This is a genomic window from Flexivirga endophytica, assembly GCF_014640635.1.
In the GTDB taxonomy this organism is placed as follows: Bacteria; Actinomycetota; Actinomycetes; order Actinomycetales; family Dermatophilaceae; genus Flexivirga; species Flexivirga endophytica.
Genome location: NZ_BMHI01000003.1, coordinates 342,817 through 457,280, shown reverse-complemented (window position 1 = coordinate 457,280; position 114,464 = coordinate 342,817). Strand labels below are relative to the sequence as shown.

The following is a 114,464-nucleotide window of genomic DNA, read 5'->3' as shown; positions in this document are numbered from 1 at the left end:
CGGTTCATCTGTTCGGGTGCTGCGTAGTCGGGCCGGGCGCGCGAACCGGTGAAGTGCTGGTTCTCGCTCCACTTCGCCCACACCTTGGCGATGCCCTTCTTCGAGGTTGGCACCGTGGTCCGCGCGGCAGCGGCGGCGTTCACCTTCTTCGCCTCGGCGCCCTTCGTGCCGAGTGTGTCCAGACCGCACTCGGGCGGCGTCTCGACACCCTCGGTGAGCGGCACCTGGTTGCGCACGGCGTTGTATGGCGTGGTGTCCGGCTTGGACTGGAACGCGTCGAACATCGGCGTCGCGGCGGCGAGCTTCTGGTTCAACGGCTGCGCACCGAGGATCTGCTCGATGGTGCGGACCATGTTCAGCTGCGAGTAGTAGGTGTGCACCACCTGACCGTGCTTCGCCCAGGGGCTGATGACCTGCACCGGAGCGCGGTGACCGTCGACGTGGTCAGCGCCGTTCTGGCTGTCGTCCTCGACGACGAAGATCGCCGAGTCCTTCCAGTACTTGCTGTGCGAGATGGTGTCGACGATCCGGCCGACCGCCAGGTCGTTGTCGGCGACCTGCGCCCGCGGGTCGGCCGGGCCGCCGGTGTGGTCGCTGGACAGCCACATCATGTTGAAGTTGGCCGGGCCCTTGCTCTGGAACTCCTGCTTCCAGATCTGGTAGCGGTAGATGTCCGGGATGCTGGTGTCGAAGGGCGGGGACAAGGGGTTGGTGATCGCGTTGAGCGACGGGATCACCGAGCCGTAGTTGCCCTTGAGCTCCGGCGTGGTCAGCTGACCCGGGTCGCCACCCTGCTGCACCGACGTCGCGGCGCAGTAGTACTGCTGCCACGTCGAATTCGCGGGTTTGCCCTCGCCATACTCGAACTCGCCGAAGTTGCGGGCCTTCTTGCCGGCGTCCTGGACCGCGGTCCACAGGAACCCGGAACGCTGGTGGCCGAGGACGTCCTCCTCGGTGTCGTAACTGCGCTCGTACTCTCCGGCGCTGGACTCGGTGTACTCCGGGTTGTCGCCCTGCATCATCCAGTTGTGACCCTCGGCCGAGTTGGTGCCGATGTCGTAGACGTTGTCGTAGAGGCCGAACTGCGTGGCGAGGGCGTGCTGGTTGGGGGTGACGTTCTTGCCGAACTGCGTCAGGGTCGGGTCGCCGTTGCCCTGGCTCATGTCGCCATACAGCTGGTCGTAGGTGCGGTTCTCCTTGACCAGCAGGAAGACGTGCTTGATGGTCGACCTGTCACCGACCCGTTTGGGGACCGGCACCGCCTTGGCGTGGCCCTTGCCGCCGCTCTTGGCGTTGTTCTTGTTCCAGTCGTTCTGGGTGAAGACCGTCTTCGTGTACTTCTTGATCTGCTTGTCGCTCGGCAGCGTGAAGCGGGTGAACGACCCGGTCGTGCTGTGCGTGCCGTGCCCGGTGGCCGGAGTCGTGCCGGCGCCCTTGTTGAAGGTGAGCTCGGGTCCGCGGGCGTCGACACCGCGGGTGTTGGTCACCACGATCTTGCCGTCGACGTTCGCGATCGCAGCCGGGTAGTAGTCGGTCGGCAGCAGGCCGATGTAGCGCGCCGGCTCCTTGGGGTCCTTGGCCAGGCCGTAGACCGCGACGGCGTTCGCACGGCCGAGAGTGACGAGCAGCTTGTCGCCGACCTTCGTCATACCCGTCGGGGCGTAGCCCACCGATGAGGTCGCCCAGGGTTGGGTGTTGATCGTCTGCACAATCTTGTTCTTGGTCGTGTCGACGACCGACACGGTGTCGCTGCCCGTGTTGGCGACATACAGCGTGGAACCCGAGAGGTAGAGGTCGGTGGGGTGCAGTCCGACATCGATCGTGCCGGGCGTTGCCGCGGGCGCGGTGGTGTCGATGACGCTCACGGTGCCGGTGGTGGAGGTGCCCTTGTAACCGTCGGCCGGAACGTCCGTGCCGTATGACGTCATCGTCTCGTCGCCTGCGGTCGCGTGCCGGCCGCCCTCATTGCTGACGTAGAGGCGCGAGCCGACCAGCGTGATCTGGCGCGGCGCGATGCCGACGTTCCAGGTCGTGGCGACAGCGCCGGTCTCGGGGTCCATGGCGACCACGGTGTTCTGGCCGTTGAGCGGGACGTAGAGCGTCTTGCCGTCGGCCGAGTAGGCGGGCTTGCCGGGCAGTGCCGAATGGTCCTTGACCTTCGGCAACGCGAAGGACTTCGCCGTGCCGAGGCTGCCGTTCGCGTTGACCGGGAAGCGGGTGACGGCGTCCTTCTGCGACAGCCAGAGGAACTTGCCGTCCGGGGACCAGACCGGCCCTTCCTGGCCGACGCTGACGTCGGACAGTTTCTGGTCGACGGTCTTGGCCTTACCGACGGTCCAGACGACCTTGTATGTCGACAGGTCGACGATCTGCAGCGAGACCGACTTGTCCGTGCTGCTCGCGGCGACGAAGCGGCCGTCCGGGCTGACCGTGGAGCCCATGTACTTGCCGTCCTCGGTCAGGAGGCGGTCACCGATCGGCTTGAGGTACTGGTTGTCGGAGACCAGCTGGCCGTTCTCGTATGTCGAACCGACCTGGTGGTCGCCGAACAGACTCGACGGCGCGGCGGACGCGAGCCCACCGGTCGCGACCGTCAGGACTGCGGCCCCGGCGATGGCGATGCGGAATTTTCGGCGGCTGAGGAGTCGCGCCTTGGGCGCGCGACGCTGACGGGTTACCTGCATGGAGGTGCCTTTCAGGAGGAGGTGGACAGCAGGTCGACGTTGGCGTCGAACTGCCAGAGGGGGTTCGGGGTGTCACCGTCGTCGGTGCGCACGAGGAAGTAGCCGTTGACCTGCTTCGGGCCGTCGCCGTCGGCCATGTAGCGGCCGTCCGGGTGCAGGTCGAGCTGGTAGATGGCCTGGCCGACGGCGGTCGAGCCGGGCAGGCGCCAGCTGACGACGCAACGCCAGTCGTTGCCGGCGCCCTCGGGGGTCAGCTTGCCGCCGCCGCGGTTGCACGCGGAGGTGACGCGCAGTTGTTGCTCGGTCACTGCCGGGCGGTGCAGCTGGGTCGTCTGCAGGCGGTAGAGGTGCGCGAAAGCCGTTGAGACAGAACGATTCACCTTGGCCTGGGTGATCCCGCCGTCGCTGATCGAGCTGTATGGCGCCACCGCCGCGACCCCCACCACGAGGAGCGCCGCGATCGGTGCCAGACCGACCGTGAGGGCCCGTCGCCCGGCCGTGTCGTGTCCGGTGCCGCTGAAGTCCCGGCGCGCGAAGGCGGCATACGCCAGGGCCGTCGCGACGACCGCCCAGACCAGGCTCACGCCGACGCCGGTGAGGATGGGCCCGAGCTGGGCGGGGTCGGTGAACAGGCCGTTCCAGGACAGGAACGCCGAGCCCGGGAGCGCCAGTCGCACGGCGACCGGCAACGGCAGCAGCAGGGCGAGCTGCATCGCGAACGCGACGACTGCGGGCAGCAGCAGCCCCATCGGCGAGCGACCGAAGAGCACCGAGCCGAGCAGGCCGAGCCCGGCGAGAGCCAGCGTCGGAGCAAGCACGCACGCCCAGGCGAGCAGGACACGAACGGCTGCGTCGCCGGCGGACAGGGTGTGGCCGTCCAGCCCGATCAGTGGGTTGTTGCCGACCACCAGGATGCCGGCGAGCGAGCTCGAGATCGCCAGGCCGGCGACCATCGTGAACAGGACGGTCAGGCTGCACAGCGCCTTGGCCGCGAAGATGCGGCGAGGTGACCGCACGACGACCAGCAGGTGCCGCCAGGTGCCGAGCCGGTCCTCCGAGGTGAAGATGTCACCGGCGACGATCGAGGTCAGCAACGGCAGCGCCCAGGTGCCGGAGAAGCCGAGCGTCACCAGTGCGCCCGCCCACCCGGTGTCGTGCATCCAGCGGCCGAAGAGAGTGTCGACCGGCAGGCTGCTCTGCTGGCTGACGCCCGCGACGAAGAGCGCCGGAGCGATCCAACAGGCGAGCAGGACCACGCGAATCCGCCACTGCGACAACAACTTCGTCAGCTCGAAGCGGTATACGCGGCTGATCGAGGAGCGCGTTGCGGACGGTGGTCGAGTAGCGACGGAGGAGCGTATCGAGACCCCGGTCATCGGGTGACACCAGCTGCGGGTCGAGTAGCGACGAAGGAGCGTATCGAGACCCCGGTCATCGGGTGACACCAGCTGCGGGTCGAGTAGCGACGAAGGAGCGTATCGAGATCCCGGTCATTGGCTGTGCTCCTGGTCGTCGGTGAGCTTGAGGAATGCGGCTTCGAGCGGTGACATCACCGGCGTGAGCTCGCGCACCGCGATGCCGTCACGCACGAGGCGGGCCACCAGCTCGTCCAGCGCGGCGGTGGTGGTCGCACCCAGCAGCAGTGACTCGGCGGCGCCGGGCGCGTCGTCGCCGGCTGGGTCGTCGCCCGGCGTGCGGTCGACGTCTCGCAGGTGTATGCCGTGCATCGCGCTCGCGATCCGGCGCGCACCCATCGGGTCGGGGGTGACGAGTCGGTAGTCGAGAGAGTCGTTCTCGGCTGCCAGCTTGGCCAACGGCCCGGTGAACCCGACCCGACCAGCGGTCAGGATCGTCACTTCGCTGCACAGTGCCTCGACGTCGTCCATCCGGTGGCTGGACAGGATGACGGTGGTGCCTTCCTCGGCAAGCCCGTTCAGCAGGTCGTGCACGCGGCGCTTGCCGGCCGGGTCGAGTCCGTTCGCCGGCTCGTCGAGGACGACCAGGCGCGGCTGGGCCAGCGCCGCCGCGGCGAGGCCAAGGCGCTGCCGCATGCCGAGGGAGAAGCCTCGGACCCGCTCGTGTGCCACTTCGGACAGGCCGACGGCGTCGAGGATCTCATCCACCCTGTCGTCGTTGTTCGCGGCGCCGCTCAACGTGAGTGACGAGGTGAGGTTCGCTCGGGCGGTCAGCGTCGGATAGAGGCCCGGGCCGTCGAGGAAGCCGGCGACTCCTGCCGGGACGGCATGGGTGCGACCCAGTTGGTGGTCCAGGACCTGACCTTCACCGCTGGTGGGTGCGGTCAGGCCGAGGAGCAGGCCGAGCAGCGTCGTCTTGCCGGCGCCGTTGGGGCCGACCAGGCCGTGCACTTGGCCGGCGGGTACGTCGAGGTCGACGTCGTCGAGGGCGATGACATCGTCGAAAAGCTTGCTGACAGCGCGAATTCGGATCGCGGATGGTATCCCGGGAGGTGTGGACATGACCCCGTCTCTTCGGTCGGTTGCATACCGAACCTAGGGATCACAAACACACCGGGAGCAGACGCGGATTGAACACTCCGCGAACCGCGGGCTACCGGATCTGCACGAGCGGATCAGGTGTCGCGACCGGGTCCGGTGCCGCCACCGGGTCCGGACGTGGGGCCGGGGAACGTGACGTAGCCCTTGGGGACGTCGACGTGTTTCTGGGTGTCCCAGCCGTCGAACTTCGCGGTGCCGTCGGAGCCGTCGTCGGACTTGCCGGACACCTCGGCGACGTTGTTGCTGCCGTCCGCCAGCACCTTGAAGGTGTTGACGTCGCCACTGTTGCCCTCGTCGGTCGCGACGAAGAGCGCGGTGCCGTTGTCCGATGCCCGGCTGGTCTTCATCTCCGCCAGCTCGCTGTCGGACAGCGCGCCGTCACCGAGCATCTCGTCCAGCACCGCGCGAATGGTCAGTTTGCTGACGCTGCTGCGCGTCGTCGACTTCTCGGGGGCCAGCACCCACTTGTCGGCCAGCAGGGCCGCGGTCGTGCTGTTGGACTTGACGGCGTTCTCCCAGAAGTCCTGGTTGCCCTTGATGTAGTACTTGTCGTCCACCGTGCGCAGCGTGGCATCGCCACCGACCGGATCCTTGACCGACAGCTCCTGATTGGTGCCGTCCATCGTGCCGTGTATGTCGATGGTCTGCATGCCGGTGCCGTCGTCGATGGTCGCGTGGACGTGCGCCGACTTCGCCGAGCGGTATGCCGAACGGGCGTCGTCGGCGAGCTTCTTCGCGTCCGGGACGGGTGCGTTGGTGTCCACGCTCGCTGCGGAGGGACCGGACACGTTCGAGGACGGGTTGGTCACGGTGACGGCATCGCCGGATCCGCACGCGACCACCGCGGGACTGAGCGCGATGGTGAGTGCACAGATGCTGATGCGTGTGACGGGCCGCATCGTCCCAGGGTAATAGGGGTGCCGTACCGTCCCGCACGGCGCTGATAGCGATTCGTCCGGTCCCGGCTGCACGGCTTAATCTTGGCGGCATGACCGATCCGACCCTTGCTCTGACAACACGCGTCCAGCAGGCCCTCGCCGAGGCCTTCGGACCGCAGTGGCGAGAGGTGGATCCGGTGATCCGTCCGGCCAACAAGCGTCAGACCGACGCGGACTTCCAGGCCAACGCCGCGATGGCGCTGGCCAAGCGGGTCGGCAAGCCGCCACGGGAGATCGCCCAGGCGATCGCCGATCAGATCGGTGCCGACGACGGCCTGATCGCCTCCGTCGAGATCGCTGGTCCCGGATTCCTCAACCTGACCCTGCGCACCGACTGGTTGGCGGCAGCTGCCACCCACCAGTTGGCGGACGACCGGCTCGGCATACCGACACCGGAGCACGAGACCGTCGTCGTCGACTACTCATCGGTCAACGCCGCCAAGGAGATGCACGTCGCGCACCTGCGCAGCGCGGTGGTCGGTGACTCGCTGGTGCGGACCCTGGAGGCGCTCGGTCACGACGTCATCCGGCAGAACCACCTCGGTGACTGGGGCACCGCCTTCGGCATGCTGATCGAGCACCTGCTGGAGGTCGGCGAGGGCAGCGACGAGGCGAAGCTACTGGAGTCCGACCCGAACGCCTTCTACCGGGCGGCCCGTGCCAAGTTCGACTCCAGTGACAAGGCCGAGCCGGCAGGCTCGGCGGGGGATTTCGCGGTGCGGGCGCGTCAGCGGGTGGCGACGTTGCAGAGCGGTGACCCGGACAGCCTGCGGCTGTGGTCGGAGATCATGGACCTGTCGAAGGTCTACCTCAACAAGGTCTACACCGAGCTCGGCGTGCTGCTCACCGACGACGACATCCGCGGGGAGTCGTCATACAACGACGAGCTGGCCGAGGTCTGCGACACGTTGGAGGCCCAGGGGATCGCCGTGGTCAGCGCCGGTGCGCTGTGCATCTTCCAGGACGAGTTCATCGGCCGCGACGACAAGCCGGTGCCGCTGATCATCCGCAAGTCCGACGGCGGATACGGCTATGCCACAACGGATCTGGCGACCATTCGGCATCGCTCGCTTGACCTGCACGCCGACCGCGCGCTGTATGTCGTGGGCGCCCCGCAGAACCTGCACTTCCGGATGGTCTGGTCCGCCGCAGACAAGGCCGGGTGGGTCAAGGGCACCGAGCCGATCCACGTGCAGATCGGCAATGTCGTCGGCACCGACGGCAAGATCCTGCGCACCCGGTCGGGCGACTTGATCGCGTTGCAGTTCCTGGTGGATTCGGCGCTGGAGCGCGCTGCCCAGGTCGTCGCCGAGTCTCGTCCGGACCTGTCCGACGAGGAGCGGGCCACGATCGCGCACCAGGTCGGCATCGGCTCGATCAAGTACGCCGACCTGTCGGTGTCGCACGACTCCGGCTACACCTTCGATCTGGACCGGATGCTGGCGTTGCAGGGCAACACCGGCCCTTACCTGCAATACGCAACCGCCCGGATCCGGTCGATCCTGTCGCGCGCGGATGCCGTCGCATTCGACGGGCCGATCGTGCTGAGTGAGCCGGACGAGCGTGCTCTGGCGTTGCGGTTGTCGGACTTCGGACCGGTCGTCGCGGACGTGGGCGAGTCGCTCGAGCCGCACCGACTGGCGGCATACCTCTATGAGCTGGCCTCGACGTTCACGGCGTTCTACGAGCACTGCCCGGTGCTCAAGGCCGAGGACCCCGCGATCCGCGACAGCCGGCTCGCGCTGTGTGCGCTCACTCGCAAGGTCCTGGTCAAGGGCCTCGACCTGCTCGGCATTCAGGCCCCCGACCAGATGTAGCCAACCCCTTCGCCGACAGGACAGGCAACTACCGAGAGGACAGCGGATTCGGGGTCCACATCACCCGAATCCGCTGTCCTTTCGGTCGTCCGCTGTCCTGTCGGCGAGAGGGTGTCGATCGAGCGCGCGGAGCAGTCCTAAGCGTGCGGACCGCCGAAGATGTCGCCGATCAGCTTCTCCAGGATCTTCAGCAGGGTGTCGCCGACGCTGTCCGACTCGTGCTTCTCGGCCGGCTTCTTCGAGTCGTCCAGGCTCGGCTTCGGCCCGGAGACCTGCTTGCCGGTCGGGTAGACCTTGTCATCGCCGGGCAGCGGCACACCCTGACAGACCGAATCCTTCGTGATCAGTGCGCCATTCATCAGGAAGCCGTATGCCGCGTCGGTGACGCACTTGTTCTTGCTGCCCAGCACGGCGCCGTGGTTGCCCTGGTTGTTGACCGTGAGCAGCACGGTGTTGGCTGAGTCCTTGTGCGCGGCGACCGCACCCTCGTAGGGCGTCGCCGGGTCGAGCGTGGTGTCGACCATGAGGATCTTCGGTGCCTTTTCCGGCAATTTCGACAGGTCGACCTCGCTGTTGGTCGCCTTGTAGGGCCAGTACGCACACTGGTTGACGACCTGCCCGTAACCGAGAAGCGGGTACTTCGGGCCGAGACTGCGCGCCCGGCCGACGTAGTAGTCGGGGTCCTTCTTCCACGACGTGTCGTTGCACGTGGTGGCCATGAAGGTGGTGCTCTCGCGGTTGTCGGTGTAGCTGTCGGACCCAGTGCTCAGCAGTGAGAACGCCTGGTAGAGAGCGATCTTGTCGCCCTCACGGGCTTCGTCCAGGAAGCCGAGGAACTTCGCCGCCGTCACCAGGCCCTTGTCCGAATACATCTGCTGGGCCAGCACGTTGTCGACGACGTTCGCCGAGAAGAAGCCGAGCTTGCCCTCGGCGGCGGCCTTGCGGACCCGCGTGTGGGTCGCCTCGACCTCGGCGGTGGTGGAGCCGATGCCATAGGTGTCGTCGTGGCGGGCGGCCCACGGCTCGAACTGCTCGGAGAAGCGGCGTTGGAAGCCCATCGGCTGGTAGCCGAAGCTGGCCTGGAAGTTCTTGGTGAAGGCGGTGTTGCTGTCCAGGACGAAGCGCCCGACGTGCTCCGGGAAGAGCGTCGCATAATGCGCGCCCAGCCAGGTGCCGGCTGAAACACCGTAGTAGTCAACCTTTTTCACGCCAAGCAGCTGGCGCACGAGGTCGTGATCGCGGGCCGTGTTGTCGGTGTTGATGTAGGGCAGGTAGTCGCCGTGTTGTGCGACACACTTGTCGACGGAGGCCTTCACCGCGGTCTGCAGCGCCTTGACGTTCGCGTCGGTCAGGTGGTGATTGTCGCGGACCTTGGACTTCGGCGGGTCACAGCTGACCGGGGTGCTCTCACCGGTGCCGCGCGGGTCGACGCCGACCACGGTCTCGGTGCGGCCGAGCGGAGACATGGCGGCGACGATGGCCGAGAAGCGGGCGGCCGGACCACCGGGTCCACCGGGGTTGGTGAAGACGACCCGGTCGGACTTGCCCGACTGCTCGGGCTTGGTGCGGGTGACCATCAGCTTGAGGTCGCCCTTGTCGGGGTGGGAGTAGTCCTTCGGCGCCGTGACCTGCGCACACTCGGACCGCTCCGCAGCCTTGCCGAGGTCGCGGACCTCCTTCGGGCACAGCGCGGCGCTCCAGGTGAGGTGTTGGGACGTGTACTTGTCGAGGTTCGCGTGCGTGGGCGACAGGCTGCCGGACTCGGCGGCCGCATGGGCCGGTGCGGTGGCCAGCGCCTCCCCGCTCGCGGCGACCAGGACGGCCAGGGCACTCACGGTGACGAGGCGCGGCAGGCGACGGCGCATGGCTGAACTCCTTGGTGGTTCTGGCGTTGATCGATGTTGTCCTGGTGGACGTGGCGAAGGTGCGGGTCGGTTCCGACCGTCCCCGCGTCGTGAAATATGGAGCGCTTCACCGGTCGCGTGCGTCACACTGGAACCACGAGCATGACGCTCGGGGGTTGGAGTGACTGGGAGGGACCATGTCCGAAGACCCGGATACAAGGCTGTATTTCGTCGTGGAAGGTCGCGTTGGCCGACTCATCATCTGGTCGTGCACCAACCGGATGCCGCAGGACTGGCGCGTGGCCTTCGGGCCCGGCACGCACACCCAGTGTGAGCAGTATCTGCAGACGCACCAGCACTTCGCCCACCACTGACGCCCTAGCCACTCGGGGGCGCCGGTACGACGGTGCTCGTCCCGCGTCAGCCCTCGGGGAAGCCGTTCGGGTTCTCCGACTGCCAACGCCAGGTGTCGGCGCACATGTCGTCGATCGTGTGGGTCGCCTGCCAGCCGAGTTCCTGCTGCGCGCGGGTCGGGTCGGCCCAGTAGGCTGGCAGGTCCCCGGCGCGCCGCTCGACCACTTCGTAGGGCAACTCATGTCCGACCGCCCGCTCGAACGCGTGCAGCAGCTCCAGCACCGAAGTGCCTTCTCCTGTGCCGAGATTGAACGCCCGCACCGGCTCGTCCATCGTCGGTAGGTGCTCGAGGGCTGCGACGTGCCCGGCGGCCAGGTCCATCACGTGGATGTAGTCCCGCTCGCCAGTGCCGTCCTTGGTCGGGTAGTCGTCGCCGAAGACGCGCAGCTTGTCGCGGCGACCCACCGCCACCTGTGCGATGAACGGCATCAGGTTGTTGGGGATCCCCTGCGGGTCCTCGCCGATCATGCCTGACGGGTGAGCGCCGACCGGGTTGAAATAGCGCAGCAGGGCCACCCGGAAGCCGTCGGTGATCGTGGCGACGTCGGTCAGCACCCGCTCGATCATCACCTTCGTCCGGCCGTATGGCGAAGAGGCCGAAAGCGGCTCGTAATCCTCGTGATAGGGCACGGGGGCCGTGTCGCCATACACCGTCGCCGAGGAGGAGAAGACCAGCTTGTCGACGCCGTGCCGGGTCATCGCGCGCAGGAGTGAGAACGTGCTGTCGAGGTTGTTGCGGTAGTAGTCCAGCGGCTTCTCGACGCTCTCACCGACCGCCTTGAATCCGGCGAAATGGATGACGGCGTCGAACTTCTCGGAGGCGAAGAGGTGCTCGGTCTTGTCGGCGTCGGTCAGGTCGAAGGCGTGCAGCGGGATGGTCTTGCCGGACAACGTCTCGAGTCGGCCGAGCACGGTCGGCTTGCTGTTGGCGAAGTCGTCGACTATGACGACGTCGTGCCCGTGCTCGAGCAGGGCAAGGACTGTGTGGGAGCCGATGTAACCGGCACCGCCGGAGACGAGTACGCGCATGGGAACTCAGGTTACGGTGCAAGGATGCAGCCCGTGGTGAGGACCCTGTGGACAGCCGATCATATTTCGCGAGTGGAGAAACCGACGCTGACCACTCAGCCTCGGGGCGGATACGTCATGGCCGACGTCCAACGCCAGCTGGACCGCGTCGTGTCGCTGATGCGAGCGCAACAGCCGGTCCCCGCGATCGGCACCGTCGGGCTGCGCCGGGCCCGCTTCAAGGAGGGCTACACGCCCGAGTCGGTGACAGCGCTCTTCGACAACATCGCTGAGTGGCAACGGCAACTCAACATCCAGCACGAGGTGTATGACGTCGACACTGCCGACCAGCAGTCGGACGATCGCAGCAGGCTGAAGTGGAGCCGGGAGCAGCAGGTTTGGGTGCGTGAAATCGCTTTCACCACGACGAGATTCGGGTCCGCCTATGAAGTCGACCAAGTGGACGACTTCCTCGACAACGTGTTGCGCGCCATGGGCAACGGTGAGCCACTGCCCAACATCCAGTCGGCGCAGTTCCACATGGCCCGCACCGGCCGTGGCGGGTATGACGCCGCCGCCGTCGACCACTTCCTCGACCAGCTCGAACGCATCCGCCCGCTGAACTGAATTGCTTCGACTCCTCGCACCTCGGGCGGAGCGACGGCTCGCGAGCTCGCTCGGCGCTCCGACCGAGCTGGTCGTCGTCTCGCGGGCGCCCACTTGTCGCTCGGCTCAGTCCATCTCGCCTGTCGCCCGCGTGGTTCGAGTAGCGGCGAGGGCCCGAACCGCCGACGGCCTACTTGGGGCGGTTGTCGACGATCCGGCGCGCCTTGCCGACGGAGCGCTCGATGCCACCGACCGGCAGGACAGTCACCTTGGCGGTGGTGCCGATGCGGTCCTTGATGTCACGCGCCAGGTCGGTCTCGACCTGCGCCCACAGGTCACTGGAGAAGCCTTCTGCTGCTTCGACATTCACGGTCATCTCATCGAGGCGCCCCGGCCGGCTCAGCACACACTGGAAGTATGGCGACAGCCCGTCATACGCCAGGGCCAGCTCCTCGATCTGGGTCGGGAAGACGTTGACTCCACGGATGATCATCAGGTCGTCGCTGCGACCGGTGATCTTGGCCATCCGCCGGAACGACGGGCGCGCCGTGCCGGGCAGCAGCCGTGTCAGGTCGCGAGTGCGGTAGCGCAGCACCGGCATCGCCTGCTTGGTAAGCGAGGTGAAGACCAGCTCGCCCTCCTCGCCGTCCGCCACCGGGTCACCGGTGACCGGGTCGATGATCTCGGGCAGGAAGTGGTCCTCCCAGATCGTCGGCCCGTCCTTGGTCTCGACGCACTCCATCGCGACGCCGGGGCCCATCACCTCGGAGAGCCCATAGATGTCGACGGCGTCGATGCCGGCCCGCTCCTCGATCTCCGCGCGCATCGCGTCGGTCCATGGCTCGGCACCGAAAACACCTACCTGCAAGGGCAATTCGCGCGGGTCGATGCCCTGCGTGGTCATCTCGTCGAGGATCGACAAGAAGTATGACGGCGTGACCATGATCGCTCGTGCGCCGAAATCGCGTAGCAGTTGCACCTGCTTGGCGGTCTGCCCGCCGGACATCGGGACGACCGTGCAGCCCAGGCGCTCGGCGCCGTAGTGCGCGCCGAGGCCGCCGGTGAAGAGTCCGTAACCGTAGGAGACCTGGCAGATGTCGCCCGGTCGCACGCCCGCCGCGCGCAGGGAACGTGCGACCAGGTCGGCCCAGGTGTCGATGTCGGCCTGTGTGTAGCCGACGACGGTCGGCATGCCGGTGGTGCCGCTCGAGGCGTGGATGCGCACGACCTGCGAGCGCGGGACCGCGAACATCCCGAAGGGATAGTTGTCCCGCAGGTCGGCCTTGCCGGTGAAGGGCAGCAGCCGCACATCGGCGAGGTCCTTGATGTCATTCGGATGAACACCGCTGGTGTCCAAGGCGTTCCGGTAGTGCGGCACGTTCTTGTATGCCGCCGCGACCGTCTCCTGCAGGCGCGCCAGCTGGTGCGCCCGCAACTCGTCCACCGACCACTTCTCAGCGGCGTCCAACTCTGCTCCGGCCATCAGCCAATCCTCCTCGACCTGCCCCGAAACTCTGCAACTACTTCACCGTCGGACTCGCGGCGGACGGTCACGTCGGTGATGCCGGACCGCCCATAGGTGACCCGCTCGCTCGCCTCGGCGATCAGTACGTCCCCGAGTCGCCCGGCCGTCACGAACGAGATGTCTCCGCCCGAGGCCACCGTGGTGTGGCCGCTCGCGTTGCACGCGAGGGCGAACGTCGAGTCGGCCAGCAGGAAGATGTGGCCGCCGTGCGCGATGTCGTGCCCGTTGACCTGGTGCTCGCGCAACTGCATGCGGGTGCGTGCGTGGCCGCGCCCGTCGTCATACAGGCCGACGTCCAACAACTCGATCTCCTGGGCGGCCGACGCGCGGTCATCCCGCCACATCGTCCGCACGTGACTCATCGCCTCCATGCGGACAGCCTGCCACCGCGTGGGCGGCCGGGGGAGCCTTCCGGCCGAATTACTGACCAATCGATCAGTATTTGGACAATGCGTCGGATCGGGCCGGGTCGACCGGGCACTTCGGTCGACTTCGGCCGATGATTCGGCAAATCGGCGGGAGCCTGTGCAGAATGCGGAACGGCGTCGCCCTCGGCGGCGTCCCACCGCTCCGCTGCTGAACAGAAAGCATTCGTTGTGACCGAACCAGGTAGGCACCGCGTCGGCGGGGGCAACCCCATGCGTCAGGTGGGGACGTCGGTGGCAGGAGTCGTGGCCGGCTTCGTGGTCGTGGCCCTCGTGGTGTTCGTCGGCGTGAAGATCTTCGGCGGTGGCGACGACAAGCCTCCGACCGCTGCGACGACATCGGCGTCGCAAGCTCCGACGTCGAGCGTCCCCGACATCCCGGTGCCGGACGTGCCGCAGTCCGTCCTGGACAAGCTGCCGGTGGCCGACACCGACGGCAAGGTCGCCAAGGCTCCGATCGATCTGAAGAGCGCGAGCGGCGGGAACGCCATACGCGTCGACAAGGCCATGCCGGGTTTCGCCGAGCCTGGGAAGGACCCGATCACCGTCATACCCAAGTCGCAGATCGGCAGCACGACGTGGCTGCCGGTGCTGCGCACGAAGCGCGGCTGGGCGCAGGTGCGGTTGCCGGCGCGACCCAACGGCGCGACGGCCTGGATCCCCGAGGCCGGCCGCGACCGGGCCCAGACCAAGTGGGCCGTCCGGGTCAAGCTGTCGAAGGGCACCATCACCGTCACGTATGACGGCAGGTCTCGCGGCACCTGGGACATCGGCCAGGGCAAGGACACGACGCCGACGCCGGCGGGCGAGACCTTCCTGCTCAGTGGGTTCGTCGACCCCAACCAGACCTTCTCGCCGGTCATCTACGCGCTCGGTTCGCACTCGGACACCCTCGACTCGTATGGCGGAGGTCCCGGCACGGTGGCGGTCCACGGCTGGCCGACGAAACAGGGCAGAGAGGGAAAGGTGTCGCACGGATGCATCCGCGTCCCGGACGCCGCGCTGAAGCTCTTCGCGAAACTTCCCACCGGCACGCCGGTCGACGTAGTGGCGTGAGGCGCGCCGTGCCGCGCCGAATGAACATCGGGCGGCCGTTTCGGAGAGACGGCTAGACCTGTTCGTGATATTGGGTACTGTGTTACCCGCGCCACACCCCGATCTCCGGTCCGTAAGCGATTCACAAGCCACGGATCCAGGCAAAATCCAAAATGGGAGGAATTTTGATGAAGCGTCGTCATGTCGCGACAGGAGCTGTCGCGTTGACAACGGCCATCGCGATGGCGGGAGCTGGTGCCACCATGGCACACGCTGCCGGCAACGGGAGTGACAAGGTGCGGTTGACCAACTCCGGTCCCACCGCCCTGCCCAACCACTCCGGTCTGCGCACCCTCGGTGTCGCATCCAGCAGCCAGAGTCTCCAGCTGTCGATCGCTGTGCCGCTGCGCAACGAGGCACTGCTGGACAGCATGCTCGCCAAGGGCACCGTCATCTCGCCGGCACAGTACGAGCGCCTCTTCGGTGCCTCGCCGGCCTCGTTGAAGAAGGTCGCCGACTGGGCCAAGGACAACGGACTGAAGGTCACCTCGCGTGACGCGTCCAACGGTCTCGTCAACGTCAGTGCCCCGGTGCGCACGGTCAACAAGGCGTTCTCGCTGAAGATGGAGCGGGTGGCGCTCGGCGCCCACACCGGCCTCGCGCCGAACTCCGCGCCGCAGCTGCCGAAGGCGCTCGGTGTCACCAGCGTCTCCGGTCTGTCCACCGTGACCACGCGGCACACCGGTCCGGTCGCCAAGAACCTGAAGAAGACCAAGGTCGCGTTCGACGCACCCAAGCGCAACACCATGAACAGCAGTTCCAGGTCGCCCTTCGCCAAGAGCGGCCAGGGTTCGCTGGGCGGCAAGACGACGGCTGCGACGGCGACGAACGGCTACTGCTCGACCTACTGGGGCGAGAACCTCGCGGTGACCGCGAAGAAGTTCCCCAGCATGTCCAACCCGATGTGTGGTTACTCCCCGCAGCAGGCCGTCAAGCTCTACAACGCCAGCAAGGGACAGACCGCCAAGAGCAACGTCGGCGTCCTGCTGTGGTGTGACGACAAGAGCGCTCTGACCAAGGCCAACCAGATCTCGGATCACTTCAAGTACCCGAGGCTCGCGAGCTACCACAACGAGTCGGTCGCCGAGAACCCCCAGTACTGCGACGGTGACCCGCTGGGCGTCTACGCCGAGCAGAACATGGACATCCAGACGTCGCACTACATGGCACCGCAGGCCTCGGTCTACTACTACGGCGCCTCGGCACCGACCGACAGCGCACTGCTGACCATGTTCAGCAAGGCGGTCAACGACCACAAGGTCAGCACCCTGTCCATGTCCTGGGGTGGCGACGAGGCTCCGGCCAGCAGCAGCTTCCAGACGCAGTTCAACCGCATCGCCGCAAAGGCATCCGTGACCGGCATCAGCCTCTTCGCCAGCAGTGGTGACATGGGTGACGGCAGCATCGAGGAGAACGGCACCGGCCCGAGCCGTGCCAAGACCCCGAGTTTCCCGGCCACCTCGCCGTTCGTCACTGCGGTCGGTGGCACCGTGGCGCCGCTCGCCCAGGACGGCTCTCGAGCCTTCACCGGTGGCTGGTCCAACACCCTGTGGGACCAGCCGAACCCGGCCAGCACCTCCGGCATCACCCAGTTCCCGTTCTTCGGTAACTCGGTCGGCGCCGGCGGTGGAGTCAGCAAGGCTTACAACCAGCCCGCATGGCAGAAGGGTGTCGTGACCGGTTCGACGACCAAGCGCACGTTCCCGGACGTCAGCGCCATCGCCGACCCGGCCTCCGGCCTCGGTCTGAACTTCGACGGCAGCGGCATCTACGCCGGTGGCGGCACCAGCCAGTCCTCGCCGCTCGTCGCGGCGCTGGTCGCTGACTCCAAGGCACTGACCGGGCGCAAGGTCGGCAACGCCGCGCCCTACTTCTACAAGCTGAGGGGCACGTCCAACATCACCGACGTGAAGCCGCTGACGGCGGGCAAGTACGGCACCGTTGCCGGGCAGCTGCGCAGCAACGGCCACTACGTGCTCGAGGGCCTCGAGCAGCCGGCCGACTCGCTGCGCACCAAGGCCGGCTGGGACAACGTGACCGGTCTGGGCGAGCCCAGCGGCAGCTTCCTGACGTCCTTCGGCAAGTGACGTTCGCGGAAAAAACTGAGCTAGATCCGGTGGTGCGGGCGGCGCCGAGCGCCCGTCCGCACCACCGGCCACAACGTACTTTTCGAAAGATGAATTGAAGGGGAGCAAGACCTATGAAACGCAACACTGCGTTGTTCGGGGCCTCGCTGGTGGCGGGTGTCGCCGCTGCTTCGGGGCTGATCATGACCAGCACGTCCAGTTCGGCAGCGCCGAGCGACACGTTCTACGGCGTCGCCTGGGGCGATGCGACGAGCGGTGAGACATCGGGCGGCTGGACCACCGGCACCTACGCCGACCCGTACGGCGTCGAGTTCTCCGGAAGCGCGACCGCCGGGACGGGGACCTTTCACCTGACCTCGAACGGTGGAGCCACCGTGACGGTCACGACGACGTGTGTCGCCGGTAAGCCGAGTGTCGCCGTGGTCGGCGGCGGCGCTGCCGGTGTCCACACCGGGGGTTCGGTGTCGCTGGCGAAGTTCACCGGCGCCGCCAACGCACAGGGCACGGTGACCTTCGCGACGCAGAAGGTCGGCGGTCACACAGCGGGCGCCTACATCAACTTCGCACCGGGCCTCGCGGGCACATGGGTCGCGCTCACCGGCGCGGACTGCACGACGTCCTCGTCGAGCACGACCAACCCGCCGACCTCGAGCTCGACGACCAACCCGCCGACCTCGAGTTCGACGACGGCACCGCCCAGCTCCAGCACCACCGCGCCGCCGAGCTCCAGCACGACGGCACCGCCGACCTCGACGACTACGCCGCCGAGCTCCAGCACCACCGCGCCGCCGACGACGCCGCCGGCCACCACGGAGCCGCCGACGCCGACACCGACGACCACGACTCTCCCGGTCACCGGCTGATCTCGGTCATCTCTGCACGACACGACTGTGCCCCCGAGCGCCATACGGTGCTCGGGGGCATCGGCTGTGTAGATGAGCCCACACCGTTTGACGACGATAATCTCCGGCGACACGAGGTCCGCCCCAAAGGGATGTCTGCAGGCGAAGTTCGGCACCGTAGTAGCTGCCTCGGGCAGATACCTGAGGCGATGACCGATTTGCCCACTGTACCGGATCTGATACCCGGCGCTCAGAACAGGCGTCAGCGGCTGGCTCCGGCTCCTCAAGGAGGGTCGTCAGATGGTCCCACCGAATTAGGTCTGGCCGTCCCGCGCGAGCAGCCACGCTTCTGTTGTGATCCGGGCCGCGCAGCATCCGCAACCACGGGGTCATTCGGCGGCTGCATGGGCCGTCCGATTTAGACAGGCAGCGGTACTCAACCTTTTGGGTCCGACTAACGTCTATATGGGTATGACATTCAAATCTGCTGCTGCCGATGCCGAGTTCACTCGGTTCGTTCAGCAGGCAGCCCCATCGCTGCTGCGTACCGCGTGGCTCTTGTGCGGGGATGAGGGTCGCGCAGAAGACCTAGTGCAAGACGCGCTTGGGAAGGTGTATCTGAAGTGGGGCTCGGTCCGGGCAGGTCGGCCAGCAGCGTACGCCCGGAGGGCCATTGTCAACGCGAACACTGATAGGCAGCGCCGACGCCTGCCGGAAATTCTGAGTTCGACGGCTCCTGACCATAGTGCGGAAACACCGTCGGGCCTGGAGACGATACATAGTCGTGAGGTGCTGCTCGCAGCGCTGAAAAAGTTGCCGAATCGAGAACGGCAGGTTGTGGTCTTGAGGTACTACGTGGACCTGCCGGAGCGTGAGGTCGCCGAGATGCTGAACGTCAGTTTGGGAAGCGTTAAGAGTTCGGCATCTAGGGGTCTTGCCACCCTCCGGGCCAGCATGTCAGAAAAGGAGCTCCGACCATGACCGTGGACATCGAGAAAGCCCTCGCCGAGACGCCAACTCAGCCGATGCGTGTCGACCCGGCGCAGGTCATCCACAATGCGCGACGTCGCCGCTTTCGTCAGCGGATGGCCGTCGGTGCCGCGGCCGTGGCTTCCACTGCGCTAGTTGCAGGTGTAGCGTTCGGCAATCCGTTCACGGGCCAGCCGCGGACATTGCCGGCATCGCAACTGCCACCGGCCTCTACCAACGTCACCGAGGTTACCAAGTGGTACCTGCAGAAGGTGGAAGCGCAAGACTGCGCTGCCGTCAGAAGTCTGACGCTCGCTGGTGCGGGGGTCTGGTGCTCGACACCACGGCTAAAGGGGTATAAGGATCTCCAGGGACCGGATCATTACAATGCATCCTGGTTGGGTAAGCCTGTTGAATGTCTCACCTTCGAAAGATTGACGAGCGGAAGCGGAGATCATACCGTCCCATCGGGATGGTCGCCCTGGGAATTATGCTTCAACAAGACTGCATCCGGCTGGCGGCTGTTTAGTCAAGGGAACATGTAGAACTGGGTTACCGGAAAGGGTACTTCCGGTAACCCAGTTCTCATTCCCAATGAGTTAGGTGCGTGCGGCGGCGAACCATGAGTTCCGGTTCCGGGACGACGAGCTCAGAATCTCACTGAGAGGCTTGTTGTAGTAGGCGTTCTTGCGCGTGTTTCCGCTGTGCTGACTCATCAACGGCTTTCCGTTCCGGTGGCCAGTGCACATTTGCCAGTGATCCACGGCATGGTTTCGGTCGTAATCATATGCAAGGCAGTCGCCGAGCCCCAACGACCAAATAGACCCAAGCCATCGTACGCGACCTGAGTAGATCATGAAGTTCTTGAGGTTATTGGAGCCGCCCCAAGTATAAGAGGTCGCTCCGAATCCACCTGCACCGTCGCACCACCAATTCGAGGTGTACTTGCGGTTCAATGGCCAAACTCCTGAGTGTCTCTCTGGCCATCCTCCATAGTACAACGCTTGCGATATGAAGTTCGTGCAATCCTCGCTGAAACGCGGGTAACTCGGATTAAATCGGTACCACCATGAATGGCAGTAGGATGCCATCGCGCTGTAACTCAAGTTCAATGAGTCCGTCGCAATGCCTGCTGGCACAAGCGCCCCCGCCGTGCCTTTTGCGATGAGCTCCTGTGTAGATGGGTAGCCCTGCGTCGCGTAGACGGGCATGAGGCTTGCATCGCTCGGGTCGTCAGGGTCTTCGCCGGTGAGGCCAGCGGCGACGAGTTGCGGCATGTTGGACGCGTACGCCGACTCGAACTGCGTGATCGGGAACGAGTATGCGTCCGCGGGAAGGTACGTCGATGACGTCACATTCCAGCTACCCATGGCGAAGATGAAGGCCATTTCGTGGGTTGCGATGTACTCCGTGTACGTGCCGTCACTTGCCTGTGCAACTCCATCGAAGTACAGACGCGTGGTCTCCTCGACGATCACGTCTGCGCTGAAGTTGTTTCCACTCCCGCTCACAATCATGCATGTCGTGCTGGCCGACGAGTAGCCTCCGTGAGTTGTGGTAGCGCTAGCTCCCGCTGCAAGCAGAGCAGTCTTGTCGCTATCCGTTATGGCCGCGGCTCCTCCGGTCAGCACCTTGCGCGTCGGCGGAGGATTGTTGGTGACGAACGCAGCCCGAGTGCCTAGGTAACCTCGGGCAGCATTCGTCAAGGATGTCTGTTGGCTCGTCGTCAAGCTAAGGCTGTTCGGATCGTCGATCGGTATCTGTTGATTGTCGAGCCATGTTGGAGTATCCGTGGCGGTGGTGTCTGCGCGCGCGCTGGGCTTCCATCGATGCCCAGCAGCATAGACCCGGCGGCTACGCCCGACCCGAGAATGATGTTTCGGCGACTTGGTTTCATGGCAGTGTTCTGCCTTTCCCTCCCACAGGTGGTTCACATACGACTGTTGTCGTTTACCCCTGGCTAGGGAAAGAGTCCTCCGCTGGCTCGGCCGTGTCAACGGGTTCCTCAGATTTTGACCAGAGACAAGGATTTTTCTATTTCGCGCACGTGCGCGCGCTCTAGGCGGTAAGCGTTGGACTTCTCCGCCGCCGGTAGACATGCCATCCTCGACCGTCTTCGTCCTGGTCCTGTACATGTCAACCAGCCAGCTAGCCTCGAAAGGGACTATCGCAATTTCGGTGCTTCTGGTCCGTGACGCGCCCTCGCTGGGGCGGGGTCGGAGTAGTGCCGCATGACTGCAGGGCTTGAGCAGACTGGGCAGAAAAAGAAACAGGAACCGGACCGGGCGCAGCGGTCGTGATTCACCCCGGGTTTCTTGGAGGCTTTCAGGGTGTTGCTCCGACGAGGTCGGCGGAGCTGTGTTCAGCGTAGTGGGCCGCTTCGTATTCGGCGGGTGGGATGTCGCCGATGCTGCCGTGGAGGCGGCTGGTGTTGTACCAGTAGACCCACTCGGCGACGGCGATTTCGACGTCGTCGAGTCACTTCCACGGCCCGTTGGCGGCGAGGATGTGCCGGTTGCGGATCAGCTCGGCCTTGAACGTCGAGTTGAGCGCTTCTGCGGCGGCGTCGTACGAATCTCCTTTCGTGCCAACGGAAGCGACGGCTTCGACTTCGTCGAGCCGGTCGGTGTAGCGGATGGCCCGGTATTGCACGCCGCGGTCGCTGTGATGGGTCAGGCCGGTCACGTCCCGGCCGGCGCGGGCTTGCTGCCACAACCCCATCTCCAGTGCGTCGTAGGCCAGGTTGGTGTGCAGGCTGGTACTGACCTGCCAGCCGGTGATTCGCCGGGAGAACATGTCCATCACGAATGCCGCGTACACCCACCCCGAACACGTTCTGATGTACGTGATGTCGGCAACCCACAGCCGGTTGGGGGCCGTCGCGGTGAAGTCGCGGTGCACCCGGTCGCCGGGACGGTCGGTCTCCGGCGCTGGTTTGGTGGTGCGCGGGCTCTTGGCCTTGCACGCACCACGCAAGCCGTCGGCGCGCATCAACCGCTCCACCGTGCATCGCGCCACCGCAGGCGGCACGATCACCGGATCCGGTAACGCAACGACGGAATGCGCAGCTACTGACGGGACGGCGACCGTGGCTGCGCGGATCCGTGAATCTCGTTCTCGAGCAAGGTCTTTCCACACCTTCCGCGCTCCGTACACGTGATAGTTCTTCGCGTGTGCGGGCGGATCCGCGCCGTCGTGGCCACGTCGCGGACGGCCCTGGCCGAGGCTGGCCGGGAGCGTGCCGCGTAATAGGTGCTCGGGGCAATCTGCGCGCACGTGCCCTCCAGTGCGGCGATGATCGGCTCGACCCCGTGCTCGTCCTTGTGCTCGTCCTTGTGCTCGGTGACGAACCGGACCTTCAGTGCTGTTGGCGGTCGAGCTCCGCGCCGAAAAAAGTCGCGGCCTGCCGCAGGATCGTGTTCGCCCGCTTCAACTCACGCACTTCTCTTTCCAGCGCGATCACGCGCTCCCGATCACTGACCTCGTCCGCCGGCGCGTTGCTACCAGCAGGCAGCGACGTTCGTGACCGCGGGCGGCCACCTTCAGCGACGCGAACCCAGTTGCGCAACGCCTCCGGATGCACATCCAACTGCTCCGGGATCCGAGCGATCGCGCCACGCCGCGTCGAGGCATCCGCGCGAGCGTCCATCGCCAGCCGCGTCGCCCGCTCCTTCAACTCTTCCGGGTACTTCCGTGGTGCTGCCATGACTCATCATCCTTCCGGTCAATGAGCCTCCAGAAAACCCGGGGTGAATCACAACCCCGTCACACCGACCGGGTCACGCCATACCGTCTAGCGGAGTCCGAGAAGTTCACCGCCCTTGGAGGGCGGTACTTGGCGCTGATCCGGGTTGTGGACCAACGCCCGGCAAGAGTTCACCCTGTTCCTGTCCTGCGACGCGGAGCCCCCAATGAATCCTGTTCTCTCCCAGAGCAATCGAATCGCTGAATGCTCGCTAACGGTGTCGGTCCGGGCCGAGGCCGCCTCCCCAACGAGCAAGCAGCGCTCAAATGCCCGTACCTAGTCATCCGGTCACTGGACCGGGGCGGCACGATGAACGTCGCCCGGGCTTTCCGCGACCGGCGTCTAGCTAACAGGTGGACCATCGCCGCCGCTTCCGACCGCTTAAACGTGCGATCGCCAGGCAGATCTTCAAAGCCCGACGGGACCATGCGTCGTGCCCGACTAAAGCGACCTGCGACCCGCTCGCCGAGCCAAGAAATCTGACCTTGACCGCCGCCGAGCATCTGGCCTGCGGCCAGCGCGATCGGCGAACTCGAACTTGGCCGCCGACCCAACGGCGAGCTCGCCTACCACCTCCGCCTATGGCTCCAAACAGCTTGACACGCAACGGGAGCACCAATCCCTGCTGTCCGTCACGAGACAAGGAGCCGGGCCGGTCTGGCAGGCTGCGAGTATGACGCAGGCGCCGCATCACGCACCGATCCTCGGCGACGGCCGCGAGTTGCGCCGGATGGCGCCCGGCTCGGTGCCGCAGCCGGAGGGCGACGTCCCTGGCTGGGTGTCGGACGAGCACGTCCACGCGTTCGCCATCGACGACGGGGACGAGCAGGCCGGTGTCGTCGCGCTGCGGCTACCCGAACACCGTGACGGCGCAGGGCAACTCGCGTGGCAACTGCGCCCCGAGTCCCGCGGGCGCGGCCTCGCTGCGAGTGCACTCCGCGCAGTCGTCGAGCACGGCTTCACCGATCTCGGACTGCGCCGCATCGAGGCGTATGTCGCCCGCACCAACCGGCCGGCGTTGCGGACCGCCGCCCAGGCCGGGCTGCGCACCGAAGGGGTGCTGCGCGGCTTTCGGGACGGCGTCGACGGCGTCGTCCTCGGCCGCCTCTCGACCGATCCCGAGCCCGGCACCCGTGACGCGTTCACCGCCTGGCTGAACAGCTCGTTGCCCACCAAGCGCGCCATCGCGCAGGCGCTGATCCGTGACGACGCCGGCTGCCTGCTGGTGTGTGAGCTGGTCTACAAGAAGCCCTGGGATCTGCCCGGCGGGGTCGTCGATCCACAGGAGTCGCCCGCGACAGCGGTCGTGCGCGAGCTTCATGAGGAGCTGGGGGTCACCGCAGAGGTCCGGTCCCTCGCGGCCGTGAGCTGGTTGCCCGCCTGGCGCGGCTGGGACGACGCGACGTTGTTCCTCTTCGAGGTGACCGTGCCGGCGGCGGACCTGGGCGCCATACAACTGGAGGCGCGGGAGATCCGGGCCGTGCACTGGTGCGACGACTCGGAGTTGGCCGAGCACGCGGCCGACTACACGGTGCGGGTCGCGCGGCAGGCGTGTGCCGCGCTCGACGCCGGCACGGGGACCGTCTACCTGGAGGACGGCCGCCCACCGCGGTGGTGATCGCTGTAGGGGACGACCTCAATGCGGTAACCGAAGGCGACAGGCAAGGTTCCGGCGACCGAACGAGAAGCGGACGCCCGTGAGCCGAACAAATTCAGTGCTGCTCGAGGGAGTCCGGGAGGAGCATGTTGACCAGCATGCTGATGAACGACACGACCAGGGCACCGAGCACGGCCGCCCAGAAGAAGTCGTCGACGTGGAAGGCCAGACCGAGCGAGTCGGACAGCCACGACAGGATCTGCAGCATGAATGCGTTGACGATGAAGGTGAACAACCCCAGCGTCAGCACGATCAGCGGGAACGAGAAGAAGTGCGCGATCGGCTTCACGATCACGTTGATGACGGCGAAGACGAGTGCGACGACGATGATCGACAACACCTTTGAGCTGGTCGACTTGTCGGCCTCGGCCAGGGTGATGCCCGGCACGACGATCGCCGTGATCCACAGCGCGACGGCGTTGATTCCGGTTTTGACCAGGAAGTTCTTCATACCTCCAGCTTGTCACGTATGACGTCAGCAGCCACTTCGAACGCGCTCGCCGCAGGGTTCTAAGCTGCGGAAGTATGACTGACGCCACACCGGGGACCGTCCGACTGCGAGCGACCCTCGAGTCCATCCCCCGTTACGTCGCGGGCAAGCCGGCAGCCGAGCAGCCCGGGCGGACGACATACAAGATCAGCAGCAACGAGAACCCGTACCCGCCGTTGCCGTCCGTGCTCCAGGTCGTGCAGGACGCGATGCTGAGCATGAACCGCTACCCCGACATGGGCACGGTCGCGTTGCGGGAGGCGATCGCACAGCGCTTCGACGTCGACGCCGACCAGGTCGCCACCGGCACCGGCAGCGTCGGCCTGCTCGGCACGTTGCTGCAGATCACCAGTGGCCCGGGTGACGAGGTCGTCTACGCGTGGCGCTCGTTCGAGGCCTACCCGATCGTCGTCGGGCTGTCCGGCGCCACCGGGCTGCAGGTGCCACTCGACGGCGAGGCACGGCACGACCTGAAGGCGATGGCCGACGCCATCACCGAGCGCACCCGGCTGGTCATCGTCTGCAGCCCCAACAACCCGACCGGCCCGGCAGTTCGTGCCGACGAGCTCGAGGAGTTCCTCGAGCGGGTGCCGTCGGACGTGTTGGTCGTGCTCGACGAGGCCTACCTGGAGTTCAATCACGACGCTGATGCCGCCGACGCCCTCGCTGTATGGCGCTCCCACCCGAATGTCGCTGTGTTGCGGACGTTTTCGAAGGCCTACGGTCTCGCCGGACTGCGGGTGGGCTACTGCATCGCGCACGAGCAGGTGGCTTCGGCGCTGCGCACGGCCGCGGTGCCCTTCGGTGTCTCGCACGTCGCGCAGCAGGCCGCGATCGCGAGCCTGGCGGCATACGACGAGCTCGACGAGCGGGTGCAGGCACTGGTCGCCGAGCGCGACCGACTACTGATCGGGCTGCGTGACCTGGGCTATCCGGTGCCCGACACCCAGGCCAACTTCGTCTGGCTGCCGCTCGGCGACAAGACACTCGACTTCGCCGCTGCCGCGGAGGCCGCGGGCGTCGTGGTGCGTCCATTCGCCGGGGACGGGGTCCGGTGCAGCGTCGGCGAGGTCGAGGCCACCGACCGCCTGCTCCAGGTGGCGGCCGATTTCGCGAACCGCGCAGGCTGATCCACCCCTACTCGCTGGTAGCGCTCCGGATTCGGCGGTTGGGACGCCCGCGGGTAATCTTCCGGCGTAAGGCAATGTGAGCCGCGTCATACGTCCTGGACCTTGCTCCGGGCGGTATGACGCCATGGCTCGGCACCCAGCCGGTGACCCCGGCACAGGTGCACGACACGTCGCGGCACACCCGGCCCGCGGCCGCCCGAGAAGGAGAACCCATGCCTGACGATGCAATGGATTCGGCGCCGGTGACGCCGACCCCCGTGAGACATCACGAGACGGTGGTGACAGGTCCGATGGAGCACGACATCACCGATGGCGGCCCCGACATGGTGCAGTTCGTCGACGGTGACGGCAATCGCCTGCCGACGAGCGACGCGAATGCCGAATACGCGCAGATCGTCGAGGAGATGACTCCCGAGGACGGCCGCTCGATGTACCGCGACCTGGTGCTGGTGCGCCGGATCGACGCCGAGGGTCACGCACTGCAGCGGCAGGGTGAGCTCGGCCTGTGGCCCTCGCTGCTCGGCCAGGAAGCCGCGCAGGTCGGTGCCGGTCGCGCGATGCGGCCGCAGGACTACGCCTTCCCGGGTTACCGCGAGCACGGCGTCGCCTGGTGCAAGGGAGTCCCGCCGGAGAACCTGCTGGGTCTCTTCCGCGGCGTCAACCACGGCGGCTGGGACAGCAACGCCAACAACTTCCACCTCTACACGATCGTCATCGGCAACCAGATGCTGCACGCGACCGGTTATGCGATGGGCATCCAGCGCGACGGCGATGTCGGCACCGGCGACGACGACCGCGATGCCGCGGTCATGGCGTTCACCGGTGACGGCGGCACGGCGCAGGGTGACTTCAACGAGGCACTCGTCTTCGCCGGTGTCGCGAACGCCCCGATGGTCTTCTTCGTCCAGAACAACCAGTGGGCCATCAGCGAGCCCAACTACAAGCAGTTCCGCATTCCGCCATACCAGCGCGCACGCGGCTTCGGCTTCCCCGGCGTCCGGGTCGACGGCAACGACGTGCTCGCCGTGTATGCCGTGACGAAGGCCGCCATGGACGCCGCCCGCGCCGGTCAGGGTCCGACGCTCATCGAGGCGTTCACCTATCGGATGGGCGCGCACACCACGTCGGACGATCCGACCAAATACCGCATCGCGGCCGAGGTCGACATCTGGCGCGAGAAGGACCCGATCACCCGCATGCGCGGCTTCCTCGCCAGCAAGGCCTACGCCGACGACGCGTTCTTCGACGGGGTCGACAAGGAGGCCGACGAGCTCGCGGCCCGGATCCGCAAGGCGTGCCAGGAGATGCCCGACCCGCCGAAGCCGGCGATGTTCGACGACATCTACGTCGACCCGCACCCGGTGGTGGAGCGCGAGAAGGCGGAGTTCATCGCCTACCAAGAGTCGTTTGCCGGATCGGAGGGTGGTCACTGATGACTGCTCAAAAACTGTCTCTCGCAAAGGGACTGAACGCCGGCATGCGCAAGGCCATGGAGGACGACCCGAAGGTCGTGCTCATGGGCGAGGACGTCGGCAAGCTCGGCGGCGTCTTCCGCATCACCGAGGGTCTGCAGAAGGACTTCGGCGAGGACCGCGTCATCGACACCCCGCTGGCTGAGTCCGGCATCGTCGGCACCGCGATCGGGCTGGCGCTGCGCGGCTACCGCCCGGTGGTAGAGATCCAGTTCGACGGGTTCATCTACCCGGCGTTCGACCAGATCATCAGCCAGGTCTCCAAGATGCACGCCCGGTCGCTCGGTCACCTCCGGCTGCCGATGGTCATCCGGGTGCCCTTCGGGGGCGGCATCGGCGCGGTCGAGCACCACTCGGAGTCCAACGAGGCCTACTTCGCGCACACCGCCGGCCTCCGGACCGTCACCTGCGCCGACCCGGCCGACGCCTACTGGATGATCCAGCAGGCCATCGCGTCCGACGACCCGGTGATGTTCTACGAGCCGAAACGCCGCTACCACGAGCGGGCTGAGGTCGAGCTGGACGAGTCCGCGGGTGCGCCGCTGCCGTTGCACAGTGCGCGCGTCGCCCGCGCGGGCAGCGACGTGACGGTGTTGGCCTACGGGCCGACGGTCAAGACCTGCCTCGACGCCGCCGGTGCGGCGCAGGGGGAGGGAAAGTCGCTCGAGGTCATCGACCTGCGGTCGCTGTCGCCGCTGGACACCGACACGATCTTCGCGTCGGTCAAGAAGACCGGCCGATGCGTCGTGGTGCACGAGGCGTCGACCTTCCTCGGCATGGGAGCCGAGCTGGCCGCACAGGTGCAGCGCGAGTGCTTCTACTCCCTCGAGGCGCCGGTGCTGCGCGTCGGCGGCTACAACATCCCCTACCCGCCGTCCCGCTACGAAGAGGATTTCCTGCCCGACCTGGACCGGATCCTCGACAGCGTCGACCAAGCGCTCAGCTTCTAAGGAGTCACAAACATGGGCGTGAAGCAGTTCAAGCTGCCCGATCCCGGTGAGGGTCTGGTCGAGGCCGACATCGTCACCTGGAAGATCAAGCCGGGCGACCAGGTCAAGGTCAATGACATTGTCGTGGAGATCGAGACCGCCAAGTCACTCGTCGAGTTGCCCATCCCCTGGGAGGGCAAGGTCGTCGAGCTCCTCGTCGCCGAAGGCGCCACCGTCGAGGTCGGTGCGGCGATCGTGTCGGTCGACGTCGTCGGCGCGGAGGACGACGCACCCACCACTGCTCCTGCAGCGGCGGAACCCGCTGACAGCAGTGATGATTCGGGCGAACGAGTCGCCAACCTCGTCGGGTATGGCGCCGTCGAGGGCGCGACGAAGCGTCGCGCCCGCCGTGCGTTCGAGGGCGACCGCGGTCCCGGCAGCCAGGGTGACCCGCTGCCCGCGCCTGACCTGCACCTGCACGTGGCGACCGACGCCGTGCCCAACGCACCGGTGCCGCGTGAGGACGCGCCCGCCCCGACTCGGTCGCGCAGCAACAACGCCGCCCCGGTCGAAGGTGGGCGTGGTGGCAAGGCGCTGGCGAAGCCGCCGGTACGAAAGTTCGCCAAGGACAACGGGATCGACCTGTCCCTGGTGCAGCCGACCCGTGAAGACGGCGTGATCAGCCGGGCCGACGTCGAGTCGTACCTGGCCGGAGGCGGGGCAGCGCCTGCCCCGGTGGCGGGCGCCGCGTCATACGACGGCGCCCGCGAGACGCGCATCCCGGTCAAGGGGGTGCGCAAGATGACCGCGCAGGCGATGGTCGGCTCGGCGTTCACCGCGCCGCACGTGACCGAGTTCGTCACCATCGACATGACCCGCACGATGGAGCTCGTCGAGCGGCTGAAGTCCGACCGGGACTTCCGCGACCTCAAGGTCACGCCGCTGCTGGTGCTGGCGAAGGCTCTTTGCGTTGCGATCAAACGCAATCCGGAGGTCAACGCGACCTGGGACGAGGCCGCTCAGGAGATCGTGGTCAAGCACTACGTCAACCTGGGCATCGCCGCCGCGACGCCACGTGGGCTGGTCGTGCCGAACATCAAGGACGCCGATCGGATGTCGATGCGTGAGCTGGGCGAGGCGCTCGGTGCGCTGGTCGGCACTGCCCGCGAGGGTCGCACCCAGCCGGCCGACATGTCCGGTGGCACCCTCACCATCACCAATGTGGGCGTCTTCGGCGTCGACACCGGCACTCCGATCATCAACCCGGGTGAGTCGGCGATCCTGGCCTTCGGCGCGGTGCGCAAGATGCCATGGGTCGTGACGGACGAGCACGGTGTCGACCAGATCGTGCCGCGGCAGGTGACGCAGCTGGGACTGTCCTTCGATCACCGGTTGATCGACGGCGACCTGGGCTCGCGGTTCCTGGCCGACATCGCGGCGCTGCTGGAGGACCCGGCGAGGGCGCTGGTCTGGGGCTGACGCCGGCCCGCCATACGAGGAGTTCGCCCATGCCGAACGGGAGCCCTGGCTCCCGGTCGGCATGGGCGACGTTCTTGGTGCGACCGATCAGCCGACCCGTGCCGGTTCGAGATCGCCGGAGCTGCCCACGACTGTGGGCTGCCTGCGTCGCGGGGCGCGCTTCGCGGCACGGCGCAGCTCCCGGTCGATGAATACGAAGGCGCCCAGTCCACAGGCACCCCAACCGACGGCGACGCCTGCCATCTCTGCTGTTTCGGCCTTCAACCCGGTGGCGAGCATCAGCACACCGCCGAAGGCCAGCCCGACCGCCGGTGCGAGGATGTGCGCGGCGAAGGTGACGCGCCATTCCTGCTCGGCATACGGGTGGGTGCCCTTGGCGCGATGGCGTATGCCGAACCCGGCGCTGATGCCCAGCACGGTGAACCACGTCGCCGAGTAGAAGACGCGCGTCGGGCCCCACTCCGGAGCCCAGGTGAAGCTGAGCATGCCGAGCATCGTGAACCCGACGAGGCCGATCGCCGTGCAGGTGAAGATCGCGTTGTCGGAGGCCCACACCCGGCGCATCCCCGGCACCACGCGGCGGTGGTCGATCGCGCGTGCACCGATCGTGGCGCCGAGGGTGCAGATGCCGAAGAGCATCGAGCCGAAGTAGATGTTCGCCTTGGGCATCGGCACCGAGTGGTCGATCCCCATGATCAGCGTCCAGCCGAGCCGGAGCAGCGGCGCGGACATCAGACAGGCGTAGCCGAAGACCATCCACCGCAGGTGGCGCTCCACCGCGCCGCGTCGGATCGCGGTGATGCCGAGAACGAGGCTCACCACCACGCCGAGCCAGAACCCCCAGAGACCGACCGCGAAGACCGGACCGCTGAAGACGTCGGTCCACGGCGTGCGCACGAGGTAGATGGCGGCCGCGATCATGCTGACGGCGACGATGATCGCGTAGGTGCGGCCGAGCAGTTTGTGCCCGCGCATCATCCGGCGCGTCGAGCCGGTGAAGAGCTGCCACGGCCCGAGCAGCATGATGCCGCCGCCGAGCACCGTGTGGATCAGCATCGGCCACTCACTGTGCAGGTATGGCGCCTTGCGCCCGGCGAAGGCGGCCGTGATGCTCAGCGCGGCCGGACTGCTGGACGGCAGCAGGTCACGGACCCAGGTCTCGGGAGTCCACGCACCGTCGTGCACGTAGGGGAGCATCGCGAGCACCGTGCCCGGGATGTAGATCAGGCAGCCGATCGCCAGGACCACCAACCCGATCTGTGCCGGCCGCGACATGGCACCCCCGGAAGCTCGCTGGGGCTGGGACATCATCGAACTCCTCGCCATAGTCCACTTTGAATAGTTCCGAATGAACTATGACGATAGCGGGAGGAACTCCTCACGGCCAGCTTGCGGGCCGATCAACTTTCGCGGATGCGGTATACGGACGGCCCGTGGTCGAGGAATCCCTGCCAGTAGTCGACCATCAACTCCTCGTAGCGCAGCCCGAGCTCGAGGGCGGCCGATTGGCCGTCATCGAAATTCGGGCCGTGCTCGCCGCGCCACTCGCGGTAGGCCTCGAGCTTGGCGCGGTGCTGAGCCACCTGCTCGGTGGCGATCTGCTCGCTCGGACCGCCGAAGAAGTTCTTCAGCACCGACAGGTCGCGAGCGGTCACCGGTCCCGTAGTCGGCTCCGAGCGCCATTGATCCAGCTCGGCCCGGCCGGCGTCGGTGATCGCCAGTTCCTTGCGGCCGCGCGGGTCGTCGTCGTCCTGCTGCTCGAGCAGTCCGAGCTCGACCAGCCGTTTGCACTGCAGGTAGACCTGCGTGTGTGGGAGCGACCAGAACGGCGCGACGAAGGTCGTCGAGAACTGCTTGACGTCGTATGCCGAGGCCGGGCCGGCCATGTCGAGGATGCCCAGGACGAGGTACGACGCCGTCGTCAGCTCAGCTGCCATAAGTCCTCCCCTTCAATACGCTCGCTCGTGCCTCACGGGCTACTCAGGCCGGCGCGTTGTCCTGGCCGGTGCCGGCATTGTGCAAGAAGTATGGCGCTGACCCGGATCCCGGGGCGAGTTGAGCATCGTTGCGGGAGACTGCATCAGTGGTCGCCGAGGACGAACTGTTCGAGCGGGAGCGCGAGCTCGCGGTACTCGACGGCCTCGTGGAGCAGCAGCGGCGCGGGGGTATGGCGCTCGCGCTCATCGAGGGTCCAGCCGGGATCGGCAAGTCCCGGCTGCTCCACGAGGTCAGGGAGTCAGCACGCGGCGCGGGGTACCGAGTGCTGTGGGCTCGTGGCAGCGACTTCGAGCGCAGCCTCCCGTTCGGTGTGGTCCGCCAGCTGTTCGAGCCTGCGCTTGTCGCCGGCCGAGATCGATGGTTGTCGGGATCCGCGGCCGCCGCGGCCAGGGTGTTCGACCCCTCCGAGGTTGGCCTTCCCGCGACCGATGTCGGCTTCGCGGTCCTCTACGGGCTTTCCTGGCTGACGGCCAACATCGCAGCCGAGGGTCCGCTGCTGCTTGCGGTCGACGACCTGCACTGGTGCGACCGCGCGTCTTTGCAGTTCCTCGCCTACCTGTTGCGGCCCATCGAGGACCGCGGGCTGCTCGTGGTCGCCACCGTGCGCGAGGGCGAGACGAGCGAGGACGCGAAGCTGCTTTCGGAGATTTCGCATGATCCGGCCGCGGTCAGCATCCATCCGACCCCACTCAGCGAGAGCGCGGTCGGCGAGCTCGTCCGGCATCGCCTCGGTGGTGCGGGCCAGGAAGGATTCGTTGAGGCGTGCCGCCGTGCGACAGGTGGCAATCCGCTGCTGCTGCACGAAGTCATCAAGGCGCTGAAGACCGATGGAGTGCACCCGGATGCGTTGCGTCCCAGCATGATTCGTGATGTCGGACCCCGGGCAGTGCTGCGCTCGGTGCTGTTGCGGCTGGCCCGACTTCCGGCCGACGCGGCCGCACTCGCACAGGCGGTGGCGGTGTTGGGAGACAGTGCGGGAGTCCCTGCGATCGCTGCTCTCTCCGGGCTCGACGATGCCCGTGTGGCGAGCGCGGCGCACGCCCTGGTCGCGGCCGAGATCCTCGGGCCCCAATCGCCACTCGGTTTCGTTCACCCGCTCGTACGCGACGCCGTCTACCTCGACCTGGCGCCCGCCGAGCGCGAGCTGCTGCATGAGCGAGCCGCGAAGGTGCTGATGGAGCTGGAGGCGTCCCCGGAGCTGATCGCGAACCACCTGCTCATGACGCCACGCCGAGCGGATCGGTCGGTCGCAGCGCGGTTGACCGAGGCGGGCCGCGCGGCGATGGGCCGATCGGATCCCGACAACGCGATGGCCTACCTGGGACGCGCCTTGATTGAGCCTCCGCCGCCCGAGCAGCGGCCGCCGTTGCTGGTCGACCTCGGGCTGGCGGAGGCGTTCGCCAACCAGAAGGCTGCGTCGGCGGAGCACTTGGCGGCCGGCTATGCGGCGATCGAAGATCCACAAGAACGTGCCGCGGTCGCCGAAACACTCGCGCAGACACTGCTGTTCACCGCGCCTGCGTCGCAAGCGGCTGCGGTCGTCCGTCAGGCTGCTGACGAGCTCGGCCCCGGGCAGGAGGACACGCGATGGCGGCTCGAAGCGCTGGAGTTGTTCTCGGTCAACCTGGGCGCCGACGTTCCGGATGCGGGTGCGCGCATGGAAGCGGCCCGAGGCGGCTTGCGCGGGGATGGCCAGGGAGCGCGGATGCTCGCAGCCATCGTGTCGTCGGATTGGGCTCTGGCCGGCGGTTCGGTCGCGGAGTGTTGCGAGCTGGCGCTGGCGGCGCTCGCCGACGGTGCGCTCATCGCCGACGACCCGTCGCTGATGATGTCGGGGATAGCTGCCGGTGTCCTGGCACTCGCCGATCGTGACGAGGCGCCAGTCGTGTGGGAGGCGGCTGCCGCCCAGGGACATCGCAGCGGATCGAAGCTCGCGCTGAGCGGCCTCTACGTGGGTCAGGTGAACGGCTGGCACGCGCGCGGCCAACTCGAGGAGGCCGAGGCGGCCTGGCGGCGCGCGAAGCTGGTGGCTGAGCCGTGGCGAGCCGTTCCCGCCGAGATCGCCTACGGCTCCGCCTTCATGGCCGAGGTCCTGATCGAGCGCGGCGAGCTGGCCGGCGCGCGCGACCTGCTGGACGGCCAACCGCCGATGCCGCCCGGCAGCGACCTCGACGCTCATTCACGCCGTGCCGAGGCGGAATTGCTTCTCGCCGAACGCCGCCCGGATGACGCGCTCGCGGCCGTCGATCGCTACCGGGCCACCTTGCGTGACCGGATCGTCAACCCGGCGTGGGCACCGTGGCGGTCGCTGCGGGCAGCAGCATTGATCGGTTTGCAGCGCAACGAGGAGGCGGCCGAGCTGCTGGAAGAAGAGCTCGGCTGGGCGCGACGCTGGGGCGCGCCGGGCGCGGTGTCTCGAGTCCTGCGCTTGTTGGGTATGACGGGCGCGAACCACCGCCTGGACCTGCTCGAAGAGGCCGTCGCGACCACGGAGGGCTCCTCGGCGCAGCTCGTGCACGCGAAGGCGCTGATCGCACTCGGGTCGGCAATCCGGCGGGACCGCCGGCCGTCGGCGGCGCGCGAGCCGTTGCGCCGCGGCCTCGAGCTCGCCGTGCGCTGTGGCGCGAAGCCTCTCGCCATACAGGCACGGACCGAGCTGTATGCCGCAGGCGGGCGCCCTCGGCGCGACGCGCTCACCGGTCCGGACTCGCTGACACCCAGCGAACGACGAGTCGCCGAGCTCGCTGCGGAAGGCCGGGCGAACCGTGACATTGCGCAGTTGCTCTTCGTGACGCCCAAGACCGTCGAATTCCATCTCACGGCTGTCTTCCGGAAGCTCGGCATCTCCACCCGTGCGGCGCTGGCCGACGTCCTCCTCAGTAGTCACCCCTGACACCCCTGCCGCCAATTTCTGGGGGTGTCGTCTGGGGATCTCCCGGATGTGGCGATCGCCGCCTCCGAGCAGGCTCGTCCCATGGCAGTGGAGACGCGTCGGGTGATCATCGACGCTCAGGTCGGGGACGGCCAAATCACTGGCAGCGCGCGTCATGAATCCGGCGAGCCGAGACAGTTCAGCGGCTGGTTGGAGTTGCTCGCGGCCCTGGACGGGTTGCTGGACGGACCGACGCTGAGCGAAATCCGGATCACGCGAGATGGGGAGTCATGATGTCCACTTCACGGCGCGCACAGGGCGGTATCCGCCGCGCCGTTCGCCACGCTCGGGCCGGCGTTCCGGCCATCGTCCTGGTTGCCTCCGTCTGTGGTGCGGGTGTCGCCTACGCGGCGAGCGGCGGGCCACGGGGGGCGGCAGGCGCCGTACAGAACATGTATGTATGGGCAGGCCCGACGCCCGGCCAGGCCGATCAGTCCGACCGGGTGATCACGCTGAACTTCAACCCGGCCAGCCCGGACTACGGCAAGGTCATTGCGGAGACGATCGTGCCCGGGTCGGCGGGAACGAACAACGAGCCGCACCACTGTGGACTGTCCGCGAGCGGACAAGTGTTGGCGTGTGGCGGCATCCTCGCGTCCATGCAGGACCACAACTGGCTGTTCTTCTTCAGCCTGAAGGATCCCAATCACCCGGTCTTCGTCAAGTCTGCGAAGACCCCGTTGGCGGCATTTCCGGACGCCTTCGCAGCCGAGCCCAACAACGGTTTCCTCGTCACCGAGATGGGGTCGCTCGCCGGTGGCTCTCCGGGCCGGATCGCCAAACTCAACGCGGCGGGCAACGTCGTCGGCATGTATCCCAAGAAGCCGCCGGCCGACTTCAACCCGCACGGCATCGCCATCCGCGCGGACCTCAACCTGATGGTGACCTGCGACTTCGTGGCACCGGCGAGCACCCTCAACTCGGTGCCCGGGCCGATGCAGATCCGGTCCTCGGTCCGGGTCTGGGACTACCGAAAGCTGACAATTACCAAGACAATTGAACTGCCCGCGGGTGCCGCTTCGATGGATTGCCAGCTGCTCCCGAAGAGTCGTGACGGGGAGGGGTATGTCGGAGGCAGTGGCAATGGCCAGCTCTATCTCTTCAACGCCCGGACCGGCGGCTATCAGGACGTTTTCGACTTCAACACGCTCGTCCCGGGCGCGTTGACCCAGATCATGAGTGTCTCGTCCGACGGCACGCGCCTCTTCGTTCCCTACGTGAGTCCCGGCCGGGCCAGCGGCGTGGCGATGTTCGACATCACCGACCCCAGCCACCCGCGGCTGCTGGACGACTACCGGCTGCCTGCTGGCGCAGGTCCGCACATGGCGATGCTGGCCGACTACGACACCCAGCTCGTCGTCACCGACTACTTTCTGAACGAGGGCAGTGCTGGCAAGGTGCACCTCGACGGCGATCACTACGTCCGGGTCTTCAACGTCAAGGGGGATAAACTGACCGAGGACCCCCGCTTCCAGGTCGACTTCAACACGGCCATCCCGGGTGTGCAGCTCCGCCCGCACGGCTTTGCCGTCGGTGGTGGAGGTATGCGGATGTGACCGGCTATGACGGGCTATGACGGGCTATGACGGGCCCGCCACCGTCTTTGCCGAGAGGACAGGCAATATACCCAGAGGACAGGCGAATTGAGACGAAATGAGCCGAATCCCCTGTCCTCTCGACATTTGGCTGTCCTCTCGGCGAAGGGTGCGCGGGCCCAGTTGCGGCGCACGTTCAGCGGGCAAGCAACTGCGCCAGGTGTATGGCGTCAGCGCCAGCCAGGTCCTGCAGTTGCGTGCGGCACGAGAACCCGTCGGCGAGGATGACGTCATCCGGGCGGGCATCGCGCACCGCAGGCAGCAGGTTGGTCTCCGCGACGGCGACCGACACCTCGTAGTGGCCCTGCTCGACGCCGAAATTGCCTGCCAGACCACAACATCCGCCGACTCGCACGACTTCGGCACCCGCCGACTTCAGCAGTGCTTCGTCGGCGGTCCACGACATTACGGCGTGATGATGGCAGTGCGGCTGGGCGACGACGCGGGTGCCGGCCAGGTCTGGCGCCTGCCAGCCGTCCGTGCGCGTCAACAGCTCGGCCAGGGTGACGGTGGCGCGTGCGACCTGCGTGGCTTCCTCGTTGCCCGGCAGCAACTCCAGCAGATCGTGGCGCAGCACCGCGGTGCAGGACGGCTCGACGCCGACGATCGGAACTCCGTCCGCGGCTGCTGGTGCGAGCGTCGAAACCAGTGTGGTGAGAGCGCTTTTCGCGGCATCGAGTTGGCCGGTCGAGATCAAGGTCAGGCCGCAGCACACCGAGCGGGGCGGGAGCACCGGCTGATAACCGGCACCGCGCAGCACGCTGACCATCGCCGCGCCGATCTCCGGGGTGAACTGGTCGGTGAACGTATCGACCCACAGCAGTGCAGGTTGCTCACCAACCCCCGAGGCATAGGGGTGCAGGTCGTGCTTGCTCGCCCATTGCGCGAACGAGGTCTTCGCGATGACAGGGATCGACCGCCTCGGATCCACGCCCGCCAGTCGCTTGCCGAAGCCCACCCGGTCGCCGAACCGCATTGCCACGCGAGCGACTCGGGGCGTGCGGCGGGCGAGTCGCAACCACTGCGGGAGCCGCCCCAGCGTGTAGTGCGAGATCGGGCGACGCCGGCCGGCATACGCCTGGTGCAGCACCTCCGACTTCATCGAGGCCATGTCGACGCCGGTCGGGCAGTCGGACAAGCACCCTTTGCAGGACAGGCACAGGTCGAGGGCCTCGTGCACTTCGGGTGCACGCCAATCCGGTTGCACCACAGAGCCGTTGATCATCTCCTGCAGTACTCGCGCGCGACCGCGGGTGGAGTCCTTCTCCTCCTTCGTCGCCAGGTATGACGGGCACATGACCCCACCGGAGCCGGTGTTGTCGGCTCGGCACTTGCCGACGCCGGTGCAGCGGTGCACCGACTGACTGAAGTCGCCGTCGTCGGCTGCCCAGGAGAGCGCGAGGGGACTCGACCTGCGAGTACGAGGTGCTCGCGGTGCGGGAAAGCGCAGATCTGAGTCGATCGGCGCGGGATCGACGAGAATGCCTGGGCTGAGCAGGTTTTCGGGATCGCAGATCCGCTTCACCTCGCCGAAGAGCGCGATCGACCGGGCGTCATACATGTGTGGGAGCAGTTCGCTGCGGGCGCGTCCGTCGCCGTGCTCGCCGGACAGCGACCCGCCATACCGGCCGACCAGTTGCGCCGCGTCGGTCATGAAGGACCGCAACACCTTTCGCGCATCGGGGCGCTGCAACGGCAGGTCCAACCGAACGTGCATGCAGCCGTCGCCGAAGTGCCCGAACGGTGCACTGGTGAGGCCGTGCGAGGTGACCAGCTCGTCGAAATCGCGCAGGTAGTCGCCCAACTGATCCGGAGGGACTGCCGCGTCCTCCCAGCCCGGCCAGGCCGGCTCACCGGCCGGCGAGCGGCCGGCCAACCCAGCGCCGTCGGCGCGGATCCGCCAGAGCGCGGCTGTCTCGGAGGCAGAGGTCACTACCCGTGAATCCACCGCTCCCAGAGCAGAATCCGCAGCAACTGCGGCAGCTCGGGCATCAACCTCGGCCAGGTCATCACCACTGACTTCGACGAAGAGCCACGCGCCACCGCGCGGCAGGTCCGGCACTGCCGCGTCGCCGCGACGGGTGCGCAGGACGTCGATGAGCCGGGCATCCAACCCCTCACACGCGGTCGGGTTGTGCGCAAGCACGGCGGGGGATGCGACCCCTGCAGCGACGATGTCGGTGAAGCCGAGCGCGATCATCCGGCGGTGCTTCGGGTCGGGCACCAGCCGGACGGTGGCCTCGGTGACCACCCCGAGGGTGCCCTCGGTGCCGACCAGGAAGCGCGTGACGTCCGCGCCGCGCTCGGGCAGCAGATGTTCCAGGGAGTAGCCGGAGACCTGCCGGCCGAAGCGGCCGAACTGCGTGCGGATGTGTGCCAGGTCGTCCTTCGCGATTCCCCGCAGCGCAGTTGCCTCCGCTGTGGGTGTCGGGTCGTCATACCCACTGCGGACAGTGAATTCGCTTGTCGTGCCGAAGAATCCGTGCAAGGCGAGTACATTGTCGACCGTCCGGCCGTAGCCCAGACTGCGCGAGCCGCAGGCGTTGTTGCCGATCATCCCGCCGATCGTGCACCGGGTCGACGTCGACGGGTCCGGCCCGAAGCGCAGTCCGTGCGGGGCGGCGGCGCGCTGCAGCTGCTCCTGTATGACGCCGGGCTGCACCCGCGCGGTGCGTGCGTCGGGATCGATCTCGAGGATCTGGTTCAGGTGGCGGGAGGTGTCGACGACGAGTCCCGGCCCAACTGCGTTCCCCGCCACGGACGTGCCAGCACCACGCGTGGTCAACGGGACGCCGTCCTCACGCGCCACGGCATATGCGGCGACAAGCTCCTCCGCGGAGCGGGGGAAGGCGACCGCGAGCGGCGGCACACGATAGAGCGACGCGTCCGAGCTGTAGATCGCACGGGTGGTGTCGTCGTCGCGGGCCTCCAGCCCGGCGGAACGAAGTGCGGAAATCAACGGCATGAGTAACATGTTACTCATGACTCTGGCGGAGCGCGCGGCGACGCAGATACGTACGTGGCTGTATGACGGGACGATCGGCCGGGACGGCTTCCACTCGGTCCCCGAGATGGCCGAGCGGCTGGGCATGTCCCGCAGCCCGGTTCGTGAGGGGCTGCTGCGCCTGGCTGAGGCGGGACTCGTCGAATTCGTCCCGCAGCGCGGTTTCCGCCGTGTCCGGCCCACCGGCCAGGACATCGCCGAGATCTTCGCGTTGCGCCTCGCCCTGGAGCCCCAGGCAGCGGCACGTGCGGCCCGCCAAGGACGTGACCGCGACGCCGTCGTGCAGCAGTTGCATCGTCAGCTGACCCGGATGCGGGAGGCTGCCACATCCGGTGACGAGGTGGCCTTCGGCACGGCCGACGAGCTACTTCACGCGGTGATCCTGGAGTGCTCGGGCAGCTCCCGGCTGGTCGCCCTCATCGCGGAGCTGCGAGACACGACCAGGCTCATCGGGGCGAACACCGCAGGTCGGTCCCGCTCCCACCTGGAAGTGCTCGAGGAGCACGAACCGTTCGTCGACGCAATAGCCGACGCGGACCCCGCGCGTGCCGCGATCTCGATGCGAAGGCACCTGATCGACACCGGTCGACTGCTGGTGGCGCAGGCGTATGACGACGGGGACACCGAGGCATGGCGCGCTTGGTCCGACCTTGTCGACGAGGACGAGTAGGGGCAGGAGGCCGCGTCATCCCTGTGAGCGCAGCACGCTCGCATCCGGTATGACGCGGGAGACCTCTCGAGCCGTTGTCGCGACAGCGGGCCCGAGTTCGTCGATGCGGTCCTTGTGCATGCGGACGCTGGGCGCTTGCACCACCACGGCGGCACGCGCGATCCCGTCGCCGTCGACCACCGGTGCGCCGACACAGCGGACGCCTTCGACGTTCTCCTCGATGTCGATCGAGTAACCACGCTCGCGGATCTGCTCCAGCTGACGTTCCAGCTGGGCGCGGGTGGCGAGCGTCCCGGGGCCGACCGGAGGAAGCCGGGTCGGCAACTCTGCGAGATAGGACTCCGTCGCGTCCCCGAAGGCCAGCATGGCCTTGCCGGAAGCTGTGCTGTAGAGCGGGAATCGGGCTCCGACGTGCTGCACGAACCGCAGTGGCAGAGTGGACTGCACGCGGGCCAGCACGACCGACTCGGCCCCGTCGCGCGCCGCCAGGTTGACCGACTCGTGCGAACTCTCGGCCAATCCCTGCAGCGGTTGCATCGCCTTGTCGATGCCGAGCACACGCTCGGCGGAGCGCCCGAGCACGACCGCGCGAGGCCCGAGGTGGTAGCACTCGGTCTCCGGGTCGCGCAGCAGCATGCCCTCGGCGACGAGCGCCTTCGCGATGCGGCTGGCGGTCCCGGCCGTGAGGCCGGTGCGTTGGGCCAGCTCGCCGGCCGACAACTCCCCGTCGTCCGCAAGGACGCCGAGCACACTGAGCGCGCGCTCGATGGCCTGTGTACCGGTCGGAGCATTCACGGATTTCGCCACGCCGCTGACTCTACGGGTCCGTTCTCGGCGGAGGGCGAGGCGGCGCGGGGCCTGCGGCCGGCACGAGAAATCTGCCCGGAACCCTTGTGCGCTGGATCACATCTCCGTAATGTGGCGCAGCAAGCCACATTATGAATTAAGGAGAATCGATGACCACCGAGAACGAATCCGTCTTCACCTGGGCCGCACCACCGCTGAAATTCGGCGTGGGCGCGCTCGCCGAGATCGGCGCGGAAGTCGGTGCACGAGGCGCCCGCTCGGTGCTGGTGCTCACCGATCCGGGAGTCGCCGAGTCCGGGGTGCCGGCACGGGTTGCCGAGTCGCTGCGCGCGGCCGGTCTGGCCACGACCGTCTACGACCAGGTGGGAGTGGAGCCGACCGACGAGTCGATCGGCGAGGCCATCGACTTCGCGCGGCAGGGTAACTACGACGCGTATGTCGCGGTCGGCGGCGGTTCGGCGATCGACACCGCCAAGGCGGTCAACCTGCTGACCACCCACGACGGTGAGCTGCTCGACTTCGTCACTCCGCCGATCGGCGGCGGTCGCCGGCCGACGAACGCCCTCAAACCGCTCATCGCGGTCCCGACCACGGCCGGCACGGGTTCGGAGTCGACCACGATCTGTGTCATAGACATGCTGCGCCTGCACCTCAAGGCCGGGATCAGCCATCCGGCGCTGCGGCCCCAACTGGCCATCGTCGACCCGACCACGACTCTGACGCTGCCAGCGGAAGTGACTGCCGCCAGCGGCATGGACGTGCTGTCCCACGCGCTGGAGAGTTACACCAGCGTGCCCTTCGACTCCAAACCCGCGCCGGACGACCCAATGACGCGACCCGCCTTCTGCGGCGCGAACCCGATCAGCGACGTCTGGTGCGAGATGGCGCTCAAACTGGTCGGCGCGAACCTGCGCCGTGCGGTCATGAACGGCCGCGACCTGCAGGCTCGGACCCAGATGGCACTGGCATCGACATACGCGGGAACGGGTTTCGGCAACGCCGGCACTCATCTGCCGCACGCGAACGCCTACCCGATCGCCGGTGCGGTCGAAGGCTACAAGGCGCCGGGCTACCCCGAGATGCCGATGGTCCCGCACGGTCAAGCGGTTTCGGTGACGGCACCGCACGTGTTCCGATGGACCTACCCCGGCGATCCGGAGCGGCACCTGCGGGCGGCGGAGTTGCTCAGCGGCCGCACCTTCACAAGTGCCGACGGTGCCGACGCGCTCGCCGGTGTGCTGCACGAGTTGATGAGTGACATCGGCATCCCGAGCACCCTCGGTGCCTTCGGGTATGACGAGAGCGACGTCGACACTCTGGTGGCCGGAGCGCTCAAGCAGACCCGACAGCTGTCGGTTGTTCCGCGGCCCGTGACCGCCGAAGCCCTCGGCGACATCTTCCGAGCAGCCCTCTGACACGACCGCACCAGGGACCTAGGAGGTCACCGATGTCGAACAGCCAAGAGGCGATCGACGCACCGACGTCGCGCCCGGACAAGAAGCAGATCCGGGCGGTACTCGCGTCGTGCGTGATGGGCACCACCGTGGAGTGGTACGACTTCTTCCTCTACGGCGTCGCCGCGGGGCTCATCTTCAACAAGCAGTTCTTCCCCGCGCACGATCCAGCGGTCAGCACGATGCTCGCCTTCGCGACCTTCGCGCTGGGGTTTGTGGCCAGACCGATCGGTGGGCTGGTCTTCGGGCACATCGGCGACAAGATGGGCCGCAAACGGACCCTGGTCATGACCATGCTGATCATGGGCGTCGCGACCTTCCTGATCGGGTGTCTGCCGACATACGACCAGGTTGGCATCCTCGCCCCCGCCATGCTGATCGTCCTGCGCCTGCTGCAGGGGGTCGCGGTCGGCGGCGAGTGGGGCGGCGCCGTCCTGATGTCGGTCGAATACGCGCCGTCCGGCAAGAAGGCGCTCTACGGCTCGACGCCACAAGCCGGCCTCGCCGTCGGCCTCGTGCTCGGCACGGGCGTCTTCGCCCTCGCCGGTGCCGTCATGAGCGACGGTGCATTCACCTCGTGGGGCTGGCGGATCACCTTCTGGCTGAGCCTGCTGCTCGTCCTAGTGGGGATGATCGTGCGGCTCAAGGTCATGGAGACACCTGCCTTCCGCGACCTCGAGCAGAGCGAGGGCAAGGCGAAGGTGCCCGCCAAAGAGTTGCTGTCTGATCCGATCAGCAGGCGAAACCTGTGGCTGGGTATGGGTGCTCGCTGGGTCGAGGGTGTCGCCTTCAACGCATGGGCGGTCTTCTCGATCACTTACGCGACCGACACCCTGGGCATGGAACGCCAGTCGGCACTCCTCGGCGTGATGGCGGGCGCTGTCGTGCTGCTGTTCCTCATCCCGGTCAGCGGGATGCTCGCCGACCGGGTCGGTATGCGCGAAACCTATGCAGTGGGAGCGGTGCTCGCGGCCATCGCGCCGATCGTGGTCTTTCCGATGCTGCACACCGGCAACGCCCTCGTCTTCGGGTTCGGCATCGTGCTGGCGCTCGGGGTCCTGTACCCGCTCATGTACGGCCCCGAGGGCGCGTTCTTCGCAACGCTCTTCCCGGTGCACGTCCGTTACACCGGCATCTCCGCGGTCTACCAGGTGTCGGGCATCTTCGCCTCAGGTCTCACACCGATGATCCTGACGTGGCTGCTCGACCGCGCCGATGGCGGGACAAGCCTGTTGATCGGCTATTTCGTGGTCACCGGAGTGGTTTCCGCCGTGTGCGCCCTGTGCATCCGATCGACGCCGGTACCCCGGCGGGCAAGCGGCAGAACGGCGACCAAGACCGCTTCCGTCGTATGACGCGGCTCAGTGGCTCAAGTCTTGACAGACAGCCGCGAGGGCGTGCACTCCGGGTGTGATGGCCCGGGTTGGTATGGCGCCGTAGCCGAGTCGGAAGTGCCTGCGCGCCAACGCATCCGAGGTCTGGAAGTAGACGTCGCCGCGTTCGACGAGCACTCCCGCTTCGCGGGCCCGGACCGTCAGCTCCGCAGCGTCGAACCCCTCCGGGCCGGACAGCCACAGGCTGACCCCGCCCGGAGGGAACGGCCCGGTCTCGAAGGGCAGCTCGCGGCCCACTGCTTCGGTGATGGTGCTCCAGCGTTGCTGCAGGCGTTCGCGGTGGCGTCGCAGCGCCCGGTGGTAGTCGCCGCTGGTGATGAACAACGCCATCGCGCGCTGCAACTGCCCTGGGGGATGGCGCAGTTCATAGCGTCTCACCTCGGCGAGTTCACGCACGAGATCCCGGTGGGCGACCAGGTAGCCGAGTCGCAGCCCAGGGGACAGGAACTTCGAGAAGGTGCCGAGATAGACGACGTCCCCGGTCGGGTCGAGCGCCTTCAGTGCCGGGCTGGGCTGGCCCCGATAACGGAACTCGGAGTCGTAGTCGTCCTCGACGAGCACGCTGCGCGCATGCCCGGCGCGCTGCACGAAACGCAGCCGGCGCTCCATCGAAAGCGTCACGTTGGTCGGAGCCTGATGGCTGGGTGTGACGTAGAGCAGGTCGATGCCGCGGAAGTCCTCCGGTGGGATCGCCCCGTCCGCGTCGACGGCCATTGGCCGCAGCGTCGCGCCGGTGCGGGTGAAGATGTGCCGGGCATCCAGATATCCCGGATCTTCCATTGCCACAACGCTTTTGCCGCCGAGCAGCACTCGCCCGAGCAGGTCGAGGCCGTGCTGCGACCCGACAGTGATGAGGATCTCGTCGGTGTCCGCCTCGATACCTCGGGTGGGCAGCAGCTGACGGCGGATCGCGTCGACCAGCATCGGGTCGTCGACGCCGAGACTGTCCTGCAGGGACGGGAAGACGTGCGGGTGGTAGAGCGATTCCCGCAACGCCCGCTGCCAGGCACGGACCGGGAAGCTGCGCACATCGGTCTGGCCGGCGAGGAAGGGGTAGGGGTACGACGCCCAGTCGGCGACCTTCTCGATGTGCGGCAGATCGGCGTCGGCGAATGTCCTCGTTCGCCGTGGCCAGTCGATCCCCGAGGCACGGTGCGCACCTGCCGCCAGTGCCGACTGCACCTCGGGATTGACGAACAGACCCTTGCGGACCCGACTGACGACGATCCCTGCGGCGATCAGCTCCTCATAGGCAAGCTTGATCGTGTTGCGCGACACTCCGAGCTCCGTCGCGAGGGCGCGCGAACTCGGCAGCGCTTCATCTGCGTCGAAAAGCCCTGTGGTGACCGCATTTTCGAGAGCGCGACGAACCTGTCGATAAAGGGGCTCGGCGCTGTCGCGGTCGAGCTGGAGCAGGGTCAGCGCCAACGTCTCATCTCCTTGCGTCGTCGCGCGGCATCAATCAATCAAACCAACAAGGCAGCTGCCCGTGGGTCGAATCGATCCAAATCATTGTCACGATCTGGGCCCATCAATCACCACTCCACTGGACCTTCTAAGGCCCAGTCGGCTGTCCCATCGTGGTTGGTGCAATCACCTACCGCGTCCTTGGGAGGCCCTCATGTCTGACACCCGCGCACTCGCCCAGCGCCACTTGTTCCCGCACTTCACCCGTGGGCAGGCATGGAAGGACCAGGGCCTGCCGATCATCGAGCGCGGCGAGGGCTGTTATCTGTATGACGACACCGGGCGCCGCTTCCTGGACGGACTCGCCGGCCTGTTCTGCGTCAACATCGGTCACGGGCGTAGCGACATACCGGCCGCCGCCGCCAAGCAGATGGAGAAGCTCGCCTACTGGACCAACTGGTCGGCGGCGCACCCGATGGCTGCCGACGCGGCCGCGACGATCGCCCGCCGGGCGCCCGGCGACCTGGACACGGTGTTCTTCGTCAACTCCGGCTCCGAGGCCGTCGAGTCTGCAGTGAAGTTCGCGCGGCAGTACTGGCGCAGTCAGGGCCAGCCGGAGCGCACCAAGATCCTCTCTCGCGACATGGCCTACCACGGCACCACGCTGGGTGCACTCGCCGTGACCGCCATTCCGAAGTACAAGGAGCCGTTCGGGCCGCTGATGCCGGGGGTCCGGCACTTCCCGAACACCCTCGGTGAGCACGTACCCGAGGGCGGCACCGCGGCCGACCTGCCGTCGCTGCAGGCACTGGTCGACATCATCGAGGAGGAGGGCCCGCAGACCATCGCGGCGATCTTCGCTGAGCCCGTGCAGAACTCGCGTGGCGCGCTCGTGCCGCCGGAGGGCTACTGGCCGGAGCTGCGCGCGATCGCCGACCGCTACGGCATCCTGCTGGTCGCCGACGAGGTCATCTGCGCCTACGGCCGGCTCGGTGAGTGGTTCGGGTCCGCCAAGTATGACGTCGTCCCCGACCTGATCACCTTCGCCAAGGGTTCGACCTCCGGCTACGCCCCGCTCGGCGGGGTGCTCATCCGGCAGCCGCTCGCCGCAGCGCTGCTGGAGTCCCCGAGCGCCGGGATGTTCACCCACGGCGCGACCTGGGGCGGCCACCCGGTGTCTACCGCGGTCGCGCTGACCAACCTCGGGGCGCTGGCCGAGGAGCAGGTGCTGGAGAACGTCCGCGCCAACGAGCCCTACTTCCAGCAGGAGCTGGACCGTCTCGTCGATGCCCACCCGACACTCGGCGAATGGCGTGGCACCGGCTACTTCTACGCACTCGAGCTGACCGGCGACAGCGGGAGCGGCCGGGAGCTCACCGCCGAGGAGGGCGGCGCGCTGGTGCGCGAGGTCATGCCGAAGGCGATGCGTGACGTCGGGCTCATCACCCGTCCCGACGACCGCGGCGCGACGATGCTGATGCTCTCGCCGCCGCTGATCGCCGACCGCGAGGTCCTCGACGACCTCTTCCGCTGTGTCGACGCGGTGCTCACTGCGACCGACGACTACATCCGTCCCTGACCCGCCATACGAAAGCGAGACAACCCATGCGCATCAGCGTTCCTGCAGAGGTCAAGAACCACGAATACCGCGTTGCTGCAACACCTTCCGGTGTCCACGAACTCGTCCAGCACGGACACGAAGTCTTCGTCGAGCAGGGTGCCGGACTCGGCTCGTCCATCACCGACGCTGAGTACGTCGCCGCCGGCGCGCGGATCGCGCCGACCGCCGAGGAGACCTGGGCGGTCGCGGAGATGGTGCTGAAGGTCAAGGAGCCCATCGAGTCCGAATACGGCTTCCTCCGCAAGGACCTCACTCTCTTCACCTACCTGCACCTGGCGGCGTCCGGCCCGTGCACCGACGCGCTGCTGTCCTCCGGCGCCACCGGGATCGCCTACGAGACAGTCCAATTGTCGAACGGCGCACTCCCGCTGCTCTACCCGATGAGCGAGGTGGCAGGCTGCCTCGCCCCGCAGGAGGGCGCACACCACCTGATGAAGGCGCAGGGCGGCCGCGGTGTTCTGCTCGGCGGCGTCTCGGGCGTGCGGCCGGCCAAGGTCGTCGTCCTCGGTGCCGGTGTCTCCGGGATGAACGCAATCGCGATGGTCGTGGGCATGTGGGCGGACGTGACGGTCTTCGACACCAACGTCGACAAGCTGCGTGCGCTCGACCGCCGGTATGACGGCCGGGTCAAAACCGTTGTCGCCAACGCCTACGAGATCGAGAAGGCGGTCACCGACGCCGACCTCGTCATCGGTGCGGTCCTCGTCGCCGGGGCGAAGGCGCCCAAGCTGGTCACCAACGACATGGTCAGCCGGATGCAGCCGGGGAGTGTCCTGGTCGACATCGCGATCGACCAGGGCGGCTGCTTCGAGGACTCGCGTCCGACGACCCACGCGGAGCCGACCTTCACGGTGCACAACTCGATCTTCTACTGCGTCGCGAACATGCCTGGGGCCGTTGCGAACACGTCCACCTACGCCCTGACCAACGTGACGTTGCCGTATGCCGTCGCACTGGCCGACAAGGGCTGGCAGCAGGCACTGCGCGACGACGCCGCTCTGGCCGGCGGCCTAAACACCTTCGAGGGGCACATCACCAGTGAGCCGGTCGCCACCGCGCACGGCCTCGACTGCACTCCGATCGACGAGGTTCTCGGCCGATGACCGAGCCGCTCTCGAGCGGATGGGTGCAGCGCCTGATTGATCAGCGCGCTGCACCCACCGCTGTCGTGCTCACCGAGGGCGAGGACCAACGAGTGCGGCAAGCTGCCTCGCAACTCACCGACCTCGGAGTGCGGCCGATCCTGGTCGGGCGCTGGCGAGCTGACCTGTCCCGCGAGGTCGAGTGTCGCTCGGTCCACGAGCTGCACACGGCCACGGTCGCCACGCGGCTGGACACACTCGCAGCGCGCAAGGAGTGGTCGGCCGAAAAGCGTCAGGAGGCCGGCGCGGATCCGCTGCTGGTGGCGGCCTGTTCGGTGGGTTCGGGCGAGGCCGACGCAGCGGTCGCGGGCGCGGTGAGTCCGTCCGGAGACGTCATCCGGGCGGCGCTGCGCGGTATCGGTCTGGCGCCCGGCACCGCGCTGCTGTCCAGTTGCTTCCTGCTCGAGCTCGGCACCGGAGTGCCGGTCGCCTTCGCGGACTGCGCAGTGGTGCCGGAGCCGGACTCGGAGGGGCTCGCCGACATCGCCCTCAGCACAGCTCGCACTTTCGGCGCCCTCGCCGACCGCGAACCGGTGGTCGCGATGCTCTCCTTCAGCACCGGGGGTAGTGCTGATCACCCGACAGTGCGGCTGGTGCGGGAGGCGACAGCTCTTGCGCTGCAACGAGATCCGTCATTGCGCATCGACGGTGAGCTGCAGTTCGACGCGGCCTTCATCCCGTCGGTCGCCGCCAGCAAGGCGCCGGACTCCACAGTCGCCGGCGAAGGGAATGTCTTCGTCTTCCCGAACCTGGCAGCCGGGAACATCGGCTACAAGATCGCCGAACGCATCGGCAACGCATCGGCATACGGGCCGATCCTGCAAGGTCTGCGCGCCCCCATGAATGACCTGTCGCGAGGTTGCTCGACACAGGACGTCGTCAACGTGTCGCTGATCAGCGCGCTCCAAGCGGCCGGCGCGGATCGGACGGCCGTCGTCGGCTGACCGGGACAGCTCGGGTGATCGGTCAGTCGCTGAACGTCATACCCACGGGTCGAGGCAAGGCACACCGAGGGGTTCGAAGTGTTTGGTGTTCCGGGTCACGACGGTCATCTGCGCGGACTCGGCGACGGCGGCGATCAGGGCGTCGTCAAGCGGTGCGTGCTCTGGAACCCGATAGGCGGCGAGGACCCGGGCCGCCGGAAGGTCGAATGGCAGCACTCGGTCGGCGAACGTGGGCAGCACGTTCTCGTCGAACCAGCGACGCAGGACAGCACCTTGCCCGGTGGCGGATCGCTCTTTGGCAATCACGCCCCGCTCGATCTCCGCGATGGTGAATGCCGAGACGAACTGGTCACCGACGGGAACCGACGACGCCCACACCTCGACCGACAGGTTGCGCCCTCGGACCCGGAGCGCGGACACGACATTGGTGTCCAAGAGGTACTTCACAGTTGCGCTGAGCGAGTCGTCAGGCCCAGCCGTTCGGGTTCGAACTCGATATCGGCACCTTCGTCGGTGCCCAGGAGGTCAACGATGGTGATGGGCTCGCCCTCCAGCGCCCTGGTGAGTACGTCACGCGCCTCCGCCTCGAGCGACCGGTGACGCTGCTTGGCACGTGCGCGAAGCGCCGCCTTCGTCCCTGCGGGAAGATTGCGGATCAGGATTTGTTCCATTACGACCACCTCCGATATCACACTAACGATATCATTGTTCTGGCGACGGCTTTGGCCGGTGGGCGGCAGGTGCTCGCCCTCGGCAACCGGCTGTCGCCTCTGCCGTTCTCACCACCGATTCGGTGAGCGGCTACCCGACTGGGACGCCCGAGTCCCCACCGAACCAGCCATCGCCGGAGCCCTGCACGATCTGGTTGCGACCCAACATTCGTCGGCCTGCCATTGGCTTCGGCCATCTACTCGCTGATCGTTGCCCGGTCGTGGCAGCCAGGTTGGGCCAGCATTGTTTCGACCGCTGTCTCGATGCTCGCCGCGCTCGACAGCCGAGCACTCCACCAGTCGTGAAGACAGCGCATCGCGCAAGCCTTCCGCCAAGCGCGGCACAGGCGAGGCCTGTCCGGTTGGCGTTACCACTGTGGGAAGGTCGCAGATCAGGTGCCTGACGCTTGTGGCGCTCACAGATGGGCCATCCTCGTGGCGTCGCAGCGTCGGTGCGGTGACCTCAGAGCCCGGTGACCAGATCCAGCGCCGCGTGCACCGTGTCGCGGCTGAGCCGGTCTCCGTAGATCACCGATCGGCTGCGCCGATAGAAGGCACTCAGATCGGCGTCGATCCCCAACGCCGACAACTCGATCCGGCCGCCGCGCTCGATGGAGTCGGCGACCGCGGCCAGGTGCCGGTCGAGGTATGCCGGTCCCTCGGCATCGCGGGTGGCGGTCGACATCGGGCCACCGTCGGAGATGACCAACAGGATGCGTCGCCGGGCGTCCTGTTGCAGCGCGAGCCCGGCCGCCCATTCCAGCGCTTCGCCGTCGATGCCCTCGGCATACAGATCCGGGCGCAGCAACGCGGGCAGGCCACGCCGGGCCGCGCGCCACGCACTGCCCGGCCGGGCGAACGTCAGGTGGTGCGTGCCGCCCAATCTGCCTGGATTTGCTGGTGATCCGGCATTGCGCCACTCCGTCACGGCACGCCCGCCGTGCCAGTCCACCGTGCTGAACCCGAGAACGCCGACGGATATGCCGGCCAGGTCCAAACCCTGCCCGAGCAGGTCGCAGAGAGCCGCAGTGGCCGCGCTGTGCCGGCGCATCGAACCGGAGCAGTCCAGCAGGATCGTCACCGCGGCGTCACAGTGCGGTCGCGTCGCAGGCAGACGGAAGAGGCCCGTGGGGTCCTGCCGTGCAACGAACTCGCCAAGGCGTGCCGGGTCCACCAGTCCCTCATCGGCACCGGCCGACCAGCCGTCGTCGATGCGAGTGCTGAGGCGCGCGGCTGCGATCCGGGCGACCCGGCCGGCCGGGAACGGTCGTGACGTCTGCTCGAGCGCGAGCCGCCAGCGGTCCAACTGCTCGGGCCGGCCGAGCGCAGCACCCTCAGACTTCTTGTCGTATGCCGTTGTGAACACGCCATATTCATCATGTATGGCGTCAGGACCGACCACTCCGACGGTGTCGCCATCGGCCGGATCGTCGCCGTCGGAGCCCGGCGGCACGGTCGGCACGAACCCGGCCTCCCGCAGGGTGGCACGTTCGGCGGCGCTGCGTTCTTCCGGAAAACGGTCGGCGACGACCAGCGCGATCTGGAGCGCCGCCTCCGCGAAGGCTGCCTGGTCGGCGGCGCACCGGGACAGTGTCCGCAGCGGTCGGCCGATGGCTTCTGCGAGCCCGAATCGGGTGGCCTCGATGATGTCCTCGAGGTCCTCCGCGATCGGTGTCGCTGTCAGCCGTGAACGCAGCACGACGCCGATGGTCAGTAGGTGCAGCCCGAGCTCGGTCTCCGTCGCGCCGGTCTGCCCTGCGGAGTCCACCCAACGGTCGAACAATCTGGTCAGATTGCGGCGTGTCCCGGGAAGTGTTGTGGGCACGAGGGATTCGCAGCGGAGCTGCTCGGCGGCCTCGAACACGACGCGTGCGATCTCGGGTTCGGGCATCAGCCTCGCGTGCAGTGTCGGGTCGCTCTGCCGCAGCCGGGCACCGACCGCGTCCGCGACGCCGGAGGAAGTCGCGGCGTCGGTCAGATCGGCGGTCACGACGTGCGCGGCACTGACCGGCCGTGCGCCGCGCTCGGTCAGTAGCACCTCGCCCCGTCGGACGAGCCCGACGCCGCCCAGCGCGCGCGCTGCGGCTGCCGAACGCTCGGCGAGCGCGACCGCCGGTGCAACGTCCTGATCCGAAGCCATGGGCTATGCGGTCGCCGGCAACGCGATGTCGAGATCCGCGTCGAAGCAACGCTGGAAGAACTCCGCCACCAGCGGCTTCTCGTCGTCGGCGCACTTGTTGGTGAAGGCCAGTCGCAGCGAACGCGCGACATCGTCGAAGATGGCGATGTTCTCCGCCCAGCTGATCACCGTCCGTGGCGACATCAGCGTCGACAGGTCGCCCGCGGCGAAGGCTCGGCGGGTGAGGGCGGCGAACTCGACCATCGCGGCGACCAGCTCGGGACGCGTCCGCAGATCGGCCACTCGTCCGAGGACGATGTCCGATTCGCGTTGTGCGGGAAGGTAATTGAGCGTCGCAACCACCGACCACCGGTCCAGCTGGGCGTGGTTGAGCCGTTGCACGCCGTGGTAGAGGCCGCTGGTGTTGCCCAGGCCGACGGTGTTGGCCGTGCCGAAGAGGCGGAAGTCGTCGTGCGGGTGCAGCACGCGGTTCTGGTCCAGCAGGGTCAGGCTGCCCTCCTGCTCGAGGACTCGTTGTAGGACGAACATGACGTCGGGTCGGCCGGCGTCATACTCGTCCAACAGCAGTGCGACGGGTCGCTGCAAGGCCCAGGGCAGGATGCCTTCGGCGAACTCGGTGACCTGCACACCGTCGCGGACCACCACCGTGTCGCGCCCGACGAAATCGAGCCGCGACAGATGCCCGTCCAGGTTGACCCGCACGCACGGCCAGCCGAGCCGGGCCGCCACCTGCTCGACGTGGGTGGACTTGCCCGTGCCGTGCAGTCCCTGCAGCAGCACCCGCCGGTTGTGCGCGAACCCGGACAGGATCGCGAGGGTCACGTCCGGGTCGAAGACGTATGCCGGATCGACCGTGGGCACGTGCTCGGCGAGGTCGTCCGGTGGGGTGCCCACCGGGACGCGCATGGTCGTCTCGATGCCGAAAAGCTCTCGTACCGCGGCGGAGCGGAGCGGGGGAGAAATTCGTGGGGTGATCATCGGTTGCCCTCCTGCTCGATGTCGGCGAGTGCCGCGGCCGCGCGGTGCAGCGCGGGGAGCAGCTTCGTCGCGGATGATTTGTCGATCCGCAGGACCGGCGCCTGGGTGGCCACGCACAGGTTCGAGCGCTCGCCGTCGCCGGGAACGAGTACTGCGATGCAGACCAGACCCGGCAGGTATTCCTCATCGTCGATGGCATAGCCCTGCTCGGCGATCGTGTCGAGCTCGACGTCCAACTTCTCCAGCGAGGTGATCGTGTGCGAGGTGAATCGCTGTAGCGGCGCATGCTCGAGCAGTCGGTGACGCTGCTTGGTGCTCAACTGGGCGAGCACCCGTTTGCCACTCGCCGACGCGTGCATCGGCACGCGTGACCCCGGTCCGAGCTGCACGCGTAGCGGTTCGTCGGTCTCGACCCGATCCAGGTAGACGACCTGGTCGCCGGACAGCGCGGTGATGTTGCACGTCTCGCCGGTCTCCGCGGCGAGGTTGCGCAGCACGGCATGCCGAGCTCCGAACTGCACGGTGTTGAGCATCAGGGTCTCCGCGAAGCTGCGCAGCCGGGCGCCCGTGCCGTAGTGCCGTCCGTCGGCCTGGCGTACCAGTAGGTCCGCGCCCTCCAGCTGCTGCAGCATCCGGTGCAGTGTCGGCTTGGGCAGGCCGGTCTCCTCGACCAGACCCTGCAACGTGACGAAGTGGTCCTTGCCGCCGATCAGTTCGATGAGCGCGAAGAGACGGAGTGCCGGCGTCTCGCCGTTCAATGGGTCGCTCAACAGATTTCCGGGCGAGTTCTGGGGCAGCTCGCGACGTCCGGACTGCGCTGGGGAACTCATGGGGGCGCCTTTCAGAGCGGTCAACGTTTCATAAAACGGTACTGAATGACCAAGAAAACGAGATTTCCTTGACAGTACCCGAGGCGCCGCTTACCGTCCAACGTGTTCAATTATTTCGACCTCGGCGTTCCGTTTTCTGAGACAACGACTGTTCGAGGCCCCCTGAGTCGAAGGAGCGGAGCAGATGACCGATCTCGCTGAGAGCGTCGAATCGAAGGCGCTGGAATCGCAAGTAGCCGGACGATCGGACGAATCGGCCGGCGTGCAACGGATGACACCGTCCGAGGCGTTCGTGGAGACGATGGCCGCCAACGGCGTGGACACGATCTTCGGCATCATGGGCTCGGCCTTCATGGATGCCATGGACATCTTCGCGCCGGCCGGCATACGACTCGTCCCTGTCGTCCACGAGCAGGGCGCGGCGCACATGGCCGACGGGTTCTCCCGGGCCAGCGGCCGGCACGGTGTCTGCATCGGCCAGAACGGCCCTGGCATCAGCAACTGCGTGACCGCGATCGCGGCCGCCTTCTGGGCACACAGCCCGGTCGTCATCGTGACGCCGGAGACCGGCTCGATGGGTCTGGGCCTGGGTGGCTTCCAGGAGGCCAACCAGCTGCCGATGTTCCAGGAGTTCACGAAGTACCAGGGGCACGTCAACAACCCGAAGCGGATGGCGGAGTTCACCGCCCGCTGCTTCGACCGCGCCCACTCCGAGCTCGGCCCGACCCAGCTGAACATCCCGCGCGACTTCTTCTACGGCGAGCTGGAGTGCGAGATCCCGCAGCCGCAGGTGCTGGACCGCGGGCCCGGCGGGACCAAGTCGCTCGACGAGGCCGCCGAACTCCTGGCCACCGCGAAGTTCCCGGTCATCGTCTCCGGCGGTGGCGTTGTCATGGCCGACGGTGTCGAGGAGTGCAAGGCGCTCGCCGAGCGGCTCGGCGCACCCGTGGTCAACTCCTACCAGCACAACGACTCGTTCCCGGCGAGTCACCCGCAGTGGTGCGGTCCGCTGGGCTACCAGGGTTCGAAGGCCGCGATGAAGCTGATCAGCGAGGCGGACGTCGTGCTCGCGCTCGGCACCCGCCTGGGGCCGTTCGGCACGCTGCCGCAGCACGGCATGGACTACTGGCCCAAGGACGCCAAGATCATTCAGGTCGACGCCGACCACAAGATGCTCGGACTGGTCAAGAAGATCTCGGTGGGCATCTGCGGCGACGCCAAGGAGTCGGCCGCAGCGCTGACCGACCGGCTGCGCGACCGCACGCTGGCCTGCGACGTTAGCCGCGACGAGCGTGCCGAGCGGATAGCCGGCGAGAAGGCGGCCTGGGAGGCCGAACTCGACGAGTGGACTCACGAGCGGGACGACTACAGCCTCGACATGATCGCGGAGGCCGACGGCGAGGACGGCAACTGGCTGCACCCGCGCCAGGTGCTGCGCGAGCTGGAGAAGGCGATGCCCGAGCACGTCATGGTGTCCACCGACATCGGCAACATCAACTCGGTTGCCCACTCCTACCTGCGTTTCGAGGAGCCGCGCTCGTTCTTCGCGCCGATGAGCTTCGGCAACTGCGGCTACGCGCTGCCGACCATCATCGGTGCCAAGGCCGCTGCGATGGACCGGCCCGCGATCTCGTATGCCGGTGACGGGGCGTGGTCGATGAGCATGACCGAGATCATGACGGCCGTCCGCCACCACATCCCCGTCACCTCGGTGGTGTTCCACAACCGCCAGTGGGGTGCGGAGAAGAAGAACCAGGTCGACTTCTACAACCGGCGGTTCGTCGCTGGTGAGCTGGACAACCCCAGCTTCGCCGAGGTCGCACGGTCGATGGGAGCCGAGGGCGTCACCGTCGACAAGCTGGAGGACGTCGGACCGGCCCTGCAGGCGGCGGTCAAGGCACAGATGGAGGACGGCGTCACCACCGTCATCGAGATCATGTGCACCCGCGAGCTGGGCGACCCGTTCCGGCGGGATGCACTCGCCAAGCCGGTCCGCCTGCTCAAGAAGTACCAGGACTACGTATGAGACCACGCGTGAGCTGAGCTCGCCATACCGACAAGGGCCGAGGGCCGACCGGAGACCCGGTCGGTTCTTGGCCCTTGCCATTTGTGCCTGGTTGTGCATGGCTGGTACCACGAGTGTGCACGGGTGTGGTACTGCTCACACACCCAAGTTGCCCGGTTCAATGGCGGAATCGAAATTCACACTGTGACAACGATATTCGGCCGCAAGCGAGCGACTCAGCTCACTTCGGCGGCGCGGATGGAGGCAGCAGCACATGAGTGAGACCTTGGAGACAACCGCCGAGAGCGGGCTCGGCAAAGGCTTGAAGCAACGCCATATGAACCTCATCGCCCTCGGTGGCGTGATCGGAGCCGGACTCTTCGTCGGCAGCGGTGTCGTCATTGACGACGCAGGACCGGCGGCGGTGATCTCCTTCCTCATCGCGGGGTTCATCACCGTCCTGATCATGCGCATGCTCGCCGAGATGGCGGTCAACCGGCCGGCGCTCGGCTCGTTCTACGTCTACGCGCGTGAATCGCTGGGCCGCAGAGGAGGATTCGCGGTCGGCTGGATGTACTGGTACTTCTTCGTCATCGTCGTGGCGGTCGAGGCGGTGGCGGGCGGGCGGATCCTGCAACTGTGGGTGCCCAGCGTGCCCCTGTGGGTCCTCAGCCTCGGACTGATGCTGCTGCTGACCGGCACCAACATGGTCAGCGCCCGGTCGTACGGCGAGTTCGAGTACTGGTTCTCGTCGATCAAGGTGGTCGCGATCCTGCTCTTCCTCGCTGCGGGCATCCTGTGGCTCACCGGACTCTGGCCGGACTCGACGCCGGGTCTCGGCAACCTCGTGGACCACGGTGGGTTCGCCCCGATGGGCTGGGGCGCGGTCATCGCCGCGGTCGTGCCCTGCGTCGCCTTCTACACCGGTGCCGAGATCGTCACCATCGCGGCCGCCGAGTCCGAACGCCCGGCCGAGGCCATCGCCAAGGCGATGCGCTCGATCATCGTCCGGGTGGTCACGTTCTACGTCGGTTCGATCTTCGTGGTCGTCAGCGTCCAGGTGTGGAACGGCAAGAACGTCAGCGTCAGCCCGTATGCGTCGGTCCTGTCGGTGCTGAACGTGCCCGGCGTCGAGACGATCATGAACCTCATCGTCCTCACCGCGGTCCTGAGCTGCCTGAACTCCGCGCTCTACACCTCGTCGCGGATGCTGTTCGCCCTCACCCGGCACAACGACGCACCGATGGCGTTCACCAAGCTCTCCAAGAGCGGTGTGCCCCGGCGGGCGATCGTCGCCGGCACACTGGTCGGGTATGTCTCGGTCATCGCGGCATACCTCTCGCCGGACGCCGTCTTCAGCTTCCTGGTCAACTCGTACGGCGCGGTCGCGCTGTTCGTCTACCTGGCGATAGCGATCTCCCAGGTGGTCCTGCGGCGCCGGCTCGAGGCCGAGCTGCCCGATGGCCCGCTCCTGAAGATGTGGCTCTTCCCGTGGCTCAGCTACCTGACGATCGCCCTGATGGCGGGAGTCATCCTTGCCATGGCGTTCATGGGCAAGACCCAGAACGAGTTCTGGATGAGCATGTTGACCCTTGGCATCATCCTGGCGGTCTACGAGTGGTGGCAGCGTCGCCACCCCATGGTCGGCGAGAAGCGTCCGGTGCCCGGCCCCGGTCCGACCGAGCGTCCCGCCCCGGCCTTCGCGATCGTCGATGTCCCGGACAAGCCCGTCGGTGCCCGTGATCGGGCGCGCAAGGTGCGGGCCTACGCCGAGACCCGTCGCCGCGAGGACTGACCGGCGGTCTCCCACAGAGGGGCTCGGTGCGTATGCCGCACCGGGCCCCTCTGTCTTGTCCGACCGGTCAGGCGCGGCGCCGGAGCTTCAGGCCGAGCCCTGCGGCACCCGCGACCAGCACACCCGCGGCCGCGAAACCGACTCCGCCACTGGACATCCCGCGGTGCGTGTCCGCCCCCGGCGCGGTGGCTGAAGCGCTGAAGCCACCCGCCGTTCCACGCTTCGCGTAGGCGCTGCCCGCCTGCTTGTCGGCATACCTGGCGTGCACGACCTGCTGGTACGCGCCGACCGAGACCGGCGCCGAGCCGACGACCTGCTTCGCCGCGGCGTTCAGCGGCTTGACCCGGTCGGCCGTCACGGCATACCAGGCGTTGACCTGCGGCTCGACGAGCAGTGAACCGCCGTGTGCGGCGGCGGCCATCCGGGCCTCGGTGTTGCCCGAGGCGACGTTCACCGCCTGCCACTTCCCGGTCTTGTCGGGCACGGTGAAGAGTGTCATCGCGCCGGTACCTGTCGAGGCGGATGTTGCGACATACCAAAGCTGTCCGACGGTTTCGGACTGTCCGCGCACGAAGCTCGCGGACAGTGCGTAGACCGGCGTGCCGCTGGTTCCGATCTTCGCCGGAGTGCGGGGCACCGCGGTGTGCCGGCGCGTGGCGGCGTCACGGGTCGCCGTCCTCAACAGCGCGCGGGCACCGGGGGTGTCCGCCGCCGACACCGCTGCCCGCTCCTGCAGTGCCGAGAGGTTTCGCAGGTCGTGCTGGTCGGCGGCGAACGCAGTCGGTGCGGCCACTGCGGCTCCGGCCACGACGGCACCGGTTATGAGAGTTCCCAGTGCGATTCGCCGGGCGAAGTGCTTGCGGGTCATGTCAGGCTCCGATCCCGTAGAGCGTGTGGGTCCAGGTGAACTGCGGGTTGGAGCGATACCAGTTGTACGTCGACACGTTGAACCGCGAGTCCGATGGCCACGGGTCGTAGTACTGGACCTGGCTGTTGCTCATGTCATAGCCGGTCAACACCATCATGTGGCCGCCACCGGAGGTCCATCCGATGCGCGTCATGATCGGTTCGTTGTTGCTGATCTGGTCGACCACCGTGCTGTAGCTGACCGTTCCGCTGATGTAGCTCCCCGGGTTGATCCCGATCGTCGAGAAGGCCCGCTGGTCGTTGCCGAGAGTGGCCTGGTCATTGGGGCAGGTCGTGTTGGTCGGTCGCCCGAAAGCCATGTCGCAGAACTGATTCTGCGAGTAGCTGTAGCCGAAGTAGTCCGCCACGCTGTTGCCGGTCGCGGCCCAGCACCAGTTGGACTGCTCCTGCGCCTGGCCGTAGATGTAGAGGTAGTAGTTCGACGGCGCGGTCGCCATCCGCGTCACGTTGTGGGTGGTCGCGATGTGGCCGGCGACCGGGACATCGGCGGCCTGTGCCGGGCCGGCCACGGCAATACCGGCTGTCGCCACGGCGATCGCGGTGGCTGCCAGCCGCCGTGCTCTGGGTGTTCGTCGCATCGAGGTGCACCTCCAGTGCCTTGAATCAGAAATAGCGCAGTGCGAATGTGCGGGATCGTTCGCCCATCGGCGCGATCGCGCAATACCGTTGTGCCAGTGACGGATTGCTCGGCGTGAACGGAGCGGGACCACGGTGTGTGACGACATCTCGATCTTGACGAAACCTTGACCCGGCCGATGTGAACGTTTACATAGAGTGCTCAGGTGAGCAGCAACGGCGGTGACGACGGCCGCCTGAAGTTCAGCGACGCGCTCCGGACCGCGATCCGAGAGCGTGGCCTGTCGCTCTCCCGGTTGCGAGTGCACTTGGCGGACAAGGGTTTCGACGTCGGCACCGCGACCCTGAGCACTTGGCAGAGCGGAGCGCGCGTGCCGCGGGACGGCTCGGTCGGTGTCCTGGAAGCACTGGAGGAGGTCCTCGACGTGCCGTCCGGCTGGCTGGTCGAGCGGCTGGAGCCGGCGCGGCTGTCCGCCGTCCGTCCGCGTCGCCCGTTCGCCGTCGTCGACGAATCCGACGCACTGGCCCGGCTGCTCGGGACTCTCGACGGGGCAGCGCACGGACAATTGCGCACGACCGGTGTCGCGGAGGAGGTCGTCCTGTCCGCGACGGGCGGGCTGGCCGTCAAGCACGTGGTGCAAGCCGTGCAGGCGGTGCGGTCGGCGGATCGACTGGTGATCGTGCACCAGACCGAACCGGACGGCGACATCGCCGCGGTGTCGCCGGAGGCGATCGGTGGCTGCCGGGTCGGCCGGGTCGCCCGGGACCGAGAGCGCGGTCTGCTCGTCGCCGAACTGTTGGTCGACCGGCGGCTTGCCGTCGACGAGACCGCCGTGCTGCGGTATGACGTGCACGATCGCGCCACCCACCCGATGACCGAATACTTCCGGTTCCACGAGTGGCCGGTCACCCATCACTCGCTCGAGGTCCGCTTCGACCCGGCGGCGCTGCCGGTCCGGGTGATGGAGTTCGCGCGCAAGACCTCGGGTTCGCCGGACATCGTGCGCCGCGAGATCACCCTGTCCCAGGACCGGCGCGCACAGGTCGTCGTGCCCGCGGCCGAGCCCGGCATCGTCGGGATCGACTGGCAGTGGGGCTGATCCGGTCGGTATGACGAGAGGCGTCCCGGAAGGGAAACGCCCCGAAAGGTCGAATACCCGCCGGTATCGCGAAATACCAGCGGGTACTTGACCTTTCGGGGCGAGTTGCCAGGCGACGCCTGGCGTCATACGCCTGCGGCTCAGTCTGCGTTGTGCCGCGGCGGCAACGACTCGTCCACACCTTCGGCGGGCTCGTCGCCCGTGGCTTCGTGTCGCGCCGGCCCACCTGCGGTCACCCCGACCGGCTGCGGCGCTGCAGCGCCCGCGCTGGCCTCCGACGCCGCTGCGGCGCTGGCGGACTGGGCGCGCAACTCCACCGGCGGCATGAGCAGCAGCACCAGGAAGCCGATGAACATCACGATGGCCGCGCACAGGAAGATCAGGTCCATCGAGTCGGCGAAGCCGACCTTGAACGGGTGGGCGATCTTCGGATCCACGTGCGCCAGGATGTTGGAGTCGTCCTGCACCTGCCCGGCGACCTTGCCCAGCAGCTTCTGGTTGGCCGGTGACGCCAGCGCCGGGTCGGCCTTGACCGCCTCGCCCAGGGCGTCCTTGATCTTGTCGCCGACCGTGCTGAACAGGATCGACAGGAAGATCGCGACGCCCAGCGTGCCACCGGTCTGCCGGAAGAAGGTCGCGGCAGCAGTGGCCACGCCGATCTCGCGCGGCGGCACGGCGTTCTGCACGATGAGCGTGAGTGGCTGCATGCAGTTGCCGAGGCCGAAACCGGTGACGAACATGAAGACCATCACGATCGCGAGGTTGGTGTCGGCCGTCACGGTCAGCCACAGCAGCAGCAGGCCGATGGTGGCCAGTGCGGTGCCGAGGATCGGGAACCCGCGGATCCGACCGGTCTTGGCGGTGATCAGACCGGAGATGATCGCGGCCAGCATCAACCCGCCGACCATCGGCAGCATCATCAGCCCCGATGTCATCGGCGAGGCCCCGTGCACGATCTGCATGTAGAGCGGCAGGACGGTGATGCCACCGAACATGCCGATGCCGACGATCACGCTGGCGACGATCGTCACCGACGCCGCACGCAGCCGGAAGATGCGCAGCGGGATGAGGGCGTCGTCGCCCATCTTGTGCTCGATCCAGACGAACGCCGCGATGCCGATGACGGTGATCGCGAAGCAGGTGAGCGACGTGGCCGAGCTCCAGCCCCACCCGCGACCCTGCTCGGCTACGGTCAGCAACGGCACCAGGGCGACGACGAGCGCGGCGGCGCCCCACCAGTCGATGCGCGCCTCGCGCCGTACGTGCGGCAGGTGCAACGTCGCCGACACCACGAAGAACGCGACGATGCCGATCGGCACGTTGACCAGGAAGACCCATCGCCAGCCGGTGACTCCGAGGAAGGAGTTCGTCTCGGCGAGGAAACCGCCCACGACCGGGCCCAGCACCGACGAGGTGCCGAAGGTCGCCATGAAGTAGCCGGTGTACTTGGCTCGCTCGCGCGGCGGCACCAGGTCACCGATGATCGCCAACACCAGCGTCATCAGACCGCCGGCGCCGATGCCCTGGAACGCGCGGAACGCAGCGAGTTCGTACATCGAGGTGGCGAAGGAACACATCGCCGAGCCGAGGATGAAGACGCCGATGGCGAAGATGAACAGCTTCTTGCGGCCGTAGAGGTCGCCGAGCTTGCCGTAGATCGGCGTCGTGATCGTCGAGGTGATCAGGTATGCGGTCGTGACCCATGCCTGCACCGACAGACCGTGCAGGTCGTCGGCGATCGTGCGGATCGCGGTGCTGACGATCGTCTGGTCGAGCGCGGCGAGGAACATGCCGAGCAGCAGACCGGTGAGGATCGTCAGGATCTGCCGGTGGGTGTATACACCGTCCGTGGGTGCCGAAGCGGTCGCCTTGGGCGTACTCACGCAGTGTCCTTTCGAGGAGTGGGTGGAAATTCGGGGAAGTCGGCGCCCTGGGCGCGGGCGCGGTCGATCTCGGCGGTGAGATCTCCGATGAACGCATGCAGGTGGCGGGTGAAGTCACGTGCCTGCTCGTCATCCCAGTCAGCGAGGATCTGCTGGAACCAGCGCCCGCGACCGTCCTGCAGGCGCTGCACGAGGGAGGTGCCCTCATCGGTCAGTGCGACCCGCTGTGCTCGCCCGTCGTCGGGGTCGGAGACCTTGGCGACCAGCTCGTGGCAGACGAGATTGCTCACCTGACGACTGACCGTCGAGACGTCGGAGTGCACCAGGTCGGCCAGTGCCGAGACGCGTGCCGGGCCGTGCCGCAGCGCGAAGAGGACCGGGTATGACGACGGCTCGAGCCCTGGGTGCACCCGCGGTGAGTGATGGCGGATCGCTTCGATCTTCTTCACCAGTTGGATGAGCTCGGTGGACAGCTCCATCGCAACGGCGTGCTCGATGGGCATGGAGGTTTCCTGGACGGTGGAGGGAGCTATGGGTGCCGGATGCGGCCAGTGGCCCGCCCGGGCTGTGCCGATGTGGCGCAGACAACTTGCTTGCGGCATACAACTATATGCATCGAAGGCCGATGTATCAAATTGCCAGCAACGGTCGTCCCTTCGGGACCCGAGGACGCGGTCCGGCAGCATCCGGGGTGGTCAGGGAGTAATGGCCAGCACGTCCAGCACCCGTGCTGCGATGTCCTCGTCGCCCTCGACCGCGTAGCGCAGGTCCGCGGTCGGGACGCGGCCCGCGCCCCGGCGGGTGAGCGCCTCGGTGGTGAGCCGGATGGTCGTCATCGAGCCGGGCGGCACGACGATGATTTCGCCTGTGCTGTCGTCGGTCTCGTCGACGTGGGCCTGGCCGGAGAAGAGCGCTTCGGCCTGCAGCGAGCCGTCCGAAGTCCGGGTGATGCGCACGCCCTCCCGGGCCAGCACGGGACCCGTGCACTCGATGATCACCGACGTGCCGGGCTCGAGTCCGGCACGGGCGGCGCGCCGCGGGAAGGCGTTCAGCACCGCCGTCACGAAGGCCGCAGCCGCGGCGGAGTCCAGGTTGCCGGGCCGGTCCAGTGCCTCGCGCAGGTCCTGCTCATGGCACCAGATGTCGATGATCCGCCGCGGCAACTGAGCGCCGATGGTGCCTGTGCCACCCACCAGTGCGGGCATCGGGCTGTCAAGGGTGAGCTCCGGATCGCGCAGCGCGCGAACCCGTCGGGGCAGCACGTGAGCCAACTCCTGGACGACCTCGTGGCCGGTGCGCGGGCGACGGGTCTGCACCGCCCGCTCCATGAAACGCCCGGTGTCGTGCCGGATCCACGGATGATCGGGAACGTCCGCGTCGTCCTCCGGCCCGCCGGCCAACGGCGCCTCGACGCCGGCCACGTGCGAGATCTGATCCTTCACAGTCCAACCCGGGCACTGGGTCGGCAGGTCGAAATCGTCCGGGCGGCAGGTCATTCCGAGCTCGAGCACCGCCTGGGTCGTTCCGGCGTAGGCCGTGACCATCTCGTCGAGACCTTCAGGCGGGAGCGGTTGCGTCGGCATACCCCGAGGGTAATGGCTATGTCCGTGCCGACCGAGGGCATGACTCACAAGGTGCCGACATAGGCTTTTCGGCGTGACACGTCAGCCCACCACCCGCCCGGTTTCGCACTCCGGGGCGCTCGCCGGCGCCATATTGGCCGGCCTCATCGCGTGTGCGATCGCGCTGCGCTTCACCGGTGCGTCGGCGAAACTCGAGCTGCTCGACCCCGGTGCCGTGGTCCGGTGGGGACTGCCGTTGGCGACCACTGGTTTCCAGCTGGCGATGTCGCTCACGATCGGTCTGTTGCTGCTCGGCGGGCTGCTGATGCCCGAGGGCGCCAATACCGCCCGCCGCATCAGGGTCAGCCGGTATGCCGCCTGGGCGGCCCTCACCTGGGCGGCCTGCGGTGTGGTCAGCGGGATCTTCAACTACGCGGACGTCTCGGGTACGCACGTCGGGTCGAGCGGGTTCTGGTCCAACGCCTGGCAGTCGACCTGGGACCTGGAACTGCTGCGCAATCCCGCGATGACGTCGCTGGTCGGGCTCTTCATCGCCGTGGTCTGCTTCATCGGCGCCGGCCGGGGCGTTCAGGCGGCGCTCTTCTTCGTCGGCATCGCCGGGCTGTGGCCGCTCGCGCTCGTCGGTCACGCGGCGGGCAGCCTCGACCACGACGCGGCCGTCAACTCGCTGGCCTTCCACCTGCTCGGCGTCGCCGTGTGGGTGGGCGGCCTGCTCGCCGTGCTCCTGATGTGGTCGCGGCTCGGCAAGGGCGCGCCCGACGTGGTCGCGCGCTTCTCGACCGTCGCCACCTGGTGCATCGCCATGGTGGGCCTGTCCGGTGTCCTCAACGCGTGGATCCGGCTGGGCGGCTTCGGCGGGCTCGGCTCGAAATACGGCATCGTCGTGATGGCCAAGGTCGCCGCGCTGGTGGGACTCGGCGTGCTCGGCTGGTTCCAGCGGCAGAAGGTCATCGCCCGGCTGCGTGCCGACCGGGCCTCCAAACCGGGACGTGCCGCGTTCGCCAGATTGGCCGCGATCGAGGTCCTGGTGATGGGCGTCGCCATCGGTCTTGGCGCCGCCTTGTCGCGCTCGGAGCCGCCGGTGTCCGGCGAGTCGCCGCTCAACACCACGGACCGGGCGTTCTCGCTCACCGACTACCCGACGCCGTCTCCGCTGGAGACGGGCAGCTGGTTCACCGCGTGGCGGATCGAGTGGCTCTTCACCGCTGTCGCGGTCATCGCGCTCGGCGTCTACCTGCATTGGGTATGGCGCCTGCACCGCCGCGGTGACAAGTGGCCGATCACCCGCACGATCTGGTGGATCTGCGGCTGGGCGAGCTTCACCTACTTCACCGACGCCGCGCCCGCGATCTATGGGCACGTGCAGTTCTCGATGCACATGCTGATGCACATGGGCGTGTCGATGTTCGTGCCCATCTGTCTGGTGCGGGGTGGGGTCGTCACGCTGGCGATGCGTGCCCTGCCGAAGCGCCACGACGGCACCCTCGGCCCGCGGGAGCTGGTGCTCGAGATCGTGCACTCCCGCGTCTTCGCCTTCTTCGCCAACCCGATCATCGCGGCCGTGCTGTCGTTCGGCACACTGATCGCGTTCTACTACTCGCCACTGTTCTACGTTGCGCTGACCACGCACACCGGGCACGTCCTGATGGTCGCCCACTTCACGCTCATCGGTTACGTCTACGCCTACGCGATGGTCGGCATCGACCCGGGGCCGAAGCGCTGGGCGCCGCCGATCCGGATGCTGATCCTGTTGGTGGCCATCGCTTTCCACGCCTTCTTCGGTGTGGCGATGATGACCGGCACCACACTGCTGGCTCCCGATCTCTTCACCGTGCTCGACCTGTCGTGGGTGACCGATCCGCTCGTCGACCAGCAGCGGGCCGGCACCGTCGCGTGGGGTGCTGGCGAGTTCCCGACCCTCATGCTCGCGATGCTGATCGCGATGGAGTGGTACCGCAGCGATCGTGCCGAGGGCGAACGTGCCGAACGGCAGGCGGAGCGGGACGGCGATGCCGAGCTGAACGCCTACAACGACTACCTCGCCACCCGGGCACGGGTGAGCTCGACCCACGAGAAGGACTGAGCACAATGCGGATCGCCGCAATCCAACTGGCGTATGACGACGACGAGTCGCTCACCGAGCGCACCGAGCGGGTCGTGGGGCTGGTGCGCGGCGAGACGGGGGCGGACCTCGTCGTCCTGCCGGAGCTGTGGTCGGCCGGTGGCTTCTCCTACCGGGACTGGCCGGCGCGGTCGCAGGACGTCGGCGGCGCGGTGGTGTCCGCGCTGACCGAGGCTGCTCGGGACGCCGGCGTGTGGTTGCACGGCGGGTCGATCGCCGAGCATCCCTCGTCGGGGGAGACCGGCCCGGAAGGTAAGTCGCTGTGGAACACGTCGGTGCTGATCGCGCCGGACGGATCGGTGGCGGCGACCTATCGCAAGATCCATCGCTTCGGTTTCGCCGGTGGCGAGCCCAAGCTGATGGAGGCGGGCACGGACATCGTGGTGCTGGACATCGGCGGCCTGCGGGCGGGCCTGTCGACCTGCTATGACCTGCGTTTCCCCGAGCTCTATCGTGCTCAACTGGACCAGGGGGCAAGAGGTTTCGTCATACCGGCTGCGTGGCCGGCTGCGCGCGTCGACGCGTGGAGTCTGTTGCTGCGTGCGCGGGCCATCGAGGACCAGTGCGTTGTGATCGGGTGCAACACCGCGGGCACACATGCCGGCACGGCAATGGGTGGGCGCAGTGCGGTCATCGCCGCGGGTGGCGAGGTGCTCGCCGAGGCGGGCACCGACGAGGAGATCCTGCGGGTGGACGTCGACCCGGCGGCCGTGGGTGAGTTCCGCGAGGCGTTCCCGGTGTTGCGCGACCGCCGTTTGTAGCTCAGCTCTCGGCGACGAGCGCGCCCGCGAAGCCGAGCATGACGACACCGGTCGCACCCTCGATGCTGCGCCGCACGGTGATGCGCTGCAACACCCGCGTGGCGAGTCCGGCCACGGCGACCAGGACGCCGAGCTGAACCGCGCCGACCACGGAGAGGGTCATGGCATAGCCCAACAGCGTTGCGACGCTTGCGTGTTCGCCGACGAACTGCGGCAGCACCGCGATGTTGAACGCCAGCACCTTCGGGTTGGTGATGTTGCACAGGAATCCCTGGCGCGCGGCCAACCACGGGGACCGGCGCATCGGAGCGGCCTCCGTCGGTGTGTCCGCCTTCCGCATCCGCCACGCAGCCCGGATCGCCAGGAAACCGAGATAGGCGAGGTATGCCGCACCGGCCCACTTGATGACCCGGAAGACCGTCTCGGCGTGCATCAGGATCGCGCCGAGCCCGGACGCGGCCAGCACACCCTGGACGACATTGGCGACCAGGATGCCGACGACCGTCCACGCACCTCGTCGCCGGCCGCCGATCAGCGTGCTGCGCAGGGTCAGCAACGAGTCGGGGCCGGGAGCGATCGCCAACAGCATGGCGAGTGCAACGAAGGACAGGTACTGCGTCATGCGGAAAATGGTAGAACCGCGCCCGGCATACGGACGAGCGTCGTCCGGGATATGGCGCACCCACTCGGAACGAAGCCACACTGCCCGTCGTCAGTATCCTGCCGAGCACCACACGACCCGAGGGGAAGCCGATGAAGGCAGTCACGCCGACCGGTGAGAAATATCGAGTACGCCGCAAGTGGCTGCCCTGGCGTCGCAAGACCACGGCCCGCGACATGGACTGGCTCAACATCCCCGATCTCGGTGACGACCCGATCAGCATGATCATCATGGCCATCGTGCTGCTGCCCCTGATCGTCATCCTGGTGATCTTCCTGGGCGAGTTCCTGCTGTTGTTGCTGATCTTCCCGCTGGTGATGATCGCCCGGTCGATCTTCGGCAAGCCGTGGACGATCGAGGTGACCGAGAAGGGCAACCTGCGCGCGGCCGAGCAGGTCAAGGGCTGGTCGGCGTCCCACGACCGCATCCAGGAGATCGCGAAGCTGCTGCGGACCGGTGGCCTGCCTGCGCTGTACCAGTCGCAGCCGCACGGTCCGACCCCCCAGAATTCGTGACGCCGGGCCACCCACGGGCCATGAGCCGGCCACCACTTCTTCGCCGGCTGTCAGATGCGGCGCCTACGCTGATCCGGGTCAGCCCGGCCCGGCGCGCTCGCACTCGGCGGCCGCCGTCGACGACCGGCCGGGTCGGAGGTGTCCGACGTGACCACTCTTTCCACTGCTACCGACAGCCGGACCGTCGATGCGCTCCTGTCGCGGTATGACGAGGTGCGGTCCTACACCGAGCAGCTCGCCGCGCCACTGTCGCCCGAGGACCAGACGGTGCAGTCGATGCCCGACGTCTCGCCGACCAAGTGGCATCGCGCGCACGTCACCTGGTTCTTCGAGACGTTCGTGCTGGCCGAGCAGGAGCGCAACTTCGCGCCATACCAGGACAAATACTGGTTCCTGTTCAACAGCTACTACGAAGCGATCGGGCCGCGCTACGCACGCGCCGAGCGCGGCCACATCAGCCGACCGGGAGCGCACGACGTCGGCACCTATCGCGGCAACGTGGATGCGCGGATGCGCGACCTGCTCGACACTCTCGACCCGGGCGCTCTGGAGCAGTTGGCGTCGACGATCGAGCTGGGCTTCAACCATGAGCAGCAGCACCAGGAGTTGCTGCTCATGGACATCAAGCACGTCCTGTCCGCCAACCCGCTGCAGCCGACGTATGCCGGAACGCCCGCGCCGACCGGCGAACCCGATCGGCTCGGGTGGGTCGATGTGGAGGGCGGGCTCGTCGAGGTCGGCCATGAGGGTGGCGGCTTCTGCTTCGACAACGAGTTGCCGCCGCACCGTGTCTATCTGGAGCCCTACCGGCTCGGTGATCGGTTGATCACCAACGGTGAGTGGCTCGAATTCATGGCCGACGGCGGCTACGAACGGGCCGGCCTGTGGCTGTCCGACGGTTGGGGCCGCGTGCAGCGGGAAGCGTGGCAGGCGCCGTTCTACTGGCAGCAGCTCGACGGCGTCTGGTTCGAGCACACCCTGCACGGCACGTTCCCGGTCAATCCCGCCCTGCCGGTGACCCATCTGAGTCATTACGAAGCCGACGCGTTCGCCTCCTGGGCGGGCAAGCGGCTGCCGACGGAGCAGGAGTGGGAGCACGCGGCACGCACGCTCCTCGGCGAGCCCGACGACAGCGCCAATCTCGCCGATTCACAGACCTTCCACGCCCGTCCGGCACCGCCGGCGACCGGTGGTCTGCGGCAGATGTATGGCGACTGCTGGGAGTGGACCTCCTCGGCATACCTCGCTTATCCGGGTTTCCATCCCGCGGAGGGCGCCATCGGCGAATACAACGGGAAGTTCATGTCCGGCCAGATGGTGTTGCGCGGCGGCTGTGCGCTGACGCCACCGGGGCACGCCCGGGCGTCATACCGCAACTTCTTCCCGGCGGGCGCGCGCTGGCCGATGACCGGTTTGCGCCTGGCAGAGGGAGCCGCAAAATGAGCGCGACACCGGACCCGGTCGTCTCCGTGCTGCTCGACCCGGACCGAGCCGGTGACAGCCTGATCGAGGACGTGCGCCGGGGCCTCGGCAGTCATCCGCGCACGCTCTCGCCCAAGTGGCTGTATGACGACCGCGGCTCGGAGCTGTTCGACCAGATCACCAAGCTGCCGGACTACTACCCGTTCGCGGCCGAGCACGAGATCCTGTCGGATCACGCCGACGAGATCGCCGCGGCGAGCGGGGCGAGCACGTTGATCGAGTTGGGCAGCGGCACCAGCGAGAAGAGCCGGGTCCTGCTGGACGCCTTCACTGCGACCGGGCGGCTGCAGCGGTTCACGCCCGTGGACGTGTCCGAGGCGACGCTGCGGCAGGCGACCGAGACACTCGTGGAGCGTTACCCCGGCCTTCGGGTGGAGGCGGTCGTCGGCGACTTCACGCTGCATCTCGCGCAGCTTCCGCAGGGCGACCGGCGCACCATCGCCTTCCTCGGCAGCACCATCGGCAACTTCTACCGCGAGGAGCGCGGTGCTTTCCTCGGAGCGTTGAGCGACGTCCTGGTTGCCGGCGATTCATTGTTGCTCGGTGTCGACCTGGTCAAGAGCGCGGACCGCTTGGTCGCGGCATACGACGACTCCGATGGTGTCACTGAGGACTTCGTCCGCAATGTGCTGAGGGTGCTCAACCGGGAGTTGCACGGTGAGATCGATGCCGACGGGTTCTCCTACGTGCCGTTCTGGGATCCGCAGATGGAGCGGATGGACCTGCGGTTGCGCGCCGACATGCCACAGCGGATCCGGCTGCCCGTCGCAGGTCTCGATTTCACGCTCGCCAGCGGCGAGGAGGTGCGGGTCGAGATCTCGACCAAGTTCCGCATCAGCGGGATCTGCGGTGAGCTCGAGGAGGTCGGCCTCTCGGTGCGGCAGGTGTGGACCGATCGAGCGGGTGACTTCGCTGTCCTGCTGGCGATGAAGCCGACCGGCTGAACGCTCCTTCTGCGGCCGCGGGACCATGGAGGCATGACAGGTCTGCGCGTACGTGCCCCGGAACTCATTGGCCGGGGCTGGCTCAACACCGGCGGGGAGCAGGTCCGTCTTGCGGACCTGCGCGGCAAAGTTGTCGTCCTCGACTTTTGGACCTTCTGCTGCGTCAACTGCCTGCACGTGCTGGACGAATTGCGGCCACTGGAAAGCGAATTCGCCGACCAGCTGGTGCTGATCGGCGTGCACTCGCCGAAGTTCGAGCACGAGGCCGACCCGGTCGCGCTCGAGCAGGCGGTGGAACGGTATGCGGTGCACCACCCCGTCTTGGACGACCCGGAGTTGACGACCTGGGGTGCCTACACCGCGCGCGCCTGGCCGACCCTTGTCGTGATCGACCCGGAGGGCTACATCGTCGGGCAGTTCTCCGGAGAGGGCCACGCGCACGGGCTGACGATCCTGGTGCGCGAGCTGCTCGAGGAGCACCGCGCCAAGGGCACGTTGCGCACCGGCGACGGCCCGTATGTCGCACCGGCGCCGCCCGCCACCGCGCTGCGCTTCCCGGGCAAGCTCGCTGCCGTCGGCGACGGCAGCTACCTCGTGTCCGACACCGCGCACCACGAGGTCGTGCACCTCGAGGCCGACCTGGAGACCGAACGCGTCAGGTACGGCGACGGCGTCCTGGACTCGCCGCAGGGCGTGTTGGTGCTCCCGGCAGAGGCCGCCGAGCGCGTCGGGTATGACGTGCTCGTCGCGGACGCGGTCCGGCACCAGGTCTTCTCGATCCGCCTGTCGGACGGGCAGATTCGCGTGCAGGCCGGCACCGGCGAGCAACTGCGCGAGCGGTCCGGCAGCGGTGCCGCGCTCAAGCAACCGTTGTCGACACCGTGGGATCTCGCCTGGTGGATCGACCGGGTGGTGATCGCGATGGCCGGCACTCATCAGCTCTGGGCGCTGCATCTCGCCGCCGATCCGAAGGACAATTCCGTGGCGGTGCTCGCCGGGACCAGCCAGGAGGGCCTGCGCGACGGAGATGCCTACGAGGCATGGATGGCGCAGCCGTCGGGGCTCGCGACGTCGGCGGACGGCAGCAAGGTCTGGGTCGCGGACTCCGAGACGTCCGCACTGCGCTCGATCTCGTTGGCGCCGGGCGGCTTCCGCCTCGACTCGTATGTCGGCAAGGGACTCTTCGACTTCGGCCATGTCGACGGCCGGGCGGCCGACGCGCTGTTGCAGCACCCGCTCGGCCTGACCGAGTTGCTGGACGGCAGTGTGGCGGTCGCCGACACCTACAACGGGGCGATCCGCCGTTTCGACCCGGCGACCGGTGAGGTCTCGACCCTGGCGACGGATCTCGCGGAGCCGAGCGACGTCCTGCTCGAGACGGATGCCGACGGGTCACGCCTGCTGGTCGTCGAGTCCAACGCACACCGGGTCACACGCGTCGCCATACCCGCGGCAGCCGCGCGAGTTGCGGGAGACGCCCTGCAGACCCAGCGGTCGGTCACCGAGGTGGCGCCGGGCGCACTGCGGCTGGCGGTCGACTTCACGCCGCCGACCGGCCAGAAGCTCGACAAGCGGTATGGCGACCCGACGCAACTGACGGTCTCGTCCAGCCCCGAGGGACTGTTGCGAGCAGGCGTGGGAGCGGCGCAGGGGCTGACGCGCACCCTCGAATTCGCCGACGACATCACCGAGGGCGTGCTGCACATCTCGGTGCGCGCAGCCGCCTGTGACGGTGATCCGGTCACCGGGGAGCTGCCGGAGCACGCGGCCTGCCATGTCTATCAACAGGATTGGGGCATCCCGGTCCTGTTGGTCGAGGGCGGTGACGGCGAGCTGACGCTGGGACTGCGGGCTACCTCTTGACGTTGTAATCATGTAAGCGTGTAATCAATGGATGAACACGATTGAAGGATGGTTCGCCGGGCGGCTTCCCGACGACTGGTTCGAGGGCGCACCGGAGGTGACGACCGACCGCGACGAGATCGTCGTCGTCGGGACATTGGCCGCGCCGGATGTGGACAGCTCGGAGGAGGGCGCGGACGCTGACGGCGCTCGGGCCGCGGAGAGCGGCCGCATCAAACGCTGGCGCGAGGACACCCGTGGCAAGCGGATGCGCATCGCCGACGAAGCGCAGCGGCGTTTCGGCGCGAAGGTCGCCTGGGGCGCGACCTGCGGCGAGACCCGGGAAGTCTTCACCAACCTGTCGGTGCCGGTGATGACGCGACTACGTCAGCCGGAGCGCCGGGTGCTCGACACGCTCGTCGATGCCGGTGTCGCGCGCTCGCGTTCCGAGGCGCTCGCCTGGTGCGTCCGGCTCGTCGGCCAGCACGAGGACGACTGGATCGGGCGCCTCAGGGAGGCCGTCGCCTCCGTACACGAGGTGCGAGACGAAGGCCCGGCCTCGGGCTCCTGAGTCGGTCGGCCCGCCATACTGTCGGTATGACGCGCTCGACCTTCGCCGTGCTCAACGGACCCAACCTCAACCTGCTCGGCACCCGCGAGCCCGATCTGTATGGCGCAGAGGGCCTTTCCGACATACAGCAGCGGTGTGAGCAGTTGGCGACCGAGCTGGACGTCACCGTCGAGTTCTTCCAGAGCAACCACGAGGGTGCGCTGGTCGACGAGATCCAGCGCCGCAGCGACAACGCCGGCATCGTTCTCAACGCCGGCGCCTACACCCACACGTCGGTCGCGATCCGTGACGCGCTCGCCGCGGTGCAGGTGCCGTTCGTCGAGGTGCACATCTCGAATGTCTTCGCACGTGAGGACTTCCGGCACCGGTCCTACCTGTCCGACATCGCCTCGGGGGTCATCGTCGGCTGCGGCATCGACGGCTACGAGTTCGCGCTCCGCCGCCTCGCCGCGCTCGTCAGCTGACGACGAATTCCGTTGAGGTGCCGGTGAAGTCGGAGATCTTGCCCGTCAGTGGCGCTTTCGACGACCCGTGGTGCACGATCCGGTAGGTGCCGGTCGGCGCGTCAGCGGGAATGTCCCACGTGATCGTCGCCGTCGAGGATCCGAGCAGAACGTCCTTGCGCTTCCAGGTGAATTTCGTCGCGAAGTCCCCGTCGTCCTGCACCCGCCGCCACGACGCCCCGACCCTGCGTTGCACCTCCAGGAACGTTCCGCCCCGCCGCAGATTGTTCTTCGGGTGCCCGGTGACGAACTCCACCTTCACCTGGCTGGCACGGCTGTATGACGCCGCGGGTGCCGTCACCACCTGGCCGAACTTCTTGCCCAGCGGCGGATTGTCATAGACCACGCCGGGCACCAGGTTGATGAAGCCCAGCGGGGACGGCGCCCCGGCGCTGCCGACCGGCACTGACGTGCCCGCCTGCAGCTTCTTGGCCAGTGACGACAGCTCCTGCTGGTAGGCGCACAACTCATACCGCCCGTAGAGCGTGGATCCGCCCTCGTACTGCTGGGACGCGTATTCCTCTGGCGTCGTGACGTATTCGGCATACCCGTTGGAGTAGGACTGGATCATCACCTGGTCGATCGGCACGCCGAGCTCCGACGCGACCGACCGCCGGATCCGCAGCCCCGCCACGATCGTCACTTCGCACGGCGTGCAGACGATGTGGAACTGCCCGATCTTCAGCACTTGGATCAGCACCCGGCTCGGCGCCGCGCCGATCAGCCCGACCGGAAGCGTGCACAGCTTCGGTTGCTGCTCGGCGAGCATCCAACCGGGCGACGGCGGCATCGACGGCAGCGTCGCCCACAGCTTCGCGAGCGGCCCGGTCCAGCCCTCCGGATAACCGAGGCCGGGTCCGTCCTCGACACTGCCGGCCAGCATCGACGCGCCGATCACCGCGGGTGTGGTGTGGTGCTCCTTGCCGTCCGGCGTCCACTTGGAGTCGATCGAGATGTTGCCGATGTCGATGTACGTGGCGATGCTCCTGATCGACCCGGTGATCGGCGTGGTCGCCGACTTCCAGGCTTGTTGCATCGCCGTCTTCTGTCGGTCGCCGATGATCGCGATGTTCTGCCACGGATCGTCGGTCGGGCCGGTGCCCGGCTTCAGCTCGAGGTTGGGGGACATGTCACCCGCGGCTGACTGCGCGAATGCGGCCACGAAGTCCGGCTGCCCGGCCAGGTAGTCCTGGCCGAGTTGCTTGCGCTCCCACGACCAGGCGGCATACCCCTTGTTGTCACCGCTGACAAGGAGATTCGTGTTCGGCAGCGACGTGCCATGGGTTGGGAACCACGAGATCGCACCGACGTCCGTGCTGCCCTGCTTGAAGCGCCAGACGATCATGTGCGGGTCGATCGCATCCGGGAAGACGGCCTTGTCGGAGTCGGGGTTCAGCTCGAACGCCTTCTCTGACCGGTTGCGACTGGCGTTGTCCAGGGTCGTGTGACCAACGGCGATGCTGCCCGGTTTGAGGTCGTCGTGCGCGGCACTGATCGCGTCGACGAACCCGTCCACCATCGCGTCGTACGTGTCCTGCTGGAAGCCCAAGATTGCCAGGTTGTAGATGAAGTCGTGTGAGCAGCCACCGGGCGTCGAGTGCGAATGCGTAGCAGTGACACAGACATTCGGGTAGTCGTAGGTGCCGGGATACTTGGCCATCAGCTTCGCGACGATCGCGGCATGCGCGGCGACCGGGATCAACGCCTGGTCGGCGACGCACCACGCGATGCGCTTGCCGGTCGCCTGGTCGACGACCACGAACGCGCGGGCGCGCAGCCGCATCGAGATGCCGTTGTCGATCTGCTGCGGCATCGAGTAGCCCATCATGCCGTTCTCGGCGCACGCCCCGGTCGTGTCGCCGATCCCGCGACCGACGAGGTATGCCGACTCGGTGCTCGCCTCGGCGTCCGGAGCGCCGGCGACCGCCGTGGCCGCGATCGCTGCGCCGACGCCGGCGGCAGCGGTGCCGCGCAGCACAGTGCGGCGGCTGGGGGTGGTCTTCTCGTCCTGAACCGTCATCGCGGTCTCCTTCGCCAGGGCAACGTGCGCGGGCACCCCGCGCCGACGAGATCGACTATGGCAGAGGTCACACCGCTGATGTGGACATGTGACCAAGAAAATATGGACAGCCGACCAAGTCCAGCGCCGAAAGGACACCCAAATGTCGAGAGGACACCCTTTATGGGGCGAATTCGCCCCATAAAGGGTGTCCTCTCGGTGAAAGGGTGTCCTCTCGGCAAACAGGCGGGCCGTCTGTCAGAAGGACTCTTCCGGCAGCTCCATCAGCGCCAGGTCGGTCGACTCGGCGATGCTGCGCTCGGCGGCGATCTTCGGCAGCACGGTGGCGGCGTAGAACTTCGCCGCCGCGACCTTGCCGCGGTAGAACGCCTCGTCCGAGCCGGCGTCACCGGCGTCCAGGCGAACCTGCGCGACCTCGGCGCCGCGCAGCAGCAGCCAGCCGATGACCAGGTCGCCGGCGGCCAGCAGGAAGCGCGAGGTGTTGAGGCCGACCTTGTAGATCTCTTTGGACTTGCCCTCCTCGAGCGCCGACATCGCGGTCGTGGCGAGCCACTCGGCGATGCCCTGCACATCGGCGAGCGCGCTGCCCAGCAGTTCGCGCTCGTTCTGCAGGCCGTCATGGCCGTCGCCGCCCTTGACGGTCTCGGTGATGAGGCCGGCCAGGTGCATCAGCGATGCGAACTGGTCCTTGACGATCTTGCGGAAGAAGAAGTCCTGACCCTGGATCGCGGTCGTGCCCTCGTAGAGGGTGTCGATCTTGGCGTCGCGGACGTACTGCTCGACCGGGTAGTCCTGCAGGAAGCCGGAGCCGCCGAAGGTCTGCAGCGACTCGGTGCCGAGCAGCACCCAGGCGCGCTCGGAGCCGACACCCTTGACGATCGGCAGCAGCAGGTCGTTGAGCTTGCCGGCCATCTCGGCCGGCGAGCCTGCCTCGGGCTGCTCGGAGCCGGTGCGCAAGAACTCCGCATCGACGATGTCCTGCTGGCTGGCGGTGTAGAGCACCAGCGAGCGCAGGCCCTCGGCATACGCCTTCTGCAGCATCAGGCTGCGGCGCACGTCCGGGTGGTGGGTGATCGTGACGCGCGGCGCGTCCTTGGCCGGCGTGGTCATGTCGGCGCCCTGAACGCGCTGCTTCGCGTAGTCGAGCGCGTTGAGGTAACCGGTCGACAGGGTGGCAATTGCCTTGGTGCCCACCAACATTCGTGCGTGCTCGATGACCTGGAACATCTGCGCGATGCCGTTGTGCTCGTCGCCGAGCAGCGTGCCGACGGCCGGCTCCCCGTCACCGAAGGTCAGCTCGCAGGTGGTCGAGACCTTCAGGCCCATCTTGTGCTCGACGTTGGTGGTGTAGACGCCGTTGCGGTCGCCGAGCTTACCGGTCTCGAGGTCCACGTGGTACTTCGGAACGATGAAGAGCGACAGGCCCTTGGTGCCTGGGCCGGCACCTTCGGGGCGAGCGAGCACGAAGTGGACGATGTTGTCGCTCATGTCCTGCTCGGCCGAGGTGATGAAGCGCTTCACACCGGTGATGTGCCACGTGCCATCGGGCTGCTGCACGGCCTTGGTGCGTCCCGCGCCGACGTCCGAGCCGGCGTCCGGCTCGGTCAGCACCATCGTGGCGCCCCAGGAGCCCTGCGCGATCCACTTCGCGAGCTTCTTCTGGTCGTCGTTGCCCAGGATGTACATCAGGCGGCTGAAGGAGAAGGTTGCGGCATACATGCCGATCGCGGGGTTCGAGCCGAGCACCAGCTCGTTCATCGCCCACTTCAGCGAGGGCGGCACGACGGTGCCGTCGAACTCCTTCGGCAGGTCCACAGCCTGGAACCCCGAGTCGAGGTAGGCCTGGTAGGACTTCTTGAAGCTCTCCGGGAGCTTCGCAGTCTTGGTCTTCGGGTCGTAGACCGGCGGGTTGCGGTCGGAGTCGAGCAGGCTGTCGCCCAGCTCGTTCTCGGCCAGCCGCGCCAGCTCCTTGATCATCTCGCGTGCGGTGTCGGCGTCGACCTCGTCATACGGGCTCGAACCGAGAACATCCTGGCGACCGAGGAGCTCAAACAGGTTGAACTCCAGATCGCGGGTGTTGCTCTTGTAGTGGGACATGGCTCTGGCTCCTCCAGATGGGCCTACTCGTCAGTAACTTCATTGTGCTACTCGTCAGTACAGCAAGCAAACGCGGGGTCGGTATGCCGAACGCCCGGATCCGTGACGACCGCGGTGCGACGGGGGTATGACGTGGCCTGGCTGCTGCCCGTAGTTGTATGGCGGCACGAGACGACGGGAGTGTGTGGGTATGCCGCAGGCGGATCAGCATCTTGAAGTGGAGCGCAAGTTCGCGCTCGGCCCCGACGACGAGCCGCCCGACCCGGTGGGCTGGCCGGGCGTCGACGCCGCGGCGGAGCCACAGCGGTTCGAACTCGACGCGCTCTATTACGACACCGGAGACATACGGCTGGCGAACGCCGGGGTGACCCTGCGGCGGCGGACCGGCGGCGGTGACGACGGCTGGCATCTCAAGGTGCCGGGCGAAGGGGAGGGGCGCCTGGAGCACGGGCTTGCGTTGGAGGTGGCCGCCGACGCGCCGCCGGAGGAGTTCGCCAGGCAGGTGCAGCACCTGACCGATGGTGAGCCGCTCCGGCCGATCTGCCGGGCCCGCACCATCCGGGTGGAGCGCAGGCTCGACGGGCCGGAGGGGCCGGTCGCGACGATGTGCGACGACCGCGTCACGACGCACAACCTGCTCGACCCGACGCTGGACCAGAGATGGCACGAGCTCGAGGTGGAGCTGACGGAGGACGGCACGCTCGACTTCCTGGACGCCGTCACCGAGCACCTGACCGGGCTCGGCATACGGGAGGTCTCGATCGCGTCGAAGCTGAAGACGGCGCTGACGCCTCAGGAACAGCCAGGCTGAGGGACAATCAGCCGGAAGGAGGTGTGTCATGCGTCATACCGATGAGGCGCCGGCCGTGGCCGAAGCGCTCGGCCTGCTGCGTGAGAAGGGCGAGCGGGTGACCGCCGCACGTCGCGCGGTGTTGCAGGTGCTGGACGACGCGCGCGAGCACCTGTGCGCCGAAGACATCGCCGAGCGCGTCGACGTCGCCGAGCCCGGTGTGCACCGGGCGACGGTCTACCGGTCGCTGCAGTCGCTGACCGAGTTGGGCATCGTCGCCCACACCCATGTGCCGGGCAGCGCGACGATCTATCACCTACGCCACTCCGAGGCGTCCCGCCACAACCACGCACATCTGCAGTGCACGACGTGCGAGAGGTTCTTCGACGTGCCGACCGACTGGCTGGCACCGCTCGGAGACCGGCTGCGTCAGGACCTCGGCTTCGAGCTGGACTCCCAGCACGCCGCGCTGCTCGGCACCTGCGCCGAGTGCCACAAGGCCGCGTCGGAGGCTCGGAACGAAGGCTGACCCTTCGCGCGTCCCAACCGCATGATGCGGTCGGGACTGCGGAGCGCGGTGGCGCTCCTGTTGCTAGGTGCCGTGCTCGCCGGTTGCCGGTGGGACACCGACGGTCCCGGTGCGCGCCTTCCCGTCGCGCAGGTCGGCTCACTCGTTCATCGGTGGGCCGAGAGCGACTCTGCTGAGGCGCCGGGCGTGCGCGCGGTCCGTCGGCACCATCTCGAGCCGCAGTTGATCACCGACGAGCAGCAGTGGAGCCGCTTCGTGCGCGGCCTGCCGGCGAGCCTGCGGACGACCGAGGCGCGTCAGGACCTCGACCGAGTGGACCTGCGGCATTCGGTGGTCGTGGTCGCGGCATACGGCAAGTGCACGGAGGTCAGTCACCTCGAGGATCGCGGCGACGCCCGGCTGGCGTTCGTCGTGACGAGTGACCCGAAGACGAACTGCGCCTGGTCGCCGACGCAGCTCGAGATCTGGCAGGTCGGTCTCGATGAGCTGGGCGTCGACGACGGCGGCTCGGTGCGCCTCACCGGCTGAGGCCGGGTCCTACTCCTTGGCGACCAGCGTCAACACGTCGTATGTCGCAACGGCCTCGCCGTCCTGGTTGGTGACCAGGCAGTCCCAGCGGACCTCTCCGTAGTCGGCGGTCTGCCGCGGCGTGATCTGCTTGGCGGTGAGCTGCACGCTGATCGAGTCGCCGGCCTTGACCGGCGTCAGGAACCGCAGGTTGTCGACGCCGAAGTTGGCCAGCACCGGGCCGGGGTTGGGCTCGACGAAGAGTCCCGCCGCCAGCGACACGATGAGATAACCGTGCGCGACAATGCCGCCGAAGATCGGGTTCTGTGCGGCCGCCTCGGGGTCGGTGTGCGCATAGAAGGTGTCACCCGTCTTCGCCGCGAACTCGTTGATGTCGTCCAGGGTGATGGTGCGGCTGCCGGTCTCGACGGTGTCGCCGATCTGCAGCTGCGCCAACGACTTTCGGAACGGGTGCACGTCTTCAACGTCGCGCTGGGACCCGGTCGTCCAGCGCCCGGTGATCGCGGTCAGCATGTCCGGCGAACCTTGTATGGCGGTGCGCTGCATGTGGTGCAGGATGCCTCGGACACCACCGAGCTCCTCGCCGCCACCGGCCCGACCAGGACCACCATGCACCAGCACCGGCAGCGGCGAGCCGTGGCCGGTCGACTCCTTCGCGTCGTCCCGGTCGAGCACCAGAATGCGGCCGTGCCACGGTGCGATGCCCTGGACGATCTCGCGCGCGACGTCAGCGTCGTGCGTGACGACCGAACCGACCAGGCTGCCCTTGCCGCGAGCGGCCAATTGCACTGCGTCAGAAGTGGATTCGTAGCCGATGACCGACGCGACCGGACCGAACGGCTCCACGTCGTGCACCTGCGTGGAGTCGGCGTGGGCTCGCAGCAGCACCGGCTGGATGAACGCGCCGCGATCGTCACCGACGGATGCGTCGGGATCGCCATACACGACATCGGCGGCGGAGCGCAGTGCCTCGATCGCCTTGCGCACCTCGTCGCGTTGCGCAAGCGAGGCGAGCGGTCCGACACGGGTGGACTCGTCGCGCGGGTCGCCCACGGTCGCCTTGTCCAGGCGCGCGCGGATCGCCTCGATGACCGGATCGACCAACGGCCCCGGCACGATCACCCGGCGGATGGCGGTGCACTTCTGACCGGCCTTGACCGTCATCTCGGCGACGACGCCCTTGACGAAGAGGTCGAACTCGGGGTCCTCGGTGGTCACGTCGGTGCCGAGCACGGAGCAGTTGAGCGAATCCGCTTCCACACCAAGGGAAACGCCGCCGTGCAACACGGACTCGTGCCGCCGCAGGATGCCGGCGGTGTGCGCGGAGCCGGTGAACGCCACCGAGTCCTGCACGGTGAGCTCGTCGAGCAGCGTGCCGGCGCTCCCCGCCAACAACTGGAGGCTGCCCTCGGGGAGGATGCCTGCCTCGAGGATGCGGCGGACCGCGAGTTCGGTCAGGTATGCCGTCTGGCTCGCGGGCTTGACGATGCTCGGCAGGCCGGAGATAAAAGCGGGTGCGAGCTTCTCGAGCATGCCCCAGACCGGGAAGTTGAAGGCGTTGATCTCGACCGCGACGCCGGGTCGGGAGGTGAAGACGTGCTGGCCGACGAAGCTGCCGCCCTTGCTGAGCTGCTCCATCGGGCCGTCAGGTGCGACCGTGGAGTTGGGCAGTTCGCGTCGCGCCCTGCTGGAGTAGCTGAAGACCGTGCCGATGCCGCCGTCGATGTCGACCCACGAATCCTTTGTGGTGGCACCGGTCTTGAAGGACACGTCATACAGCTCGGCCTTGATGTCCGGCTTCGACAGGAGCAGTGCGACCTCCTTGAGCAGCATCGCCCGCTGGTGGAAGGTCAGCTCGCGGACGGCCGGGCCGCCGACCTGCTTGGCGTGCCGGACCATTGCGGCGAGGTCGACGCCGCTGCTGCTGATGCGCGCGACCGTCTCGCCGGTCGTTGCGTCCAGCAAGGGGTCACCCTCGGCGTCGGAGCGGAACCACGATCCGGCGGCGTAGCTCTCGAGCATGCGTGCGTCTGTCACTGGTGACTCCCTTGTCGTTGCCAACGGCGGCCGTTGCATGCCAGACTAATAACTGACCACTCGGTCTGTAAATAGCCCAGGAGGTAAACCGTGCAGGTTGACCAGGCTCCGCTGGAGGAGGCCTTCGAGGCGACGATCGCCGCCAACGACCGCATCGAGCCGCGCGACTGGATGCCGGAGCACTACCGGCAGACATTGATCCGGCAGGTGGCGCAGCACGCACACTCGGAGATCATCGGCATGCAGCCGGAGGGCAACTGGATCACCCGCGCCCCGTCGCTGCGACGCAAGGCCGTCCTGTTGGCGAAGGTGCAGGACGAGGCCGGCCACGGGCTCTACCTCTACTCCGCGACGGAGACGCTCGGCGTGTCCCGCGACGAGCTGACCCGCCGGCTGATCTCCGGCAAGCAGAAGTACTCCTCGATCTTCAACTACCCGACCCTGACGTATGCCGATGTCGGCACCATCGGCTGGCTGGTCGACGGCGCCGCGATCTGCAATCAGGTGCCGCTGTGCCGGACGTCGTACGGGCCCTACGGGCGCGCGATGATCCGCATCTGCAAGGAGGAGTCGTTCCACCAGCGGCAGGGCTACGAGCTGCTGATGACGATGATGCGCGGCACCGACGAGCAGCGCGCGATGGTGCAGGAGTCGGTCGACCGCTTCTGGTGGCCGGCGCTGATGATGTTCGGCCCGCCGGACGGCGACTCGCCCAACACCGCCCAGTCGATGGCTTGGGGCATCAAGCGCCATACGAATGACGAGCTGCGACAACGGTTTGTCGATATGTCGATGCCGCAGGCCGAGGCACTGGGCGTGACGTTCCCCGATCCGGAATTGAAGTGGAACGAGGAGCGCGGCTCCTACGACTACGGCGAGCCGGACTGGGAAGAGTTCTGGCACGTCGTCAAGGGCAACGGCCCCTGCAACACCCAGCGGGTGGCGCACCGCAAGGCGGCATACGACGACGGCGCCTGGGTCCGCGAGGCCGCGTCTGCAGCCGCCGCGAGGAACGAAGCGGAGGCGTCGCAGGCGCGGGTTGAGCAAGCCCCGCGGCCGAGCCTGCGAGGCAGCGACGGGCGCGTCGAAACCAGGTGAGAGGACAGATCAAAGTGACCACAACACAACCCGATCCGGAATGGCCGCTGTACGAGGTCTTCATCCGCAGCAAGCGCGGCCTCAACCACGTGCACGTGGGTTCGCTGCACGCGCCGGATGCCGAGATGGCGCTGCTGCACGCGCGGGACGTCTACACCCGCCGGAACGAAGGCGTCTCGATCTGGGTCGCGAAGTCCGCGGACATCACGGCGTCGAGTCCGCTGGAGAAGGACCCGCTCTTCGCGCCGAGCGGTGACAAGGTCTACCGGCACCCGACGTTCTACGACATCCCGTCAAACGTCCCCCATATGTAAGGCGACCGATGAGCGACGCACACATCACCCAGGACACTGAGGGCGAGCACGACAACGCGTATGCCGGCCTGCTCGGCAACGACGCGCATTGGGCGTTCGGGACCGATTTCGAGGATCCGCTGGCCGGGGTCGACACGACGATCCCGGACGGCGTCGACGCGAGCGAATTGGCGCAGTACTGCTTGATGCTCGGCGATGACGCACTGGTCTACGCCCAGCGCCTCTCCGAGTGGACGAGCCGCGCGCCCGACCTCGAGGAGGACATCGCGATCGCCAATATCGCGCTCGACCTCGTGGGACAGGCGAGGTTGTTGCTCGCGCGAGCGGCAGCCGCGGATCCGGCCCTGGTGCCGAGCCTGCCGGAGGGTTCGCCGGTGCCGGACGAGGATCGGCTCGCCTACTTCCGCGACGCCGGTGCGTTCCGCAACGTGCGTCTCGCCGAGCAGCCGAACGGTGACTTCGCCGAGCTGATCGCCCGGCTGCTGGTGATGTCGACGTGGCGGCTGGCGATCTTCCAGCGGCTGGTCGACCACCAGGACGCGGTCGTCGCGGCGATCGCTGCCAAGGGCGTGAAAGAGCTTGCCTACCACCGGGATTTCGCCGGCCGTTGGTTCGTGACACTCGCCCGGGGCACCGGGGAGTCGCATCGCCGGCTGACAGACGCGATGCGCACGGTGTGGCCGTTGATCCCGGAGCTGACAGCGTCCACTGAGACAGAGAGCCGGGTCGGCGTGGACCCGGCCACGCTGGCCGACGAGATCGGTGTGGTGCTCGACCAGGTTCTCGCCGTCGCGGGTATAACGGCACCGGAGACTCCGGGCTTGGCCGGCGTCCGGGGCAGGACCGGTCGGCACGGCATGCACTCCGAGGCGTTGAGCCGCCTGCTCGCGGAGATGCAGGTCGTGGCCCGCGCGCATCCGATGGGCCGGTGGTGAGCCGATGATGACAACGCTGGAAACCACTGCGGTGCAACGCGCCCGGGCGATCGCCTCGGAGGTCACCGATCCCGAGCTGCCGATGCTGACGCTCGCCGACCTCGGTGTGTTGCGGGACGTCGCGGTGGAGGACGACGGCACGATCGTTGTGGCGATCACTCCGACATACTCGGGCTGTCCGGCGATGGCGACGATGCGCGACGACCTCGTGCACCGGTTGACCGGCGCCGGCTTCGAGTCCGTCCGGGTTCGGGTGCAGCTCAGCCCGCCGTGGACCACCGACTGGATCACCGACGACGGCCGGAAGGCGTTGGCGGACAACGGGATATCGCCTCCTGGGGTGGCTCCACGCGGGCCGGTCATGCTGAGTCTGACGCCGACCCGGCGCGCCATACAGTGTCCGCAGTGTGGGTCCGGTGACACCGAGGTGACCAGCGAGTTCGGCAGCACCGCCTGCAAGGCGCTCTACCGCTGCCGCGCCTGCGGCGACCCCTTCGACCACATCAAGGAGCACTAGAAGATGTCCCTTGCGACCGAGACGAACATCAACTCCCGCACGGCACCGTTCCGCGAGCTCGTGGTGGACGCTGTGGAGCGGCTGACCGACGACTCCGTCGCCGTGACCTTCGCGGTGCCCGACGAGTTGAGGGACGAATTTGCTTTCGCCGCAGGGCAAGCGCTCACGCTGCGCCGGGTCGTTGACGGTGTCGAGCACCGGCGTACGTACTCGATCAGCTCGCCCGTCGGCAGCCTGCCGCGCATCGGCGTCCGGGAGATCCCGGACGGGCTCTTCTCCAGCTGGCTCGTGCACGACGTGCGTGCGGGCGACACCATCGAGGTGCAGCGGCCCAGCGGCAGCTTCCGCGCCGAACCCGACCAACCCGCGCGGCACCTGTGCATCGCGGTGGGTTCCGGCATCACGCCGATGCTGTCGATCGCGTCGTCGGTCGTGACACATCCGGAGTCGACGGTGACCATGCTCTACGGCAACCGCACGACGAACACGGTGATGTTCGCCGAAGAGCTCGCCGACCTGAAGAACGCCAATCCCGAGTGTTTCGACCTGATTCACGTGCTGTCGCGTGAGCCGCGCGACGTCGAGCTCTTCTCCGGCCGGTTGGAGGGTGACCGGCTGCGCACCATCCTGCGGGAGCTGGTGCCGTTGGAGTCGATCGACCACGTCTGGTTGTGCGGCCCGATCGACATGCTGACCGAGACGCGCTCCGTCCTGCAGGAGCTGGGCGTCGCGAAGGACCGCGTCCACTACGAGCTGTTCTACGTCGACGCGCCGCCTCCGCAGTTGCGTCATGCCGAAGCCACTGTCGAGGGCGAAACTTCTTCGTTGACAGTGGTTCTCGACGGTCGCAGCACCACCACCGTGGTCCCCAAGGCCGTGACCGTGTTGGACTCGGCCCAGCAGAAGCGACCCGACATGCCCTTCGCCTGCAAGGGCGGTGTGTGCGGCACCTGCCGCGCCAAGGTCACCCACGGCGAGGTCGAGATGGTCCGCAACTACGCGCTGGAGGATGCCGAGGTCGAGCAGGGTTTCGTCGTCACCTGCCAGAGCTTCCCGATCAGCGGCGACGTGACCGTCGACTACGACGCCTGAGCCACAACTTCAAAGGAGCACAGCATGCCGGAGGCCTTCGTCCTCGACGCGATCCGCACCCCCATCGGCCGGTATGGCGGTGCACTCGCTGCGCACCGGCCCGACGACCTGGCGGCGCTTGTCCTCGGCGAGGTGGTCCGTCGGTCGGGCATCGATCCCGAACGCATCGACGAGGTGATCTTCGGCGCCGCGAACCAGGCCGGTGAGGATAACCGCAACGTCGCTCGTATGGCGGTGCTGCTCGCCGGATTGCCGCAGAGCGTACCGGGATTCACCGTCAACCGGCTCTGCGCGTCCGGCCTGACAGCCATCACGACGGCCCGCCAGATGATCGTCGCGGGCGATGCGGACATTGTCGTCGCAAGTGGGGTCGAGTCGATGACACGTGCGCCGTGGGTGCAGGCCAAGCCGTCGCGTCCCTGGGCCAAGCCGGGCGCGAGCTTCGACACTTCGATCGGCTGGCGCTTCACCAACCCGGCGTATGACGAGGACACCACCCTGTCGATGCCACAGACCGCCGAGCGGGTCGCCGAGCAGTGGCAGCTGACCCGCGAAGAGATGGATGCGTTCGCGTTGCAGTCCCATCAGCGCGCGGTGGCGGCACGCGACGCCGGACGGTTCGACGACGAGATCATCGCGGTCGGTGACGTCACCCGGGACGAGGGCCCGCGGCCGGACACGACGGCCGAGAAACTGGCCAAGCTGCGTGCGGTCAACAAACCGGACGGGCTGATCACGGCCGGCAACGCGTCGTCGCTCAACGATGGAGCAGCTGCGGTGGTCGTGGTCTCGGAGAAGTTCCTGACCGAGAGCGGCTTGCGGCCCAAGGCACGGATCGTCGCCGGCGCGAGTGCCGGCGTGGCCCCGGAGATCATGGGTATCGGCCCGGTGCCCGCGACTCAGAAGGCGATGGATCGCGCTGGTTGGCAGGTGGATTCGCTCGATGCGGTCGAGCTGAACGAGGCATTCGCGTCGCAGTCGATCGCGTGCATGCGCGACCTCAAGCTGGACGCTGACATCGTCAACGCCGACGGCGGCGCTATCGCCCTGGGCCACCCGCTCGGCTGCTCGGGCACGCGGCTGGTCGTCACCCTGCTGCGCCGGATGCGCGACACCGGCGGCAAGCGCGGCCTGGCCACGATGTGCGTGGGTGTCGGACAAGGCTCTGCGTTGTTGGTGGAATCGGTATGAGCGCCGTCGAGCTGGAACCGAGCCACGACCGGATCGTCATACGACTGAACCGGCCGGAGGTGCGCAATGCCATCGACGCGGAGACGGTCGCCGAATTGCACGAGGCGTGTGCGCTGCTCGAACAGCAGCCCCGGATCGCGTTGATCACCGGCAGCGGCGGGATCTTCGCCGCTGGTGCCGACATCCGGCAGTTGCGCGAGCGACGGCGCGACGACGCGTTGCGCGGCATCAACTCCGGGATCTTCGACCGGATCCGCAAGCTGCCGATGCCGGTCATCGCGCTGATCGACGGCTACGCCCTCGGTGGTGGGGCTGAGCTCGCCTACGCCTGCGACTTCAGGATCGGCACACCGTCGGTCAAGATCGGCAACCCCGAGCCCGGTCTCGGCATCCTCGCAGCTGCGGGCGCGTCCTGGCGGCTGGCCGAGCTGGTCGGGGAGCCGTTGGCCAAGGAGATCCTGCTGGCCGGTCGGGTACTGACAGCGGAGGAAGCGCTCGGTTGCCGACTGCTCAACGACATCGTCGAGCCGGACGAACTGGACGCAGCCGGGTCGGCGCTGGCCGACCGGATCGCCCGCCAGGCGCCGCAGGCGGTGCGGCTCACCAAATCGGTCTTCCACGCACCGCGTGAGGCACACCCGCTGATCGACGACATCGCGCAAGCGGTGCTCTTCGAGACCGAGGACAAGTACGACCGGATGACGGCATTCCTGGAGCGGAAGGATCGCAAGAAGTGACGGACAACGTTCTGCCAGAACGCATCGGGGTTATCGGCGCCGGCCGGATGGGTGCCGGCATCGCGCACGCCTTCCTGCTCGGCGGCGCCGACGTCGTCGCGGTCGAGAGCAGTGACGAGGCGGCCATCGCCGGGCGGGAGCGGATCGAGCGCAGTCTCGCTCGGTCGGTCGCGCGCGGTCAGACCGACCACGGTGAGCTCACGATGGCGACCGACCGGCAGGCCGTCGCGCGCTGTGAGCTGATTGTCGAGGCCGTCCCGGAGGACGCGGACTTGAAGGCGGCCGTGCTCAGTGAGATCGCGGGTATCGCGCCGGCTGCGCGGCTGGGGACCAACACCAGTTCGCTGTCCGTCACCGACTTGGCGAAGCGCCTGCCGAGCCCCGACCAGCTCATCGGGCTGCACTTCTTCAACCCGGTCCCGAGCAGCTCGCTGGTCGAGATCGTGGTGGCCGAGACGACTCCGGACGCGCTCGTCACCGCAGCACAGGGCTGGGTCGCCGCGATCGGCAAAACCGCTGTCACGGTGCAGGATTCACCCGGCTTCGCCAGCAGTCGCCTCGGCGTCGCCATCGCTTTGGAAGCGATGCGGATGGTCGACGAGGGTGTCGCGAGCGCGCAGGACATCGACACCGCGATGGAGCTGGGCTACCGGCACCCGGTCGGCCCGCTGAAGACGACCGATCTGGTCGGCCTCGACGTGCGCCTCGCGATCGCCGAGCACCTGGAGCGCGAGCTCGGAGCTCGTTTCGCCCCGCCGCAGGTGCTGAGAGACAAGGTCGCTGCGGGCCACCTCGGTCGCAAGGCGGGCCAGGGCTTCTACGACTGGACCGCGGAGAAGTAGCACGCGACCGAGACCTATCCAGAGATCTGGGTGGCGTTCAGCTGTGTCCGCAGCGCTGCCTGCAGTTTGTCCGCGCACCGGTCAAAGGTGTCTTTGCGTAGTCGGCCGAGCATCGCCGCGATCAGCACGAAGATCGGTAGGCCGGCCGCGCCGAGCAGGAAGGTCGGCAATCCGCCGGAGCCGAGCCCCTCAGCGATGCCGATCGCGATGAACACGACCATCCAGAGTGCGACGAAGAAGGAGACCCGTGGCATGACGACCTGGCCCCAACTCTCGCGTATGACGCCGCGGACGACCACCGTTCCGTCGGACTCCGTCGCTGCACGCCCCCGAAAGTGTGGCGGGGCGTTGGACCGGCTGTTCTCCGCCAGATGTGCCCGGACCCGGTCGGCGCGCACCCGCAGGATCAGGTCGCCGTACTTGACGACGCTCCCGCGATCGGCCAGTCGCCCGCGATCCGATCCAGCCAGCTGCAGTGCCAGCTCGCGCTTCTGACGTTTCACGGGCGACACCCTGCCAGAAGCGCGCCCGGTCCGGGCTAGAAGAGGTCCTCCGCCAGCGGGGTCGGCGAGCCGAAACGGTGCGCTGTGACGGCGACGGCCTGCTCGTGCAGGAACGTCAGCAGCTCGATCCGGCCCGCCTCCAGCACCGGCTGTGCGTAAAGCGCGATGTCCGCGCGACCCTCGCTCGCCGCGGCGAAGCCGGCGCGCGAGCCACCGATCAACCGCACCCGGTGCGGGGCATCGCTACTGCGCAGCCGCGCTGCCCATGCGGTGTCGTTCTCCTCGGCGACGCTCGCGCCCGCGGCCTTCAGGGCGGTCACGACGTCGGCGCCGAGCGGGGCCCCCAGTGACACCGTCACCGGAGCACCTGCGACCAGTCCTGCTGCGACGATCCGGACGACCTGCGCCGGTTCGTTCGCCTCGACCCGCACAGTGACCGGGACCGGCTTGTAGCGGAAGACGTTCTTCTCCGCCAGCAGGCCGGAAACGTCCTTGGCAGTGCCGAATTCGCCCTGCCAGGCTAGCGCGTCCGAGCCGGCGGCACGCTTCAGGTAGCCGGCGTCGTCGCCGGTCAGACCCGACGCGTCGAGCAACCGCTGCACCGCGGTCGAGATGTCCGCGGACTTCGTCGCCTCCCGCGATGTCCAGTCGGTGAGGCCGACCAAGTAGTTCGGACCGCCGGCCTTGGTGCCGGCGCCGACGGCCGACTTCTTCCAGCCGCCGAACGGCTGCCGGCGAACGATCGCGCCCGTCGTGGTCCGGTTGACGTAGGCGTTGCCCGCCTCGACCTTGTCGATCCACGTCTCCAGCTCGCTGCGCTCCAGCGAGTGCAGGCCGGCAGTGAGGCCGTACTCCGTCTCGTTCTGTATGGCGATCGCCTCGTCGAAGTCCGCAGCTTCGATGAGTCCCAGCACGGGACCGAAGTATTCGGTCAGGTGGTACTCCGAGCCGCGCTTCACACCGGTCTTCACGCCGGGCGACCAGAGCCGACCCTCGTCGTCGAGCTGCCGAGGCTCCACAAGCCACGACTCACCCGGATCCAGTGTGGTGAGAGCCTTTTTCAGCTTGCCGCCGGCCGGCTCGATGACCGGCCCCATCTGCGTCGTCGGGTCGCTGGGCAAGCCGACCTTGAGCGACGTGACGGCATCGACCAACTGGGTCCGGAAACGCTCGGAGGTCGCGACGGAGCCGACCATGATGCCCAGCGATGCAGCCGAGCACTTCTGCCCCGCGTGCCCGAATGCAGAGGCGACCAGATCCTTGACGGCCAGATCGAGGTCGGCGTTCGGGGTGACGATCAGCGAGTTCTTGCCGGACGTTTCGGCGAGGAGCGGCAGGTCGGGTCGGAAGCTCCGGAAGAGCGTCGCAGTGTCGAAGGCGCCGGTGAGGATGAGCCGGTCGACCTTCGGCGAGGAGATCAGTGCCTTGCCGACTTCGTTCTCCGGAACGTGCACCAGTCGCAGCACATCCTTGGGAACGCCTGCGGCCCATAGTGTTTCGACCAGCACCGAGCCGCAGCGTGCAGCCTGCGGCGCCGGCTTGACGATCACAGCGGAACCTGCGGCGAGGGCGGCCGCCATACCGCCAGTGGGTATGGCAAGTGGGAAGTTCCACGGAGGAACGACCAGCGTGAGCCGGACCGGCTCGGGCGCGGCGCCGTCGACGGTGTCCAGGCCCTCGGCCAGATCGGCGTAGTAGTTGAGAAAGTCGATGGCCTCGGATACTTCCGGGTCGGACTGGTCCAGCGTCTTGCCACACTCGGACCCGGAGACCTCGAGCAGCTCACCGCGGCGCTTCTCGAACTCCACGGCAGCTTGCCGCAGGATGCCGGCCCGCTCCGACGCCGGTCGGGCACCCCACGATGCGCCGGCAGCGTGCGCGTCGTTGACGACGGCATCGACAGCTGCGGCTTCGTCCACCGAGTGTGCTGCCACCAGGTCGACGCCCAGGTCCGAGATGGCGATCCGCTCGACGATCTGCGCACCCCACTTCCGGTTGCCGAGCAGTGACGGATCGGTGTCGGGGGTGTTCGCGAAGTGGCTGAGCGGCTGCGCATCGACCGGCTGCCGACGGTCCTGGATGCGGTGCGATGCGGGCACCTCATCGGTCAGTGCGGCCAGCGAGGCGACGAAGCGGTCCTTCTCACGCTGGTAGAGCGTCGTGTTGTCGTGCAGCTCGAACACGGCCGACATGAAGTTGTCCTGGCTTGCCCCTTCCTCGAGGCGCCGTACCAGGTAGGAGATCGCCACATCGAAGTCCTTCGGGTGCACAACCGGTACGTAGAGCAGGAGATCGCCGACGGTTTCGCGCACGGCCTCGGCCTGGCCCTCCGCCATACCGAGCAGCATCTCGAAGTCGACAGCGTCACGAACGCCGTTGCGGCCGGCGAGGATCCACGCGTAAGCGACGTCGAAAAGGTTGTGACCGGCGACGCCAACCCGGACGTTTGCAGCCCGCTCGGGCTGGAGGGCGTAGTCCAGCACGCTCAGGTATGACGTGTCGGTCTCCTGCTTGGTGCCCCAGGTGGCCAGTGGCCAGCCGAAGAGAGAGCTCTGCGCGCGTTCCATCGGCAGGTTGGCGCCCTTGACCAGGCGGACCTTGACCGGCGCGCCACCGCGAGCACGTCGAGCGGCCGACCACTCCTGCAGCTTGATCATCTCGGAGAGTGCATCGGGCAGGTAGGCCTGCAGCACGATGCCGGCCTCGAGCTCGAGCAGCTCGGGCCGATCGAGCAGCTGGGTGAAGACGTCGACCGTGATGGCGAGGTCGTGGAACTCCTCCATGTCCAGGTTGATGAACTTTGGTGAGCCACTTGCGCTTTGGTTTGCGGCGTACTGGTACAGCGGCAGCAGCCGCTCGACGACGTGCGCGACCGCCTGGTCGTGGGACCACGGCGCGTGTGGCGCCACCGGCGACGACGCCTTGATCGACACATAGTCGACGTCGGGGCGCTCGAGCAGGCGTCGGGTGCCGTCATACCGGCGTCCCGCCTCCGCCTCACCGAGGACGGCCTCGCCGAGCAGGTTGATGTTCAGTTTCACGCCGCGCTTCTTGATGCGCTCGATCTGCCCGCCGAGCTTGGAGTCCGTGGCGTCGATGAGCAGGTGTCCGACCATGCGGCGCAGCACCTTGCGTGCGATCGGTATGACGACACCGGGCGCCGCCCCGGACACGGTGGCGCCGGTCTGCAACGCCGCCCGCTGGTACCACGGCAGGAACTGCGGTGTGTTCGCGACGAGTTCGCGCAACGCCTGCGCGGCGACCCCGTAGTCCTCGGGGCGGATAACCCGGTCGACGAAGCCGACGGTGAACTCCAGACCGCTCGGGTCCTTCAGCACCTCGGCGAGTCGCTTGGCCGAAGGATGCACCGGTTTGGTGGCCGATGCATCGAGCCAGGCCTTCACCTGCTTCTCGACGTCGGCGACGAGTTGCGGGTCCACGGTGGTGCTGCTCACTGGTTCACCTCTGGGTTGGTTCGGGCGGAGCGCGGCAATGTCGAGTATCGAACTCCTGTCACTTCAGGTAAAGCGACGTTTTCTGATGTATTTTGTTCGGATATTCTGAAGCATGCTCGAAGTCCGGAGACTGCGCCTGCTGCGCGAGCTCAGCGGCCGCGGCACCATCGCCGAGGTTGCCGACGTGCTGCACCTGAGCCCGTCGTCGATCTCCCAGCAGCTGAGTCAGCTGGAGCGCGAAGTCGGTGTGCCACTGCTGCGAAAGGCTGGGCGACGACTGGAGCTGACACCCGCCGCCGAAGTGCTGGTCGAGCACACCGAGCGCATCCTCAGTCAGTTGGAGGAAGCGGAGAGTGCCGCCGTCGGAGTGTCGGGAGAGGCGTCCGGCACGCTGCGGATCGCCGTGTTCCAGTCCGCGGCGGTCGCCTTCATGCCGCGGCTGCTCGCGGAGCTGGCCACGAGGCATCCGCGCCTGCGGGTCACCATGTCGCAGCGCGAGCCGGAGGAGGGCCTGCGCGAAACGGCTGCGCACGAGTTCGACCTGGTCATCGCCGAGCAGTATCCGAACCACGCGGCGCCGCGCTACCCCTCGCTCGACCGCGTCCCGCTGACCACGGATGCACTCCGGCTGGTCGTTCCCGCAGGTGACGGCTGGAGTCATGTCGATTCGATCGAGGACGTCCGAACCCTGCCCTGGGTCATGGAACCGTATGGCGCCGCATCCCGCCATTGGGCCGAACAGCTTTGTCGGCAGGCGGGGTTCGAGCCGGATGTCCGCTTCGAGACCGACGACCTTGAGGCGCACATCGCACTGATCGAGTCGGGCAGTGCCGTCGCCGTCGTTCCGGAGCTGATGCTGGTGAGACGGCGACCGGATGCACGCTTGATCGTGCTGCCTGATGCGCCCCGTCGATCTGTCTTCACCTCGGTCCGGCGATCCAGCGTCGACACGCCCGCGATCGATGCATGCCGGTCGGTTCTCGCGGAGGTGTTCCCGAAGACCGTCGAACTCACCTGAACGGGCTCAGGGGGCGAGCAGTCCTTCAAAAGCGATAGCTGTCAAGGCATCGGCTAACGTGTCTGGGCTGATCCGGCCGCTCGGTCGCACCCACTCGGTGAGCGAGTTGACCATGCCGAAGAGCAGTCGGCTGATCAGGTCGGGTGGTATGTCGGTGCGTATGCCGCCCTCGGCCGCTGCTTCGGCGACGAGCTGCGCGAGCTGGGCGTCCAGCTCGCGCCTGCGCTTCAGAGCCGCCAGCTCGGCCGGACTGTTGCCGCGGACGCGCAGCAGAAGGGTCACTGCCGGCAGATGTCCGATCAGCACCTCGACGCTGCCGCGGACTGCACGTCGTAGTCGGTCCAGCGCCGAGACCGAGCTGTCCGCTCGTGCGGCCGCAACAGCCTCCGCCAGGTTGTCGAGTGCCTCGTCCAGCGCCAGTTGCAGAAGGTGCTCTTTGCTCGGAACGTGGTGGTAGAGAGCAGATTTGGTGAACCCGAGGCGGCTGGCGAGATCACCCATGCTCGTGGCGTCATACCCCTGCAGGTTGAACAGCTCGATGGCCTCACGCAGCACAGTCGCTTGGTCCTTGCCAGGTCGTCCGCGACGGCGCGGGGCTGGCTCCTCGGATCTGGCCGTTGTCATGTCCTGAGACTGTCACACACCGACGAGCGGTATGGCGAGCAGCGCCACGTCGAGCGCAACGACTGCCGAGGTGATGGTCCAGCAGACGACCGTCATGGCGCGGCGGTTCACCTGCTCGCCCATGACCGACGCGGATGAGGTGAGGAGCACCAGCGGGATGAGCGCCAACGGCAGGCCGAGCGCGAGCGCGACCTGTGACCACACGAGCAGATCGACCGCCGGGACCTCGCAGGCGAGCAGGACGACAGCAGGGATCAGCACGACGACCCGGCGGACCAGCATCGGCACTCGGCGACGCAGCAGCCCCGCCATGACGACCTCGCCGGATCGGATGCCGACCGCGGTCGAGGTCACGCCGCTGACAAGTAGGGCGAGGATGAAGCCGATCCGAGCGCCGTCACCGACCCGATCGGCCAGTGCATGCGCGAGGGCGCCGAAGTCCTCGTCCCGGTGTCCGCGCAGCGCGGTGGCACCGAGCACCAGCATCGACACGTTCACCGTGCCGGCGACCAGCATGGCGAGCGTGACGTCGAGCCGGTTGTCCCGCAGCCGCCGACGGATGCTGCCCAGTTGACTGGTGGTGAGCGCCGAGTGCAGGTAGATCGCGTGCGGCATCACGGTGGCGCCCACGATGCCCGTGGCGAGCAGCACCATCTGCTGGTCGCGAAGCTGCGGCCGCAGGTCTAGGCCGGCAGGAGTCGGGCCCAACAGCACGCCGAGGATGAAACCTGCTCCGATCAGGGCGAGTCCGAGCAGCATGGCCAGCTGGAAGCCCCGCTCCCCTACCCGGTCACGGAGGGCCATGAGCGTCGCGCCGACCGCCGCGGTGACGATCGCGCCGCACCACAGCGGCACTCCGAAGAGAAGGTGGAGTGCGATCGAGGCGCCGACCACCTCGGCCAGGTCGGTGGCGATCGCCACGCCCTCGGCCTGCAACCAGTAGAGGATCCGGCCGGGCCGTCCCAGCCGGGTGCTGAGGACGAGCGCCATGGACTGACCGGTGACCGCGCCGAGTTTCGCCGACAGGTACTGCACCGGGCCGGCCGCCGTGACCGCGAGCAGCACAACCCACAACAGCGCGAAGCCGTAACGCGACCCCGCAGTCGTGTTGGTGGCGATGTTGCCCGGGTCGACATAGGCGATGGCGGCAACGAACGCCGGACCGAGCCGCAGCAGACGCGAGCCTGCAGCACCCGGCCCGTGCGGCGCGCGAGGCCGTGACCCCGCGCGCCGCATGGAGCGATCTGATGTCACCACGGGCTTGGGCTATGAACCCGCTTGCGCATCCACCTCGTAGCTGGTGTTGATCGACTCGAAGAAGTTGACCAGCTCCAGCGTGTCGTTGGCGGTCGCCATCCACTTGGCCGGGTTGCTGACACCCCAGTGCGCGCCGAAGCCGAGCTCCTCCAGCCGCCGGTCGGCCAGGTAGCGCACGTAGGTGTTGATGTAGTCGGCATTGAGGCCGAGGATGCCGCGGGGGAGCAGATCCCGGTTGTACTGCTCCTCCATCTCGACGGCGTCGAAGATCATCTGCTGGATCTCCTCGGCGAACTCCTGCGTCTGCAGGTCGGGGTTCTCCTCGAGGACCGTCAGGATGAGGTTCATCCCGAACTTCAGGTGCAGCGACTCGTCCCGCACGATCCAGTCGATCAGCGATCCGAAGTTGCGCAACAGGTTGCGCTGCCGGAAGCTCAGGGCGACCATGAAGCCGCTGTAGAACCAAATGCCTTCCAGCACAACGTTGTAGGCCACCAGGTTGCGGACGAAGTCGCGCTTGCCCTCAGTCGTCGAGATGTCGAGCGTCTGCTCCGCCATCCGCTGGATGTATCGGACCTCGAACTCCTCCTTCGCGGCCATCGACGGTATGTCGACGTGCGCGGCATACGCCTCCGCCCGGTCGATGGGGAAGGTCTCCAAGACGTATTCGAAGGCCATGCAGTGGTTGGCCTCCTCCCACATCTGCTTGGCGAGGTAGAGGTGCGCCTCCGCCGCGCCGACGTAGGGGTAGACGCCGAACGCCAGGGCCTTGTTGACGAGCAACTCGTTGGGGTTGAAGTAGCTCATTAGGAAAGTGACCGCGTGCCGCTCCTCGTCGGTCATCCGCTCGAAGTCGCCGAGGTCCTCACCGAGCTGGATCTCGTGCGGGAACCACGTGTTGGCGACGGCCTGGTTGTAGAGGTCGTAGGACCACTGGTAGCGGATCGGTTTCAGCAGCAGGGCGTCCTCGATGCCGGTGCCGAGGATCGAACTCCTGGTCTCGGGGGTGGTGGATGTCATTGGCATGCCTCGCAGTTCAGCAGTTCCTGGGGATCGGTCGGGCAGACGAAACCTTCTTCGAAGACGGCATCGGGTGCCGTGGTCGGTGGATCGGACTCCGGAGTCGGGCTCGACGCCGGTGCTTCGGCGACGACGACCGGCTCGGGCTTCCGGATCGGCTCGGTCTCCCGGACCGGCGCCGGAGCCGCGGCGGGCGCAGGTGCCTCGACCGTGGCCGTGGCCGTGGCCGACGCAGCTGGCGCCGCCGCACGTCGCGCGAACCCGAATCCGCTTCCGGAATGGCCACTTTCGACAGCCTTGTTGACCTTGACCGTCGACTGCTCGGCACGGTGTCGCGGCTTCATGTGCAGGTAGTAGGTCGTCTTGACGCCCTTGCGCCACGCGTCGACATACAGGTCGCTCATACCGCCGATGTCGCGTGACTCGAGATAGATGTTGCGGCTGATCGCCTGGTCGATCCACTTCTGTGCCCTCGAAGCGACCTGCAGGTATGCCGTTGCGGGCAACTGGAAGGAGGTCTGGAAGACCTCGAGCAGGTCCTCGGGCACACCGGGCACGGCCGACAGGTCACCGCGCGAGCGCAGCAGGTCCTCGCGCATCGTGTCCCAGAGACCGCGCTCCTGCAGTGCTGCGACCAGGTTGCGGTTGACCTCGAGGAACTTGCCCGAGGACGTGGTGCGCGAGAACAGTTGGGAGAACTGCGGATCCAGTCCGGGTGTGGTGCCTGCGACGAGTCCGATCGAGGCAGTGGGTGCGATCGCCATCAGGGTCGCGTTGCGGATGCCGTCCTTGACTCGGCCACGCAGCACATCCCAGTCCAGCTCGGCCGTTCGGGGCACGTCGACCTCGACGCCGCGCCGCTGCTGCAGCACGTCCAGGGTGTCGATCGGCACCAGGCCGCGGGACCAGCCGGAACCCGCGAAGTTGGGATAGGCGCCGCGCTCCTGGGCGAGATCACATGACGCGTCAATCGCGTGCCAGCTGATTAACTCGGTCAGTTTGTCGATCAGGTCGGCAGCTTCCTCCGATGCATAGGAGAGCCCGAGCTTCTCCACCACGTCGGTGAATCCCATGATTCCCAGGCCGATTGCGCGGTTCTGGTCGTTGGAGTGCTCCGACTCCGGCACCGATGAGCGGGTGATGTCGATCAGGTTGTCGAGCTGACGCACGGCGAACCGGGCGGACTCGGCGAGCCGGTCCCAGTCCCAAGTGCCGTCGTCATTCAGATGTCTGGACAGATTGATGGAGGCAAGGTTGCAGACCGAGACGTTGTCGCGGTCCTGCGGCAGCGTGATCTCGGTGCACAGGTTCGACAGATGGATGGTGCCGGTGTTGTCGTTGAGCGCCCGCTGGTTGATCGTGTCCTTCCAGGTCAGCCACGGGTGCGACGTCGTCTGCAGCGAGACGAGGATCGACTTCCACTGTGCCCGGGCTCGAATCTTCTTGAAGGAGCGCAGCTTTCCGGTCTCGGCGAGGGCAACATACTCCTTGTAACGGCGGGAGAAGTCGTCACCGACCAGCTCGACCAGGTCGGGGGTCTCGAGCGGGTCGAAGAGATACCAGTCGTCGTCCGCGACGACGCGCTTCATGAACTCGTCGGACAGCCAGACGGCGGTGTTGGCGGTGCGGGTACGGCGGTAGGGGTCGCCGGCGTTCTGCCGCAGGTCGATGAACTGTGGGAAGTCCAGGTGCCAGTTCTCCATGTAGAAACACAGGGCACCGAACTTCTTCCCGCCGCGGGAGACCGCGCGCAGGATCGAGTCGATGGTGTGCATGAAGGGGATAGGGCCGGTCGAGGAGGTGTTGTTGCTGCGGATGGGGCTGCCCTCAGAGCGCAGCTTGGTGACCGAAAGGCCAATGCCACCAGTGCCTTTGGTGAGCCACATGACGTCGCGCATCGACTTGGCGATGTGCTCGATGTCGTCATCCATCTGCATCACGAAGCAGTTGGAGAGTTGCGGGGTGACGGTGCCCGCGTTGACGAGGGTCGAGCCGGCGGCGAGGTAGTCGAGGGAGGCCATCTTGCGGTAGAAGCCGATCGCGGCCTGGGTCGGATCCTTCTCGTTCACCGACATACCCATCGCGACCCGCATCCAGAAGTATGCCGGGACCTCCAGCGGCTGACGCCGCGAATCCGTTGCCATGTAACGGTTCTTGAGCGTGACGATGCCGATGTAACGCAGTCCGTCGTCGAGGTGGTGATCGAGGGCGGCGGCCAACTGCTCGAGATTGAAGGCGGAGGCCAGCCGCGGATCGAAGAGCCCGTCCTCGACGGACTCGCGGACATAGCCGGGGAAGCGGGCCTGGTGCAGCAGCGCGAGCTCGGACTGCGTTTCGAAGTCGCCGAGCACCTTCTTGTAGATGGTCTTCAGCAGCAGCCGGGACGCGATGACGTCGAAGTCCGGGTCGTCCTTGACGTTCTGCACCGCGACCGAGATGGCGGCCTCGTCGAGTTGCTCGGTGGTGATGCCGTCGAAGAGTGTGATCGCCAACTCCGAGGCGATCTGCATGGTCATGGACATGGCGTCCGGCAGGCCGGCTGCGGCCCGCTCGATCGCTCGGTTGATGCGGTCTGCGTCATACGGCTCGCGTGAACCGTCGCGCTTGGTGACATGAATGGCCACGTGCGGTGTCTCCCGTCTTCCCTCGCTGTTGCCGGCGAGGAGGACGGCGAGCGGGCAACGTGCGCAGGGCTCAGGGCCATGCCGCCGCTCGTTCGTCAGCCCTTCCCTCGCGGGCTGCGGTCGGACCCGTCCACGGGTGCGTGGACGAGGCAGTGGCAGGTCTTCGGACTCGTGACTCCGTGCGCCGGGGCGCACACCTACTGGTCGTCGCTTCCCGGGCTTGCGCCCAGTGCTGTTGACGACGTTCGTCCTCACTCACCGCTGCGGGGGCAGTGCCGGATTTCCACCGGCTTCCCTCTTTCCTCGGGTGCCTCAGTCGTCGCCAAGCGGCGGCTGAAACACCCGAACCAGCTGCGATGCACACACTATCTAGTGGTGTTCTGTTTGCCAAGCCCCAACATGCTGTAGTTGCATGTATGTAATTTCGCTGGTGTCAAATCGGCGGAATGACGCCGAATGTTGAAGAATTACTTACAAATTCCTGACACGTTAATGCTTTCCGCGAGTGCTGCACCGCCCGTAGCGTGCTGACACAGGACCGTCGACAGGCCGCCGCGGGGGCGCGCTGCGGTCCGTCGGCGAGGAGTAACGATCCGTGCGACAGCTGGCCAGCAAGACCATCGCGACAACCGTCGGAGGCGGTGCGCTCGCGCTCGCCTCGATCGGTCTCGGAGTGCCCGCCGCGCACGCCGAGACGACTCATGGCTGTCCATCCGGCTATGTGTGCATCTATCCCGGCGCCTCCTGGAACAACGACATCCCCTCCCTGAAGTTCTACAACTACGGCGCGACGAACCTCTCCGAGCAGTACGGCGCGCATCGGGTCTTCAACAACCAGACCGACGGCGCCGTGGTCCAGCTCTGCACGGCGTATGACGGAGGCAGCTGCGGTGCTGCACAAGTGCCTGGTTGGTATGCCGACGTCGACCTCACGCCGATCAACTCGGTCCTGCTCGGCAAATCCGCGCAGGCGAACAACCAGCAGGCGGCATACAACTTCCTGGTCTCGATCGGGTACAGCAGCAAACAGGCGTCCGGCGTCGTCGGCAACCTGATGCAGGAGTCCGGTCCTAGCGTGGATCCGAACGCGACTCAGGCCGGTGGGCCGGGGCGCGGCATCGCGCAATGGAGCGTCGGCGGCCGATGGGACACCTACGCCAACGACAACGTGGTCTGGTACGCGAACAAGCTCGGTATGTCGCCGTGGTCGCTGGAACTGCAGCTGCGCTTCATCCAATACGAGCTGGACACCTACAGCTACTACGGCAAGGGCCCGCTGGTCGCCTCGACGACCGTGTATGACGGCACGGTCGCTTTCCAGGACTACTTCGAGGGCTGCGGCGACTGCAACACCCCGCAGCGGGTGGCCTACGCGAATCAGATCTACGACACCTACGGCGGCTGAGCGGGAGCTCACGTCGGTCGAGCGCCGTCCTGAGTAGCCGTGAGGTACGAGCGGCGTACCGAAGGGTGCGGAGCGCCTGGTGGAGGTTCCCTCGCGGCTCGACCAGCAGGTCAGTCGAGGACGAGGCGCTGATGTCCGTCGAGTAGTTCCCTGGTCGCATCGAGGTGGCCGGCATGTGTGGCGGTCTCGACCAGCACGTGCACCACCACGGACCGGAGGTCGGGGAAATCTCCTGGCGCTTGGCCGGGGTCCGCGGGCGGCTCGTCGAGTCGGCGCGCGGCGATGATCGCGTTCGAGGCAGCGATCGCGTCGCGGTAAGCCTGCACGACGTCCGCAACGGACTCGTCGGCTGCGACGATCCAGTCGGCACCGTCCCCCTCGGGCCAGAAATCGAGCGGTCGGCCCGCGACGACGACCTCGAACCAGAAGCGCTCGTCCGACAGGGTCAGGTGGCGCACCAAGCCGATGCAACTCCACCCGGACGGCAGGACCGGACGACGCAGTTGCTCATCGGAGAGCCCGTCCAACTGTGCCAGCACGTGCTCGCGCTTCGCGGTCAGCCACGACAGCAGCTCGTCTCGTTCTCGGTCAAGATCGGCCACGTCGACGAACCTACGCCGCTGATACCCGCCGTGGTTCTCGGCGACCGCCCGTTTCAGTGCTTCTCGCAATTTGCGTCGGTCCGGCGGAGCCGAACAAGAAGGAGGAAGAGCGAGTGACGAGAATCGAACTCGCGTATTCAGCTTGGGAAGCTGATGTTCTACCATTGAACTACACTCGCGTGCCGCGAAATCCCGCTCACCGCAGACGATGTGAGACACGATTTCGGACCGGCAGGAGTCTAACCCAGCAGTGCAGCGCCGGCGCAACGGCCCGCCCGAGAGGTTCGTGCTGCGTTGGTGTTGCTGGTCGCAAGCTCCCTGCAGGACCAACGCAGAACAAGCCTCCTGTGCCCTGTGCTGAACCAACTTCCCGGTACCGTGACCTTCGTGCTGCTCTCCGATCGTGACATCCGCGCCCAGATCGACGCCGGCCGCGTGCGCCTCGACCCCTATGACGAGTCGATGATCCAGCCGTCGAGCATCGACATACGGATGGATCGCTATTTCCGGCTCTTCGACAACCACAAGTACCCGTTCATCGACCCGGCCGCCGAGCAGGACGAGCTGACCCGGCTGATCGAGACCGACGAGAACGAGCCGTTCGTGCTGCACCCGGGCGAGTTCGTGCTCGGGTCGACATACGAGCAGGTCACGCTCCCGGACGACGTGGCAGCGCGGGTCGAAGGCAAGTCGAGCCTCGGTCGACTCGGCCTGCTCACCCACGCGACCGCAGGCTTCGTCGACCCGGGGTTCTCCGGGCACGTCACTTTGGAGCTGTCCAACGTCGCGACGCTGCCGATCAAGCTCTGGCCGGGCATGAAGATCGGGCAGCTGTGCTTCTTCCAGCTCAGCAGTCCCGCCGAAAACCCATACGGCAGCGCTAAGTACGGCTCGCACTATCAGGGCCAGCGCGGCCCGACCGCGAGCCGCTCCTATTCCAACTTTCACCGCTCGCAGGTATGACCTCGCGCTTCGAAGTGGGTCCGTCACACGACGGCGCCCACCCGTTCCTGACATTGCCGGACGGTCGGCGACGTCCCGACGCGATCGCGTTGCTGCTGCACGGCGGCGCCGAGCACGGCTTCGGGCGCACCATCAAGTCGAGCCCGCCGGTCCTGCGCATGGTCGCCGTCGCCCGCAGCATCGAACGCGGCGCGCAGGGACGGGTCGCGACGGCAGTGCTGCGCGACGCCGTCCGCGGCTACAACGACGACGCTCGCTCCCCGGTCGGCGACGCCCGGTGGGCGCTTGCCAGGCTTCGCGAGCTCTACCCCGGCACGCCGCTGGCGCTGGTCGGTCATTCGATGGGTGGCCGAGTCGCACTGGAACTCGCCGGGTCCGACGGCATCGTGAGCGTCGTCGGCATGGCGCCCTGGATCCCGCAGGAGTATGACGTGGCGCCGTTCCTGGACCGGCACACCTTGCTGCTGCACGGTCGCAAGGACGTCATCACCGATCCGCGGAAGACCGCTCGCCTCGCCGCACGCATCGGGCAGGCCGGCGGCGACGCGCGCTGCGTGCAACTGCCGGACTCCCATGCCATGCTCTTGAAGGCGCGCGCGTGGCATCGCCATACGACCGACTTCCTGCAGGAGACACTGCTCGGCTGAAGTTTCACGGGCAGGGGCGCGGGCACTTGTCGGTGGCCTGCACTACGTTTGTTGACCATGATCCGCTTCGAGCAGGTGGTCAAACAGTATGCCGGGGGCACGACAGCCGTCGACAATCTCTCCTTCGAGGCACCGACCGGCCAGATCACCGTCCTGGTGGGGCCGTCCGGGTGCGGCAAGACGACATCCCTGCGGATGATCAACCGGATGATCGAGCCCACCAGTGGGCACATCCTCATCGACGACGAGGACGTCCAGACCTTCAACGCGGCGAAGCTGCGTCGTGGCATCGGCTACGTCATCCAGCATGCCGGCCTGTTCCCCAACAAGCGGGTCGTCGACAACGTCGCCACCGTCCCGCAACTGCTGGGCACCCCGAAGGCCAAGGCCCGCGAGCGGGCGCGTGAGGTGCTCGAGCTCGTCGGGCTGCCGGGCGACTTTGCGGACCGGTGGCCGTCCCAGTTGTCCGGTGGCCAGCAGCAGCGCGTGGGTGTCGCCAGGGCGTTGGCCGCCGACCCTCCGGTGATGCTGATGGACGAGCCGTTCAGTGCGGTGGACCCGGTCGTGCGCGAGCAGTTGCAGGACGAGTTCCTGCGGCTGCAGCGTGACCTGGGCAAGACGATCGTCTTCGTCACGCACGACATCGACGAGGCGCTGAAGCTCGGCGACCAGATCGCGGTGATGCGGGTCGGCGGGAAGCTCGCGCAGCTGGCCGACCCGGCATACCTGCTGGCGCACCCGATCGATGACTTCGTGGCTGAGTTCGTCGGCCGGGACCGTGGCTACCGCGCGCTGACCTTCGCCGAGACGCCGCCGTTGCCGTTGGCGACGGAAGCCACCGTGCCGCTCGGCACGACACCGGAGCAGGCTCGCGCGGCGACCGACGACGAGTGGCTGCTGGTCGTGGACAAGGACCGTCCGGTGGGATGGATCCAGCCGCACGTCATCGCCGCACCGATCGAGTCCGCGATGTTGCATCGCGGCGGCACGGTCGCGCGGGCGTCCGGTCCGCTGCGTTCGGCACTCGATGCGGCGTTGTCGTCGCCGAGTCGCCGGGGCGTCATCGCCGCGGACGACGGCACGCTGCTCGGCACGGTTCGCGCGCATCAGGTGCTGCAGGCCATCGAAGCCACCGAGCGGCCGGAGGTCGACAAGGCCGACATCGCGCCGCAGCAGACCTCCGAACACGTCGACCTCTCGTTGGACAAGTAGCGACCGGTGCTCTCCTTCATCCAGGACCACTGGTCGGACATCCTCAGTCGGGCAGTCGAGCACGCCTGGCTCGCCGGGCTACCTCTGGTCATCGGTCTGCTGATCTCGCTGCCGCTCGGCTGGCTCGCGCGCCGGGCGTCGTGGCTGCGGGTGATCCTCGTCGGCGGCTCCAGCCTGCTCTACACGATCCCGTCGCTCGCGCTCTTCGTCCTGATGCCACTCATCGTCAAGACCAACATCGTCGATCCGATCAACGTCATCATCGCGATGACGATCTACACACTGGCGCTGCTGGTGCGCACCGTCGCCGACGCGCTCGGGGCCGTTTCCGAGGAGACGACGCAAGCCGCGATCGCCATGGGTTACACCCCGATCCGACGCTTCTTCGGAGTCGAGCTGCCGCTCGCCGTGCCGGTCATCTCGGCCGGACTGCGCGTCGCCGCGGTGAGCAATGTCGCCATCGTCAGCGTCGCCGCGCTGCTCGGCATCCGGCAACTCGGCTTCTACCTGACCGACGGCTACCAAACCACCTACTGGGCGGAGGTCTGGACCGGTGTCGTCGCCTGCCTGGTGCTGGCGCTGATCTTCGACCTCGTGATCCAGCTGATCACCCGGCTCCTGACACCGTGGCAAAAGGCGGCGGTGTCCTGATGCTGACCTCTGTATGGCGATGGTTGACCGACGGCGGGCACTGGCAGGGCGAGACCGGCATCACGCACCGGTTGCTGGAGCACCTGCAGTACTCCGGCGAGAGCCTGCTCATCGCAGCGCTGATCGCGTTGCCGATCGGAGCGCTGATCGGTCACACCGGCAAAGGTAAGTGGATCATCGCCGTTGCCAACGCTTTCCGGGCGATCCCGAGTCTCGGCCTGCTCTTCGTGGTCGCCATGTGGTTCGTGTCCCGTCTCACCGGGGACTCGGCATACCTCGTGCCGACCATCATCGTGCTGGTCATTCTCGCCATACCTCCGCTGTTGGCCGGTGCCTACAGCGGTGTCAGCGAGGTCGACCCTGCCGCGCGGGACGCGGCATACGGCATGGGCATGTCCGGCCGCCAGGTGCTTGCCAACGTCGAGGTGCCCTGCGCACTGCCGCTCATCTTCTCCGGGGTGCGCAGCGCGGCACTGCAGATCATCGCCACCGCCACGATCGCTGCGGCGATCAGCGTCGGCGGCCTCGGTCGCTATCTCATCGACGGGCTCGCCAACAGTGATTACGCCCAGATGGCAGGTGGCGCGATTCTGGTCACCGCGCTCGCGCTCCTCGTCGACGGCGTCCTGGCCGTCATCCAACAACTCACCGTGCCCGGCGGTCTGCGCACCACGAGTGTGTCCCGCCGTAAGCAGCGAGCAGCGGCCGCGGCTGTCGAATCAGCCCACGCCGCCTGAACTTCCGATCGCACAATCGAGATGAGGAAACCATCATGAAGCGCACACTCTCAGCGACCGCACTCGGCATCGCAGCGGCGCTCGCGCTCGCCGCCTGCGGTGGAGGCAGCAGCAACCCGCTCAGCACGGGCGGCGGCTCCGCCTCCGGCGGCGGCGTGCCGAGCGGCAGTGCCAAGGCCGGCACGATCCGGGTGGGTGCCGCCAACTTCCCCGAGTCGCAGCTCATCGCGGAGATCTACGCCGCAGCGCTCAACGCGAAGGGCATCAAGGCCACGACCGGTGACCCGATCGGGGCCCGCGAGGTCTATCTCAAGGCATTGCAACAGGGTTCGATCGACCTCGTCCCCGAATACGCCTACTCGCTGCTCACCTTCTACAACCCGTCCGCGTCCCAGACCGAGCCCGACGCGGTGCGGTCCGCGCTGACCAAGAAGCTGCCGAGCGGTGACATCGTGCTCGACTCGGCGCCGGCCGAGGACTCCAACACGGTCACGGTCACCAAGGAGACCGCCGCCAAGTGGAAGCTCAAGACGATCGGAGACCTGGCCAAGCACTCCAAGGAGGTGACCTTCGCGGCACCTGCGGAGTTCCAGAGTCGCGAGCAGGGGCTGAAGGGCCTGAAGAAGAAGTACAACCTGGTGCCCAAGAGTTTCCGAGCTCTGCAGGGGACGGCGATCGTGCAGGCGCTGAAGAACGACCAGGCGCAGGCCGCGAACATCTTCACCACCGATCCGTCGATCAAGGCCGACGGCTTCGTGATCCTGAAGGACCCCAAGCACGTCTTCGGCAGTGACAACGTCGTGCCGTTGATCCGCAAGGCGAAGGCATCCACGAAGGTGCAGACGGTCATCAACGCCGTGCAGGCGAAGCTCACCACCGACAAGCTCGCGGCGATGGACAAGAAGGTGCAGGTCGATCACAAGGACGCGTCGAGCGTCGCCAAGCAGTTCATCTCGAGCAACGGTCTGGGCTGACACCCCCCGGGTCTCGTCCCGCGCCGACCGTTCTCCATTCCGGGGAGCGGTCGGCGTTCGCATGAATCGGGAAGAGAATGAGTGAGTGCTCACTCATTCGTGTTATCGTCCTATGTCATGGCCGATGCGAAGACCGTCCGCGCGGGCCGGCGTGCCGCGCCGCTGCCTCCGCAGGAGCGCCGAGAAGCGTTGATCCACGCGGCGATCGAGGTCATCCGGGAGCGCCATACGTTGCCGACCACGCGCCAGATCGCGGAGGCCGCCGGGGTCGCCGAGGGCACCATCTTCCGCGTCTTCGCCAACAAGGACGCCTTCTTCGACGCCGTCCTCGACAGGACCTTCGACTCGCGCGCTCTGAATGAGGGCCTCGAGAAAATCGATGGCGACGCTGGCATGGAATCGGTGATGATCGACCTCGTGCGCCTGCTGCAGGCGAGGTTCCAGGAGATCTTCGACATCATGGGCGCCTTCAGCATGGTCGGACCACCCGAACGGTTCCGTGACCCGGAACGCCAGCGGCGCCAGGAGGCAGAGGTCGGGTCCTGCGTGCTGCGCCTCCTCGACCCGTATGCCGACCAGTTGCGGCTCCCGCCGCGTGAGGTGGCCCGACTGCTGCACCTGCTGACCTTCAGTGGGAGTCACAAGCACATCAACGACGGTCGCGTCCTGCAACCGGAGGAGATCGTCCAGACCGTCCTGTATGGCGTATCCGCGCCGGCAGGCAATCGTCCAGCACACCTCTATGGCGCCGGAGCGCGCGAAAGCAACTGACAACACAGAGAATCCAAGGGGAACAGATGCTCTTCAAGCTGATCCGGGAGCGGCTCGCGCCATACAGCGGACTGCTCCTCGGGCTGGTGCTGCTGCAACTGGTCAACGTCGGCGCCAATCTCTACCTGCCGACCTTGAATGCCGACATCATCGACAAGGGCGTCACCAAGGGGGACACCGGCTTCATCTGGAGCACCGGCGGCATCATGCTCGCGGTCTCCCTGGTGCAGATCGTCGGGTCGATCGGTGCCGCGTTCTTCGGAGCGCGGATCGCGATGTTCTTCGGTCGGGACACCCGTGGGGCGATCTTTCGGTCGGTGGGCCGGTTCTCGGCGCGGGAGATGAACCAGTTCGGTGCGCCGTCGCTGATCACGCGCAGCACCAACGACGTCCAGCAGGTGCAGACGCTGGTGCTGATGAGCTGCACGCTGATGGTGGGCGCGCCGATCATGATGATCGGCGGTGTGATCATGGCGCTGCGTCAGGACGCCGGGCTTTCCTGGCTGGTGCTTGTCGCAGTGATCGTGCTCGGTGTCGCGGTCGGTTCCGTGGTGCGCAAGATGGTGCCCGGTTTCCGGCTGGTCCAGAAACGCATCGATGTCGTCAATCGCGTGATGCGCGAGCACCTTTCCGGGGTGCGCGTCATTCGCGCGTTCACTCGCGAGCCGTATGAGGAGCGACGCTTCGACGAGGCGACCGACAGCCTCACCGAGATCTCCACCAAGGTCGGCAGCCTGATGATGATCATGTTCCCGATGGTCATCACGGTCATGAACCTCTCGACCATCGGTGTCTGGTGGTTCGGTGCGCATCAGGTCGCGGACGGCGAGGTCCAGATCGGATCGCTGTCGGCATACATGACCTACCTGATCCAGATCCTGATGTCGGTGATGATGGCGACCTTCATGTTCATGATGATCCCGCGTGCGTCCGTCGCGGCCGAGCGGATCACCGAGGTCATCGGGACCGAGCCGTCGGTGGTGCCGCCGCCGAAGCCGGTCACCCCGGGCGACGTGCGCGGGGTCGTCGAGCTCAACGGCGCGACGATGCAGTATCCCGGCGCGGACGACCCGGTGCTGCGCTCGGTCGATCTGCGTGCCGAGCCGGGGCAGACGATCGCGATCATCGGCTCGACCGGCTCCGGCAAGTCGACGCTCCTGTCGCTCATCGCGCGCCTGTTCGACACCACCTCGGGCACGGTCCGGATCGACGGCGTCGACGTGCGCGACCTCGACCCGCAGTTGCTCTGGGGCCACATCGGCATCGTCCCGCAGAAGGCATACCTCTTCTCGGGCACGATCGCCAGCAATCTGCGCTACGGCAACCCGGACGCCACCGACGAACAGCTCTGGCAGGCATTGGAGGTCGCGCAGGCCCGCGACTTCGTCGAGCGGATGGACGGTGGCCTGCAGGCTGCCGTGACGCAGGGCGGGACCAACGTGTCCGGCGGCCAACGGCAGCGATTGTGCATCGCACGAGCGCTGGTCGCGCAGCCGCGGATCTACCTCTTCGACGACTCGTTCTCGGCACTGGACCTGGCCACCGACCGCCGACTGCGCGAAGCGCTCGCCCCGCACGTCCGCGAGGCGACGGTTTTCATTGTCGCGCAACGCGTTTCGACGATCCGAAACGCCGACACGATCCTGGTGCTCGACGACGGGCACGTGGTCGGCGCCGGCACCCATGACGACTTGCTGGTGTCCTCGGAGGAATACCGCGAGATCGTCGCGTCGCAGGGCGGCACCGCAGAGGAGGCTGCGTGATGGCGAAGAAGACAACCGTGCAGGAAGCCGCCCCTGCGGCAACCGAGCAGCAGCCGGCCAAGCCGATGCGCCGACAGGGCGGCGGGCCGCACATGGGCCTGGGTATGGCGGAGAAGTCCAAGGACTTCAGTGGGTCCGCGAAGCGGCTGCTGGGGAGACTGACACCGCACCGGGCCACCCTGATCGTGATCCTGATGATGACGGTCGGCGCGGTGGGCCTGAACGTCGTCGGTCCGAAGGTCCTCGGCAAGGCGGTCGACACGATCTACTCCGGCGCGGTCGGCTCGCAGTTGCCGCAGGGGCAGACCAAACAACAGGTCGTTCAGGCATTGCGGGACCGAGGACAGGGCACGTTCGCGGACATGGTGTCCGGGATGGACGTCGTGCCCGGCGTCGGGATCGACTTCGGGACGCTCGGTCGCATCCTGTTGATCGTGCTCTGCCTCTACCTGTTCGCGGGGGTCTTCCAGTTCATCCAGGCACGCCTGCTGAACCGGGTCGTCCAGGACACGATGAACACGCTGCGCAAGGACGTCGAGGCGAAGGTCAACAAGGTCCCGCTGAGCTATCTGGACGGTCAGCCGCGCGGTGAGCTGTTGTCCCGCCTGACCAACGACGTGGACAACATCGGTCAGTCGATGCAGCAGACGATCAGCCAGCTGTTGGTCAACGGGCTGACGGTGATCGGTGTCATCGTGATGATGCTGACGATCTCCTGGTGGCTGACCCTGGTGGCGATGGTCGCGATCCCGATCGTGATGATCGTGACCCGTCAGGTGATGAAGCGCTCGCAGAAGCTCTTCATCGCCCAGTGGGGTCACACCGGCGCACTCAACGCGCAGATCGAGGAGACGTTCAGCGGGCACGAGCTGGTGAAGGTGTTCGGGCGGCAGCACGAGGTCGACGCGGCGTTCGACAGCACGAACGACCAACTCACCACGGTCAGTTGGAAAGCGCAGTTCGTCAGTGGTCTGGTGATGCCGATCATGATGTTCGTCGGCAACCTGCAGTACGTCGTGGTGTGTGTGCTCGGCGGGCTCCAGGTGGCGAACGGCTCGATGACGCTGGGCAATGTGACTGCGTTCGTGCAGTATTCGCGGCAGTTCACCCAACCGCTGACGCAGATGGCCTCGATGGTCAACCTGATGCAGTCGGGTGTCGCCAGTGCTGAGCGGGTCTTCGAGGTGCTCGATGCGCCAGAGGAACGCCCCGACGAGAACGCCCCGATGCCGCCGACCTGTGGAGCCGTGGAGTTCGAGCACGTCGACTTCGGCTACACGCCGGAGCAGCCGCTGATCGAGGACCTGTCGCTCGCGGTCGAGCCCGGCCAGACGGTCGCGATCGTCGGTCCGACCGGCGCCGGCAAGACGACGCTGGTCAACCTGATCATGCGCTTCTACGAGATCGACTCCGGGCGTATCACGATCGACGGGCAGGACATCACCGCGATCAGCAGGCAGGACCTGCGCTCCCGGATCGGGATGGTGCTGCAGGACGCCTGGCTCTTCCACGGCACGATCCGGGAGAACATCGCCTATGGCCGACTGGATGCCACCGAGGAGCAGATCCACGCCGCGGCGGAGGCGACTTTCGTCGACCGCTTCGTGCGATCGCTGCCGGACGGTTACGACACAGTCATCGACGAGGAAGGATCGGGTGTTTCGGTCGGCGAGCGTCAGCTGATCACCATCGCGCGGGCGTTCCTGGCAGATCCGGCGATGCTGATCCTCGACGAGGCCACTTCGTCGGTCGATACGCGCACCGAGGTGTTGCTGCAGGAAGCGATGGCTGCACTGCGCTCGGACCGCACGAGTTTCGTGATCGCACACCGGCTCTCGACGATCCGCGATGCCGACACGATCCTGGTCATGGAGGACGGCCACATTGTCGAGCAGGGCGACCATGACGCGCTGCTGGCAGCGGAGGGCGCCTATCACCGGCTCTACATGTCGCAGTTCGAAGGGGCGATGACCGAGACGGACCCGAACGCCCTCGACCCGGCCTGATCTTCACGAGGTTCAGTGCCGGCGCAACTGGAAGGTGAAGTCGGTGTCCTTTCCGTCCAGGAACTTGTGATTGCGGGCGTACCACTCCTGCAACTGCTGCTCCGGGCGGCTCGGGCTCAGCTCATCCGCCGACCGGCCGTAACGGGAGGCGTCGTGTGCGTCGAGGATGCTGTTGAGATGCTCACCCCTGGGCGTCTCGCACACGACATTGGTCCGGTTGACCGCATCCGGGTTCGGGACGCCGTCGGCTTGCGGCACTGGGTCGTGAACGTTCTCGACCGACAGCACCTGAACACTCTTGGGTATGTCGATCCGGCCGATCGGCGATCCGGCGGTGACGACCTCCTTGACGTTGAACTTCTCCCGGAAATGCTGGTCCGCCGCGAGGCGCGCAGCGACGATGCCGCCCTGGCTGTGACCGGTGAACATGACCGGCTCGGTGCCCGGCTTGACTCCTGCTTCCTTCATGGCGGCGGTCATCGCCTTGCCGATCGCCGGGTAGAGGGACGACTCCTTGCCCGCCATACTCGCCAGGTTGGCGGCCGTCGACGACGGTCCGTGGTCGCTGTGCAGGTTCCAATGCGTCGTGCCGGGGATGGACACCACCCACGCGCCCTTCCCATCCGCGCCGACCACTCGTCGCACGTGCACGACGGAGTGGTCGCCGGTCGACTGGTGCTCGGTGTCCGCGGCTTCGCCGACGATGTCGCCGAGTTGCCGGTGCTTCGTGGCACCGGGCTTCTTGCCGATCTGCTTGACGCTCAACGGCTTGTTGTCCTGGAACCAGCCCAGCCTCCGCCCGCTGGCAAGCAGCCACGCGATCTGGCCCTCGTAGTCCGTCGGCGACGGGGACGCGCCGAAGAGTCTGCGGATCGGGACCTGTGTGCGACTTTCGTATGCAACGAAGAACTGCGCCCACGCGACCGTCCCGTCGACCAGGGCGGGGTCGTCCTCAACGTTCTGCTGCACTTCTTTGGCGAAGTTCTTGCCCAGGGCCGACCCGTAACCCAGCATGTCCTGCAGGACGGTCGGCCCCTTCTGCGGCACCGACGTCTCAAGCAATGCCTTCTCCGATGCCTCTTGCACCGCCATGACGAACCGCACCGGTGTCGTGGCGACGTTGATCGCTGCGAACAGTTTGCGCTGGGTCGCGTCGGCCAGCTCGTAGGCCGTGGCGCTCCACCGCAGCGTGCGTGCGACGAACTCCATCCGCAGCGCCAGTCCGCCGAGGTTCAGGGTCAGCGAAGCGATCTGCTCGGTGATTTTGAGCGCGGAACCGGGCGAGAGGATCGCACTCTTCGCGGGCAGCGAGAGTCCGATGCTCACCACACCCGTGCACAGATGGGTTGCGTCGTCGCCGGAGCTGTCGAGCTTGGTCGCGGTCGTGCGCATGTCGAGGAAGTAAGCCTCGGTCGACCCCGAGCTCCCGGAGACCTTGCACTGCGGTGTCGTGCGCGGTGGTGTGTCAGTCGTCGCCATCGGAGCTCTCCTGGAGTAGCGCGGCGAAGGCGCTGACGCGGGCCTGCACCTCGATCGTGGTCATGGGCTGGAAGGTGAGGTCGTCGTCGGCATCGGCGTGCAGACGCCCCCAGCCGTCGGTGAACAAGTGCAGCATCGTGGCGAAGCCGTCACCGCTGCCGCCGGTCAGCTGCAGGGTCAGGATCGCCTCGGCACCCCACGCGAATTGCGTGACCCACCACGGAAGCCCGGGCATCTCGAGCTCTTCGAGGGCGGCGTCGAGCCGCTCGGAATCACCCTCGCGGATCACTTCGGCCAGGGCGAGCAACTCACCCGGTGCGAGCGGCGGCATGTCGACGGCAGGCGGTGGTTCGTCCGGCGGCGTCGCGCCCGTGGCCTGCTCCAGTGTCGTGATCAGCCCGACGAGTTCGGCGCCCAGTCGTGCGGCGGGGCCGGAGATCAGTCGCGCGTCGGACTCCGACGGGATGAGCAACTCGAACGCGCCCCCGCTGGCCCGTGCCAGTGCCGTCAGCTCCCGGGTCCGCATGCTCGCGGCGACCATGGCGTGCGGCCCTCCGGCCAGCCGTCGGACGACGTCCTCCATCTCGCCCGGCGCAACCACGCGGGCGGTGAGTTCCTGGGCCTGGCCGGTCACCACAGCAACGCCGATCCCGGCACGACGGTGTGCACGATGTCCTTCACGGTGTTTTCGTGGTCGGCGACATGCCGAGCATGGCTGTAGAGCAGCCGGCTGAGGTGGTCGAGGTCGTCGGCTCGGTCACGGAACTCCGAGGCACGGTCGGACAGCTTCTTGCGGAACCGCTCGGCGCCCTGGCTGTGCCACTGCACGGAGCTGTTGCTGCTCACCGAGGTCGCGGCGCCGCGAGCCTCCGTCGCGAGCCGGGCGGCGCGGCGTGCCTGAGCTCGGATCTGATCTGGATCGTCGGACATGCCGATGACAGTAGGCATTTCGCCGGGTGCGGCGCTGGCGAGACCGGTTCGCCTGTGGACAACCGTGCGTCGGCGCCGAGATGTGCACAAGTAGGGTGCGGGCATGGCCAACCCGTTCGCCGGACGCTACGACCTGCACGAGCAGATCGGCTCCGGCGGCATGGGTTCGGTATGGCGCGCGTACGACCGCAAGCACGACACGTGGGTCGCCGTGAAGGTGCTGACCCAGTCCGAAGCCGGGACGTTGTTGCGCTTCGTGCGCGAGCAGTCCCTGCGGGTGCGACACCCGCACGTGGTCGCACCGCACGGCTGGGCCGCGGACGACGACCACATCGCGCTGTCGATGGACCTGGTGCGGGGTGGGTCGGCGGCGACCCTGCTCGGCGACCACGGGCCGTTGCCCGAGTCCTACGTCGCCGTCGTGCTCGACCAGCTGCTGGACGGTCTCGCGGCGATCCACCGGGCCGGCGTCGTGCACCGCGACATCAAGCCGGCCAACATCCTGCTGGAGCCCACCGCCAGCGACCGGCCATACGTCCGGGTCTCCGATTTCGGCGTCGCGACGCGGGTCGGCGAGCCGCGGCTGACCGAGCGCGGCCACAAGGTCGGCACGCCCGGTTACGTCGCGCCGGAAGCGGCGTCCGCCGACCCGGCACCACCCGCCGATCTGTATGGCGTCGGTGTCGTCGGCCGGGTGTTGCTGACCGGGTTGGATCCGGACCAGTTGCCGGACCGGCACCCGTCCCGGCTCTGGCCTTTGCTGCAGCAGTTGAGCGCGACCGATCCGGCGGCACGCCCGCAGAGCGCCGAGGCCGCTCGCGGTCTCTTGGCTCGCTTCGTGCCGACCGGTCAGCCATGGCTCGGCGACCCCGAGCCGCCATACGTCTTCGAGCAACTCACGCAGGACGCGGACGACCCGGCGCACCCGGCGCACCCGGCGACCGTCGTCGACGCTGACACTGATAGCGACACCGGCAACCGGCAGACCACCCTGCGCGTGGTGATGGCCGCGAGTTTCGCGCTCGCGGCCATCCTCCTGGTGATCGTCCTGGTGCTCCTGCTGGTCTGATCAGCCTCGTCGACGCAGCGCGAGCGCAGCACCGGCGCCGAGGATCGCGAGCGCTCCGGCGCCGCCGGCCACACCTCCGATCAGCGTCCAGTCGGTGCCCTCCGCGCTCTCGACCTCGGGCACAGCGGCGGCTTCGGTCTTCGCGGACTTCGCGCTCTTCTCGGCCTCGGCCGTGCGGTCGGCCTTCGACGTCTCGTCCTCACCCGAGCGGTCACCCGCGGACTTCTGGTCGGCGACGTTGCTGCCCTTCGGAGTGCCGTCCGCACCGAGCGCGACGCCGGCGGACGACTTGACCATCTGTCCCGGCGCGAACTCCGGCGCGTCGGAGCCTGCGGTCCCTGGTGTAGCGACCTGCAGGTCGATCTTCAGCGGCGTCCGGACGGTGTCCGAGCCGTTGGCGAGGGCGCTGAGGCCCACCACCACGTAGTAGTCGCCGGCGACCGAACTGGCCACGAGATGATTGGAGTATGACGCCCGGTTCGCCATCCGGATCGGAGCGGTCACGGCCGCGACGCGGCCGCCCTCGTCGTCGAGCAAATCGGAGTGCGAGAGGGTGCCGGAGTCGCCCTTGGGCATGCCCTTCGGGAAGAGATCCGTGGCGACACCGCCGGCGGGCGACAGGATGTCGGTCGAGAGCCGGCGGAAGCTGGTCTTCGATGCGTACGCCGGGTTCTGCTCGGCTGTGGCGATGGCCTGCACCTGCTGGCCCCAGCCTGCGGAGACCTTGAAGAACTTGTATTCGCCGGGCAGCAGCTCGACCGTCGTGGTGCCGGGCTCCAGCCGGTCGGCGTCGGCAAGCCCGGAGCCACCTGCGGAGGTGCCGCGCGACTGCTGCACGGGCAGGCCGGGCCAGGTGCCCGAGACCGGTGCGTCGCGCTTGAGGATCTCGGCGTTGGTCGGCGCGGGCGTCTCGACGACATCCAGTTGCATCGGCGTCCCCGCTGCATCCTTGCCCCAGTCGGACTGCTCGACCTTGAGGATCAGGTCGGCGCTGTCGCAGGTGGAGGAGTCGTAGCGCGGTGCCGTGGACAGCACGCCGGTCAGCAGGTCACGCGAGGACTTCGCGAAGCCGAACGCCGTGGGTGACGCCGAACCGCACGAGGTGCCGTCGGGGGTGGAGACGGACAGCTGGAGCTGGCTGTTCTCCACCTTGGGTCGGGAGGTCGCACCGATCAGGAAGCTGCTGCCCGGCATCGAGTGGTGCAGCCGGTAGTACTTCGCGGTCTGTCCGTCCGCGGGGACGGTGTCGGTCCAGTGACCGGCGCCGATGTTCGGTGCGTCACTGCTGCTGCGGGTGCCCGTCACGGGTTTGCCTGCCACCGAGAACGATTGCGTCGCACGGGTTTTCACTGTCTCCAGGGCACTGGTCAGGCCGGTGGTGTCCGATGCGGGGAAGTATTTGCCGTTGGTCGCCGCCGCCACGCAGCGCAGCTGGGAGCGGGCCTTCTTGCCGACCTTG

The 114,464-nt window shown here is 67.3% G+C and carries 98 protein-coding genes, 1 tRNA gene, 1 pseudogene and 1 riboswitch (2 of these 101 only partly in view); of the genes and pseudogenes, 56 read left to right on the top strand and 44 right to left on the bottom strand.

Annotated elements, in window-relative coordinates:
• The 4 genes from IEX71_RS10750 to IEX71_RS10735 form a co-directional block, all read right to left on the bottom strand.
• Positions 1-2,684, bottom strand: the 5' portion of a protein-coding gene (locus IEX71_RS10750) for a bifunctional YncE family protein/alkaline phosphatase family protein (RefSeq protein ID WP_188836999.1). Its footprint begins 115 nt before the window's first position; the window shows 2,684 of its 2,799 coding nt (coding positions 1-2,684); the start codon lies at positions 2,682-2,684; the stop codon falls past the left edge of the window.
• Between the two features lie 11 nt (positions 2,685-2,695).
• Positions 2,696-4,060, bottom strand: coding sequence for an ABC transporter permease (locus tag IEX71_RS10745; protein ID WP_188836998.1), 1,365 nt, complete (start codon positions 4,058-4,060; stop codon positions 2,696-2,698).
• 114 nt (positions 4,061-4,174) lie between these two features.
• Positions 4,175-5,161 carry an ABC transporter ATP-binding protein gene (locus tag IEX71_RS10740; protein WP_188836997.1) on the bottom strand — a complete coding sequence of 329 codons (987 nt, stop codon included), beginning with the start codon at positions 5,159-5,161 and terminating at the stop codon, positions 4,175-4,177.
• Between the two features lie 113 nt (positions 5,162-5,274).
• Positions 5,275-6,099: a hypothetical protein gene (locus IEX71_RS10735; protein WP_188836996.1), complete on the bottom strand. Its 825-nt coding sequence runs from the start codon at positions 6,097-6,099 to the stop codon at positions 5,275-5,277.
• Positions 6,100-6,188: 89 nt separating this feature from the next.
• Between IEX71_RS10735 and argS the strand changes: the two genes are divergently transcribed.
• On the top strand, positions 6,189-7,955 hold the full coding sequence (gene argS, locus IEX71_RS10730; RefSeq protein ID WP_188836995.1) for an arginine--tRNA ligase: 1,767 nt from the start codon (positions 6,189-6,191) through the stop codon (positions 7,953-7,955).
• Positions 7,956-8,092: 137 nt separating this feature from the next.
• On the opposite strand, the gene IEX71_RS10725 is transcribed toward argS, so the two are convergent.
• Positions 8,093-9,820 (bottom strand): alpha/beta hydrolase, encoded by a 1,728-nt coding sequence (locus IEX71_RS10725; RefSeq protein ID WP_188836994.1) that lies wholly within the window; start codon positions 9,818-9,820, stop codon positions 8,093-8,095.
• A 176-nt stretch (positions 9,821-9,996) separates the two neighbouring features.
• Here IEX71_RS10725 and IEX71_RS10720 point away from each other — a divergent pair, with 176 nt between their 5' ends.
• A complete protein-coding gene (locus IEX71_RS10720) occupies positions 9,997-10,173 on the top strand; it encodes an MbtH family NRPS accessory protein (protein ID WP_188836993.1) in 177 nt (58 codons plus the stop codon).
• Positions 10,174-10,219: 46 nt separating this feature from the next.
• On the opposite strand, the gene galE is transcribed toward IEX71_RS10720, so the two are convergent.
• Positions 10,220-11,242, bottom strand: coding sequence for a UDP-glucose 4-epimerase GalE (gene galE, locus IEX71_RS10715; protein WP_188836992.1), 1,023 nt, complete (start codon positions 11,240-11,242; stop codon positions 10,220-10,222).
• A gap of 117 nt (positions 11,243-11,359) precedes the next feature.
• Between galE and IEX71_RS10710 the strand changes: the two genes are divergently transcribed.
• Complete coding sequence (locus tag IEX71_RS10710) at positions 11,360-11,848, top strand: DivIVA domain-containing protein (protein ID WP_188836991.1); 489 nt, start codon at positions 11,360-11,362, stop codon at positions 11,846-11,848.
• Between the two features lie 169 nt (positions 11,849-12,017).
• On the opposite strand, the gene paaK is transcribed toward IEX71_RS10710, so the two are convergent.
• Together paaK and paaI are read right to left on the bottom strand one after the other, a co-directional pair.
• On the bottom strand, positions 12,018-13,310 hold the full coding sequence (paaK, locus tag IEX71_RS10705) for a phenylacetate--CoA ligase PaaK (protein ID WP_188836990.1): 1,293 nt from the start codon (positions 13,308-13,310) through the stop codon (positions 12,018-12,020).
• Entirely contained in the window at positions 13,310-13,723 is a 414-nt protein-coding gene (paaI, locus tag IEX71_RS10700; RefSeq protein ID WP_188836989.1) for a hydroxyphenylacetyl-CoA thioesterase PaaI, read from the bottom strand. Before paaI ends, paaK begins: the two co-directional genes overlap by 1 nt.
• Positions 13,724-14,011: 288 nt before the next feature.
• On the opposite strand from paaI, the gene IEX71_RS10695 reads away from it, so the two are divergent.
• From IEX71_RS10695 to IEX71_RS10675, 5 genes are all read left to right on the top strand, one after another.
• Positions 14,012-14,833, top strand: coding sequence for a L,D-transpeptidase (locus IEX71_RS10695; RefSeq protein ID WP_188836988.1), 822 nt, complete (start codon positions 14,012-14,014; stop codon positions 14,831-14,833).
• Between the two features lie 167 nt (positions 14,834-15,000).
• Positions 15,001-16,959, top strand: coding sequence for a S53 family peptidase (locus IEX71_RS10690; RefSeq protein ID WP_188836987.1), 1,959 nt, complete (start codon positions 15,001-15,003; stop codon positions 16,957-16,959).
• Between the two features lie 113 nt (positions 16,960-17,072).
• On the top strand, positions 17,073-17,822 hold the full coding sequence (locus IEX71_RS10685; protein ID WP_188836986.1) for a hypothetical protein: 750 nt from the start codon (positions 17,073-17,075) through the stop codon (positions 17,820-17,822).
• Positions 17,823-18,266: 444 nt separating this feature from the next.
• Positions 18,267-18,782, top strand: a complete 516-nt coding sequence (locus tag IEX71_RS22815; RefSeq protein ID WP_373284606.1) for a SigE family RNA polymerase sigma factor — start codon at positions 18,267-18,269, stop codon at positions 18,780-18,782.
• Positions 18,779-19,315, top strand: a complete 537-nt coding sequence (locus IEX71_RS10675) for a hypothetical protein (RefSeq protein WP_188836984.1) — start codon at positions 18,779-18,781, stop codon at positions 19,313-19,315. The genes IEX71_RS22815 and IEX71_RS10675 overlap by 4 nt, the downstream gene beginning before the upstream one ends.
• Positions 19,316-19,369: 54 nt before the next feature.
• On the opposite strand, the gene IEX71_RS10670 is transcribed toward IEX71_RS10675, so the two are convergent.
• From IEX71_RS10670 to IEX71_RS10655, 4 genes and pseudogenes are all read right to left on the bottom strand, one after another.
• Positions 19,370-20,287, bottom strand: a complete 918-nt coding sequence (locus tag IEX71_RS10670; RefSeq protein WP_188836983.1) for an amidase domain-containing protein — start codon at positions 20,285-20,287, stop codon at positions 19,370-19,372.
• Between the two features lie 808 nt (positions 20,288-21,095).
• Positions 21,096-21,236, bottom strand: a pseudogene (locus IEX71_RS22810) (IS3 family transposase); the annotation flags it as partial.
• A 12-nt stretch (positions 21,237-21,248) separates the two neighbouring features.
• Positions 21,249-21,788 carry an IS3 family transposase gene (locus tag IEX71_RS22670; RefSeq protein ID WP_373284618.1) on the bottom strand — a complete coding sequence of 180 codons (540 nt, stop codon included), beginning with the start codon at positions 21,786-21,788 and terminating at the stop codon, positions 21,249-21,251.
• Between the two features lie 340 nt (positions 21,789-22,128).
• Positions 22,129-22,476, bottom strand: coding sequence for a transposase (locus tag IEX71_RS10655; RefSeq protein ID WP_188836981.1), 348 nt, complete (start codon positions 22,474-22,476; stop codon positions 22,129-22,131).
• A gap of 712 nt (positions 22,477-23,188) precedes the next feature.
• On the opposite strand from IEX71_RS10655, the gene IEX71_RS10650 reads away from it, so the two are divergent.
• Positions 23,189-24,133, top strand: a complete 945-nt coding sequence (locus tag IEX71_RS10650) for an NUDIX hydrolase (RefSeq protein WP_188836980.1) — start codon at positions 23,189-23,191, stop codon at positions 24,131-24,133.
• 94 nt (positions 24,134-24,227) lie between these two features.
• Here IEX71_RS10650 and IEX71_RS10645 read toward each other — a convergent pair whose 3' ends face one another.
• On the bottom strand, positions 24,228-24,623 hold the full coding sequence (locus IEX71_RS10645; protein WP_188836979.1) for a phage holin family protein: 396 nt from the start codon (positions 24,621-24,623) through the stop codon (positions 24,228-24,230).
• A 74-nt stretch (positions 24,624-24,697) separates the two neighbouring features.
• Here IEX71_RS10645 and hisC point away from each other — a divergent pair, with 74 nt between their 5' ends.
• The 4 genes from hisC (at position 24,698) to IEX71_RS10625 (ending at position 29,672) form a co-directional block, all read left to right on the top strand.
• On the top strand, positions 24,698-25,792 hold the full coding sequence (gene hisC, locus IEX71_RS10640) for a histidinol-phosphate transaminase (RefSeq protein ID WP_188836978.1): 1,095 nt from the start codon (positions 24,698-24,700) through the stop codon (positions 25,790-25,792).
• A gap of 212 nt (positions 25,793-26,004) precedes the next feature.
• On the top strand, positions 26,005-27,225 hold the full coding sequence (pdhA, locus tag IEX71_RS10635; protein WP_188836977.1) for a pyruvate dehydrogenase (acetyl-transferring) E1 component subunit alpha: 1,221 nt from the start codon (positions 26,005-26,007) through the stop codon (positions 27,223-27,225).
• Positions 27,225-28,214 carry an alpha-ketoacid dehydrogenase subunit beta gene (locus tag IEX71_RS10630; protein ID WP_188836976.1) on the top strand — a complete coding sequence of 330 codons (990 nt, stop codon included), beginning with the start codon at positions 27,225-27,227 and terminating at the stop codon, positions 28,212-28,214. The genes pdhA and IEX71_RS10630 overlap by 1 nt, the downstream gene beginning before the upstream one ends.
• Positions 28,215-28,226: 12 nt before the next feature.
• Positions 28,227-29,672: a dihydrolipoamide acetyltransferase family protein gene (locus IEX71_RS10625; RefSeq protein ID WP_188836975.1), complete on the top strand. Its 1,446-nt coding sequence runs from the start codon at positions 28,227-28,229 to the stop codon at positions 29,670-29,672.
• 87 nt (positions 29,673-29,759) lie between these two features.
• Here IEX71_RS10625 and IEX71_RS10620 read toward each other — a convergent pair whose 3' ends face one another.
• A complete protein-coding gene (locus tag IEX71_RS10620; RefSeq protein ID WP_188836974.1) occupies positions 29,760-30,983 on the bottom strand; it encodes a DUF2306 domain-containing protein in 1,224 nt (407 codons plus the stop codon).
• An 89-nt stretch (positions 30,984-31,072) separates the two neighbouring features.
• Positions 31,073-31,609, bottom strand: coding sequence for a helix-turn-helix transcriptional regulator (locus IEX71_RS10615; protein WP_188836973.1), 537 nt, complete (start codon positions 31,607-31,609; stop codon positions 31,073-31,075).
• 146 nt (positions 31,610-31,755) lie between these two features.
• On the opposite strand from IEX71_RS10615, the gene IEX71_RS10610 reads away from it, so the two are divergent.
• The 3 genes from IEX71_RS10610 (at position 31,756) to IEX71_RS10600 (ending at position 36,158) form a co-directional block, all read left to right on the top strand.
• Positions 31,756-34,563, top strand: coding sequence for a helix-turn-helix transcriptional regulator (locus tag IEX71_RS10610; protein WP_188836972.1), 2,808 nt, complete (start codon positions 31,756-31,758; stop codon positions 34,561-34,563).
• Between the two features lie 81 nt (positions 34,564-34,644).
• Positions 34,645-34,836: a hypothetical protein gene (locus IEX71_RS10605; protein WP_188836971.1), complete on the top strand. Its 192-nt coding sequence runs from the start codon at positions 34,645-34,647 to the stop codon at positions 34,834-34,836.
• Entirely contained in the window at positions 34,836-36,158 is a 1,323-nt protein-coding gene (locus IEX71_RS10600; protein WP_188836970.1) for a selenium-binding protein SBP56-related protein, read from the top strand. The genes IEX71_RS10605 and IEX71_RS10600 overlap by 1 nt, the downstream gene beginning before the upstream one ends.
• A gap of 175 nt (positions 36,159-36,333) precedes the next feature.
• On the opposite strand, the gene IEX71_RS10595 is transcribed toward IEX71_RS10600, so the two are convergent.
• Positions 36,334-39,162, bottom strand: a complete 2,829-nt coding sequence (locus IEX71_RS10595) for an FAD-binding and (Fe-S)-binding domain-containing protein (protein WP_229749639.1) — start codon at positions 39,160-39,162, stop codon at positions 36,334-36,336.
• A 16-nt stretch (positions 39,163-39,178) separates the two neighbouring features.
• On the opposite strand from IEX71_RS10595, the gene IEX71_RS10590 reads away from it, so the two are divergent.
• Positions 39,179-39,871: a GntR family transcriptional regulator gene (locus IEX71_RS10590; protein ID WP_188836968.1), complete on the top strand. Its 693-nt coding sequence runs from the start codon at positions 39,179-39,181 to the stop codon at positions 39,869-39,871.
• Between the two features lie 15 nt (positions 39,872-39,886).
• Here the strand turns inward: IEX71_RS10590 and IEX71_RS10585 are convergent, their stop codons facing one another.
• A complete protein-coding gene (locus tag IEX71_RS10585; RefSeq protein ID WP_188836967.1) occupies positions 39,887-40,678 on the bottom strand; it encodes an IclR family transcriptional regulator in 792 nt (263 codons plus the stop codon).
• Between the two features lie 149 nt (positions 40,679-40,827).
• Between IEX71_RS10585 and IEX71_RS10580 the strand changes: the two genes are divergently transcribed.
• On the top strand, positions 40,828-42,093 hold the full coding sequence (locus IEX71_RS10580) for a hydroxyacid-oxoacid transhydrogenase (RefSeq protein ID WP_188836966.1): 1,266 nt from the start codon (positions 40,828-40,830) through the stop codon (positions 42,091-42,093).
• 32 nt (positions 42,094-42,125) lie between these two features.
• Positions 42,126-43,487, top strand: a complete 1,362-nt coding sequence (locus IEX71_RS10575) for an MFS transporter (RefSeq protein ID WP_188836965.1) — start codon at positions 42,126-42,128, stop codon at positions 43,485-43,487.
• 6 nt (positions 43,488-43,493) lie between these two features.
• Here IEX71_RS10575 and pdxR read toward each other — a convergent pair whose 3' ends face one another.
• Positions 43,494-44,954: a MocR-like pyridoxine biosynthesis transcription factor PdxR gene (gene pdxR, locus IEX71_RS10570; protein ID WP_188836964.1), complete on the bottom strand. Its 1,461-nt coding sequence runs from the start codon at positions 44,952-44,954 to the stop codon at positions 43,494-43,496.
• A 193-nt stretch (positions 44,955-45,147) separates the two neighbouring features.
• Between pdxR and IEX71_RS10565 the strand changes: the two genes are divergently transcribed.
• The 3 genes from IEX71_RS10565 to IEX71_RS10555 are packed head-to-tail and all read left to right on the top strand — an operon-like array spanning position 45,148 to position 48,640.
• Positions 45,148-46,512, top strand: a complete 1,365-nt coding sequence (locus IEX71_RS10565) for an aspartate aminotransferase family protein (RefSeq protein WP_188836963.1) — start codon at positions 45,148-45,150, stop codon at positions 46,510-46,512.
• 26 nt (positions 46,513-46,538) lie between these two features.
• Positions 46,539-47,657: an alanine dehydrogenase gene (ald, locus tag IEX71_RS10560; RefSeq protein ID WP_188836962.1), complete on the top strand. Its 1,119-nt coding sequence runs from the start codon at positions 46,539-46,541 to the stop codon at positions 47,655-47,657.
• On the top strand, positions 47,654-48,640 hold the full coding sequence (locus tag IEX71_RS10555; protein ID WP_188836961.1) for a phosphotransacetylase: 987 nt from the start codon (positions 47,654-47,656) through the stop codon (positions 48,638-48,640). The genes ald and IEX71_RS10555 overlap by 4 nt, the downstream gene beginning before the upstream one ends.
• A gap of 36 nt (positions 48,641-48,676) precedes the next feature.
• Here the strand turns inward: IEX71_RS10555 and IEX71_RS10550 are convergent, their stop codons facing one another.
• The 5 genes from IEX71_RS10550 to IEX71_RS10530 all read right to left on the bottom strand — a co-directional run bounded on the left by IEX71_RS10550 (position 48,677) and on the right by IEX71_RS10530 (position 53,298).
• On the bottom strand, positions 48,677-49,087 hold the full coding sequence (locus IEX71_RS10550; protein WP_188836960.1) for a type II toxin-antitoxin system VapC family toxin: 411 nt from the start codon (positions 49,085-49,087) through the stop codon (positions 48,677-48,679).
• Complete coding sequence (locus IEX71_RS10545) at positions 49,084-49,311, bottom strand: FitA-like ribbon-helix-helix domain-containing protein (RefSeq protein WP_188836959.1); 228 nt, start codon at positions 49,309-49,311, stop codon at positions 49,084-49,086. The genes IEX71_RS10550 and IEX71_RS10545 overlap by 4 nt, the downstream gene beginning before the upstream one ends.
• 502 nt (positions 49,312-49,813) lie before the next feature.
• Positions 49,814-51,490 carry a cobaltochelatase CobT-related protein gene (locus IEX71_RS10540; protein WP_188836958.1) on the bottom strand — a complete coding sequence of 559 codons (1,677 nt, stop codon included), beginning with the start codon at positions 51,488-51,490 and terminating at the stop codon, positions 49,814-49,816.
• A gap of 3 nt (positions 51,491-51,493) precedes the next feature.
• Positions 51,494-52,468 carry an AAA family ATPase gene (locus IEX71_RS10535; protein ID WP_188836957.1) on the bottom strand — a complete coding sequence of 325 codons (975 nt, stop codon included), beginning with the start codon at positions 52,466-52,468 and terminating at the stop codon, positions 51,494-51,496.
• Positions 52,465-53,298 carry an IclR family transcriptional regulator gene (locus IEX71_RS10530; RefSeq protein WP_188836956.1) on the bottom strand — a complete coding sequence of 278 codons (834 nt, stop codon included), beginning with the start codon at positions 53,296-53,298 and terminating at the stop codon, positions 52,465-52,467. The genes IEX71_RS10535 and IEX71_RS10530 overlap by 4 nt, the downstream gene beginning before the upstream one ends.
• A gap of 184 nt (positions 53,299-53,482) precedes the next feature.
• On the opposite strand from IEX71_RS10530, the gene xsc reads away from it, so the two are divergent.
• Entirely contained in the window at positions 53,483-55,324 is a 1,842-nt protein-coding gene (gene xsc / locus IEX71_RS10525) for a sulfoacetaldehyde acetyltransferase (protein ID WP_188836955.1), read from the top strand.
• Between the two features lie 253 nt (positions 55,325-55,577).
• The gene (locus IEX71_RS10520) at positions 55,578-57,098 is read left to right on the top strand and encodes an amino acid permease (RefSeq protein ID WP_229749638.1); all 1,521 of its coding nucleotides are present in this window, start codon (positions 55,578-55,580) and stop codon (positions 57,096-57,098) included.
• A 67-nt stretch (positions 57,099-57,165) separates the two neighbouring features.
• Here IEX71_RS10520 and IEX71_RS10515 read toward each other — a convergent pair whose 3' ends face one another.
• Positions 57,166-57,966 carry a hypothetical protein gene (locus tag IEX71_RS10515; protein WP_188836954.1) on the bottom strand — a complete coding sequence of 267 codons (801 nt, stop codon included), beginning with the start codon at positions 57,964-57,966 and terminating at the stop codon, positions 57,166-57,168.
• 1 nt (position 57,967) lies between these two features.
• A complete protein-coding gene (locus IEX71_RS10510; protein ID WP_188836953.1) occupies positions 57,968-58,603 on the bottom strand; it encodes a papain-like cysteine protease family protein in 636 nt (211 codons plus the stop codon).
• 204 nt (positions 58,604-58,807) lie between these two features.
• Between IEX71_RS10510 and IEX71_RS10505 the strand changes: the two genes are divergently transcribed.
• Positions 58,808-59,701, top strand: coding sequence for a hypothetical protein (locus IEX71_RS10505; RefSeq protein WP_188836952.1), 894 nt, complete (start codon positions 58,808-58,810; stop codon positions 59,699-59,701).
• A gap of 140 nt (positions 59,702-59,841) precedes the next feature.
• On the opposite strand, the gene IEX71_RS10500 is transcribed toward IEX71_RS10505, so the two are convergent.
• The 3 genes from IEX71_RS10500 to IEX71_RS10490 all read right to left on the bottom strand — a co-directional run bounded on the left by IEX71_RS10500 (position 59,842) and on the right by IEX71_RS10490 (position 63,167).
• Entirely contained in the window at positions 59,842-61,584 is a 1,743-nt protein-coding gene (locus IEX71_RS10500; RefSeq protein ID WP_229749637.1) for an MDR family MFS transporter, read from the bottom strand.
• Positions 61,581-62,087 carry a MarR family winged helix-turn-helix transcriptional regulator gene (locus IEX71_RS10495; RefSeq protein ID WP_188836951.1) on the bottom strand — a complete coding sequence of 169 codons (507 nt, stop codon included), beginning with the start codon at positions 62,085-62,087 and terminating at the stop codon, positions 61,581-61,583. The genes IEX71_RS10500 and IEX71_RS10495 overlap by 4 nt, the downstream gene beginning before the upstream one ends.
• Before the next feature lie 192 nt (positions 62,088-62,279).
• Positions 62,280-63,167, bottom strand: coding sequence for a maleylpyruvate isomerase family mycothiol-dependent enzyme (locus IEX71_RS10490; RefSeq protein ID WP_188836950.1), 888 nt, complete (start codon positions 63,165-63,167; stop codon positions 62,280-62,282).
• Between the two features lie 73 nt (positions 63,168-63,240).
• Between IEX71_RS10490 and IEX71_RS10485 the strand changes: the two genes are divergently transcribed.
• Entirely contained in the window at positions 63,241-65,250 is a 2,010-nt protein-coding gene (locus IEX71_RS10485) for a bifunctional copper resistance protein CopD/cytochrome c oxidase assembly protein (protein WP_229749636.1), read from the top strand.
• 5 nt (positions 65,251-65,255) lie between these two features.
• Positions 65,256-66,050, top strand: coding sequence for a carbon-nitrogen family hydrolase (locus tag IEX71_RS10480; RefSeq protein ID WP_188836949.1), 795 nt, complete (start codon positions 65,256-65,258; stop codon positions 66,048-66,050).
• Between the two features lies 1 nt (position 66,051).
• Here IEX71_RS10480 and IEX71_RS10475 read toward each other — a convergent pair whose 3' ends face one another.
• Entirely contained in the window at positions 66,052-66,672 is a 621-nt protein-coding gene (locus IEX71_RS10475) for a LysE family translocator (protein WP_188836948.1), read from the bottom strand.
• Between the two features lie 131 nt (positions 66,673-66,803).
• On the opposite strand from IEX71_RS10475, the gene IEX71_RS10470 reads away from it, so the two are divergent.
• The 6 genes from IEX71_RS10470 to aroQ all read left to right on the top strand — a co-directional run bounded on the left by IEX71_RS10470 (position 66,804) and on the right by aroQ (position 72,529).
• Positions 66,804-67,226: a hypothetical protein gene (locus IEX71_RS10470; RefSeq protein WP_188836947.1), complete on the top strand. Its 423-nt coding sequence runs from the start codon at positions 66,804-66,806 to the stop codon at positions 67,224-67,226.
• 147 nt (positions 67,227-67,373) lie between these two features.
• Positions 67,374-68,669 (top strand): ergothioneine biosynthesis protein EgtB, encoded by a 1,296-nt coding sequence (gene egtB / locus IEX71_RS10465; protein ID WP_188836946.1) that lies wholly within the window; start codon positions 67,374-67,376, stop codon positions 68,667-68,669.
• Positions 68,666-69,652: an L-histidine N(alpha)-methyltransferase gene (egtD, locus tag IEX71_RS10460; RefSeq protein WP_188836945.1), complete on the top strand. Its 987-nt coding sequence runs from the start codon at positions 68,666-68,668 to the stop codon at positions 69,650-69,652. Before egtB ends, egtD begins: the two co-directional genes overlap by 4 nt.
• Positions 69,653-69,685: 33 nt before the next feature.
• A complete protein-coding gene (locus IEX71_RS10455) occupies positions 69,686-71,515 on the top strand; it encodes an NHL domain-containing thioredoxin family protein (protein WP_188836944.1) in 1,830 nt (609 codons plus the stop codon).
• A gap of 31 nt (positions 71,516-71,546) precedes the next feature.
• Positions 71,547-72,065, top strand: coding sequence for an ATP-binding transcription factor AbmR (abmR, locus tag IEX71_RS10450; protein ID WP_188836943.1), 519 nt, complete (start codon positions 71,547-71,549; stop codon positions 72,063-72,065).
• Positions 72,066-72,091: 26 nt separating this feature from the next.
• On the top strand, positions 72,092-72,529 hold the full coding sequence (aroQ, locus tag IEX71_RS10445; RefSeq protein WP_188836942.1) for a type II 3-dehydroquinate dehydratase: 438 nt from the start codon (positions 72,092-72,094) through the stop codon (positions 72,527-72,529).
• On the opposite strand, the gene IEX71_RS10440 is transcribed toward aroQ, so the two are convergent.
• Positions 72,522-74,588, bottom strand: a complete 2,067-nt coding sequence (locus IEX71_RS10440) for a neutral/alkaline ceramidase (protein WP_188836941.1) — start codon at positions 74,586-74,588, stop codon at positions 72,522-72,524. The genes aroQ and IEX71_RS10440 overlap by 8 nt on opposite strands.
• 237 nt (positions 74,589-74,825) lie before the next feature.
• On the bottom strand, positions 74,826-76,685 hold the full coding sequence (locus tag IEX71_RS10435; RefSeq protein WP_188836940.1) for an acyl-CoA dehydrogenase: 1,860 nt from the start codon (positions 76,683-76,685) through the stop codon (positions 74,826-74,828).
• A gap of 190 nt (positions 76,686-76,875) precedes the next feature.
• On the opposite strand from IEX71_RS10435, the gene IEX71_RS10430 reads away from it, so the two are divergent.
• Genes IEX71_RS10430 through IEX71_RS10420 form a run of 3 tightly spaced genes read left to right on the top strand, consistent with a single transcriptional unit; the run spans position 76,876 to position 78,532 of the window.
• Complete coding sequence (locus IEX71_RS10430) at positions 76,876-77,496, top strand: CYTH domain-containing protein (protein WP_188836939.1); 621 nt, start codon at positions 76,876-76,878, stop codon at positions 77,494-77,496.
• A gap of 28 nt (positions 77,497-77,524) precedes the next feature.
• Positions 77,525-78,004: a Fur family transcriptional regulator gene (locus IEX71_RS10425; RefSeq protein ID WP_188836938.1), complete on the top strand. Its 480-nt coding sequence runs from the start codon at positions 77,525-77,527 to the stop codon at positions 78,002-78,004.
• A gap of 48 nt (positions 78,005-78,052) precedes the next feature.
• The gene (locus IEX71_RS10420) at positions 78,053-78,532 is read left to right on the top strand and encodes a hypothetical protein (protein ID WP_188836937.1); all 480 of its coding nucleotides are present in this window, start codon (positions 78,053-78,055) and stop codon (positions 78,530-78,532) included.
• A gap of 9 nt (positions 78,533-78,541) precedes the next feature.
• On the opposite strand, the gene paaZ is transcribed toward IEX71_RS10420, so the two are convergent.
• Positions 78,542-80,554 (bottom strand): phenylacetic acid degradation bifunctional protein PaaZ, encoded by a 2,013-nt coding sequence (paaZ, locus tag IEX71_RS10415; RefSeq protein ID WP_188837271.1) that lies wholly within the window; start codon positions 80,552-80,554, stop codon positions 78,542-78,544.
• A gap of 105 nt (positions 80,555-80,659) precedes the next feature.
• Between paaZ and paaA the strand changes: the two genes are divergently transcribed.
• The 8 genes from paaA to IEX71_RS10375 are packed head-to-tail and all read left to right on the top strand — an operon-like array spanning position 80,660 to position 87,295.
• The gene (gene paaA, locus IEX71_RS10410) at positions 80,660-81,667 is read left to right on the top strand and encodes a 1,2-phenylacetyl-CoA epoxidase subunit PaaA (RefSeq protein ID WP_229749635.1); all 1,008 of its coding nucleotides are present in this window, start codon (positions 80,660-80,662) and stop codon (positions 81,665-81,667) included.
• A 14-nt stretch (positions 81,668-81,681) separates the two neighbouring features.
• A complete protein-coding gene (gene paaB / locus IEX71_RS10405; RefSeq protein WP_188836936.1) occupies positions 81,682-81,981 on the top strand; it encodes a 1,2-phenylacetyl-CoA epoxidase subunit PaaB in 300 nt (99 codons plus the stop codon).
• A gap of 8 nt (positions 81,982-81,989) precedes the next feature.
• Positions 81,990-82,916 carry a 1,2-phenylacetyl-CoA epoxidase subunit PaaC gene (gene paaC, locus IEX71_RS10400; protein WP_188836935.1) on the top strand — a complete coding sequence of 309 codons (927 nt, stop codon included), beginning with the start codon at positions 81,990-81,992 and terminating at the stop codon, positions 82,914-82,916.
• A 7-nt stretch (positions 82,917-82,923) separates the two neighbouring features.
• Positions 82,924-83,433: a 1,2-phenylacetyl-CoA epoxidase subunit PaaD gene (paaD, locus tag IEX71_RS10395; protein ID WP_308420970.1), complete on the top strand. Its 510-nt coding sequence runs from the start codon at positions 82,924-82,926 to the stop codon at positions 83,431-83,433.
• 3 nt (positions 83,434-83,436) lie between these two features.
• Positions 83,437-84,525, top strand: coding sequence for a 1,2-phenylacetyl-CoA epoxidase subunit PaaE (paaE, locus tag IEX71_RS10390; RefSeq protein WP_188836933.1), 1,089 nt, complete (start codon positions 83,437-83,439; stop codon positions 84,523-84,525).
• Between the two features lie 24 nt (positions 84,526-84,549).
• Positions 84,550-85,716: a thiolase family protein gene (locus IEX71_RS10385; protein WP_188836932.1), complete on the top strand. Its 1,167-nt coding sequence runs from the start codon at positions 84,550-84,552 to the stop codon at positions 85,714-85,716.
• Complete coding sequence (locus IEX71_RS10380; RefSeq protein WP_188836931.1) at positions 85,713-86,453, top strand: enoyl-CoA hydratase/isomerase family protein; 741 nt, start codon at positions 85,713-85,715, stop codon at positions 86,451-86,453. The genes IEX71_RS10385 and IEX71_RS10380 overlap by 4 nt, the downstream gene beginning before the upstream one ends.
• Positions 86,450-87,295: a 3-hydroxyacyl-CoA dehydrogenase family protein gene (locus IEX71_RS10375; protein ID WP_268235948.1), complete on the top strand. Its 846-nt coding sequence runs from the start codon at positions 86,450-86,452 to the stop codon at positions 87,293-87,295. Before IEX71_RS10380 ends, IEX71_RS10375 begins: the two co-directional genes overlap by 4 nt.
• A 14-nt stretch (positions 87,296-87,309) precedes the next feature.
• On the opposite strand, the gene IEX71_RS10370 is transcribed toward IEX71_RS10375, so the two are convergent.
• Both IEX71_RS10370 and IEX71_RS10365 read right to left on the bottom strand, forming a co-directional pair.
• On the bottom strand, positions 87,310-87,798 hold the full coding sequence (locus IEX71_RS10370; RefSeq protein WP_188836930.1) for a hypothetical protein: 489 nt from the start codon (positions 87,796-87,798) through the stop codon (positions 87,310-87,312).
• A 35-nt stretch (positions 87,799-87,833) separates the two neighbouring features.
• Positions 87,834-91,253 (bottom strand): proline dehydrogenase family protein, encoded by a 3,420-nt coding sequence (locus IEX71_RS10365; RefSeq protein WP_188836929.1) that lies wholly within the window; start codon positions 91,251-91,253, stop codon positions 87,834-87,836.
• A 112-nt stretch (positions 91,254-91,365) separates the two neighbouring features.
• Between IEX71_RS10365 and IEX71_RS10360 the strand changes: the two genes are divergently transcribed.
• The gene (locus IEX71_RS10360) at positions 91,366-92,271 is read left to right on the top strand and encodes a LysR family transcriptional regulator (protein ID WP_188836928.1); all 906 of its coding nucleotides are present in this window, start codon (positions 91,366-91,368) and stop codon (positions 92,269-92,271) included.
• 6 nt (positions 92,272-92,277) lie between these two features.
• Here the strand turns inward: IEX71_RS10360 and IEX71_RS10355 are convergent, their stop codons facing one another.
• The 4 genes from IEX71_RS10355 to IEX71_RS10340 are packed head-to-tail and all read right to left on the bottom strand — an operon-like array spanning position 92,278 to position 97,796.
• Positions 92,278-92,895, bottom strand: coding sequence for a TetR/AcrR family transcriptional regulator (locus IEX71_RS10355; RefSeq protein WP_188836927.1), 618 nt, complete (start codon positions 92,893-92,895; stop codon positions 92,278-92,280).
• A 12-nt stretch (positions 92,896-92,907) separates the two neighbouring features.
• Positions 92,908-94,131 (bottom strand): Nramp family divalent metal transporter, encoded by a 1,224-nt coding sequence (locus IEX71_RS10350; RefSeq protein ID WP_188836926.1) that lies wholly within the window; start codon positions 94,129-94,131, stop codon positions 92,908-92,910.
• A gap of 30 nt (positions 94,132-94,161) precedes the next feature.
• Positions 94,162-95,172: a ribonucleotide-diphosphate reductase subunit beta gene (locus IEX71_RS10345; protein ID WP_188836925.1), complete on the bottom strand. Its 1,011-nt coding sequence runs from the start codon at positions 95,170-95,172 to the stop codon at positions 94,162-94,164.
• Entirely contained in the window at positions 95,169-97,796 is a 2,628-nt protein-coding gene (locus IEX71_RS10340) for a ribonucleoside-diphosphate reductase subunit alpha (protein WP_188836924.1), read from the bottom strand. The genes IEX71_RS10345 and IEX71_RS10340 overlap by 4 nt, the downstream gene beginning before the upstream one ends.
• Positions 97,797-97,938: 142 nt before the next feature.
• Positions 97,939-98,159, bottom strand: a riboswitch (cobalamin riboswitch).
• A 232-nt stretch (positions 98,160-98,391) separates the two neighbouring features.
• On the opposite strand from IEX71_RS10340, the gene IEX71_RS10335 reads away from it, so the two are divergent.
• A complete protein-coding gene (locus IEX71_RS10335) occupies positions 98,392-99,201 on the top strand; it encodes a phage tail tip lysozyme (RefSeq protein WP_229749634.1) in 810 nt (269 codons plus the stop codon).
• Between the two features lie 110 nt (positions 99,202-99,311).
• On the opposite strand, the gene IEX71_RS10330 is transcribed toward IEX71_RS10335, so the two are convergent.
• Together IEX71_RS10330 and IEX71_RS10325 are read right to left on the bottom strand one after the other, a co-directional pair.
• The gene (locus tag IEX71_RS10330; RefSeq protein WP_188836923.1) at positions 99,312-99,803 is read right to left on the bottom strand and encodes a DinB family protein; all 492 of its coding nucleotides are present in this window, start codon (positions 99,801-99,803) and stop codon (positions 99,312-99,314) included.
• 108 nt (positions 99,804-99,911) lie between these two features.
• Positions 99,912-99,982: transfer RNA gene (locus tag IEX71_RS10325), tRNA-Gly, on the bottom strand.
• 208 nt (positions 99,983-100,190) lie between these two features.
• On the opposite strand from IEX71_RS10325, the gene dcd reads away from it, so the two are divergent.
• From dcd to IEX71_RS10280, 9 genes are all read left to right on the top strand, one after another.
• On the top strand, positions 100,191-100,766 hold the full coding sequence (gene dcd / locus IEX71_RS10320; RefSeq protein ID WP_188836922.1) for a dCTP deaminase: 576 nt from the start codon (positions 100,191-100,193) through the stop codon (positions 100,764-100,766).
• The gene (locus IEX71_RS10315; RefSeq protein WP_188836921.1) at positions 100,763-101,413 is read left to right on the top strand and encodes an alpha/beta hydrolase; all 651 of its coding nucleotides are present in this window, start codon (positions 100,763-100,765) and stop codon (positions 101,411-101,413) included. The genes dcd and IEX71_RS10315 overlap by 4 nt, the downstream gene beginning before the upstream one ends.
• A gap of 57 nt (positions 101,414-101,470) precedes the next feature.
• Positions 101,471-102,625 carry an ABC transporter ATP-binding protein gene (locus tag IEX71_RS10310; protein ID WP_188836920.1) on the top strand — a complete coding sequence of 385 codons (1,155 nt, stop codon included), beginning with the start codon at positions 101,471-101,473 and terminating at the stop codon, positions 102,623-102,625.
• Positions 102,626-102,631: 6 nt separating this feature from the next.
• On the top strand, positions 102,632-103,276 hold the full coding sequence (locus tag IEX71_RS10305; protein ID WP_308420969.1) for an ABC transporter permease: 645 nt from the start codon (positions 102,632-102,634) through the stop codon (positions 103,274-103,276).
• Complete coding sequence (locus IEX71_RS10300; RefSeq protein ID WP_229749633.1) at positions 103,252-104,013, top strand: ABC transporter permease; 762 nt, start codon at positions 103,252-103,254, stop codon at positions 104,011-104,013. The genes IEX71_RS10305 and IEX71_RS10300 overlap by 25 nt, the downstream gene beginning before the upstream one ends.
• 35 nt (positions 104,014-104,048) lie before the next feature.
• The gene (locus IEX71_RS10295; protein ID WP_188836919.1) at positions 104,049-104,987 is read left to right on the top strand and encodes an ABC transporter substrate-binding protein; all 939 of its coding nucleotides are present in this window, start codon (positions 104,049-104,051) and stop codon (positions 104,985-104,987) included.
• A 117-nt stretch (positions 104,988-105,104) separates the two neighbouring features.
• A complete protein-coding gene (locus IEX71_RS10290) occupies positions 105,105-105,758 on the top strand; it encodes a TetR/AcrR family transcriptional regulator (RefSeq protein ID WP_188836918.1) in 654 nt (217 codons plus the stop codon).
• Between the two features lie 26 nt (positions 105,759-105,784).
• Positions 105,785-107,521 carry an ABC transporter ATP-binding protein gene (locus tag IEX71_RS10285; protein WP_188836917.1) on the top strand — a complete coding sequence of 579 codons (1,737 nt, stop codon included), beginning with the start codon at positions 105,785-105,787 and terminating at the stop codon, positions 107,519-107,521.
• Positions 107,521-109,527 carry an ABC transporter ATP-binding protein gene (locus tag IEX71_RS10280; protein WP_373284605.1) on the top strand — a complete coding sequence of 669 codons (2,007 nt, stop codon included), beginning with the start codon at positions 107,521-107,523 and terminating at the stop codon, positions 109,525-109,527. Before IEX71_RS10285 ends, IEX71_RS10280 begins: the two co-directional genes overlap by 1 nt.
• Positions 109,528-109,539: 12 nt before the next feature.
• Here IEX71_RS10280 and IEX71_RS10275 read toward each other — a convergent pair whose 3' ends face one another.
• Genes IEX71_RS10275 through IEX71_RS10265 form a run of 3 tightly spaced genes read right to left on the bottom strand, consistent with a single transcriptional unit; the run spans position 109,540 to position 111,936 of the window.
• On the bottom strand, positions 109,540-111,006 hold the full coding sequence (locus tag IEX71_RS10275; protein ID WP_188836916.1) for a lipase family protein: 1,467 nt from the start codon (positions 111,004-111,006) through the stop codon (positions 109,540-109,542).
• Positions 110,993-111,640: a hypothetical protein gene (locus tag IEX71_RS10270; protein ID WP_188836915.1), complete on the bottom strand. Its 648-nt coding sequence runs from the start codon at positions 111,638-111,640 to the stop codon at positions 110,993-110,995. The genes IEX71_RS10275 and IEX71_RS10270 overlap by 14 nt, the downstream gene beginning before the upstream one ends.
• Positions 111,637-111,936, bottom strand: a complete 300-nt coding sequence (locus IEX71_RS10265; protein ID WP_188836914.1) for a hypothetical protein — start codon at positions 111,934-111,936, stop codon at positions 111,637-111,639. Before IEX71_RS10265 ends, IEX71_RS10270 begins: the two co-directional genes overlap by 4 nt.
• Before the next feature lie 103 nt (positions 111,937-112,039).
• Here IEX71_RS10265 and IEX71_RS10260 point away from each other — a divergent pair, with 103 nt between their 5' ends.
• Positions 112,040-113,005, top strand: coding sequence for a serine/threonine-protein kinase (locus tag IEX71_RS10260; RefSeq protein ID WP_188836913.1), 966 nt, complete (start codon positions 112,040-112,042; stop codon positions 113,003-113,005).
• Here the strand turns inward: IEX71_RS10260 and IEX71_RS10255 are convergent, their stop codons facing one another.
• Positions 113,006-114,464, bottom strand: partial view of a vWA domain-containing protein gene (locus IEX71_RS10255; RefSeq protein ID WP_188836912.1) — the 3' portion only. Its footprint extends 554 nt past the window's final position; 1,459 of the gene's 2,013 nt are visible here — the last part of the coding sequence; its start codon lies beyond the right edge, outside the window; its stop codon occupies positions 113,006-113,008.

What these genes read in the sequence shown, in the direction of transcription:
- IEX71_RS10655 (WP_188836981.1), bottom strand. Translation starts at nt 22,476, where the DNA reads ATGGCAGCACCACGGAAGTACCCGGAAGAGTTGAAGGAGCGGGCGACG.
- IEX71_RS10615 (WP_188836973.1), bottom strand. Translation starts at nt 31,609, where the DNA reads ATGGCAGCTGAGCTGACGACGGCGTCGTACCTCGTCCTGGGCATCCTC.
- IEX71_RS10625 (WP_188836975.1), top strand. Translation starts at nt 28,227, where the DNA reads ATGGGCGTGAAGCAGTTCAAGCTGCCCGATCCCGGTGAGGGTCTGGTC.
- IEX71_RS10315 (WP_188836921.1), top strand. Translation starts at nt 100,763, where the DNA reads ATGACCTCGCGCTTCGAAGTGGGTCCGTCACACGACGGCGCCCACCCG.
- IEX71_RS10510 (WP_188836953.1), bottom strand. Translation starts at nt 58,603, where the DNA reads ATGCGACGAACACCCAGAGCACGGCGGCTGGCAGCCACCGCGATCGCC.
- IEX71_RS10650 (WP_188836980.1), top strand. Translation starts at nt 23,189, where the DNA reads ATGACGCAGGCGCCGCATCACGCACCGATCCTCGGCGACGGCCGCGAG.
- ald (WP_188836962.1), top strand. Translation starts at nt 46,539, where the DNA reads ATGCGCATCAGCGTTCCTGCAGAGGTCAAGAACCACGAATACCGCGTT.
- IEX71_RS10495 (WP_188836951.1), bottom strand. Translation starts at nt 62,087, where the DNA reads ATGCCCATCGAGCACGCCGTTGCGATGGAGCTGTCCACCGAGCTCATC.
- IEX71_RS10440 (WP_188836941.1), bottom strand. Translation starts at nt 74,588, where the DNA reads ATGACGGTTCAGGACGAGAAGACCACCCCCAGCCGCCGCACTGTGCTG.
- IEX71_RS10360 (WP_188836928.1), top strand. Translation starts at nt 91,366, where the DNA reads ATGCTCGAAGTCCGGAGACTGCGCCTGCTGCGCGAGCTCAGCGGCCGC.
- IEX71_RS10685 (WP_188836986.1), top strand. Translation starts at nt 17,073, where the DNA reads ATGAAACGCAACACTGCGTTGTTCGGGGCCTCGCTGGTGGCGGGTGTC.
- IEX71_RS10385 (WP_188836932.1), top strand. Translation starts at nt 84,550, where the DNA reads ATGCCGGAGGCCTTCGTCCTCGACGCGATCCGCACCCCCATCGGCCGG.
- paaZ (WP_188837271.1), bottom strand. Translation starts at nt 80,554, where the DNA reads ATGCTCGAGAGCTACGCCGCCGGATCGTGGTTCCGCTCCGACGCCGAG.
- xsc (WP_188836955.1), top strand. Translation starts at nt 53,483, where the DNA reads ATGACCGATCTCGCTGAGAGCGTCGAATCGAAGGCGCTGGAATCGCAA.
- IEX71_RS10555 (WP_188836961.1), top strand. Translation starts at nt 47,654, where the DNA reads ATGACCGAGCCGCTCTCGAGCGGATGGGTGCAGCGCCTGATTGATCAG.
- IEX71_RS10740 (WP_188836997.1), bottom strand. Translation starts at nt 5,161, where the DNA reads ATGTCCACACCTCCCGGGATACCATCCGCGATCCGAATTCGCGCTGTC.
- IEX71_RS10515 (WP_188836954.1), bottom strand. Translation starts at nt 57,966, where the DNA reads ATGACCCGCAAGCACTTCGCCCGGCGAATCGCACTGGGAACTCTCATA.
- IEX71_RS10725 (WP_188836994.1), bottom strand. Translation starts at nt 9,820, where the DNA reads ATGCGCCGTCGCCTGCCGCGCCTCGTCACCGTGAGTGCCCTGGCCGTC.
- IEX71_RS10455 (WP_188836944.1), top strand. Translation starts at nt 69,686, where the DNA reads ATGACAGGTCTGCGCGTACGTGCCCCGGAACTCATTGGCCGGGGCTGG.
- IEX71_RS10575 (WP_188836965.1), top strand. Translation starts at nt 42,126, where the DNA reads ATGTCGAACAGCCAAGAGGCGATCGACGCACCGACGTCGCGCCCGGAC.
- IEX71_RS10645 (WP_188836979.1), bottom strand. Translation starts at nt 24,623, where the DNA reads ATGAAGAACTTCCTGGTCAAAACCGGAATCAACGCCGTCGCGCTGTGG.
- IEX71_RS10475 (WP_188836948.1), bottom strand. Translation starts at nt 66,672, where the DNA reads ATGACGCAGTACCTGTCCTTCGTTGCACTCGCCATGCTGTTGGCGATC.
- IEX71_RS10520 (WP_229749638.1), top strand. Translation starts at nt 55,578, where the DNA reads ATGAGTGAGACCTTGGAGACAACCGCCGAGAGCGGGCTCGGCAAAGGC.
- paaI (WP_188836989.1), bottom strand. Translation starts at nt 13,723, where the DNA reads ATGGAGGCGATGAGTCACGTGCGGACGATGTGGCGGGATGACCGCGCG.
- IEX71_RS10435 (WP_188836940.1), bottom strand. Translation starts at nt 76,685, where the DNA reads ATGTCCCACTACAAGAGCAACACCCGCGATCTGGAGTTCAACCTGTTT.
- abmR (WP_188836943.1), top strand. Translation starts at nt 71,547, where the DNA reads ATGAACACGATTGAAGGATGGTTCGCCGGGCGGCTTCCCGACGACTGG.
- IEX71_RS10595 (WP_229749639.1), bottom strand. Translation starts at nt 39,162, where the DNA reads ATGCCGTTGATTTCCGCACTTCGTTCCGCCGGGCTGGAGGCCCGCGAC.
- paaK (WP_188836990.1), bottom strand. Translation starts at nt 13,310, where the DNA reads ATGGCCGGAGCAGAGTTGGACGCCGCTGAGAAGTGGTCGGTGGACGAG.
- IEX71_RS10710 (WP_188836991.1), top strand. Translation starts at nt 11,360, where the DNA reads ATGGCCGACGTCCAACGCCAGCTGGACCGCGTCGTGTCGCTGATGCGA.
- IEX71_RS10720 (WP_188836993.1), top strand. Translation starts at nt 9,997, where the DNA reads ATGTCCGAAGACCCGGATACAAGGCTGTATTTCGTCGTGGAAGGTCGC.
- IEX71_RS10430 (WP_188836939.1), top strand. Translation starts at nt 76,876, where the DNA reads ATGCCGCAGGCGGATCAGCATCTTGAAGTGGAGCGCAAGTTCGCGCTC.
- IEX71_RS10280 (WP_373284605.1), top strand. Translation starts at nt 107,521, where the DNA reads ATGGCGAAGAAGACAACCGTGCAGGAAGCCGCCCCTGCGGCAACCGAG.
- paaE (WP_188836933.1), top strand. Translation starts at nt 83,437, where the DNA reads ATGTCCCTTGCGACCGAGACGAACATCAACTCCCGCACGGCACCGTTC.
- IEX71_RS10285 (WP_188836917.1), top strand. Translation starts at nt 105,785, where the DNA reads ATGCTCTTCAAGCTGATCCGGGAGCGGCTCGCGCCATACAGCGGACTG.
- IEX71_RS10490 (WP_188836950.1), bottom strand. Translation starts at nt 63,167, where the DNA reads ATGCCGACGCAACCGCTCCCGCCTGAAGGTCTCGACGAGATGGTCACG.
- paaC (WP_188836935.1), top strand. Translation starts at nt 81,990, where the DNA reads ATGAGCGACGCACACATCACCCAGGACACTGAGGGCGAGCACGACAAC.
- IEX71_RS10745 (WP_188836998.1), bottom strand. Translation starts at nt 4,060, where the DNA reads ATGACCGGGGTCTCGATACGCTCCTCCGTCGCTACTCGACCACCGTCC.
- IEX71_RS10670 (WP_188836983.1), bottom strand. Translation starts at nt 20,287, where the DNA reads ATGATTGTGAGCGGGAGTGGAAACAACTTCAGCGCAGACGTGATCGTC.
- IEX71_RS10580 (WP_188836966.1), top strand. Translation starts at nt 40,828, where the DNA reads ATGACCACCGAGAACGAATCCGTCTTCACCTGGGCCGCACCACCGCTG.
- IEX71_RS10535 (WP_188836957.1), bottom strand. Translation starts at nt 52,468, where the DNA reads ATGATCACCCCACGAATTTCTCCCCCGCTCCGCTCCGCCGCGGTACGA.
- IEX71_RS10605 (WP_188836971.1), top strand. Translation starts at nt 34,645, where the DNA reads ATGGCAGTGGAGACGCGTCGGGTGATCATCGACGCTCAGGTCGGGGAC.
- IEX71_RS10425 (WP_188836938.1), top strand. Translation starts at nt 77,525, where the DNA reads ATGCGTCATACCGATGAGGCGCCGGCCGTGGCCGAAGCGCTCGGCCTG.
- IEX71_RS10480 (WP_188836949.1), top strand. Translation starts at nt 65,256, where the DNA reads ATGCGGATCGCCGCAATCCAACTGGCGTATGACGACGACGAGTCGCTC.
- IEX71_RS10380 (WP_188836931.1), top strand. Translation starts at nt 85,713, where the DNA reads ATGAGCGCCGTCGAGCTGGAACCGAGCCACGACCGGATCGTCATACGA.
- paaD (WP_308420970.1), top strand. Translation starts at nt 82,924, where the DNA reads ATGACAACGCTGGAAACCACTGCGGTGCAACGCGCCCGGGCGATCGCC.
- egtD (WP_188836945.1), top strand. Translation starts at nt 68,666, where the DNA reads ATGAGCGCGACACCGGACCCGGTCGTCTCCGTGCTGCTCGACCCGGAC.
- IEX71_RS10545 (WP_188836959.1), bottom strand. Translation starts at nt 49,311, where the DNA reads ATGGAACAAATCCTGATCCGCAATCTTCCCGCAGGGACGAAGGCGGCG.
- IEX71_RS10470 (WP_188836947.1), top strand. Translation starts at nt 66,804, where the DNA reads ATGAAGGCAGTCACGCCGACCGGTGAGAAATATCGAGTACGCCGCAAG.
- IEX71_RS10275 (WP_188836916.1), bottom strand. Translation starts at nt 111,006, where the DNA reads ATGGCGACGACTGACACACCACCGCGCACGACACCGCAGTGCAAGGTC.
- IEX71_RS10735 (WP_188836996.1), bottom strand. Translation starts at nt 6,099, where the DNA reads ATGCGGCCCGTCACACGCATCAGCATCTGTGCACTCACCATCGCGCTC.
- IEX71_RS10565 (WP_188836963.1), top strand. Translation starts at nt 45,148, where the DNA reads ATGTCTGACACCCGCGCACTCGCCCAGCGCCACTTGTTCCCGCACTTC.
- argS (WP_188836995.1), top strand. Translation starts at nt 6,189, where the DNA reads ATGACCGATCCGACCCTTGCTCTGACAACACGCGTCCAGCAGGCCCTC.
- IEX71_RS10630 (WP_188836976.1), top strand. Translation starts at nt 27,225, where the DNA reads ATGACTGCTCAAAAACTGTCTCTCGCAAAGGGACTGAACGCCGGCATG.
- IEX71_RS10675 (WP_188836984.1), top strand. Translation starts at nt 18,779, where the DNA reads ATGACCGTGGACATCGAGAAAGCCCTCGCCGAGACGCCAACTCAGCCG.
- galE (WP_188836992.1), bottom strand. Translation starts at nt 11,242, where the DNA reads ATGCGCGTACTCGTCTCCGGCGGTGCCGGTTACATCGGCTCCCACACA.
- IEX71_RS10310 (WP_188836920.1), top strand. Translation starts at nt 101,471, where the DNA reads ATGATCCGCTTCGAGCAGGTGGTCAAACAGTATGCCGGGGGCACGACA.
- IEX71_RS10600 (WP_188836970.1), top strand. Translation starts at nt 34,836, where the DNA reads ATGTCCACTTCACGGCGCGCACAGGGCGGTATCCGCCGCGCCGTTCGC.
- IEX71_RS10260 (WP_188836913.1), top strand. Translation starts at nt 112,040, where the DNA reads ATGGCCAACCCGTTCGCCGGACGCTACGACCTGCACGAGCAGATCGGC.
- IEX71_RS10690 (WP_188836987.1), top strand. Translation starts at nt 15,001, where the DNA reads ATGAAGCGTCGTCATGTCGCGACAGGAGCTGTCGCGTTGACAACGGCC.
- IEX71_RS10350 (WP_188836926.1), bottom strand. Translation starts at nt 94,131, where the DNA reads ATGCGGCGCGCGGGGTCACGGCCTCGCGCGCCGCACGGGCCGGGTGCT.
- pdhA (WP_188836977.1), top strand. Translation starts at nt 26,005, where the DNA reads ATGCCTGACGATGCAATGGATTCGGCGCCGGTGACGCCGACCCCCGTG.
- IEX71_RS10530 (WP_188836956.1), bottom strand. Translation starts at nt 53,298, where the DNA reads ATGAGTTCCCCAGCGCAGTCCGGACGTCGCGAGCTGCCCCAGAACTCG.
- IEX71_RS10590 (WP_188836968.1), top strand. Translation starts at nt 39,179, where the DNA reads ATGACTCTGGCGGAGCGCGCGGCGACGCAGATACGTACGTGGCTGTAT.
- IEX71_RS10265 (WP_188836914.1), bottom strand. Translation starts at nt 111,936, where the DNA reads ATGTCCGACGATCCAGATCAGATCCGAGCTCAGGCACGCCGCGCCGCC.
- IEX71_RS10290 (WP_188836918.1), top strand. Translation starts at nt 105,105, where the DNA reads ATGGCCGATGCGAAGACCGTCCGCGCGGGCCGGCGTGCCGCGCCGCTG.
- IEX71_RS22815 (WP_373284606.1), top strand. Translation starts at nt 18,267, where the DNA reads ATGGGTATGACATTCAAATCTGCTGCTGCCGATGCCGAGTTCACTCGG.
- IEX71_RS10540 (WP_188836958.1), bottom strand. Translation starts at nt 51,490, where the DNA reads ATGGCTTCGGATCAGGACGTTGCACCGGCGGTCGCGCTCGCCGAGCGT.
- IEX71_RS10295 (WP_188836919.1), top strand. Translation starts at nt 104,049, where the DNA reads ATGAAGCGCACACTCTCAGCGACCGCACTCGGCATCGCAGCGGCGCTC.
- IEX71_RS10355 (WP_188836927.1), bottom strand. Translation starts at nt 92,895, where the DNA reads ATGACAACGGCCAGATCCGAGGAGCCAGCCCCGCGCCGTCGCGGACGA.
- hisC (WP_188836978.1), top strand. Translation starts at nt 24,698, where the DNA reads ATGACTGACGCCACACCGGGGACCGTCCGACTGCGAGCGACCCTCGAG.
- aroQ (WP_188836942.1), top strand. Translation starts at nt 72,092, where the DNA reads ATGACGCGCTCGACCTTCGCCGTGCTCAACGGACCCAACCTCAACCTG.
- IEX71_RS10345 (WP_188836925.1), bottom strand. Translation starts at nt 95,172, where the DNA reads ATGACATCCACCACCCCCGAGACCAGGAGTTCGATCCTCGGCACCGGC.
- IEX71_RS10620 (WP_188836974.1), bottom strand. Translation starts at nt 30,983, where the DNA reads ATGATGTCCCAGCCCCAGCGAGCTTCCGGGGGTGCCATGTCGCGGCCG.